Raw genomic sequence first — 80,922 nt, forward strand, 5'->3', positions numbered from 1 at the left:
CGTCAAACCGTTGCTGGTCCGTGCGCTACGGTCGATCTGGCCATACGTCTTGGTGGCCAGGCGACAACGGGCTCGGGTAGACGTCCGTCCGAAGAACGTATGAGGGAGTGGAATAAGGGGGCTCGTACAGTGGGGACACAGACAAAACTGCAGCTGAGAGCTCGGGGATCGGGCCGAGCATGGCTGTTGGGCCCGGCCCTAGTCGCGGGTGTGGCCTACCTTGACCCTGGAAATGTTGCCGTCAACATGTCTGCCGGGGCTCAGTTCGGGTACTTGTTGGTATGGGTGCTTGTTGCGGCGAACGCAGCGGCGTGGCTGGTCCAGTACCTTTCGGCCAAGCTCGGGTTGGTTACTGGGTCGAGCATGGCTGAGCTTCTCGGTCAGCGCATCGCCAACCGGGCATGGCGTGTCCTGTATGGGTTGCAGGCCCAATGCGTCGCGATCGCTACCGATGTCGCTGAAGTCATCGGGGGCGCCGTCGCGCTGTGGATCTTGTTCGATGTCCCCCTTGTTGCCGGTGCTGTTATCACGGGAGTCATCTCCACAGGGCTTCTCTTGCTGCAAGCTCAACGTGGAGCAAGAACGTTTGAGTTCGCGATTATCGGCCTTATGCTCGTGATCGTCATCGGGTTCTGTTACGGCCTGTTCATTGCTCCGCCCGAGCCTGGTGCAGTACTAGGTGGCATGATCCCCCGCTTCGACGGCGCCCAATCGGTGTTGCTGGCAGCAAGTATTCTCGGGGCAACGGTCATGCCGCACGCAATCTACGCGCACTCCTCACTCGCCCGTGACAGGTTCGGTACAGAGAGGACCTACCCGCTTTCCCGGTTAATCAGGGCAACCCGGGTAGATGTGACTATCGCGTTGACGATCGCCGGGTCAGTGAACCTAGTGATGCTGCTTGTGGCGGCATCGGTGCTCCCCGGAGTGGCGGGCACTGAGACTATTGAAGGGGCTCACGCTGCGATCGAGAACACCCTCGGCACGACAGCCAGTCTTATGTTCGCAATCGCGCTATTGGCTTCAGGGCTCGCATCAACTGCCGTTGGCGCCTACGCGGGCAGCGACATCATGGGGGGGCTGTTTCGTACCCGGATGAAACTCCTCACCCGCAGGCTCATCACCATTATCCCATCCATTATTGTGCTAGCAGCCGGGGTTGATCCCACGTACGCGCTGATTCTGAGCCAGGTAATTCTGTCGTTTGGCATCCCGTTTGCGCTGGTGCCATTGGTGTGGCTCACTTCCCGAAAATCCCTCATGGGCGCCTCGGTCAATGCGCGCGAAACAACATTACTGGGCTGGGCGATCGCTGCTGTAATCATTGCTTTGAATGTCGCGCTGGTGGCTCTCGAGACGGGAATTGCCTGAGTTACACCACCCTATGGTGCACCATAGTTGCTGCGGCATGTTGCACCGTCCGGAGGGGCTCCGCGTGGTGCGAACGCGTGGTATGAAACACGAGTCTCGACAACGGTCCGCAGGTGGCGACCTGCTCCACCCATTCCGTCATTTCCCTGCGGTCAAGGTGGCGCAAGCAACGAAGCGCAGGCCCGAGATCCACCCACGCGCAGGTCGCGCTGGGGTTGACCGATACGAATGTGGGGAACGGTTCGGTGGGGTACAGAGTTCGCACAATCTACAACTCGGCACCGTTAGCTTGTCATAAGATAAATTATCGGCGTTAAACTCTCGGGGGTTCCGGTAGGTGCGGTTACTGCCGTCTACCTGCGATGATTGGGTTTGTGCTGGTGGGTGCCGGGTTTGGCTGGTGCAGTGTCGACGCCGCGGATGTGATGCTTGTGCGTCGGTCCAGCGTCCCGTAGGTTTCTTGCATTAGATGCAGGTTTCCACGGGTCGGAGGTCGGCGTGGACGGTGTTCCTGGGTTCGTTCCGCGGCTGTTGCGCGACGGTGAGGTTGGCCTGTTCCGCGCCGAGGACCGCGTGTTTGAAGCAATGGTCGAGGGTTGGCGGGCGCAGATGCTGGCGCGTGGGCTGACGAGAGCGACGATCGACGGGCGCTGCGGGGTGCTGCGCCGGTTCCAGGAGTTTGCGGGGACGTTCCCGTGGTCGTGGCGACCGGTCGATCTGGATGACTACATGGCTGGGCGGCGCTCGGGTGAGAAGCCGGTGAGCTGGACGACGCTGCGTTCGGACAGCAATGCCATCGCGATGTTCTGTGCCTACGTCTCGAGCTCGAGCTACGGGTGGGGTGCGCTGTGCCAACGGGTCTTCGACGATGTTCCGGCCCAGATCGCGTTCGAGTGGAACACCCCGCGGCACACCTGCGAGGATGCTGTTCCGGCCGGGCGCCGGGCCTTTACGGCCACGGAGCTGCAGAGACTGTTTGATGACGTGGACGACCGGGTCGATCGTGAGTTCGCTGCTGGGAGTAAGCGCTGGCTGCCCCTGTTGCGGGACTCGATCGCGTTCAAGGTCTGCTACGCCTATGGGCTTCGGCGTCGCGAGGTGGCGATGTTGGACGTGCAGGATTTCGGCCCACAACCCGCATGTGCCTGCGTACGGCGACTTCGGCGCGGTGACCGTCCGGTGGGCCAAAGGCACCGCCGGGTCGGGGCCGCGACGACGAACCGTGTTGACGGTCCCGGAGTTCGACTGGGTGGTTGACCTGCTCCGATTCTGGATCACCGAGCGTGGTCGAGCGCATTTCGCTACTGCTGACCGCTCGGCGGCGCTATGGCCGAGCGAGCGCGCCGAGCGGATAAGAGTGGGTAGCTTGAGTGATGCCTTCGCCGCCGCCCGCGAGGGTGCCGGCTTGCCGAAAGAGCTCGGACTGCACTGCCTGCGACATTCCTACGTCACGCACTTGATCGAGGCCGGCTACGACCCGGCGTTCGTGCAGACTCAAGTCGGTCATGCCTATGCGTCGGTCACCGGGCTGTACACCTCGGTCGGCGACGATTTCAAACAGAAGACCATTCAGCGCATGATCGCTTCGCGGCTGGACGGCCGCGGCAGGAAGCAGGACGGAGACGCTGATGGCTGAGCAACGACGCATCGGGTATCGCTGGAATCTGCGGACGATGATGGCGCAGCGCAACCTGTGGAAGAGCACCGAACTGGTGCCGTTGTTGAGGTCTCGGGGCATCAACCTGTCCGAGAGTCAGGTCTACCGGCTGGTGACCGGCACACCAGAGCGGATCCCGGCACGCACGTTCGCCGCGCTCTGCGACATCCTCGACTGCGAACCGGGTGAGCTGTTCGAACCGTTCGTGGAGATGCGGGCAGCAGCCACCGCGCAGGCGCCGGCCCGGCCGGAAGACCTGGGGGTGGCACCCGGCCAGCCGATCGCCCGCCGGGTGAGACTCGTCCGGGGCGACAACGAGGATTGACCGGTACCGATGGCCAGGCCCCGCAAACCCGACGATCCGGACCTACGTCGCGTGTGTCCGTGTGATCGCTGCGGCTTGGGCTACCCCCTTGTGGTCACCTGGGGCCCGGAGGACCAGATCTGCGGCTACTGCTACCAGCAGGCCAAACGCACCCGCGGCACCTGCGACTGCGGCCACATCGGCGTCTTACCGGGCCGAGTCCATGGGCGCCCGGCCTGCCGGGCGTGCGCCCAGATCACCCTCAACATCGATTGCGTGCGCTGCGGCGCCGAGGACGAGATCTACCGCGCCGGCCTGTGCTGGCCATGCGCACTGAGCGAGACCGTCGACGGACTGCTGACCAACCCGGACACCGGCACCATCGCCGAGAGGCTAATCCCCCTGGCGGAGGCATTGAAATCGATGAAACGCGCCAACAGTGGAATGACCTGGATCCGCCAGCGGCACGTCACCGAATTCCTGAACCAGCTGGCCTCCCTCCCGGAGCTCACGCACGAGGCGATCGATGCGCTCCCACGCTCGCGCACCCGCGACTACGTGCGCGGGCTCCTTGTCGAGCACGGTGTCCTGCCCCGACGCGACGAGCTGCTTGTCCGCTACCAAGACTGGGCGGACACAGCACTGGAGAGGCTGACCGAGGACACCCACCGGGCCGTCATTGACCGCTATGTCCACTGGCACCATCTGCGGCGCATGAACCAGATGAACCCCGTCCCCCACGGCACCTTCCTGCGCAGCAAGCAGACCGTCACCGTCGCGATCAACTTCCTCAACTGGCTCGGCGAGCGCGACATCACGCTCGCCGACGTCGGCCAGGGCGAGGTCGACGCCTGGATCGCCGGCGGGCCAACCACGCGACTGCTCATCGACCGGTTCCTCGGCTGGGCCATGGACACCAAAAACGCCCCACCAGGGCTCACCGTGCCCCGCCATCGCCGCGGTAACAGCACCAAACTCAGCGCCACCGAGCAAGGCGCCGCCCTAGATCGAATAGTGGACGGCGACACCCTGACCACACGCGACAAAGCCGCGGCGATTCTAGTCCTAGTCTTCGGCCAACAGATCCAGGATATTGCCGCCCTGACCTGGGACGACATCACCGTGACCGAAGATCTGACGACCATTACGCTCGGCAGCGGCCCGATCGCGTTGCCCACCCCGCTCGACGGGCCGTGGCGTGAACTCCTGGCCAACCCCGGCCACGACCAGACCGCCGCTCACCCGAGAAGCAACTGGGTCTTCAGAGGGCATTCCCCCGGCCGGCACATCGACCCGATGCACCTACGCCTCCGGCTACGAGACCACCTCGTCAGCGCCCGCGCCGCCCGGCTCGGCACACTGCATGAACTCAGCAAAACCGCCCCGGCCGCCATCATCGCCGACGTCCTGGGCTATCACCCATCGACCATTGAGCGCCACGCCGTTGACGCGGCAGGTACGTACGCCGAATACATCGCCGCCGTACGTGAGCACTGCCAGAGGTGATTCTCCGAAAATCACCGAGCAATCGGTAACAGCGGAAACAGGTAACACGAAACAATTCCTGTTACCGGCGTGGAGAGTGCCACAGAGTAATTCGCCGCTCGAGAAACCGCGATCAGACCGCCTACTCCCGACTTACGAACACCCGTTCCTGCCAGCAACATGCCCCGCTGGTTGGAGGGTCTTTGATGTCGCATGGCGGCAAGGGTGATCATCGACGTACTTCGTGCGACTCGTTCGGTCTGAGCCTTAGTTGGCGGCGGAGTAGGCGTCCATGACGTCGGCGGGGATGCGTCCGCGGTCGGAGACGTCGTAGCCGTTGGCCCTGGCCCATTCGCGAATGGCCTTGGTGTCGGCGGAGGGGGTCTTGGTGGTGGCCTTGCGCGCGGTCTTGGCGTTCTTTCCTGTCACGCGGTGGCCGGCCTCGAGGTACGGCGTGATGGCGTCGCGAAATGCCTGGGCATTGTCGTCGCTGAGGTCGATTGAATACTCCTTGCCCTCGAAAGCGAACGAGATGGTGTTCGCGTGCTCTCCGAGATCGGTCCCGTCGATGTCGTCGAGGTACCTGACCTGAAACTTTTGAGCCATCGCTGATCCTTCGTGTTTCGGTGTTGTGTTCTGTGCAGGGTTGCAGGATGCGCCCGGGCGCGAAAGCGAAACGCGGGCACATGTCCTTTTCGCTGCCGACCAGCTCGCGGATGGAAAGGGCAGAGGAGTTCTAGCTTGTGGGGGCGCTTTATCCGTAGTGGTAGCGGCAGGTGGCGATACGGACTTCGGTGTCGGTGACTTTGTAGACGAGTCGGTGCTCGTCGGTGATGCGTCTGGACCAGTATCCGGCGAAGTCGTATTTGAGGGGTTCGGGTTTGCCGATTCCCTCGTTGCCATTGCGGGTGATGTCCTGCAGGAGCAGGTTGATGCGCTTGAGGATCTTGCGGTCCTGTTGTTGCCACCAGAGGTAGTCCTGCCAGGCGTTGTCGTCCCAGACGAGTAGCACGTCAGTCGGCGTCGAGCAGGTCGCGCGCCTGTCCGCGGCCGGACTCGAGCCGCTCCATCGCATCGAGCAGACGTCGGGCGTTAGCCGGTGATCGCATGAGGTGGGCGGTCTCGCGCAGGGACTCATAGTCGTCAAGGGAGACCATCACCACCGGCTCGTGGCCGGCGCGGGTGATGATGACCTCTTCGCGGTCGTTGGTGACCCCGTCGAGGACCTCGGCGTAGCGGGCCCGGGACTCGGTGTAGCTCATCGTCTTCATCTCAACCCCTCCTGTACGCAAAAGCGTACAGGATACGGAGTCGGTGCTCCATTGTGGCTACCCGCGTGCGGCGCCTGTGTGCAAAAGCCCGGCCGGATGCCCGGCGCGGGCCTGCCGGTGGCCACGCCGGCCCGTCGGCGCCCTGTGACCGCATCGCGGTCAGGTTCCGGCCCGCTGTCTCGCCCGCGGCTGGGGCCACAGCGGCGTGGCCAGAATCTGGCTCTCCCTCGCCGCGCCGGTGGCCCCCGTCGACGGCCAGCTCGCGCCCGCCCCCGGCCCTGAAAGCGCGGATGGCTGGGCCCTGTCCAGCCTCGGTGGTAACGTGGGTAACGAAACGGGTTACCGGTTACCCGTTACCTGACTTGGAGGGCTGTCATGTCGACGTCGGAGAAGATCGCTCGAGCCTATGGGGTACTCGTTGCACGAGGGGACAAGGTCACCGTGCGCAGCGTGCAGCGCGAAGCGGGGGTACGCATCGGTGAGGTGGCCGCATGGATGCGCGAGCACGCCACCGGCGTTGCCGGGGATGTGCCCGAGGCCCCAGATCTGTCGGAGGCAATGTCGGCGATGGTGGCCTCAGTGTGGGCCGCGGCATGGAAGCGCGCCGCCGAGCAGGCGGACGAGGCGACCGCTGTGGCGCTGGATACAGCCCGCGGCGGCGAGGCCGACGCCCTGGAGGCGGCCGAACAAGCGGAGTCGCAACGCGACGAGGCTGTCGCGGTCCGAGACCGCGCCCTCGCCGAGCTCGAGGCAGTGCGCGGCGAGCTCGAGCAGCTGCGCGGTCAGATCGAGACCGCACGCCAGGACGTCGCGATCGCGCGCGCCAAGGCCGAGGAGTCCGACCGGGCACGGGTCCGGGCGGAGGCCACCTCGGACACCCTGCGGGAGGTCCTGGACTCGCTGCGCGAGACCGCTCGCAAGCCAGGCCGGTCGGATCAGCCGGGCCAGTCATAGCCAGCCCGCCAAAGCGCGACGCGCACTGACTGTCGGAGGGGAAAGCCACACTGGCAGCGGATCAGGCCGTGAGGCCCGTGTGGGCGCCGCAGCGGAAGTCGCTAGCGACAGGAGTGTGGAATGTGGGATCTGGAGACCGCGCTGCTGGCTACCGCTGTCGTCGCTGGCGGCGCCTTGGCCTTGCCGCCGGTAGCGCGTGGGGTCGGCGGGTTCTGCGCGGTGGTTGGCATGCTCGGTGTTGTGCAGGGTCGTACGTGGGCGCCCACGGTAGCGGCGCTGGGGCTGTTGGCGTGGTTTGTCGGTCATTGGTCGTTCGCGGTGCGCCACGACGAGCACTACCGGTCGCGGATAGCGCTGTGGGTGATCGATAGGACCCCGCTGCGATGGACGATCCCGCGGTACTGGCAGCTGCGCCGACGAGCAGCGCCCCGCTGACACATCTTGGCCCGGGCCGCCAACGACAGATGGCCCCGCCGTCGGCGAGGCCATCTCTTGGGGCGACTGTACTGCAGCCTTCAGAACAGTGGGGGTGTGTCGAGCGGTGCGGCGTTGCCGGATGCCCGTGCGTAGGCGACCGGGTCCCAGCCGTCTGCCACGGCGTCGCGGACGGCCAGTGAGCGGGCCTGGCGATCGTGGCGCTCGGCCAGGCTGCGGATGATCCCGGTGCGGCCACAGGCCACCGCGTAGAGCAGGTTCGCCGACTGAGTGGAGGCGATGAGATGTCCTGGATCGACGCGCACGCACAGCGGTTCGTTGCAGCGGTGCTCGCCAATCGCACCGGCGTCGAGTTCGCCGGCGATGACAAGTGCGAAACGGTGGGCGTACTCGGTGCGGCTGACCCCACCTGATCGCCAACTGATCCTTCCGTAGCCATCGGAGATTGCTCCGGTCCAGATCCAACAGCCGCCGGCGGGCGCTTTGACAACGCGGGACCAGAACGCGGTGATTGCGGCGCTGGTGGGAGGCAGTGTCGGATCATACGGACGCGACCGTCTCACCGACGTGTGGGACCCCGTCCCGAGGTCCATTCCGGGCAAGGGAATGTCGACGCCCCCCGGGTCATGGTGGGGGTCAGTGATCGTGGGCACCGTTGTTGTCCGACTGGGAGTCCTCACCGCGAGCGTCTGCGTCGATGGAGGAGTCGGGCGTTGTCTCAGCGGCTTCGCCGTCGGCACGGTCCTTCGCGGCGCGGATCGCGGCGCCGACCTCGCGGGCGGACAGTCCAGTCATCTCGGCCAGATCGGACTGGGCGACGCCGAGGTCCTTCAGCTCGATCAGCGCCTCCCCCAGGGCGGCTTCGGCGTCGGCGCGGGCGTCGATCGCGGAGAACACCGCCACGAGCTTGGACTCGCGCTTGCGCGCCCGCTCGAGCTCGTCCGCCATCGCTTGGCGGGCACGGGCCCGCGCGGTCTGTGAACGCGAATCAGTCTTCGTAGCAGCCATAGCCCAAACCCTAAAGCACGCCTACGACACCCGCGAGCACCAACCACTCCCCCATCCGACCACCAAGTTGGCCGCACAGGCCCCGCCTGAGACGCCACCACTGTGACCAAGACCAACACTCGCTCCTGCTCGCTCAAACAGACACACACAGTATGCACTTCTAGTGAACGACGGGAACCCGCTGGTCGCAGGCCTGCGGACTGCGGCGCGTAGACGCGCCCATTTATGCCGCATAAGCTGGTGATCGTGATGACCCTCCGAGCCGTACACGCGGGCACTGGATACCAGTACCTGCTGCGCTCGGTGGCCACCCACGACGCCGACCCGAAGGGTCAGTCGTTGTCGGACTACTACGCCGCCAAGGGCACCCCGCCCGGTCGTTGGATCGGCTCAGGTCTAGACGGTCTGGACTCGGAGGCAGCCACCGCCGGGGCGGTGGTCACCGAAGCCCAGATGGCTGCCCTGTATGGCGAGGGGTTGCACCCGGACACCGACGCCAAGATGCTCGCCGGGACCGCATTGAAAGATTGCAAACTCGGCCGATCCTTCCCCCTCTATACCGGCGGCGTCGATGTCCTGGACGCAATCGCCGCGGCCGAGCGGGACTTCCTCAAGACCGAGAATCGCCACCCGACCACAGCCGAGCGAAGCGAGCTCGCCGAGCAGATAGGCCGGCCGTTCTATACCGAGAAGTTCGGCTACGACCACGCCTCCGGCAAGGACGTCATCGCCTGGATCAACCGAGAGCGTGACCAGGTCAAGCAAGCGATCGCGGGGTTCGACTTCACGTTCTCCCCGGTGAAAAGTGTCAGCGTCTGGTGGGCACTGGCAGACGAGCAGACATCGTCCAGGGTCGCCGCGTTGCACCACGAATCCGTCGCGGAGGCACTGGCGTGGGCCGAGGACAATGCGATCTACACACGGGTCGGCAAGCAGGGAATCGAGCAGGTCAAAACCCGCGGAATTGTCGCCTCTGAGTTCACTCACTTCGATACCCGCGGGGGCGACCCGGACCTGCACTCGCACGTGCTTCTGGCCAACAAAGTGCAAGGCCCGGACGGGCGCTGGCTGTCACTGGATGGACGTGCGATCTTCCAGATGCACCAAGCCATATCCGCCCGGTATGACGCGATCTTGCACGACAAGCTCACCCGCCGAATGGGCGTCGAGTTCCAGGCCCACTACCCCCACCCAGACAAGGCTCCGATCTGGGAGATCTCTGGGATCGACCGCCGGTTGATTGAGGCGTTTTCCTCCCGACGCACCCTGGCCCGCCCGGTCTACGACCGACTCGTCGCGCAGTACGTCGAGAAGAACAACCGGCAACCCTCGCAGCGGGCGTCCTACGCCCTGTGGCAGAAGGCCATCCTCGACACCCGCGACGCCAAGAAGCCCGCCCAATCACTGGCCGAACACCGCGCCACCTGGCGGCAGATGGCCGAAAACGTCGTCGGTGCGCACGCGGTGGACAGCGTGGTTGGGGAGGTCACCGGGCAGGGCCGAAGCCAGGTGTCGCGGGAGCTGTTCGACGCCCAGGTCCACGCCCGGCAGGTGGCCGAGCAGGCGGTGGCGGCAGTGACCGCACGCCGTGCGCAGTTCCGCCGTTCCCACATCAACACCGCCGTTTCCACCTTGCTCAAGGGCTACCGATTCGAGGGCGCCGAGGCCCTGGACCGGGCGCACGAACAGGTCATGGCCACCGCCATGGGAGAACTCGTGGTGCAGCTGACCCCGCCGGAGATTCTGGACCTTCCAGGTGCGTTGACCGGGCCGGAAGGTGCCGGCATTGACCGGCACGCAGGCGCCGAGAAGTACACCACTCAGGCGGTGCTGGACGCCGAGACCGCCACCCTGGTAGCGACTGGCACCCCGGTCGCGGTGATCGCTACCCGCGCCGATCTCGACCGTGCGCTGAAGGCACACGAGGACGCCGAGGGTTGGTCCCTCAATGCCGGACAGACCGCTCTGGCGCAGCACCTCATCGGTGCCGGAACGCTCCTGGCCGCCGGGGTGGGTCCGGCCGGGACCGGCAAGACCGCATCCATGAAGGTCGTGGCCCGCACCTGGCAACAAACCGGCCGGTCGGTTATCGGCCTTGCTCCCTCCGCGGCAGCGGCCAGCGTCCTCGCAGGCGACATCGGCACCGACTGTCACACTATCGACTCTCTGACCTTCACCTGGATGGGCAAGCACCCCACCCTGCCCGGAAAGACCCTCGACGCACTGCCGGTCACGATCAAACCTGGGGACATGCTTCTCGTGGACGAAGCCGGCATGGCCAGCACCGAGAACCTCGCAGCACTGACCGAAATCGCCGCCGAATCCGGGGCCATCCTCCGCCTGATCGGCGACCCCAAACAGCTCGCGGCAGTCGAGACCGGCGGTCTGTTCGCCGACCTGACCCGCACCCCAGGCACGCCTCAGTTGCGCGAGGTCATGCGCATGGGCTCAGACACCGAACAAGCCGACGCGACCCTGGGCCTGCGCGAAGGCGATCCCGGCGCACTGGCTCTCTACAACGAGCGCGGATGGATCACCGGCGGGCACCGCGAGCAGATGCTCACCGACGCCGCCGAGGCGTTCCTCGCCGACACAGCCGCTGGCCGCCAGGCACTGATCATCGCCTCGACCAACACCGATGTCGACACCCTCAACGAGGTCATCCGAGCCGACCGGATCGCCCACGGCCTCGTCGACGACGCACACACCACCAGGGTCGCTCGCGGCGACACCGTTGGTGTCGGCGACACCGTCATCGCCCGCACCAACTCCACGCTCTACACCGAGAACCGCACCTACCTCGGACGGGTCATCAACGGCCAACTATTCACCGTCACCGGCATCACCGATGATGGCTCACTGGCAGTACGCGACTCCTCCACCGGCCAAGACATGCTCATCCCCGCCAGCTACGCCGACAAGAGCATCCACCTCGGCTACGCCGCCACCATCCACCGCGCCCAGGGCGCCACCGTCGATACCGTCCACGCCGTCATCGACGCTGGCGTGGACCGTGCCGGCCTGTATGTCGCCATGACCCGCGGCAGACGAGAAAACCACGCCTACGCCGTATGCGAACCCACCCTCGACACGGGCGCCGAAGACGCACACATGCACTCCGCCGGCGACCACCACGCCCCCACACCCGAGCAGGTGCTCACCGGGGTGCTGGCCCGCGACACCCACCAGGCCTCGGCCACCGAAACCCTGCGCCAGGAATACGCGGCCGCCACCAGCGACGAACGGCTCGCCCAGCTCTACCGCCACGGCGTGGACCTCGCCGCCCGCGATTTTACCGCCGCCACCCTCCCGGCCTACATCGACGCACTCCCCCGTGCCTACGCCCACCAGCTCGAGACAGACCCCGACCAATACCAGGCCCTGGAAGGCGCGTGGACCGACGCAGCCATCCGAGGCCTCGACCCCCGCGAGGAATGGGACAACGCCACCGACACCCTCGACACTGCCAACAAGCCAGGCACCGTCATCGCCCACCGGATACGCCACGCGACCGGTGAGACCACCGACACCAACACCCTGCCCACTCCCCCACCCGCGGCCCCGGGATGCGACACCGAACTGGCCATCTGGCTTGCAGAGACCCATCGCGCCCTCACCGCCGACCCTGCCTCCCAGGCGGTAGCCCGTGCGGGGTCCTTCTCTGCCGAGGACTTTGTCGACTCGTACCTCGCATCCCGGTCCGCAGAACACGAACCCGGCCCGGACACTCACCCCACGACGAGCTCGCCATGGCCATCTGCCGACTCCTCCCCCGACCTGTGGTGACTCGCCCTTGCCCGTCAGGCGCCAGTGGTCAGGCTGCGGTGCGGGCCCACTGGTGCGGGGCGAGCAGCATGTCGGGAGCGGGTAGTGCGGCGCGGGCTGCGGCGACTAGTTCCCACCAGCTGTCGGGATCGGCCTCGCGATGGAGATCTTGGGCAGCCATCGCCGCGCCCCAGGTGGTGGCTGATACTGGCGGGCCGGTCGAGGTGGCGCCGTAGGCCAGGGCGATGTCGGTCGGGTGGATCTGCTCAGCCTCAGCAGGGTTGGGAAATTCGCCCCACTCGGCCAGCGCGTCGGAGCGCTGCGGCTGGTGTCGTGTGGTGAACCACCACACGAACACCGCCGAATGCAGCCGGTACAGGCGCACCCGATCGGCGTGCGCACCATCGACACCAGCAGCAACGGCCGCTCGCGCTAACCGCGACCGACCCCGGTACACGCGGCCATCAGCGGTGCACAGACCCAGAGAGCGCAGTGCGCGCAGTTTGCTGCGCACCGTCGCCGGGCAGATCCCGAGCCTGGTCGCCAGCTCACGCACCGATAGGCGGCCAGCGGACAGGTGGGTCCACACGCGCATGCCCAGCACCCCGAGAGCACGGGCATGCCAGATGTCCTCTCGGGCGCATTCGAGCTCAGCGTCAAGCTTGCTCTGCATCTCTGGGGTAAATACTGCGCCACTTCTTCGCTCCCCGCCCCCGGGTCTTACGATCTGCCACACTGCCGCCCAGGGGCCGGCTGCTCGCTGCACGCGGGCGACCCACCCCTGCTGGACAAGCGCTCTCAGCCGGTCGGCGACGGTGTCTCTGGTCAGACCTGCGGCCAGGGCCCAGTCGCGCTCGGACAGGTGCACCTCCGCTGTCGCGGCTGCGACGGTGCGGGCTGCCAGTGCCAGGAGCACGAGGCGGTCTTGGGCTCCGGTCTTGCCGGACCACCGGTGGGGTTGGGAGTCCATGCGGGTGAGCAGGTCGGCGACAGTGGTCTCGGCAGCGCGGCGGGCGGGCGAGGGTCCTGCAGTGCTGGACTGGGTGTAGCTGGCTGCGGTGACGGCTTTGGCCCACTGGCGGGCCAACTCGGCGGTCGCGTCTAACCGGGGGGTGCGCTCCCCTGCGTTGATGCGGTGGGTGCGGACGAACTCCAACCCGGGCCAACGGTCAGTTAAGGCAGCCTCGTGCAGGTCGCGATACTGCATCCGGGCGTGGGCGCAGGCTAGCAGGATCGACCACCCCACCGCGGAGGCATCCGTGCGGTCGGTGATCGGGGCGCGGGCAAGGGCACGAATCTGTGGGTTCAGGGGTCGTTTGGGCCCGGCCAGGTATGGATGGCCTTGCACATCGACGTGCACAGGAACCGGGGCGATCCCAGCATCGGTGGCGGAGGCGCCCTTGCTCTGAGGGGGTTGTGTCAGCTGCGTGAGAACTGTGCGCAAGGCCCGCAGGGACACCGGCCGGATATGGGGATCTGTCAGGGGCATCGATGTGCCGCCGGCGCGGTGGGGCGAGCCCGGGGCGCGGACACAACCCGTGCGCGAGTTAGCCAGCGGGCCCCGGTCCAGCGAGGGCCACGCGGCGCTGAAAGCGTCGATGAGCGGTGCCAGGCGGTGCGCGGAGACGGCGGTGCTCAGCCGGATCCATACGTGGTATCCCCCAGCAGGTCCTGACGAGCACACCAGGTGCTCGATGCCCGCGGCAGTTAAGGCAGATGTGCACGCTGCGAGGTCTTTGTCCGCGGTTGAGCCGGCATGGTGGGCGTCGAAATCGAGGGCGAGGAGCCGAAACTTGCCCGATTCATCGGTCAAGTGCAGCGCGAAAGGTGTCCCCTCCCCCGGCACTCCGTCGGTGAGACGTCGCGTGACGGCGAAGGTATGCGCCTTGTGCGAGTCGACACGCACATACGGGCGCGGACTCCACGCGCACACCACAGAGTCCCACCACCAGGTGGAATCTCGGGTTGTGAGGTTATCGAGGTCAGAGCGAGACACGCCGATCGGATCGACTGGACCATCCGATGGGTATGACTTACTCTGAGAGGTGCCTGGAAGCACAGCTCTCCTAATTGGTGAGCAACACCGAGTTTGAGCGCCAACTCGAACTCTCGACTTTCGATCCCGGTCCACCGGCCAGTGGGCCGGGATCAGTCATTTGGGGCTGCGTGATCTTCATTTGTCAGTCATGTTGGTGACTACTTCACGCTGGGATCGCCTCCTGGTCATCGAAACTCGACACCGCTTCGGGCATGCCGAGATGGGCCGCGGCGACTTCGGCTACGTACTGGTTCATAGAAATGCCTCGCGCTTTAGCTTCGCGTCGAAGCGCATCGTAAACGTCTGAAGGTACGCGGACTGTCATCCGTGTCCGCTCCCCTAGGGCTGGTCTGCCAGGCCCAGTACGTGAGGTCGCCATGACGACAAAGTTGGCATGCCTGACGTCAGAAATGGGTACGACACGCTCACGACGTCAAATATTGCATTGATAGCGGACGGGTTGGTCGGCGGACGTCGTCGCTGACCGCTGGTGACGTCCGCCATCCTCGCCTGGATCCTCGTGTGCTCGTCTCTCTACTTCCATCACGTCCTGTCGTGGCGGCGCAGGAGCACGAAGAGCGATCTCCTACTAGCCGGAACTGCCCAATCAGCAGTTCTTTGATTCCAAGTACTCAACGATCGCATTGTCGGTAATCGAAGCAATGCTAATGGTTCGATCACCGGTCTCGTACCGCAGTTTGTCGACGGCGCGTAGCAGCCGTGCTTTGGTTGACGGGCGCAGCCGGACGTTGTGCTGTTCGGTCAGCCGCTCCTGCTCCCGAGCGTTCGAAGGCTCTGGCGGCAGAGCTGCACCTTCCGGTCGGGAAGCCGGAGTGGGCCTCTCAGGCAAGTCGGCTGCGGGGTGTGCAACCCGTCGAATTGCGGGTTCGCGCTGAACGCTCATGCTGGGGATCTTTCGAGGTCGAGTTCCAGCTCCGAAAGTAGGTCTGTATATGCGACCTGGAGAGCCAATGACTTGCCACCCGCAAACTCGTGGATGGGCGTGTGCGTGCTATGGGCATCTTGACGGGCGGCAAGCTCCGGTATGGCGGTTCTCGCGACTAGATCTCCATAAGTGTCGCGCAGTTCGCGTTCGCGGAACTGGTGCTCCCCCGTCGCGCGTCGCCGGCTAAGGACAATCTTGTCCAGGACGAGTCGGGGGTTAGGCCGCCGTTGAACATTGCGGATCGTCTCTTGCAGGTTCTCGATACCTCGAACGCTGTCGATGGTTGGTTCAGTGACGGCGATGACTCCGTCGGCGGCGCACAGAACGGCAAAGAGCAACTTCCCCAGTGACGGGGGGCAATCGAAGAGAACTGCGGTGTACGCGGACAGGTCGAGCCCCTCAAACGCGATGTCGAGGCGGAAGATTAGATCGTTGGAGCCATCTGACTCGATGTTGGCTAATGCCTCGTCAGAGGGGATGAGGTCAACTCGGTCCCAGGGCGTGGCGATGACCGCATCGGCTGCAGTTCCAGGGGCCGTCCGGTTCATAAGGTCAAATGTGGTCTTCATCCCCTCCGTAACCTCGATACCGAGTCCTGTGGTGGAGTTTCCCTGCGGGTCAACGTCTACAACTAGAACATTCAGTCCCTTATTGCTCAGAGCGCTCGCTAGACCTAGCGTCGTGGCAGTTTTTCCGACTCCGCCCTTCTGATTGCAGAGGGCTAGCTTGCGGACCATTTGCGTTCCTCCCTAAGTGTCGACCAACTTGTGGCGGGCACTAGCTGGCTGGACAACTGTGATTCTTGAGTCGCATGCGGCAAGTCAGTTCAAGCAACGCTACTACTTGTAGCTCGCTTAGCGAGAGCGACTCGCGGAGCTATGAGTGCCGGCATGTCTATAAGAGCTACACCAGGCAGCAGTGCTAGCAAAGCGAGCAACGCTCGGATAGCTCGCGTAGGGTCCTGCGTGATCGCCTCCTTGACGTGCATGAACCGTGGCGCCAATGAGATAGCAAGCATAGCTATCAAAGCGGTGACAGCTATGGCGTCATTGCAACGCCGCCGGGTGGGGGCGGCCGCCGCTTTCTTGTGAGTGTTGATTCCCGCCAACGCGCTACGCGGTCGCTATGGAAGGTCGACCAGCGCCGCAATCTCACATCAGGGGACGAGGGGGTCGCTGTCGGGGAATGTCTGGATATGGACGCGACGTTTGGCGTCCCAGGCGAGCTGCCCCAGGTCGTGCAGGACATTCATAGAAGCGATGTAGGTTTCGACAGATTCACCAGTGAGGGCGACGACGTCGGCAGGGATGATTGAGCTGACCCGACCACTGTCGGCTTGCCACCTAACAGGTTCGGTGAGTAAGTAGTCCAGGGCGTCAGCGGTCGTCATCCCGGGTAGCCGTTCGGCGAGCAGTCGTGCAGCAGCGCGGTACTCCCAGATTGGAACAGTGAGTTGCACTCGAGGTGCCGCACTGGGGGAGTCTGCAGACTTCGTGACTCTTTTCGTTCGCCGCTGCTTCTTCGCTGCCGAGTTGTGCTGGCGGGAGCGTCGCTGCTTGCCCACTTGAGTCCTTTCCGTTCATTGAGATTCGCCCTCGATGATACTTATAGTCTGTAGCCTTATAGTCATCAATGGCCTGAAGTGGCAGGTATGCGTGATGACGAAGTCTTGGGCGAGTTTGGGCGCCGGATCCGGTGCACTCGCCAGGAGGCCGGGTTGTCACAGGAAGAGTTGGCGCACCGCGCAGGCCTGCACCGGACTTACATTGGGTCGGTCGAGCGCGGTGAACGCAATATTGGGCTACTGAATATTGCCGCCCTTGCCACGGTGCTGCAGGTAGACGCAGGCAGTTTCGTGAGCGGGTTGCGGCGTTCCAGTGCCGGCTCAAGTAATTGATCCGTTGCTCGAGGTCGACGAGCCTAGCCGTCCTCGAGCAGCGCTCTCGCCGCCGAAAAACAGGCGACGGCGCGATCTCTCACCGCCCCGGGCTGAGGTGCTCAGTGGAGAGACTGACTTGCGAACTTTGCGTAACGCGACTTATCGGCCCCGGCAGGCAGTGCGTCCCCTCATGCCCGGCGTCGACTCGGCGGGGGATGAGGTCACTTGTATACGTCGCCGCGGTGCCCGATGCGCAGCACGAGCACAACGAGGGCGTCGTCCTCGACGTCGTAGATGATGCGGTAGCTGCCGACGCGAATGCGGAGCTCGCCGTCGCCTCCGACGAGCTGAATGGCGCCGGGCGGTCGCGGTGTCACTGCCAACGCCTCGATGGCGCGGACGATGCGTTTTTGCTCGGTGGGATGAACTTTGCGCAGAGCCTTCGCGGCGGAGGGTTTATAGGTGATCGAATAGGGCATCGGCGAGTCGGGCGCGGGCGTTTACAGGCCCAGTTCCGCCATGAGGTCCTCGTGCGAGACGCTGCCGTCCTCGCGGCGGGCCTCGGCTGCGCCGCGCACGTCGGCCTGATCTTCCAGAGCTTGTAGCGCGCGGTCGAAGAACTCAGGCGAGACGACAACGGCGCGCCGACGGCTGCCCCGGCTGAGAATCTCGACCGGCGCCCGCTGCGCGGCGTCGAGTACTTCGCTCTGATGTGCGCGGAAGTTGCTGAGTGTCGTGGTCACCATGCCCTGATCGTACATCTTGTACAACTGGCGGTCTAGTGGGCGCCCCACGTAGGAGGTAGATCGCTCCACCCCCGTGACCTGGACGCTTGACGGAATCCGCATTATCGGCGCTTAACTCTCGGGGGTTCCGGTAGGTGCGGTTACTGCCGTCTACCTGCGATGATTGGGTTTGTGCTGGTGGGTGCCGGGTTTGGCTGGTGCAGTGTCGACGCCGCGGATGTGATGCTTGTGCGTCGGTCCAGCGTCCCGTAGGTTTCTTGCATTAGATGCAGGTTTCCACGGGTCGGAGGTCGGCGTGGACGGTGTTCCTGGGTTCGTTCCGCGGCTGTTGCGCGACGGTGAGGTTGGCCTGTTCCGCGCCGAGGACCGCGTGTTTGAAGCAATGGTCGAGGGTTGGCGGGCGCAGATGCTGGCGCGTGGGCTGACGAGAGCGACGATCGACGGGCGCTGCGGGGTGCTGCGCCGGTTCCAGGAGTTTGCGGGGACGTTCCCGTGGTCGTGGCGACCGGTCGATCTGGATGACTACATGGCTGGGCGGCGCTCGGGTGAGAAGCCGGTGAGCTGGACGACGCTGCGTTCGGACAGCAATGCCATCGCGATGTTCTGTGCCTACGTCTCGAGCTCGAGCTACGGGTGGGGTGCGCTGTGCCAACGGGTCTTCGACGATGTTCCGGCCCAGATCGCGTTCGAGTGGAACACCCCGCGGCACACCTGCGAGGATGCTGTTCCGGCCGGGCGCCGGGCCTTTACGGCCACGGAGCTGCAGAGACTGTTTGATGACGTGGACGACCGGGTCGATCGTGAGTTCGCTGCTGGGAGTAAGCGCTGGCTGCCCCTGTTGCGGGACTCGATCGCGTTCAAGGTCTGCTACGCCTATGGGCTTCGGCGTCGCGAGGTGGCGATGTTGGACGTGCAGGATTTCGGCCCCAACCCGCATGTGCCTGCGTACGGCGACTTCGGCGCGGTGACCGTCCGGTGGGCCAAAGGCACCGCCGGGTCGGGGCCGCGACGACGAACCGTGTTGACGGTCCCGGAGTTCGACTGGGTGGTTGACCTGCTCCGATTCTGGATCACCGAGCGTGGTCGAGCGCATTTCGCTACTGCTGACCGCTCGGCGGCGCTATGGCCGAGCGAGCGCGCCGAGCGGATAAGAGTGGGTAGCTTGAGTGATGCCTTCGCCGCCGCCCGCGAGGGTGCCGGCTTGCCGAAAGAGCTCGGACTGCACTGCCTGCGACATTCCTACGTCACGCACTTGATCGAGGCCGGCTACGACCCGGCGTTCGTGCAGACTCAAGTCGGTCATGCCTATGCGTCGGTCACCGGGCTGTACACCTCGGTCGGCGACGATTTCAAACAGAAGACCATTCAGCGCATGATCGCTTCGCGGCTGGACGGCCGCGGCAGGAAGCAGGACGGAGACGCTGATGGCTGAGCAACGACGCATCGGGTATCGCTGGAATCTGCGGACGATGATGGCGCAGCGCAACCTGTGGAAGAGCACCGAACTGGTGCCGTTGTTGAGGTCTCGGGGCATCAACCTGTCCGAGAGTCAGGTCTACCGGCTGGTGACCGGCACACCAGAGCGGATCCCGGCACGCACGTTCGCCGCGCTCTGCGACATCCTCGACTGCGAACCGGGTGAGCTGTTCGAACCGTTCGTGGAGATGCGGGCAGCAGCCACCGCGCAGGCGCCGGCCCGGCCGGAAGACCTGGGGGTGGCACCCGGCCAGCCGATCGCCCGCCGGGTGAGACTCGTCCGGGGCGACAACGAGGATTGACCGGTACCGATGGCCAGGCCCCGCAAACCCGACGATCCGGACCTACGTCGCGTGTGTCCGTGTGATCGCTGCGGCTTGGGCTACCCCCTTGTGGTCACCTGGGGCCCGGAGGACCAGATCTGCGGCTACTGCTACCAGCAGGCCAAACGCACCCGCGGCACCTGCGACTGCGGCCACATCGGCGTCTTACCGGGCCGAGTCCATGGGCGCCCGGCCTGCCGGGCGTGCGCCCAGATCACCCTCAACATCGATTGCGTGCGCTGCGGCGCCGAGGACGAGATCTACCGCGCCGGCCTGTGCTGGCCATGCGCACTGAGCGAGACCGTCGACGGACTGCTGACCAACCCGGACACCGGCACCATCGCCGAGAGGCTAATCCCCCTGGCGGAGGCATTGAAATCGATGAAACGCGCCAACAGTGGAATGACCTGGATCCGCCAGCGGCACGTCACCGAATTCCTGAACCAGCTGGCCTCCCTCCCGGAGCTCACGCACGAGGCGATCGATGCGCTCCCACGCTCGCGCACCCGCGACTACGTGCGCGGGCTCCTTGTCGAGCACGGTGTCCTGCCCCGACGCGACGAGCTGCTTGTCCGCTACCAAGACTGGGCGGACACAGCACTGGAGAGGCTGACCGAGGACACCCACCGGGCCGTCATTGACCGCTATGTCCACTGGCACCATCTGCGGCGCATGAACCAGATGAACCCCGTCCCCCACGGCACCTTCCTGCGCAGCAAGCAGACCGTCACCGTCGCGATCAACTTCCTCAACTGGCTCGGCGAGCGCGACATCACGCTCGCCGACGTCGGCCAGGGCGAGGTCGACGCCTGGATCGCCGGCGGGCCAACCACGCGACTGCTCATCGACCGGTTCCTCGGCTGGGCCATGGACACCAAAAACGCCCCACCAGGGCTCACCGTGCCCCGCCATCGCCGCGGTAACAGCACCAAACTCAGCGCCACCGAGCAAGGCGCCGCCCTAGATCGAATAGTGGACGGCGACACCCTGACCACACGCGACAAAGCCGCGGCGATTCTAGTCCTAGTCTTCGGCCAACAGATCCAGGATATTGCCGCCCTGACCTGGGACGACATCACCGTGACCGAAGATCTGACGACCATTACGCTCGGCAGCGGCCCGATCGCGTTGCCCACCCCGCTCGACGGGCCGTGGCGTGAACTCCTGGCCAACCCCGGCCACGACCAGACCGCCGCTCACCCGAGAAGCAACTGGGTCTTCAGAGGGCATTCCCCCGGCCGGCACATCGACCCGATGCACCTACGCCTCCGGCTACGAGACCACCTCGTCAGCGCCCGCGCCGCCCGGCTCGGCACACTGCATGAACTCAGCAAAACCGCCCCGGCCGCCATCATCGCCGACGTCCTGGGCTATCACCCATCGACCATTGAGCGCCACGCCGTTGACGCGGCAGGTACGTACGCCGAATACATCGCCGCCGTACGTGAGCACTGCCAGAGGTGATTCTCCGAAAATCACCGAGCAATCGGTAACAGCGGAAACAGGTAACACGAAACAATTCCTGTTACCGGCGTGGAGAGTGCCACAGAGTAATTCGCCGCTCGAGAAACCGCGATCAGACCGCCTACTCCCGACTTACGAACACCCGTTCCTGCCAGCAACATATTGCCAGCTAGAGAACGGTTCTGGCGCCTGTCGTCGTTGTTGTGTGGCTAGTTGGCGGCTGCGTACGCGTCCATCACGTCGGCGGGAATGCGCGCGCGGTCGGAGACGTCGTAGTCATCCTCGTGAGCCCATTCGCGGACCGCTTCGGTGTCTGCGGACCGGACATATGCATCGGACCTGTGACTATCGCCTTCTTGCCTTAAGTGGGGTGGAGTGCCAAAGAACCTCTACTTCGGCCGTGCCCTGGGGGTTGCGATCCATCCACGCTTTCACTGCTCCGCCGCTTATCTGGCGGCGCCGGTAGTTCGAGGACGGGAGACTGGCAATCTGAGCGATAGTCAGTTCGGTGCCGGGTCGGTACTTCGTCACCACCTCATGGATGTGCGTGCCTACTTTCCCGAGGCTGGTCCCTCCTGGCGTCGCCCCTGCCGTACCGGGCGTCGTCACGGTAGGCGCGGATGCTGAGCCGACGCTGGCCGACTCAGCGCTAGTGCTTTCCCCGGGGTAGTTCCTCGACTGGACAGTAACTCCGTCGAGAGCTGAAGGGTCGGCTGCATGACGAGACGCGGGGGTGTCACTCCTGCGCGCGGCGATAGAGGGCTGGGAAGGTGTCTCGGTCGTGGATGACGATGAAATAGTCGAACCCGACCGGGCCGGACCGGGCCACAGCTCGATTATGCGTGATGCGAGCTCATCGGCCCGGCTGATGACTTCCTTCGTTCCCCAAACTTCCTGCTCCGCGATCTCCACGTTCAACGACAGCTTGCTCTGGCGCAGGATCGCGCGCTTCTCCGCAAAAACGCGGTTGCCCATCTCGCTGTTAGTGCCCGTGAGGGTCAAATTCCCGATCGAGTGAATGAGCACCTCAATATCCTGCCCCTGTTGCGGAACCACCGGAGCCTCCCACTTAGCGGGCCTGACCTGTGGAATGATGTGCTCGATGCTCATTCCGTCGGAAGCAATCAGGTCCAACTCCTTGTGGCCGAGGGATTCCTCCAGCGACAGCAGTACATGCCGCAACGTCGCGTTGCGGGCGATGTTGTACATGGGGACGCTGTAGACATTCTTTCGAATCTCCTCGTCGGTGGCCCAACGCCTTGACGGCTTCGAGAGGAACGTTCGGACCTGCGCTGCCACCGGCGCCCCGTCCACTATTTCATTCACCAGTTGGGTGAACGCTCTGTTCACTCCGGAGGCGGTGAGGCCGGACAGGGTACGCCGAACGAGAAATGACTCAGCAAATTTCAGTGCGATGGCGACGTCTTCTTCCTCGGCTCTCCCGCCATCCAACCTCTCAATCAAGCGGAGGGAGAGTGGGTGGGTCGTCTCATTGTCCAGTCGCTTCAAATTCCGAAGTTGCGCGGATACTCGCGGCCACGGGCACTTGGATGGATCGATGATCATAGCGAGGAAGGAACTCCGGCGCAGTAGGTCATCGACAAACCGTTCGATGTCCGCCTCGTCCGCAGCTCTTCTTTCAAGCCTAGTCTTTTGGGCCTGATATGTGCTCTTCTTGGACAAGCTGATAGAACCGCGCAGAACCATATCGAGGTACGCGAGGTGCTCGATTCTCTCTGATCCGATATTGTTTTCGATCCCCCGCCACTTGTGCTCATAGACAAATTCGGCCCTCGTGGGAAGGAGCATGAAGATGTGATTCCGGAGAAGATCGCCCTGGGTGAGTGACATCCCTTTGTCGTTCAGCGATTCGAAAATCCGATAGGCGTTGTCATCGTGCTGTAGGGAAATCGCTATGAACTCGAGACGGGTGTTCACGACAGTCAAGAGTTGGTCGAGTTCGCTTTCGCTGTAGCCTGAAATGGCTCCAGCGAATTGCGTGTAAGCAGCAGTTATCTCGCTTCCAGCCGGAGCTGGCTCGGACTTGAAGATCAAGTTCTTGATCGCTGAGCGGTCTGCCTGAGTGGGAAGTAACTTGTATACGAGATCGCCCGTCTCGTATTCGTTAATGAGCTGCTGGTTAGTAATCTGCCGAGCGCGTCGGTCCGACCCAAGTTGTTCAAACTTGTCTCTTATCGCAATGACGAGTATGTACAGTGACGTCAATCGCTGCTGACCATCGACGACGAGAGAGCGCTGCATCCCAGTCTGCGCTACTTCCACCGGAGGCGCTAGAACGAGCGAGCCGAGGAAGTGGTTCTCGGCGGAATCAACGTGCTCCCAGACTTCGTCGATGTCGTTAAGCAGAACCTGGCGGTGACGTTTCGCCCAACTGTACGGTCGCTGATACAGAGGGACGACGAACTGCCGCTCGCCGTTAAAGAGTTTCCGGAAGGTTGTCTGGTCGGCGTACATATGAGCATGTTAGCCCCGGTGATTCACGGGCCGGTGTGGCCGCTTCTGTCGAGTGACGGCGGGCTTGTTGTCGCGTGTGGGGTGTGCGGGGGTGCCGGCCGGCGCTTCCGGTGGGCGGGTTTCCGGTCCTGGCCGCCACGCTGGCGGCCGCTCCCCTCGCCGGCGGCGTGCAGGCGCTGGGCGTGCACTACTTCTCTAAGCACGGCACGCACTGGTCCTGCTGGGCGGTGTGGCTGCGCGACGATGTTCCCGGGGCTTTGGACGCTGGCCCGGGCCAGCCGGTCGCTCCGCCGGCCGACAATGCCGCGTTGGCAGCCGTGCTGGACCTCTACAACCTCACCGCTCGATAGCCTCAGCCCGCCTTCGCCGCGCGCGCTCTGGCCGGCGCCCAGCGGCACCATCTGGCTCGTCGCCGAAGGCGTCCGCACCGACGGACACCCATTCCCCGCGGTCGCCGCGGGCATGCCTCGCCCGGACTACCCGCCGAACGCGGGATGCGGTAACCTCGGTAACAAGTAACGTTTCCGGTTACTCGTTACCGTGTACCCGAATCGGAGGGACTGTCATGTCGACGTCGGAGAAGATTGCTCGCGCCTATGGGGTGCTCCTCGCGCGGGGCGAGAAGGTCACCGTGCGGGCCGTGCAGCGCGAAGCGGGGGTGCGGATCGGCGAGGTGGCCGCGTGGATGCGCGAGCATGCCGGCGGGGCGGCCGGAGATGTGCCGGCGGCGCCGGATCTGTCGGAGGCAATGTCGGCGATGGTGGCCTCGGTGTGGGCTGCGGCGTGGAAGCGGGCCGCGGAGCAGGCGGACGAGCAGGTCGCGGTGGCGCTCGATGCTGCTCGCGCGGGTGAGGCCCACGCCCTGGAGGCGGCCGAGCAGGCTGCTGCAGAGCGTGACGAGGCAGTCGCATCCCGCGACCGAGCACTCCGCGAGCTCAAGGGAATGCGCGACGAGCTCGAGCAGCTGCGCGGCCAGCTCGAGGAAACGCGCCAGGACGCCGCCGTCGCACGCGCCAAGGCCGAGGAGTCCGACCGGGCACGGGTCCGGGCGGAGGCAACCTCAGACACACTGCGGGAGGTCCTGGACTCGCTGCGCGAGGCCGCCCGCACGCCGGACCGGCCGGGCGAGTCCTAGCGGAGCTAGCCAGAGCACGGGGGCACTGACTGTCGGGGGGAGAAGTCACACTGACAGTAGGTCGACCGAAAATAGGTCGGCACGAGCCGCGCCCACGAATGGGTGCTCTGCTGCGAGCAGTCGGGCGGCAAGGGGGAGTCCTGATGTGGGATCTGACCACGGCGCTGCAGGCTACCGCGGTGGTCGCTGGCGGCGCCTTGGCCGTGCCTCCGCCTCGCGCGTGGGGCCGGTGGGTTCTGCGCATTGATTGGGCTGCTCGGTGTGCTGCAAGGCCGGACGTGGGCGCCGACGGTCGCGGCGCTGGGGCTGTTGGCGTGGTTCGTGGGTCATTGGTCGTTCGCGGTGCGACACGATGTGCGCTATCGGTCGGCGATAGCGCTGTGGGTGATCGATAGGACCCCGCTGCGGTGGACGATCCCGCGGTACTGGCAGCTGCGCCGCCAACGTCGAAGAACAGTGGCCCGCTGACACATCCTGACCGGTCCGCCAACGACAATGGCCCCGCCGCCCGGCGAGGCCATCTCTGCGGACGACTGTACTCCCAAGCTCTAGAACAGTGAGGGCGTGTCTGGGGGCGCGGCGTTGCCACAGGCGCGGGAGTACGCGCGCGCGTCCCAGCCGGAAGCGAGGGCGTCGCGAACAGCCACGGACCGGGCGTGGCGGTTGGTGTGTTGATCGGGGTTGCGGATGGCTCCGGTGCGACCACACGCGACGGCGTAGCCCAGGTTTGCTGACTGGGTAGAGGCGACGACATGCCCCGGGTCGACACGCACGCACAGGGGTTCGTTGCAGCGGTGTTCGGCCACCACGCCCTCGGCCAGTTGGCCGGCGAGCAGGAGCGCGAATCGGTGCCCGGACTCGGTTCGACTGACCCCACCCGACCTCCACGTCAGGACTGGTAGCCGGTAGGTATTCCGAATGTGCACTATTCGATTGGCGTGGCGAGCCACTCGTCGAAGGTGGCGGGTCAGTCTCCAAGCGTTTGCTAGGGGGGGACTGCTGCACGAATAGGTGACATCTGATCTGTGGTGCCGAACGGTGCCGCTGGAAGGATGTATACCGTGCCAAAGCCGTACCCCAAGGAGTTCCGCGACGACGTCGTTCGCGTCGCAAGGAGCCGTGAGCCGGGCGTCCACCTGAAGCAGATCGCCGCCGACTTCGGCATCAGCGAGTCGTGCCTGACGAACTGGATGAAGACCGCCGACGTCGAGGACGGCAAGAAGCCCGGCACGACGTCAACCGAGAACGCCGAGCTACGGGAGGCGCGGAAGCGGATCCGGCTGCTCGAGCAGGAGAACGAGGTCCTTCGCCGCGCGGCCGCCTACCTCTCGCAGGCAAACCTGCCGGGAAAATGATGTACCCGCTCGTCCGAGAGCTGGCCGGTGACGGTGTCCCCGTCACGGTGACGTGTCGGGTGCTCAAGATCGCTCGCCAGCCCTACTACCGCTGGCTCGCGCAGCCGGTCACTGACACCGAGCTCAAGGAGGCCTACCGCGCCAACGCGCTGTTCGAGGCCCACCGCGACGATCCGGAGTTCGGCTACCGGTTCCTCCTCGACGAGGCCCGAGATGCCGGCCAGTCGATGGCAGAGCGGACCGCGTGGCGGATCTGCTCGTCCAACGGCTGGTGGTCGGCGTTCGGCAAGCCCAAGAAGGGCAAGGCGAAGAAGCCCGGCTCACCGGTCCACGACGACCTGTGCGCCGTGCTCGACAAGCACGGCGTGATCCGGCACGTCTTCGAAGCGGGCGCTCCGAACGAGCTGTGGATCGGCGACATCACCGAACACAAGACCGCAGAGGGCAAGCTATACCTCTGCGCGTTCAAGGACGTCTATTCCAACCGGATCGTGGGCTACTCGATCGACTCCCGGATGAAGTCCCGGCTCGCGGTCGCCGCGCTCAACAACGCCGTCGCCAGGCGTGGCGATGCGGCCGGCTGCGTAGTCCACACAGACAGAGGTAGCCAGTTCCGAAGCAGGAAGTTCGTCCACGCCCTCAACCGCCACAGCATGGTCGGATCCATGGGCAGGGTCGGCGCCGCCGGCGACAACGCAGCCATGGAGAGCTTCTTTGCGCTGCTGCAGAAGAACGTCCTCGACCGCCGTACCTGGGCCACCCGCGAAGAGCTGCGGATCGCGATCGTGACATGGATCGAGAGGACCTACCACCGCCGACGTCGACAAGCCGCTCTCGGCCGGTTGACCCCCATTGAGTTCGAGACCATCATGACCACGCCAGCCACTCAGGCTGCGTGACCCAACCTGTCACCTACTCGTGCAGCAGTCCCGATCACCGTGAACATCTCCTGCAAGGCAGCGAGGTCATGGTCTTCGGCTGCGGCCCGGGACGCAGCGTCGTTGAGTGCCCCAGTGATCTGGGTCCAGTCCAACCACCAGCCGGCGGCTACCGCCAGACGATCGAAGAAGAAGCGCTGGGTGCGCCCGTTGCCCTCCCGGAACGGATGCAGATAGTTGACCTGGTCATAGTGATAGGCCAACCGTTCGATGAACCGGTCCCGATTCAGGTGCTGCAGGTAGCGGTCCTGGCGGAGCTGATCGAAGACGAAACCGGCCGAGCGGGGGATCATCGACACCGGCAGGAACGGCTGCGCCCCCGGGACCCTCTTGCGCAGATCCACAGTGCGCAGCTGCCCCGCCCAGGGATAGACGTCCTGGAACAGGTGAGGGTGAATGGACAAAGATTTACTGGTCAAGGAGATGGGTGCCTGTGTCCGGGAGGGTGGCACCAAAGCGTGAGCCTGAGGATGTGTGAGGCGGGTTTTACCCGAACGTCACCTGAGAAGCCGACGGCTGAAACACGGTGATTTGTAGTGTGTGATCACAGACAACAACAGAAGGGAGGCGGCTAGCGCATGATTGAGAGCTCCCCCATCCAGGTCACGAGTGTGAGTCAAGAGGTGTATCACCGGCTGCGGCGGATGATCACCTCGGGCCAGCTGCATCCGGGTACTGCAGTGACGTTGCGTTCCCTGGGTGAGGCCTTGCACGTGAGCACCACTCCGGTCCGGGAGGCGCTACGCCGGCTGGAGTCAGAGGGTCTGGTGCAGTACGGGCGCCGCAGCGTGACCATTGCATCGTTGTCAGCCGAAGAGGTCTTCACGCTCTTCCAGATCCGGCTCCGCCTCGAGCAGCTCGCTGCCGAGTGGGCCTTGGAGAAGGTCACGGAGACGGACCTGGCAGAGATCGGCGAGATTTTGGAGCAGCTGGAAGCCAATGAAGAAAACCCGGACCAGTGGAGGGTCCTCAATCAGGAATTTCCACCGCAGGTTCTACGACTGTGCCGACAGTGCTCACCTGCTGGAGTACATCGGGCAGGTCTGGATGCAGATTGAGCCCTATATGGCCATCTACGCCTCCAGTAAGAGCGACCACCGGGACTCGAACATCGAGCACCGCCAGATCTTCGCGGCGATCACCACCCGTGACCTCAACGCTCTGCTGGTACTTACCAGCAGGCATCTAAACCGGACCGCCGACCAGATCATCCATGAACTGCGGCAGGTCGACAGCTCCACGTGAGTTCCTGACCCGCTCCGTTCGACCATTCTGAGTCGTTCCGGTACCGGGACGACGGGTCACCGACCACACCCATGTGCGCCCTGCGCCCGGCCAGGCACTGGCCGACCCCAAGGGCGAGACGCCCCAACTGTGAAGCCGCTCAGCGCTGCCCGCTGTGCTGATGCGGCACGCCCTGTTTAAAGGAGGATCCTGCTGTGCCTACTGTTGACGCCCACCCCTATCAGTGGCCCTACGACGGGCGGGTCGACCCGTCCCGCACCGCGGTGCTGTGCATCGACTTCCAGATCGACTTCTGCGGTCCCGGTGGTTATGTGGACGCGATGGGCTATGACCTGGCCCTGACCCGTCGTGGTCTGCAGCCCACTGCCCGGGTCCTGGAGCAAGCCCGCCGGCTGGGGATGCTGGTCATCCACACCCGAGAAGGTCACCGTCCTGATCTGAGCGATCTGCCCGAGAACAAGCGGTGGCGCTCGGCTCAGATCGGCGCTGAGATCGGCTCCGAGGGTCCCATGGGGCGGATTCTCGTCCGCGGCGAACCGGGGTGGCAGATCGTGCCCGAGGTCGCTCCCGTGAAGGGCGAGCCCGTGGTGGACAAGCCCGGCAAGAGCGCCTTCTACGCCACCGACCTGGAACTGTTGCTGCACCGCAACGGGATCACCCATCTGATCGTCACGGGTATCACTACCGACGTGTGCGTGCACACCACCATCCGTGAGGCCAACGACCGCGGGTTCGAGTGCCTGCTGCTCTCGGACTGTTCCGGAGCCACAGCCCAGGCCCACCACGAGGCGGCGTTGTCCATGATCGAGATGCAGGGCGGAGTCTTCGGTGCCCACACCACGTCCGAAGCATTGCTGGCTGTCCTGGGCGAGCTCACTCCCGCCCTTGCCCCCACCCAGCTCAGCACCGCGGTGCACTGACCCTGCAGGTATGTCCCGGTTAGTACGCCACCTGGCAGGTCCGCAGGTCATGCCCGGCGAAGATCTGCTGCCTGCAACAGATCCATTCGCCCCACCTTCCGCTCCACCCCGGCTGTGACAGCCACATTTGCCCGCCGGCATGCGTCATTGATCCCAGCATGCCTTTTGAGGAGGACCCATGAGCATCTCCCAGATGCGCCAGGACGATCCCGCGCTGCCTCAGAAGCAGTCCGAGAACACCGATCTAAACGAGTACGAGAACACCCCGGTCCCGTTGTCCGCCCGCAAGAGCCTGTTCTCGGTCTCCGCGGTGTGGCTGGGGTTTCCGATGATCATGACCTGCTCGATCTTCGGTGGCCTGATCGTGCACTCCTTGGGCTTCGCCCAGGGAATGCTGGCGATCGCCATCGGCAGCGCGATCCTGATGGCTTACGTCGGGGCTCTGAGCTACATCGCTGGACGCAGCGGCAAAAGTTTCGCTCTCACTGCCGCCGAAACATTTGGTGACCGCGGGTTCCGCGTGGTGGCCGGACTGCTGTCCACGCTGGTCATCGGATGGTTCGCGTTCCAGACGGGCATGGTCGGGGTGGTGCTGAACACCACCTTGGGGTGGAACGAGCAACTGCTGACCCTCATCGCCGGAATCCTGTTCGTCGCACTCACCCTGGTGGGCATCCGAGCCCTGACGGCCATCGGCCTGGTCGCCGCCCCGCTCTACATCGTCCTAGGCATCGTTGCCATCATGCTGGCCCTCACCCAAACCTCCACCTCGCTCTGGAAGTTCCAAGGCGATCCCACCGGCGCCCTTGGCATGGGCGCGGCCATCACCCTGGTCGTGGCCAGCTTCATCGACTCCGGGACCATGACCGCCGACTTCACCCGCTGGTCCAAGAACGGCAAGGAAGGTGTCCTCGCCACCTTGGCGGCCTTCCCCTTCGGCATCGGCATCGCCATGGTGATCGGCGGAGTGATCGTAGCCCTGGGCGCCAACGCCACCCCGGGCACCGACGGAGGCAACTTCCTCGGCGTCCTGGTGGAGGCCGGCGGTCTGCTGGTACCGCTGGCGGTGCTGTTCGTGTTCGTCAACCTCGGCTCGGTCTGCGCCCACTGCCTCTACAACGGAGCGGTGGGATGGGCCAACCTCACCGGACACAAGATGCGCACCCTGGCGCTGGTTCTCGGCGCCATCGGTGTGGTGGCCGCTGTAGCCGGCATCTGGACCCTCTTCGAGCAGTGGCTGAACCTGCTGGGAGTCATCGTGCCTCCCATCGGAGTGATCATCATCTTGGACCAGCTCGTCCTCAAGCGTCGTGACCTCACCACCTCCGGCTACCGGTCCTCCGCCTTCCTCGCCTGGGCGATCGCTGCAGCGGCGGCACTGGCTGTCCACTTCTTCCTGCCGGTCCTCAGCGATGCTGTGGTCGCCATGGTCGTGGCCGCTATCGCCTACTGGGCGCTCTCGACCAAGCGCACCACCGGTGCGGTCGAAACCTCCTCCATCGCACATTCCAGCTGATCCCCAGGGCCACCGGTGCGAACCCGCACCGGTGGCCCTGCATATCGAGGAACCGCACCAGCGATTCCCTATGGACTGCGCCGACCTATGAACGGAACATCCAGATGACTAACTTCCTGGGCGGACTGAACACCCCAGATGACGCGATGACGATCGGACTCGTCCAGTTCGCCGTGCCCCGCATCGCACGCAAAGAAGACGTCGAAACCACACTCGAGAAGATCTGCGCGATGGTTCGCAATGCACGGGCGACACTGCCCCAGATCGACCTCCTCGTGTTCCCCGAATACAGCCTGATCGGCTTGAACCCGCAAGCCTGGTTGGACAGCGATCTGCTGCTGGACCTCGAGGGCCCCGAAGTCAAAGCCCTCGCCGCAGCGTGCCGGGAAGCCGGCACCTGGGGGTGTTTCTCCATCATGGAGAAAAACCCCTCCGGGGCGCCCTACAACACCGGGATCATCTGCGACGACGAAGGCCGCACCGTGCAGGTCTACCGCAAAATGCACCCCTGGGTGCCAGCGGAACCGTGGGCGCCGGGCGACCTGGGGGTCAAGGTCTGCGACGGGCCCAAGGGCTCTAAGCTCTCGCTGATCATCTGCCACGACGGGATGCTGCCAGAAATGGCCCGTGAAGCTTCTTACCTCGGTGCCAACGTCATCTTGCGCACCGCCGGCTACACCTATCCGATCCAGGATTCGTGGCGGGCCACGAACATCGTCAATGCCTTCACCAATCTGGCGTTCACCGCCTCAGTTTGTTTGGCCGGCCCGGACGAACTGGGCATCTGGTCCCAAGGAGAGGCCATGGTCTGCTCCTATGACGGCACCGTCATCAGCCAAGGAGACGGCAGCCCCGACCGTATCGTGACCTGCGGTGTTCGGCCCCGGGAAGCAGATGAAGCACGCCGCACCTGGGGGGTGGAGAACAACATCTACCAGCTCGGCCATCGAGGCTATGTCGCCGTTGAGGGAGGGGCCACCGACTGCCCCTACACCTACATGAACGACCTGATGAAGGGTCAATACCGGTTGCCCTGGGAGGACGAGATCCGCCACGTCGACGGGACCCGCACCGGTTACCCGGCACCGGCCCAGGTGCGCGCCCGCCCCGGAGGCATCGGCTAAAAACGTGACCCCACAGGAGAGAACCCAGCCCATCGAGCAGTGGGCCCGCAGCCACTCGCCCCTCAGCGCCACCGGGCACACCACTACAGCACCGCCGAGCCCGGATCCTGCTCAGCACCAGGAGTACACCATGGAAAAAAGCCCAGGGAAGACACAGATTCAGGGGCGGATCCACACCGTCGCCGCGCACCCCTCCTCCTACTCCTTCGATGCTGCGCACGTGGCGTTGCTGTGCATCGACTTCCAGCGCGACTTCCTCGAACCCGGCGGTTTCGGCCACGCCCTGGGCAACGACGTCTCCCCGTTGCGGGCCGCGATCGAACCCACCGCCGCTGTTCTGGATTACGCCCGGGATCAGGGCTGGCTGGTCGTGCACACCAGGGAAGGCCACCGCCCGGATCTGTCCGACCTGTTCCCGGCCAAACGCGACCGTGGCACCGACCGTGGCACCCCGGCGGTGCGTATCGGGGAACGGGGGCCGATGGGGCGCCTGCTGGTGCGGGGGGCCCCAGGGCACGAGATCATTGAGGAGCTGGCCCCGCACCCCGGGGAAACCATCGTGGACAAACCCGGCAAGGGCGCCTTCTACGGCACCGACCTGGAGACCATTCTGCGTGCCCAAGGCATCACCCACTTGATCCTCACCGGGGTGACCACTGAGGTCTGCGTCCAGTCCACCGTGCGGGAAGCCAACGACCGCGGCTTCCAGTGCCTGGTGCTCACCGACTGCACCGGCTCCTATTTCCCGGCCTTCCACGAAGCGGCCCTGGCCATGTTCAGCGCCCAGGGCGGCATCGTGGGCTGGACCGCTGAGTCCACTGATCTCCTGCAGGCCACTACGGATCAGCGCCCCCACCAGCTTGCGGGCAGCGACCTGGACATCGACCTGGACGATGAGCTGTTGTTCGTCAACGGCACCTTGATGCACGGACTGGAGCTGCACCCCAACCTGGACGGGGCCCAGTTGCTGGAAGAGACCACCACCGCCTCCTGCTACCGGGTGCACACCATCAACGACGTCCACCCAGGGATGTATCGGGCCCGGCACCACGAGATGGGTGTAGCCATCGCCGGGGAGCTGTACCGGGTTCCCCTGCCTGTGCTGCTCGACGTCCTGGCTGGGGAGCCTGCCGGTCTTTACCGGGGGGCGGTTGAGCTGGCCGACGGGCGCGTAGTCCCGGGCATCCTCTATGACCGGCTGCTCGCTCAAACCCACCCCGACATCACCGCCTACGGGGGATGGCGCCGGTACCGGACCGCCTCCGTCGCCCTGAGCGGCTGAGGCTCCGGTGAGACCGGTTCTTTCGAGGGGGCATCCCGTGCCCATCCCACCTGCACATCCGCCCACCGCTTCGATTGCGAGGTCTCGACCATGCGTCTCGTCCTGATCCACGGCGCTGCCACCGACAGCCGGGCCTGGCATCAAACCATCGATGCTCTCCACGCCCACTGGGACGGGGACGAGCCCCTGGAGATCCTGGCTGTGGACCGGCCCCAGACCGGGGACTGGGACACCGAATGCGCTGCTCTGGCACCAGTGTGCGCTGATGCATACGTCGTGGGCGTCAGCGGCGGAGCCACCCTGGGCCTGGAACTGGCCGCCCGTGGAGTCCCGATGCGCGCAGCACTGCTGCACGAACCCGCCGCCGGCTCCTTGGCCCCGGGGCTGCTGGCCCACGTCGCCGAGGGACTCCAGCGTGAGGGCGTGGCCGGCTTCGGGCGTGCGCTCTACGGCCCGCTGTGGAACCCCTCTGCCACCGAGGCCACCCACGAGACGGTAAGAGCCGAATTCGCCATGTTCGGCGCCTTCGAACCCCGACCCCTCACCATTGCCACCCACCGGGTGCACCTGAGTGTGGGCGAACTTTCCCCGCCGTCCCGGCACGACTCGGTGCACCGGCTGGCGGGCTTTCTGGGGGTCGATACCTGCGTCATCCCCGGGGCCAGGCACGCCGTGCACCTGCAGAACTGCTACTGGCCCCACATCCTCGACCTGCTCCAGACCCGCGCTGCGGCAGCCACTAACGCCTGAGCGCCCGGGCATCTCGCCGGGTCCCGTCCGCATCCACCGCGCGTGCTTGTAGCGCCTTTGGCGCCTCTACTTCGCCTACTCAATCCGCCGGCCGCTTGGAGCCGATCACCACCTGGAGGAACCGATGTCCGTCAACACCAACGCCTCTCCTGCTCTAAACCCAAGGATGGAACCCGCCGAACCGAACCGGTGGCGCACCCTGTTGTTCGGTCTCCAGCACGTGCTGGTGATGTACACCGGAGCGGTCACCGTGCCCCTGGTCTTCGGTGCGGCCGTGGGTCTGGACCCCTCTCAGATCGCCGCGCTGGTCAACGCGGACCTGCTGGTCTGCGGCCTCATCACCATCCTCCAGGCTGTAGGCGTGCGCAAGGTTCTAGGAGCACGCATGCCTGTGGTGGCCGGGGCGTCCTTCACCGCCGTGACGCCCATGATCCTGATCGGCGAAGAATACGGTCTTTCAGCGGTGTGGGGGTCGATGATCGCCGCCGGACTGTTCGGGCTGCTGATCGCCGGGCCCTTCGCCAAGATGCTGCGCTTTTTCCCGGCCGCCGTGCGCGGAGCAGCAGTGACCATGATCGGTCTGTCACTGATCGGCAAGGCCGTCTCTATGATCACCGGCGAGGGCCCCACGGCCCCGGCCCACTTGGCCCTGGCCGCTGGCATCATCGTGCTGATCGTGGTGCTGATGCACTACGGCAAGGGTTTCTGGTCCCAGGCCTCAGTGCTCATCGCCCTGGTGGCCGGCACCGTGGTGGCCGCCGCCATGTCGATGACCGATTTCTCCGCCGCCGTGGACGCACCCTGGCTCGGCCTGCCCCAGCCCTTCATGTTCGGTGCCCCCACTTTCCCGCTGCCGGCGGTGATCTCCATGTGCGTGGTCATGCTGGTGATCTTCACCGAGTCCACCGCCTACCTGCTCTCCGTGGGCGAGACCACAGGCAAGCCCACCACCCAACCCGTTCTGGCCCGCGGTCTGGCCGCCGACGGTGCCTCGGCCGTGCTTGGCGGGTTCCTGACCTCCTTTCCCGACACGGTCTTCGCCCAGAACGTGAGCCTGCTGCGCCTGAGTGGAGTCACCAGCCGCCGGGTCGTCACCTGCGCCGGGATCATCCTGGTCGCCCTGGGCTCTTTGCCGAAGATGGGTGAGTTCGTCGCCGCCCTGCCCGGCCCCGTCATCGGCGCGGTCAGCCTCGTCATGTTCGCCACCGTCGCCGGCGTGGGCATCACCTCCCTGGCGCAGGTCGACTACGTCCGCAACTCCAACCTGCTCATCGTCTCCCTGGCCCTAGGAGTGGGCATGATCCCTATCGTCGCCGGCGACCTCGTCGCCCAGCTGCCGGCTGCTGCGCGCATCGTCTTTGGCAATGCGATCGCCAGTGCCGCAATCACGGCCTTCGCCCTGAACCTTCTCTTCCATCACCTCACCCCCGCCCTGCGCCGCACCCCGAACGCCCCCACCACCGACCGCTGAGCCTTCCCACGCATCGACCAGAAGGAGCAACACGATGACCTCCGTCAACCTGCTCGTAGTTCCCAGTGCCGGCCCCGGAGACTTGAGCGCCCTCGACAAGCTCAACGACCACGGCGCCCGTCTCGACGACGTGCTGGCCATCGTCGGCAAGACCGAAGGCAACGGTTGCGTCAACGACTTCAGCCGCGAACTGGCCTCCAGCTTGTGGGACGACCGCCTGTCCGAGGACGCCATCACGGTGTTCTCTGGTGGCACCGAAGGGGTGCTCGCCCCGCACCTGAACGTCTTCGTCCGCGACCCCGAATCGGTCCCCGGTCACGACCGAGGACTGGTCATCGGTGTGGGCCAGACCCGGCCACTTGCCGTTCCGGAGATCGGCCGGCCTACCCAAATCCAGCTGGTAGCACAGGTCGTCTCCGAGATTCTCACCGACCTCGAGGTCACCGCCGACGATGTACACCTCGTCCTGGTGAAATGCCCTCTGCTCAGCTCCGCCCAAATCGCCCAGGCTTTGAGTGCCGGCGACACCCCGGTGTGCACCGACACCTACCAATCCATGGCCCACTCCCGTGCCGCCAGCGCTCTGGGCATCGCCGTCGCACTGGACGAAACCACCCAAGACGTCGCCGAAGCCGCTCTCACCGGCGAGGATCAGGTTTGGTCCGCCCGCGCTTCGACCAGCGCTGGAGCAGAACTGCGCAGCTGCCACATCATGGTCCTGGCTGTCAGCCGGACGGCCGCCAATCCGCTACGGGCCATGCACGGGGTCATGCACGACGCCATCGACCTGACCAGCCTTCATCCCATGTTCTCCGCCATCGAGGAACAAGGCGGAACCGTCCGGCAGGTCTTCGTCAAAGCCGAAGCCGATCCCTCCGGAGCAGTGCGCGGCCTGCGCCACACCATGCTCACCGACTCCGACATCAATGCCACCCGTCACGCTCGTGCCGCCGTCGGCGGCCTCATCGCAGCACTGAAGGGCGACGGCGCCGTCTACGTTTCCGGAGGCGCTGAACACCAAGGACCTCCAGGTGGAGGAAGCATCACAATCGTCTACGAAATCCCCAGCTCTGTCACCGACGCCTAACCAAGACCCTCTTAGCGCCAAGGGCCCTACCTCCATGAAGGCAGGGCCCTTGGCGTGTCCGGTCGGGCCGGGAAAATCCCCAGCATCGGCACTAACCAAACCGTATGTTTGTACGGGTCTATTGGGTTTATGGACTGCGTTCTAGAATATGTGTTCTATCCTGGCGGCATGAGACACCCAGTACCGCTCACTATTGACCACCCCGTGCTGGTCTCTGCGGTCCTGGTCCGAGTCCCGGCTGGCTTCCCCTCCCCTGCCCAGGACAGCTTCGACGACGGCCGGATCGACCTCAACGAGGTGTTGATCAGAGACGTGACGTCCACCTACCTTTTCCGCGTCACCGGAGACTCCATGGAAGGCATCGGGATCTACCACGGCGACGAAGTCCTCGTGGACCGCTCCCTCACCCCCAGGCACGGCGATGGCTGGCAGACCGTAGGTATTCGGGATGTGCGCAATTGGCGCGGTAGCTGCTTAGTTAACCGTGTCGCCGTAGCAGGTCAGATCCAGGTCGAGGGGCGCACGGAGGGCCTCGAGCTCCGGGTGGGCGATCAGATCGTGGATGAGGGTCTGGTCGCCGGCGATGATGGTTGAGTCGAAGTCCACCTCCGTGGCGAGATACCACGACCGGTCGGCGGGCCACATAGCGTTCGGAGTCGGCCACGGGACCGGCCTCACGCATGACACTGCGGATAGATCACCTCGTACGACGATTTGCTCGCGCCCGCCGAGCCGAAATCGCGGCGGATCAACCTTCGGAAAGAATGTGCCGTCGTTGACGTTGATGCGTCCGTTGCCTTCCCAGAAGCCGAAGAAGACATCGTCGGCGGTGTCGGTGTGCTGGGTGAGAATGTCGGCGACGATGTGGAATTGCGTGGTATCTAACTGCCCGGTCGACGGTGCGTACCCGTTCCACTCCGCATACAGGTCCCCGGAACGGGTTCCTGCATCGCTATCGGTGGTGGCGCTGCCGATGAGTCGATGCCACTGCACTCCCGCGTGGATGATCGCACCGGTGTGAGCGGCAATATCGGCCCAGCGAAGCGGTGGGCGGTCTGGGCCGCCTTGTGGGTCGGGGCGGTGCAGGATGCGGCAATGCGCCGGGTAGCCCTCGGGAACATGCATCGTCAGCTGGCGGTGAGTGCCGGTGAACCGCGGCAGAAGCCACTCCAGTTCGGTGGGATCGTCGACCGGTACGGCCCCTTCTACCCACATTCGCAGTCCCTCGAATCAGCGATAGACGGTTCTCCCGGCTGCCACGTGTCACCACAGCACCCAGGGGCGACCAGCAGTGTACGCAGCGAAGATGCGGGTCTCGATCACTTTCGTCGGTTCGTTTGCAGCTAGACCAGAACGGATGGCGTCGGCGATGGCGCGGGAGAGGCCTGCGGTACCGCGGGTGTCGGCCAGGGGGCTGTTCGTGCCGTGTCGGCGGGCGAGGTATTCGGTGCGGTTGTCGCCGGCTGTGCCCAGGCGTAGGTGGTGGGGGTTGGCGCAGCCGGCGTAGTCGCAGCGGTGGCACAGGATGGGGTCGGTCAGGGCGCTCCAGCCGAGGCGGTCGATGATGCCGTGTTCGAGTTGGTAGGCGTACAGGTGCGCCGGGACGGTGCCGCGGCGGGAGAGTCCGGGCAGGCTGGCGGCGCGGAACGAGCCGTGGCCGGTGGATGAGATCGCGCCGATCCAGGGCCAGCATTGGTCAGGGCCACGACGGTAACGCTTGTTCTCGAACCTCTGCCGGGTTGCGGGATCGGCGAGCCAGACCCGCCACAGCTTTGCTGGGGTGCGCACTGGCCGGGGGTCGCCGAGCAGGGAGAGTTGCTGGGTGTCGGTTCCTGCGGGCCGAGGGAACAGGGCGGCGGTCATGGTGGCCTCGAGGGGTGTCGGGGGCTGTTACCGGGTGGGGTGAGGATAGGTGTCGCCTCCGACATCGGCGTTGTCATCGTCGAGTCGGGCGGCGAGGTAGATGCCCTGATCGCGGGCGGCCAGGGCTTGCCAGCGCAGAGCGGTGTCGATAGACAAGCCGAGCAGATCGGCCAGGACGGAGGCGGGCAGGTCGGCGGCCAGGGCCAGCAGCGCGCTTCCGCGAGCGGCGCGGGCATCGAGACCCAGGTCGCGGTTGAGAAGCCGGGCGAGGCGCCCGGGATAGATGTGGGCTGCGTTGCGGCCGGGGAACAACCAAGTCGGGGTGTCTGTAGGGCGGGGCTCGTCGGCGGGTGGGGGTTGACCTGCGAGGTCGCGAACCAGGGTGGCCAATGCTGGTGGTAGCAGGACTGGGTGGTCGCGAAGTGTCAGGTAGGTGTCGCTGCCGTCGGCGGTGATGTTCTCGGCGCTCAGGGCGGCGATGCGGGTGGGGTTCTGGCCGAATAGCAGGACCAGGGCGCCGGCCACGCGCACGCGGAGGTCGAGTGCGGGGTCGGTGAGGCACCGGTGCAGGAGCTGCCATCGGGTGTGCTCGTCGAGGACGTGTCCGGGAAGGCCCTGGGTTCCCAGCCAGGGCACGTGGAGGTCTGTGGTGAGTCCTCGTTTGTTTGTCCAGGTCAGGAAGTCGCGAATGCGTCGGCGTGTGGTGGTGCCGTGGTCGAGCCAGCAGTCGACGTCGTGCTGGGTTGCCTGGGTGAGGTCGGTGCTACGGGTGTGGAGCCAGGTCAGGAAGTCGGCGGCGCATCGGATGCGGGTGCGCGCGTACTTCGCTGCGGACGGGCTGTTACCGCGGGCGCGGCGTAGTCGGTGGGTGACGTGCCAGGTGGCGTAGGGCTGCAGTACGACGGTGATGTGTGGTGGCTGTTCGGCGAGCAGATCGTCGATCCACAAGTCGAGGTCCTCGACGGCGTCATCGCGTGGGGGCAGGATTTCGATAGAGGTCAGAAGTCGCCGCAGATGTCGGATGCGCATGCCTTGGGGCCTGCGGTCCAGGCTCGCGTGGGTCAGGGGCTCATCGGCACGGACGAGGTCGGTGAGCAGGGCGAACCAACTGTGCCGGCTCTCGAGCAGGAACGCGGTCCGCCGCGGTGGGTAGGCCTTGAGCAGCAGGGCCCGAATGGAGTCGGTTTGAGCGCGTAGGTGCGGATGGGTGCACTGCAGGGTGTGGTCGATTCTGGCGGCGTTGAGGCAGCCAAGGCAGTTGGTGGTGCTGACCAGCAGATCGATGGTTCCGCAGGAGCGGCAGTACCAGTTTCTGTGCTCACCCGAGCACGGGCCGCAGAGCGGGTGACCGCGTGCGTCGAGTCCGGCCTGGGGTCGCTGGCGTCCGCAGGCGGCGCAGTGGATGGGGTTCTCGCTCAGCTGGTGGCAGCAGGGATCGCACACTGGCCCCAGCGGCAGGGTGATGCGCACTGATCGGGTGAGACCGCATACCGTGCAGCGCTTCTTGGTTGCGGGCCTGGCCCGCCGGTGGGGGCGCTGCTTGGATCGGCACGACGAGCACACTGGTCGCCCGGTGGCCACTCCCCTGGCGCAGGGTTTGACCTCGCCACAGACAGTGCACTCGACGCTCGGTGGGATGTAGCAGCGGTAACAGATCCATTGGCCCGGCCGGGCAGGGTCGCGGCGGGCATAGGGTGTGGAACGTCCGCATTGGTGACAGGTGCGGGGGCGACTGAGGTGGTAGCAGCGCGGGCACAGTGGGCCGGCGTCGGTGATCGAGCTCGCGAGTTGGTCGCGGCGGCCACAAGAGCTGCAGGTGTACCGCTTCTTGGGCCCGCAGTTCTGGCATAGGGGTTGCCCATCGATCCGGTAGGCGACTATCTGGGGTCGGTGGCAGCGCGAACATGGTGGTCGGCGGTCGGGGTCTGCGCGTCGGCATGGAGCGCAGAGCACGCCGTCGTCTTCGCGGGCGGCGGGTACCGCGAGGGTTCCGCATCGTCGGCACGGGGTTCGCCGGGAGGCGTTGTAGCAGGACAGGCACCAGCGTCCCCCGCTCGGTGCGCGGTAGCGCAGGCGACGCTGCTTGCCACAACCCGCGCACTGTGGCGGGGTGATCGCTTCAGCCGGTAGCGCCGCGATCTGGTCGAGGAGCCGCTGCAACCCGGGCGGCGCGTCGTCGGGGCGGGTCCGCACGGCGGCGGGATGCCGGCGCACATAGTCGAGCACGCCCTGGAGATCGTCCGGTAACAGTTCCGCGCCGGTGATCGCGGCGTGAAGTGCTGTCTTGGTGTGGCCGGGGTGGAGGAAGCCGAGCACGGCCGCCATGGCGGCCGTGGGGTCGGTCATGACCCGGTGGGCCGGCGGATGGTGGTGCGTCGCACGGGCGGCGCGTGACCTGCTTCGGTGGCGATAGCGGGTTTGGCCACCGAGACGTCGGCGGCGGTGATTTCGATGAGGTCGGAGGGGTCGGCATCGAGGATGTCGCACAGTGCGGCGAGCACGTCCAGGCTTAGGCGTTGCGGGGTGGTGGTGACCATTCGGTAGACCTGTTCGCGGGACAGGTGGATGCCGCGTTCGGCCAGGAGCGGTACGAGGTCGGTGGTGGCGAAGTGTCCGCGTTCGGCCATCAGGGTGCGCAGGTGCCAGGTGTAGCTCATCTTTTTGTTCACGGGCTCTCCCACAGTTCAGGGTGTCGGTGTAGGGATCGGCGCAGCAGGCGGTTGCGGTACTCGTCGGATACGCCGGTGTAGATGGCGGTGGTCGCGGCGTAGGAGTGGCCGACCTGAGTGGAGACGAACCGTTCGGGGTAGTCGAACTCCACCAGGTGCGTGACGTAGGAGTGGCGCAGGCAGTGCAGGTCCAGCACCGGGTCCAGGCCGGCTGCGTCGCGGGCGATGGTGAAGGCGTCGTTGATGCGGCGCATCGAGATGCGGTCTGAGCGTTCGGTGACCCATAACGCCGGATGGCCCCGGCACCCCAGCAGTGGCCGGATTTCGGTGCGCCAATGTTCGAGCACCGGCACGATCCAGTCCATCTCCGGGACGGTGAGCACGGTGCGGCGTTTGGCCACCCCTCCCCTGCTGGCTTTGCCGAACCGGACGAACACAGCGCCGTAGTTGCGGTAGCCCGGGGTGCTCGGGTTGTGCCGCAGGTCGGTCACGTCCAGGCCCCACGCTTCCTGGCGGCGCAGCCCGAACGCGTAGATCGTCTTCAGGAGTGCGGCATCGCGTTGCGCGGTCAGGGCGCCCTTGCGGCCGGTTCCTGGGATCGCTTCGGCCCGGCCGTCCGCTGCATCGAATAGGGCTTGGATCTCGTCATAGGTCAGCGGTCGCCGGCCGGGGGCGCCTTCGTAGTCGGTGGTGTGGACGATGGTGTTCCACTCGTGCAGGATCTGCTGCGGCACCGCGTCGAAGAGTTGCTGGCACGTCGCGGACCAGCCGTAGCGGGGATCAGTGATGTAGGTCAGAAACATCCGGATGGTGATCTCGTACATCCGCGCCGTGGACATCGCTATCGGATGTTGGGTTTGCCGGCGGTCCGAGATGAACGCCTCAGCGTCCGCGCATGCCCAAGCCCACGGGTACTCGTTGGTGAACGCGGCGAACCGTCGGATCAAGGCCAGGCGTACCTCGATGGTCTTGGCTTTGAGAAAGCGAGCGCGCTGTTGCATCGCCCAGCCGTCGAGCATCGCCTCGAACACCGCAGGTTTGGCGTCGAGGAACGTCACGCCATCCGGTAGGACATGGCGTGCGGAACCGGGGAGCTCACCCCTCACAACCATGTTGCATACGATGCAACATCGAGTCGTTCAATGCAATGGTTAAAGTGGATGTCAACCGATGCCAGTGTGAGTAGGAAGCGCATTTCAGTGATCGTTCAGCGGGTTCATTCCGCGGTCGAATAGCCGACCAGATGCAACTCCGCCCGGTTGCGCGTATACCCATCGACGCCACTGATCGCTGAAATGAGAAACCAGCACCCGTCCCCGGGTGCTTTGACCACGCGGGACCAGAACGCGTCGATCGCCGCCTGAGTGGGCGGCAGGGTCGCGCTATAGGGACGCGACCGCCGCGCCGCGCCAACCGGGACGGGAGCCGGCGCGATCAATTCCAGGCCCGGCAGAGGAATGTCCAAGTCTGCGGGACTGGTGCGCGGGTCAGTGTGACTCGGCACCGTTGTGGTCCGAGGTCGTGTCCGACGCCTGCTCATCAGTGGTCTCCGGCGTGGAATCCCCGGTGGCGCCCCGGTCCTTCGCGGCGCGGATTGCCGCGCCGACCTCACGGGCGGACAGACCGGTCATCTCGGCCAAATCCGACTGGGCGACCCCAAGGTTCTTGAGCTCGATCAGTGCCTCCCCCAGGGCGGCCTCGGCATCGGTGCGGGCGTCGATCGCGGAGAACACCGCCACAAGCTTGGACTCGCGCTTGCGCGCCCGCTCCAGCTCGTCCGCCATCGCCTGGCGGGCACGAGCCCGCGCGGTCTGGGAACGCGAATCAGTCTTCGTAGCAGCCATGGCCCAAACCCTAGAGCACTCCTACGACACCCGCGAGCACCAACCACTCCCCCATCCGACCACCGTTACGTTCCTTCTGGCCGCAGTAAAGCAGCCAACTCCCCCGGTAAGACCCAACACTCGCTACCGCTCGACTAAACAGCCACACACCATAGGCATTACCAATGTCCGTGGGGAAGTGCTGGTCAGCGGCCCGCGCCGGGTGCGGCGCAGTCGGGGCCGTAGACGCCCCCGTTTCGGCCCTCTAGGCTGGCCCTCGTGATGAGTCTGCGGGCGGTGCACGCGGGGACTGGATACCAGTACCTGTTGCGCTCGGTGGCGACTCACGACGCCGACCCCGAGGGGCAGTCCCTGTCGGACTACTACACCGCCAAGGGCACCCCGCCGGGGCGGTGGATCGGCTCGGGGATCGCCGGACTCGACTCGGAGAACGTGACCGTCGGGGCGGTCGTCACCGAGGAGCAGATGGCCGCTCTCTACGGCGAGGGTCTGCACCCGGACGCCAACGACAAGTTGGAGGCCGGCGAGCCGCTTTCGGCGTGCAAGCTCGGGCGTGCTTTCCCGTTCTACACGGCGGGTGTCCCGGTTCTGGAGGCGCTATCGGCCGCCGAGAAGGCGTTCCGCCAGAGCGAGGGACGACGCCCCGACGAGGTCGAACGAGGCGAGATCGCCGAGAAGGTCGGCCGCCCGTTCTACATGGCCGAAGGGGGCTACTCCCACGCCTCCGGTGCGGACGTCATCGCGTTCGTGAACCGCGAACGAGACAAGGTCCGCCAGGCCGTCGCCGGGTTCGACTTCACCTTCTCTCCGGTGAAGAGCGTGTCGGTTCTGTGGGCGCTCGCGGACGAGAAGACCGCCTCGCAGATCGCCGCGATTCACCACGAAGCCGTCGCCGAAGCCCTCGCCTGGGCCGAGGACAACGCGGTCTACACCAGGGTCGCAACCAACGGCATCGAGCAGGTCAAGACCAAGGGGATTGTCGCCTCTGAGTTCACCCACTTCGACACCCGAGGCGGGGACCCGGACCTGCACTCCCACGTCCTGTTGGCGAACAAGGTGCAGACCGAGGACGGGCAGTGGAAGACACTCGACTCCCGCACCATCCACCAGATGCACCAGGTGATCGGTGCTCGCTACAACAACGCCCTCCAGGACCGACTCGCCCGCCGGATAGGCCTGGAGTTCACCGCCCGATACCCCGACCCGACCAAGTCCCCGGTGTGGGAAGTCGCAGGCGTTCCGGCCCGCCTCTGCGATGCGTTCTCCTCCCGCCGACGGCTCGCTCGCCCGGTGTACGAGCAGCTCGTCGCCGAGTACGTCGCCAAGCACGGCCACCAGCCGGCGCAGCGTGCCGGATACGCCCTGTGGCAGAAGGCGATCCTGGACACCCGCGACGCGAAGAAGCCCGCGGAATCACTGTCCGAGCATCGCCGGAACTGGCGCGAGTCGGCCGCCCGGGTCGTCGGAGAGGTCGCCGTCGACCGTCTCCTGGACGACGTCCGCGCCGCCGGTCCCGAGTCCCACGCCCGGCCGGTGTTCGACCCGGCCGAGCACGCCGACACCGTCGCCGCCGAGGCGATCCGAGCGGTCACCGGCAAGCGGGCCCAGTTCCGCACCTCGCACGTCGACACCGCCGTGTCCGTGGCGTTGAAGGGGTACCGATTCACCTCTGACGACCACCGCCGGCACGCCCACGACGTCGCCCTCCGGGCTGCCATGACGGGCCATGCCGTGCGCCTCACTCCTGGGGAGCTGCTGGACCTTCCGAGCGCCCTCACTGCCGCCAATGGGGCGGCCATCGACCGCCGCGCAGGCGCCGAGGTCTACACCACCCGTGGCGTCCTGGAGGCCGAGAAGTCCGTCCTCGACGCCGCCCGCGAACCCGTCACCGTGTGCGCCACCGACACGGGCGTCGACGCCGCCCTGGCCCGCCACCAGGAGGCCAACGGCTGGTCTCTCAACGACGGACAGACCGCCCTCGCCCGTCACCTCGCGAACTCCGGGACGCTCGTCGCCGCAGGGGTCGGCCCCGCCGGAACCGGCAAGACCGCGAGCATGAAAGTCGTCGTGGACACCTGGCAATCCACGGGGCGAAACGTCCATGGACTGGCCCCCTCGGCTGCCGCCGCGTCCGTCCTCGCCGAGGAGACCGGAGCCGACTCGCACACCATCGACTCGCTCGTGTTCACCTGGCGCGGCCACCACCCGACCGCACCCGGACGCAGCCTCGACGCGCTCCCGGTCACCATCCGAGAAGGCGACATGCTGCTCGTGGACGAGGCCGGAATGGCGTCCACCGACCAGCTGGCCGCGCTGACCGAGATCGCCCGTGAAGCAGGGGCGGTCGTCCGTCTCATCGGCGACCCGCACCAGCTGTCCGCCGTGGCCGGCGGCGGGCTGTTCGCCGCCGTGACGCAGACCCCCGGAACGCCCGAACTGCGCGACGTCATGCGGATGGGAGCCGACCGGGAACAGGCCGACGCCACACTCGGATTGCGTCACGGTGACGCTTCATCCCTGGACGTTTACACCGAGCGCGGATGGGGCACCGGGGGTGCCCGCGAGCAGATGCTCACCGACGCCGTCGCCGCCTACCTCGCCGACACCGAAGCCGGTCGCGACAGTCTCATTATCGCCGCCCGCAACACGGACGTGGACACCATGAACGAGGTGATCCGCGCCCACCGCATCGACGCCGGCCAGGTCGACACGAGCCGAGAGACGACCGTCGCCCGCGGGGACATCGTCGGGGTCGGCGACACGGTCATCACCCGGTCGAACTCAACCCTCCGAGACGCCGACGGGAGCGCCTGCGGGCGGGTGCTCAACGGGCAACTGTTCACCGTCACCGGACTCACGGACGACGGCTCTCTGGCCGTCCGGGACCGCCGTACCGGTGACCGGCTCACCATCCCCGCGCACTACGCCACCGACAACGTCCATCTCGGCTACGCCAGCACCATTCACCGCGCCCAGGGCGCGACCGTGGACACCACCCACGCCGTGGTGGACACCTCCGTCGATCGGGCCGGGCTGTACGTCGCCATGACGCGAGGCAAGCACGAGAACCGCGCCTACGCCGTGTGCGAGGCGCACGTCGATCCGTTCGCCGAGGACGGGCACCTGCACTCCGCCGGCGAACGGCAGGCCCCCACCCCCCGCCAGGTTTTGGAGACCGTCCTGGCCCGCGATACACGCGAGCGGTCGGCCACCGAAACCCTCCGCGACGAGCTGGCCCACGCCACCTCCACCGAACGGCTCGACGCGTTGTACCGGCACGGTGCGGACCTCGCGGCGGCGGCGTTCACCGCCGAAACCCTGCCCGCCTACCTCGACGCCCTCCCCCGCGCCCTGGCCGCCCCCATCGAGAACAACCCAGACCAGCGGGCCGCCGTGAAACGCGCCTGGACCGACGCCGCTCTCGCCGGCCACGACCCCCGCCAGGCGTGGACCCACGCCACCGACGGACTTGATGCCGCCGACCGACCCGGCGCCCTCCTGGCACACCGCATCCGCGAGGCCACCGGACCCCGCGACGGGCTACCCACTGCCCCACCCGCCACACCGGGCGGCGACGCCGAACTCGCCGCTTGGCTGGCCGCCACCCGCGACGAGCTCACCTCCCAGACCGACAGCGGACCCGACGCGGACCGCCTGGACGCCGCCCGCGAACGGATGACCACCTCGCCCCACGCAAGGCTCGACGACCACGAGCTGGCCACCCGACTCCGGCAGGCCCGCACCACGGTGGAGCAGACCCGCGCCTACACCGAGCGTGCCGAGGAACGCCTGGCCGGTGCCCGCCGCCTTGACGAGCACGAACGCGACACTCGCTACCAGGAGCTGCTGCGCCGCCACGCCGAGCTCGACGCCCACGCCGAGGCGATCGGCCAGGCCATCCCGATCGGCCAGCAACTACGTGAGGTCCGCGCCGAACTACGCCGAGCCGACACCCAGCGGCGGAACGCCACCATCGAGCTTGCCAAGCTCGGGCGAATGGCCCTACGCCGCCGAGCCGACGCCCAGCAACGCCTAGAGGTCGCCAGCACCGATGTCGAGCACTGGCAGCACCTCGAGCGGCACCTGGCCGAGCAGTGGCACGGCCTCACCCGTGATCTCGGACCGGAACACACCTGGGACCGCGTCCTGGCCGAGGCCGCCGACACCGACCGGCGCCAGCGAGACCTCGACAATGCCCGCCGGGACAACCGCGTCCACCAGGCGACGTTCGAACCCTCCACGCGACAAGCACGACAGCGGCAACGAGACGCCGAAACCACCCTGGCCGACCTCACCGGGGAGATCGACCGCCGCGCCGCCCTCACCGACGCCGCCCGCGCCGCCGAGGACACCGCCCGCGCCGAACACCGAGACCGCCCCCTGGAGGTCGCCCTCGACATCCCCGACCCGTCCGACACGCCCGACCCGTTCGACGTCTCCCCCTTCTCCGCGTCCCACAGGAGCCCCGAACGGGGCAGAGGCTACGGTTCCTCCCCCACTACCAGCCCCTCCCCCGGACTGGCGCCGGCATCCGACCCGGACTTCGGGCCGGGCCTGTAAATCCCGCGACGATCAGACACCACCCGGCAGCACGCCCGTAGGGCACATTCTGCGTTTGTCACCGCTTGTCACCGCGAGCCGACAGTGCTGTAGCGCTACAGCGCTGCCATGCTCTAGCGCTGAATTCTGATTCGTCTTTGCCGCCTTGTCGCCGTGGCCGGGGTACTCACTCGGTGGGATCGCCGAGGATGTGGGGTTGGCCGGCCAGGTCGGTGTAGATCCCGTCGGTGTAATGGCCGGTGGCGGAGTAGGCGTCCATGCACACCGCGTACACCTGCGCCGCCAACCCCGCAGCGTCGACGCCACCGTCGGCTCGCCGCTGGGGAGTCACGATCGCCGAGCGGGGGCCGATCGAGATGCGGCGCGCCCGGAAGTCGCCGCGGCGGGCCAGGTGGATAGCAGCCTCGACCACGTCGGGGTAGCTGCCGCGCAGCGGTTGTGCGATGGCGTTGTCCTCGGCGGAGGGATTCATGCTGCCAGCGTGGCTTTCTCGGGATCGCCGTTCTGGCTTCTGCTCGTACCGGTGGTCGGATCTGTGGATGGCCCGCAGGCGTGTGGATGACTCTGGCCACAGCTAGACCTGCGGTAGATCTCATTCGGGCAGGGACAGATCTAGGAGTCCTCCCCGTTGTCGGAGTCGGTCGAGCCCGTTCGAAGGAGGCTGGCCAGGGACTGGGGGCCGTGGGTGAGGGGTCTGTCTCCTGCGATGAGTCCACGTTCGGAGAGGGCTCGTTGCAGGTGAGTGAGTGCCTGCCCGTGGGAAAGCAGGTCCTCGCTGGTGAAGCGGTCCAGGTGCACGGTCCCGGAGTCATCGACCCATGCCTTGGACGTGCGGAGCTTGTGTGCCTGGGTGGAGGTGATGGCCGTGCCCTCGAAGAAATATCCCGGCGAGGTCCCCTCCTGCGTGTGCGTCAGCAGACCGAGTTCCGCGCACCAGTGGTTGATGTAGTACCGCACGGTGATGCCGTCCCTGGACCAGGGCTGACAGTGATGATGTGTGTAGTGGTTCTTCGGGCGGGTCTGACTCACGGGCTGACAGTGATGATGTGTGTAGTGGTTCTTCGGGCGGGTCTGACTCACGGGCTGACCGTCGCGGTGGCTGACTAGAAGCGGATTTGTCGGCCCGCTCGGGGGATCGCTACGCACGCGACCGGACGGGCGTTTGTGACCTCATAGGAGCTTGGTTCAGAAGCCCCGCCACTGTCTTGTCCGCCCGCCTGGCCGGCGCGTGCTGCCCCACCGGGATCAACGAGAAAGGCAGCAGTGACCATGATGTCCGATCAGCACGTGCATGTCATCGCCGGAGTGGATACGCATGGCCAGACCCATCACGCGGCGGTGATCGACTCCCTCGGGCGGCATCTGGCCGACCGAGAGTTCCCGGCCACGGGTTCCGGGTACCGGCAGCTACTTTCATGGCTCGGCGGCCACGGCACCGTGCAGGCCGTTGGGGTCGAGGGCACCGGAGCCTACGGCGCCGAGCTGTCTCGGGTGCTGGCCCGGGCCGGACTACCGGTGGTCGAAGTCGACCGACCCGACCGCAAGACCCGGCGGATGAAGGGCAAGTCCGACCCGATAGACGCCTATGCCGCTGCTACCGCGGTCGCCTCCGGGCGTGCCACTGGCGTGCCGAAGACCCGCGACGGGATCGTGGAGGCCGTCCGAGCCTTGCGTGTGCCTCGGCGCTCCGCGGTCAAGGCCCGCACCCAAGCGATCAACCAGGCCAGGCAGCTGGTGATCACCGCTCCGGAGGAATTGCGAGCCCAGTTGCGTGGCCTGCCCGCCCGCGAGCTGGCCGCAGTCTGCGCCCGGTTCCGTCCCGGCGACCTCGCTAGTCCCCTCGGCGCGACCAAGGCGGCACTACGCATTCTGAGCCGCCGGATCCTGGCACTGAGTGAGGAGATCGCCGACCTCGACGTCGAGCTGAAAGCCCTGACCGCGCAGACGGCTCCGACCCTGATGAACCGCATGGGCGTGGGACCTGACGTCGCCGGGCAGCTTCTGGCCACCGCGGGCGACAACCCAGACAGGCTGCGCTCTGAAGCGGCGTTCGCGCACCTGTGCGGCGTGGCCCCGATCCCTGCCTCTTCAGGACGACGAGACCGACACCGACTCAACCGCGGTGGCGACCGGGCCGCGAACCACGCCCTGCATACCATCGCACTGAGCCGCATGCGCTGGGACGAACGCACCCGCTCCTACGTTGACCGACGAACCGCGCAAGGCCTGTCCAAGAAAGACATCATGCGCTGCCTCAAACGCCACATCGCGCGCGAGATCTACCATGCCCTGATCAACGACCTACAGGCTCGCGACCCCGCCACCCAAGCACCGACCACCGCCGACCTCGCCAAAGCCGCTTGACATCCATAGGAGCATCCGACCAGCGGCTTGACGCCGGGTTTGTCGGGGAACGGGCGCCGCACGTAGGGATCGTCAAACTCGGGAAGGTGAGGCTCCAGCAGCGCAGAGAACCGTTCCTGGGCTCCGCCGGCAGCGCGACAAGGGTAGAAGTGTTCCGCCACTGTCGCGGGACGAAGCGGAACGGTCAGGGTGTGCCCGTACATGGTGGATATGCGCAGGTACACGAAGGGGATCTCGGACAGGAGTTGCCCGTCGGCGTCGACAGGGATGAACGGGGTACACACCACTGTGTGGCAGGTGTCGGCCACCGCGTGGAGAAGTCGACACGCCGCCCGCGCCAGAGTGAGCGCGTCGTCCGTCGGGGACCGGAGCTCGAAGAGCGCGGAGGTGATAGCTTCCCGCTGAGACGGCGTCGGCGCTAGACACTCGGCGTAAATCTTGATCCGCTTCACGCTCACAGCCGGTACCGCCGGTCAGCGCATGCGTCACGGACCTCTCGAAAGACCGGCGACGAAGGTGCTCGCGTCGGTGCCCAATGCCGTGGCCAGGGAGACGATGTTGAGTAGCGCGATGTTGCGTTCCCCGCGCTCGACCGAGCTGACATAGGTGCGGTGCATCCCGCAGCGGTGCGCGAGCTCTTCCTGGGAGAGGCCGATGGCGGTGCGCTGATGGCGCAGGCGGCGACCGAACTCCTCGAGAAGGTCCGCGTCATCCTGCACCCACCTAACATCCAGCGACGACGACTAAGAGTCTACAGACTATAAGTTTCATTTCTTCGGGCGCATGTTCTGCACAAAGTCGGGTGTGGCCTCGACGACGGGGACAACGCCCGAGGCGGGCAGGCGGGATCGTCGATGACTCGGCCGTTGCCGGGGTTGGGTTGGTGGAGGGCCTGCTACCTGGTCTCGGGTTCGTTCTCGCCCGAGGTGGTGTCGGCGAGGGTGGTGTCGACGAGTGCTTCGATCTCGTCGGTGGTAGGCAGGTGCAGTCCTGCCGCTTCGGCGGGGCGGGTGGTGTAGTCGGCCAGGGCGTAGCGGACGACGGCGTCCGATCGGGTCGCGCACAGCAGGAGCCCGATCGTGGGGGCGTGCAGGGCGGGGTTGCGCAGGGTGTCGTCGACCAGGGCGACGCAGAAGCCGAGCTGGCCGGCGTAGTCGGGTTTGAACCGGTCGATCTTGAGCTCGACGACGACGTAGCGGAGTTGGTCGGTGTGGAAGAACACCAGGTCGGGGAAGTAGTCCTCGCCGTCGACGTCGAAGCGCAGTTGTCGGCCGACGAAGGTGAATCCGCGTCCGAGTTCCATCAGGGTCTCGGTGAGGCGGTCCATGAGGGCCTGCTCGAGGTCCCGTTCGGTGGCCCTCTCCCCCAGGGCCAGGAAGTCGAACACGTAGGGATCCTTGATCACCTGGGCGGCGCGGCTGGCCTCGCGGGGTTCGAGGTGCTGGTCGAAATTGGTGGGGGCGGCGCCGAGCCGGTCGTGCAGGCCGGTGGACAGGTGGTGGTGCAGGACCGCGCGGGTCCAGGAGTGCTCGACGGCCTGGGCGGCGTACCACCTACGTAGCTGGGGGTCGTCGGTGCGGGCCAGGAGCTCGATGATGTGCCCCCAGGGAAGTTGTCCAACAGGCTGTTGGACAACTTCGTCCCACGTCCACGCAGCGGCGAACCGACGCATGGAGTGAATGTTCGCCCGGCCCAGTCCCTTGAGGTCGGGAAACTGCTTGCGCAGGTCGTCGGAGAGTCGATCGACGACCTTGGTGCCCCATCCTTCCTCGGCTTGGCGTTCCAGGATGGTGTTGCCGATCGTCCAGTACAGCTGGACCATCCCCGTAGAGACCACGCGCAGGGCACGGGTCTGGGCGGCGCGCACCTCGGCGGTCAGACGGGCCAGAACCTGGTCATACCCTGCCGGTGGGTGCGCTGGCGTCGTCATGGCGCCACCCTATCCACGCCGGTCGCAGACACATCTGCGCCGCGCGAGCACGCATCTCCGGTGGGCACGTGGATGCGGTCAGGCGGCGGTGGTGCCGACCCGGTAGGCGCTGACGAGCATCTCGGGTGCCGGCAGGGCGGCTCTGCTCTCGGCGACCAGGCTGCGCCAGGATTCAGGGTCGAGGTGGCGGTGGGCGTCTTGGGCGACCATCGCCGCGGCCCACACCGTGGCCTCCGGCGGGGGGCCAAGGGACGCGGCGCCGTAGGTCAAGGCGATGTCGACCGGGTGCACCTCCGCGGCGGCGGACGGGGTGGGAAACGGCCCCCACTCCCCTATCGCGTCGGAGGCGCCTGGGGCGTAGCGGGCGGTGAACCACCACACGAACACCGCTGATTGCAGCTGGTAGAGCCGCATCCTGTCGGCGTGCGCCCCGGTCACCCCGGCGGTGCGGGCCGCCGCGGCCAGGCGCCCGGCACCGGTGTAGGCGTGCCCGCGCGCATTGACCAAGCCCACGGTGCGCAGGGCCCGCCATTTGGTGCGCACCGTGGCGACGGTCACCCCGAGGGCCCGCGCAGCAGCACGGGCCCCTCCCCTGCCCCGACACGCACAGAGGTGCTGCCACAGCCGCAGGCCCAAGACTCCCAACCCGCCGGCGTGCCAGATGTCCTCGCGGGCCACCGAGAGCTCGCCGAGCACCTCCTTCCACCGAGGCTCGAAAAAAACTGCACCACTTCTTTTCTTCCCGCCCCCCGGTACGTGGAGGGTCCATGTGGCGGCCCATGGCCCGGCGGATCGCTGCGGGCGTGCCAGCCACCCCTCTTGCAGAAGTGCAGGGAGGCGGTCGTTGACGACGTCGCGGGTGCAGCCGGCGGTCAGGGCCCAGTCCCGTTCGGAGAGGTGCACGACCTCGCGGGCGGCGGCGTGCATGCGCGTGGCTAGGGCGAGCAGCAGGAGGCGGTCCTGGGCGCCGGTCTTGCCGCGCCACCTGTCGGGGTGGGCATCCACGGCGGAGAGGTGTTCGGCGATGAGCGCCTGGACGTGCTTGCGCTCGGGACTGGCCGTGGCGGGCCTGGTGGGGGTTGTCGCTGCGGCGGCCACTGCGCGGGCCCACTGTCGGCGCGCCACCTCCAGGCCGGCGCCCGGTGTACGCGGGGTGCGCGAGCTGGTGTCGGTGCGGGTGGTGCGCAGGTACTCCAGTCCGGGCCACCGTTCATCGAACGCGGCCTTGTGCAGGTCGGTGAACGTCCATCGGGCGTGTGCGCAGGCCAGCAGTAGTGACCAGGCGCGCGAGGAGGCGTCCTCTGCGGCATCCAGAGGGCGGCGTGCGAGCGCGACGTGACACGGGGCCAGGGGGCGCTTGGGTCCGGGCAGGAGGGGGTCTCCGGCTGGGTCCATCGCGACGGTGATCGATGAGGTGCTCTGGTTATTGGTGGTGGGGGCCGGGTGAGTATGTGTGAAGTGCTCGGTCAGGGTCTCGAAGAGCTCGGCCGGGCGTACGGCGGTGATTGCGGTGTCCCCGAGTGGGCGGGAGATGCCGCCGAGGCGGTGGGGTGAGCCCGGAGCACGAACACAACCGGTGACCGGATTGCGCAGGGCACCGGTATCCAAACTCGAGAACGCAGTCGAGAGCAGGTCGGCCAGATCGGCGACTCGGCGAGCAGGAACCGCGGCGTTCAGACGGACCCAGACGTGCACTCCCCCACCGGGCCCCGACAAGCACACCAGATGCGCCAGATCCGCCTCCGCGAGCACCTGGGACAGCTGCGCGGCCTCACGTCGAGCGGTCTCGGCGGTGCCGGAAGTGTGGGCGTCGAAGTCGAACGCGAGTAGCCGGAAGCGGCCATCGACATCCGTGAGCGGCACAGCGTAGGGCACCCCGCTCGGCGGGGCGCCGGCGTCGAGCCGGTGCTGGCGCACGTAGGAATGCGACAGCTCGGGATCCACCCGCACGTATGGGCGTGGGCTCCAGGCGGTGGCCAACTCGTCCCACGATGGGGCGGGCCACACGGTGGTGGTGTCGTCAGGGCAAGACACGCCGTGACGCTCCTCTGGACCGCCAGACGGGTATGGCCTACCCTGAGAGGTGCCGTCAAGCACTGCTCTCCTTCTAGGTGAGCAACCCCGAGACTCGAGCGGCAACTCGAATCTCTTCGACTTTGAGAGTCCGGCCCTCCGGCAAGAGGGCCGGACTCAGTCGTTCTAGGGGCTGCGAATGTTCAGGTGTCGACCAGGATCTCTGGCCGAGTTACGCAGACAGCGCCTCCTTGTGTTCGAGAGATCGACTGGCGATTTCCACGACAACCTGGTTCATCGAGATTCCACGAGACTCTGCCTCGGCACGGACAGCCTCGTATAGATCGACGGGGAGGCGCACCTTCAGTGCGGTCCTCTCCCCCAGGGATGGCCGGCCGGGGCCGGGTCGTTTCGTCGCCATGATGGCCACCGTGTCATTTGTGACCCCGCAAATCTCGACGACACGCTCAATTGAGTTACATACGTGTGATTCGGTGGCGGATCGCCGTCTTGCGTCGATGAGTGCGCCGTGGTGGCCAGACAAGCCCGACAGTGCTTTCACTCTCCCCGTAGTCGGCGTCACAGCACTATGACGCTATGCCGCTATAGCGTGCTGGCGCTGTAGCGCAGTGAGTGGATCACGACTTGCGTCGGGAGATGCGCGATCCCGTTGGGTGCGCACGGCTCGAGGCACACTTCCGGAGCGGGTTCAATGCTGTGGCGCCGTAGCATTGCAGCAATACGACGTTTTGGCACTGTAGTGCTACGAGGCTTCAACAACGAAGCGCTGTAGCGCTACAGCGCTATGCAGTTTCAGCGCTAGTACGCTAGAGCGCTGTAGTGCCGTGGAGGTATGACGCTAAAGCGTCGACGACGATGGTATTGGCGCGGATGCCTTCGTTGGCGGCGCGGACGCGCAGTTCGCGGGCGAGGGACTCGGGTAGGTACATCGAGGTGCGTACGCGCGGCTCAGCTCCTTCGTCTTGGCGGAATGTCGACTGAACCGGCGTGTTCTGTGTCGAGGCGTTCGCGGTGCGCTGAGCATTCAGCTGATCCTTGAGTGAGGGCTTAGCCACGGTGGTCTCCCAGGAGTTCGGTGGACAGGAGTTCAGTGAGGAGGTCGTCGTAGCCATGGAGGCGACTAGGGGGGTAGCCGAAGGACGCAGCGATCGCTTCGCGTTGGAGGATCGTCGTCTGCGCGGTTGCGATCTCGTCCGCGGCGAGGAGATCCCGAGCTTGCTCGAGTAGCCGAGTCCCGAGACGGATAGAGGTGAGCACGACGACTGTCGGCTTGTGCCGTGTGGTCGACACGGTGGGGTAGACCCGCGCGAGGTCTGCGGGGGTGGCCCGGGAAGGGATGACGACGAGGTCCGCGGCGTCGATGGCCTCCTGGATGGCCTTCGCCTCGCCGGGCGGGGTGTCCACGATTGTCAGGATGGCGGGGTCGTCGACGGGGATGGATGTACCGACCTCGAAAGGTAGGGGAGCGCCAGCCGCGGCCGCCGCTTCGGCCCACGCCATGGTCGTGCCCTGGCGGTCGAGGTCGACTACGCGCACGGACATGTCGCGAGCATGGGCCGCCGCCGCGAGATAGACGGTGGTAGTGCTCTTTCCGACTCCGCCCTTGGTGTGGGCGATCGTGAGGATGGGCATGCCGTGATGCTATGAGTCCACGACGCCGAGTGGCTGTAGCGCCACGCCACTATGGCAATAAAGCGCCACGGCGCTACGGCGCCGTGACGGGACAGTGAGTCGATGTCCTTGACGCGAGCTACCGTGCTGCGCCGTGACCAGACCTGACTTCGTCAAGCAGATCCGAGCTGCCGCTGCCCGTGTCGACGAGGCGGAATTCGTGCGGCTGCTGCGTTGGTATCGCGGTCTGGCTGGCCGCGGCGAGCTGGACTGGGGGACTGGAGGCAGTTACTGGCGGGGAGTTGCCGAGCTCCCAGAGCTCCATGCGCGTTCTTTGCAGTCAGACTTGAGGTGCGCCCACCGTGAGGCGGGGCGGCATGGGTGTCACGGTGCCGACGGCAAGCCCGCCTTTTCGGGTGGTCGCACGCTCGCGGACCTGGCTGCAGAACGTCGCCGAGGAGCTTCGTCGTAGTCGTCGAGTCCGAGCCGGCGGAGTACTGCGGCGGTCAGTGCGTCCGCGAGCCTGCGCTCTCGATCGGATGCTTGTGGCGTCGCCCGGTCCCCTTGAAGGTCGTCCTCCTCGTTCATCCTCGCCTCCTGCCCTCGTCGGGGTGGGCGAGTGTGTCATGGCACTGAGACGTCGACCGTGACGGTGGGGGAGGGGTCAGGTCAGCGGTGCAATGAGGCCTTGGTCGGTGCGGTCGAGGGTGCGGTTGTTGTTGACCGCCCGCGACACCCGGCGGGTCCGCAGGGTGCCGGCCGCCGACTTGGATTCGGCGTCCAAGACGTCGAGCTGGGCGTCCTTGTCGTCGACCTTGCCCGGGGCGAGCCAGGTGTCCCACGCGGCGGGAGAGAGGAACACCGGCATCCGGTGGTGGACCTCGCCGGCGGCGTCTTCGCCGGTACGGGTGATGATCGTGAACGTCGTCGACCACGTCCCGTCGTCGTCCTGCCGGGCGGCAATGAGACCGGCGGCGGCGAGGAGCTCGTCGCCGGGGGTGTGGATGTAGGAGGGGTTCTTGACCTTCTTGCCGCCCTCGACGACTTCCTGCCACTCGTAGTAGCCCGTCATCGGGACCAGGGCGCGCGCGGAGGAGAACGCCGAGCGGAACATGCCGTTGGTGGCAACGGTCTCCAGGCGGGCGTTGATCGGCCGGGGACCGGAGTCCTTGGCCCACGACGGGTGCAGGCCCCAGGTGGACAACTCGGCCTCACGCACGCGGACGTCGTCGACCAGGCGATCACGCACGATCGGGGCATGCGTGCGGGGCGACACCGAGTACACCGGCGACCAGTCGAATCCGTCGGCCGCGCCGTCGGCCTCGAGCGCGGAGAGGATCGCCTGTCCGGGAGCGGCGATCGAGTAGCGTCCACACATGGGCGCAACGCTAGCAGGAGAGGCCAGAAATGGCCCCTGACCTGCGCTACTTGACGTAACGCGACTTATCGGCGAAGTGGCGAGCGTGATTTGTTGATCAGACTAGTGCGTCGCGGTCAGCTGTAGTGGCGGAGCTGTAGCCGCCGCCGTCCGGGAGCGGTTTGTCGGTTCCCCAGGCTGCAACAGGGTCAGTTGTCACCCTCGATGGTGTCGAAGGCTGCGATGATGTGCGCGGTCGGGTTTGTCCCCTTTGCGAACTGCTGCACTTGTACGCCCTTTGGCCCGCCGCGGAGCTGTGATCCTTGTCGCCCCATCTTGACGCGACCGTCAGCCATGCGGACGACTTTGAGCCCGTCGGGCCATTCAGTCGTCTCGTTTCCAGCCTGGTTCTTGTAGGTTCGCGGCGTTCCAAACTTGAATTCGCTCATGGGTCGATGATGCCACTGGTGTGGTCTCGTCAGAGCCTTAGAGCTGTACTGCTCGTGGTCGCCCAGTCATACCCAGAGTGACCGGACTTCCTCACAGTGGGAGGTTAGCCCGGGTGATTCACGGGGATCTGCGGATTGCTGGGTGAAAATGCACCGAAGTGCTTTCTGAACAGGGGAAACTGGTTCTTGTCTAAGGATCCATGTTCTCCAGCAGAAAGCACTCGGTAGGTGAAGCGTACTTCGTGGTCGGCCGGTCTGTCCGTTACTGCTGATGGTGTCGGGGTGATCTCTCACGCCGGAGCCATCGCGCCACGCCTTCTGGCTGATCAGGTCGGCCTGACAGGCGAGCTATCGGGGGCCATGGCCCGCCGGCGGTTCATCCCGATCCATGACCGCGGCCGGGTGCTGATCGACACCGCGGTCATGCTCGCCGATGGCGGCGAATCGATCTCAGATATCGGCGCCCTGCGCCACCAATCTGACGCTCTGGGCCCGGTGGCCTCGGCCCCGACGGTGTGGCGCACCCTCGATGAGGTCACCGCCGGAAAGCGCAAGAAGATCCAGGTCGCGCGGGCCCGGGCTCGGCGGCACGTGTGGTCCCACCTGCCCGGCGGGGTGCCCGCATCCAAGTGTGCAGGTCGGGACCTGGGATCGACGATCGTGCTCGATGTCGATGCCACCATCGTGGTCACCCACAGCGAGAAAGAGAATGCCGCGCCGACGTACAAGCGCACGTTCGGTTACCACCGGAATCGGCGTGTGGTGCGACAACACAGAAGAGTTCCTCGCCGCGAGCTTGCGGCCGGGCAACGCCGGGTCAAACACTGCCGCCGACCACATCGACGTCCTGGGCCAGGCGATCGCGCAGATCCCCGCTGCTCACCGGCGTGACCTGCTGATTCGCTCCGATGGGGCCGGCGCCTCGCATGACTTGCTGGATTGGATCACCGAGCAGAACGGCGTCCGTGGTCGACGTGTGGAGTACTCGGTCGGCTTCTCGATCACCGCCCCGTTGCGCCGCGCCATCGCGATCTGCCCAGAGGCTGCGTGGGGGCCGGCTTTGAACCCCTCCGGCGACATCCGGGACGGGGCCGAGGTTGCCGAGCTGACCGGCTTCCTCAGTCCCAGGATGCTCGCCAAGTGGCCGGGCGGGATGCGCGTGGTCGTCCGCCGCGAACGGCCCCACCCGGGCGCCCAGTTGTCGATGTTCGAAGAAGTCGACGGGTGGCGCTACCAGGCGTTTGTCACCAACACTGCCACCGGCCAACTGCAGTTCCTCGAAGCACGGCATCGGGCTCACGCGCGGGTCGAGGACCGGATCCGCCACGCCAAGAACACCGGCTTGGGCCGTCTGCCTTCGCGGGAGTTTGCTCTCAACCAGGCCTGGCTCGTGGCGGTGATGCTCGCCGCGGACCTGGTGACCTGGACACGGATGCTGGCCTGCACCGGCGAGGCAGCAGTCCTGGCCTTGTGCGAACCCAAAGCGTTGCGCTACCGCTTCCTCCACGTCGCCGCGCGACTGGTCCGCAGCGGCCGAAGACGACGCGTGAAGATCCCCGAAACGTGGCCGTGGGCCACCGCCATAGTCGCCGTGTTCAACACGATCGCCGCGATCCCCAAACCCGCCTGACCTCACCTGCCCGCCCACGACATCACCACCCGGAGACCCGCCCACCGGCAGCGCCAGCCGGCGCTCCCGCACACCCACCAGCGAAATCGGCCCTTCCGCCACGCGAGAGCAGCGGCCCTCCCGCTCCGTGAATCACCCGGGTTAGCGAGCAATGCGTGAGTGCCGCCGTTAGGTGCAGCGGATCGAAATTGGTCTACGAGGCGGTCGCGTCGAGGGCGTCGTCGACGGGGATGCCGCGGGCCATCTTGATTAGCGCACGGATCGCAGTCTCGTTACTGGCCAAGTCGCTGCTGTCTAAGCTGACGCGATAGCGCCGCCACCGCTTGTCATAGGTGAGGGCGGATAGTCCCCAGTTCTCGATAGCAGAGTCGAGGGTGTCGGTACGGTCGATCCGCGCTTCGAGGGTGACGTTCTTCTTGCGGGGCCGGAAGGTGATGAAGTTATTTGCCAGCCCGGCCTGTTGGAGGCCGATGTAGTGCTTGTTGTACTTGAGCGTGACATTGGATCCTTCCTCGTTGATCAATTCCAGTAGTTGATCGGTCAACTTCAGAATCGCGGGGTGGGCGCGATTCTCCCAGTAGCTACGGTCGGTCTCGTGTCCAGAGTCGTCGTCTTCCTCGGGTGCGGGCAGGGCGAGGTCGAGCACCTTGGTGGCGTGCAAGGTAAGGGCACCGCCGACATCGAGTGCGGACATTTGGATCGCGATCAGCGGAATTGCCTGGTTAAACAGGCTGATGACGTTAAGGAAGCGGCCCGTAATCTCCTCGGCGACGATGGACGGCGACGTGGTCGTACTGGGGAAATCGCCGCCGTTCATTGTCCCAGTACTCGAGGGTTCGGATGATGTGGGACTCGTCTGTGGGGCCGAGTTGGATTTCGACCTCGTAGCGTGTGGTGGTTTCAGGGTCGAACAGTAGAAGATCTAGGCGACCGGCGCTCGGTTGGCGTCGCTCGACATCTTTGACATCGAGGTCAGAGATTCCTAGCCCCAAGATCGAGACATCGTTGATGATCTGCTCTTGAAGCCACCTCTCCGTGAAGAAAGGATGCGTCTTCAACGGCACCGGAACTGATCGCACAAATTCCATGAAGCGAGCTTAGGTTGCTGGAGCTCGACTAGCCACGAGGGGAGCTAAAGGTGGCGTGGACAGCGCCGAAGCCCGTCAAATCGCGACTTATCGGCGTGGCCCCGTGGCCTGAAATTACGGGCCGCCCCTCGCCTTAGATTAGGGCGTTCCCACTGTTTCCACGGTGTCCCGGAGGTCGGTGTAGGTGCACTCGGTGACACCAGGTAGGGCGGCCAGGCGGTGGAGGACGATCGACTTCTGGCCCGGGACTTCTGTGTTGAGAACGCGTGTAGGTACGACGAGGAAGCGCCAATGATCCAGGTTCAGCGGATCCAGGTCAGCCACGTCAGTGACGTCGAGGACGCAGACGACGTACACATCGGCTTGACGCCGAGACGCAGGCTCGTACCGGCCGGTGTGTGCATCCCACGCGAGGGTCTCGGGAATGCTCACGGTGGGGGTGGAGACACGAGTCTGCGCCCAGTTCTGCAGGAACGAGACGGATTTGACCTCGACCCGCAGTCCGCTCTCGGTGACGATGTCGACGGCGTCCCATTCGACGCGTACGCCGGCGTGAGTGACTCCGAGCGCGCGAGCGACGAGATACTCGGCGAACAGTCCGCGGACGGTGTTGTCGAGCAGGCTCGACATTGACCATTGCCAAAAGTCGATCACCGGCCCGCCTGGGAGATTGTTGCCGTCAGCGGTGAGGGGCTCGTCACCGGTCATTCGCGCCGGCACGATCACGCCGTGTGGCTCGATTGTGCGTCGAACAGCGAGGTCCGACCGGCCGTCGGGGCCTGTCTCAGGGGGTGTCACATTTGATCCTCGATCAGCTGATGGCGCGCCCGAGCGTCGACGAGCGCCGAGGGCGATCCGTTCACGTCGCAGGGGCCAGAAACGTCGATCTCCTGCACAGTTGTACCCCGCTGATCTGCGTACTTGACGGAATGCAACATTAGCGGCGCATGCGCCTACTTCGCAGACGGCGGATTACGCGCTGGCGAGTCGCTGGGCGGCCCATTGGTTCAGGGAGACGTGGTTTTCTGCTGCCTCCATCACCAGACGTCGATGGACCTCTGCGGAGGTGCGGACGTAGATGGTGCCACTGTAGGAGCGTTCGGCGAACGGCTGCGGCACCATCTCGCCCGCGGCGGTGAGGTCGTCGACGACGCCGGCCACGACCTCAACGAGGCCTTGGAGGGCGTCTGTTTGGTCCTGCTCGAGGTAGGACAGTGACGGAAACTCCAGCACGGTAGCTACGTACTCGTTGTCTTCGGGGGACCACTGAACTCGGTACGAATAGCGACGGACATCGATATCGCTCATGACTGCTCCTCCATCTTCTTGATCGCTGCGAGTACCTGTTTGACCTGGTACGGCTTAGCCTCCCCGTTCTTGCCTCGCTGAATGTTCACTCGGGGGTCGCCCGGCCAGGGCATCTTGAACACCGCATGGCTGGTGCCCTGCTGGCGAGGCTCACCGAAGACTCGCAGGCACAGTGCGTGCAGATCGTTGTAGGACACCGACTTCGGGTTGCGCTCGATTGCGGCTCTGAGCTTGTCGGCCTTCGTCACCACCACATGCTAGCGCATGCGCTAGCATGTGGCCACCATCACCAAGGCCAGGGAAGACAGGGCGCCAGCTGGTGCCGAGGACCGGCGCTCTTAGGTGCTACCTGACTGGTGAGGGCACGTGGACTGTGCGTCAGCGGCGGGGATTGGGCAGACGATCGGTACGGTCAGTCCTGGCGTGAAAGCCAATGTCGCTCTTCTGACCTGCGAATTTAACGGAATCACGCTTATCGGCGGAACGTCCAGGAGATGGGGGAGGGCAGATTGCTATGCGCTCGCGATAGCGACGTGCGTCAGTTTCAAACAGCTGTCTATCGTTAGCTCCCGTAGAGTTCCGCGGGAACTGCTCTTGGCGGTCCAAGTTGACCCGTGGGCGCCATAGGAGGGAGTGCAGTGACGTTTGCTGACATAGTTTCGGACTATGGCAAGACTGCGAAGGCGCGGCTCACCGGACCCGGCGAGCGCGAGGCTCTTCTGGTCACGCCGATAGCGCAGTTTATTGAGCAAGCAGGTGAACTGTTCGGCCTCAAAGTGATCCCTCACGACGAGGTCACTGAACTCGAAGGCTCGGTTCGTCCCGATTTCGGTGTTCGCGTCAACGGTGGTGTCATCGGACACATTGAGTTGAAGGCTCCCGGTACCAGCCTCAACCCATCCACGTATGGGCCGAGCACCCACAATTACAAGCAGTGGCAGCGACTTAAGGAATTGCCAAATCTGCTTCACACCAACGGCACTGAGTTTCGGCTGTGGCGATTCGGCGAGCTGGTCGACGAACCAGTCAGTGTCCACGCTGCGGACCTGGAGCACCACAAGGGCATTCTGAAGGCCCCCGGACGCCTCGAACTCATCGTGGGGTCCTTCCTCCGGTGGAGCCCCGTTCCGATCACCTCGGTGCCGAAACTAGTAGACACGCTTGCACCCCTTTCTCGCCTCCTCCGCGAGGAAGTGCACGACGCACTCCGGGCGGAGCGCAAGGTTATCAAGGGCGGCGCTGACCCGACGACGATGCCGTTCACCGGGATTGCCAAGGACTGGAGACGCCTACTCTTCCCGCAAGCCCGAGACGCCGAGTTTGCAGACGGGTTCGCGCAAACGGTCGTATTTGCTCTGCTGTTGGCGCTCAGCGAAGGCATCGATCTTGGCAACTCCCCGATCCGCGACGTGGCTAAGCAACTGGAAAGCCACCACACCCTCATGGGCAAGGCGCTGAACCTGCTTACGGAACACGTCGAGGGCACCCCGACTTGGACCGCTATCGAGATCATCGTCCGCGTCCTCGACGCTGCGGACTGGATACGACTGCAGGCGTCCGGTGACCTCCTTTACCTCCACCTTTACGAGGACTTCCTTGCCAGCTACGACCCCGAGAAGCGTCGCAAGTCCGGCTCGTACTACACACCTGTTCCTGTCGTCGATGCGATGGTTCGGCTTACCGATACCGTCCTCAAGGAGTACCTCGGGAAACCTGAGGGCCTCCGCAACCCCAACGTGTCGATTGTCGACCCCGCCATGGGTACCGGCACCTACCCACTCTCGGTGCTACGCCATGTCTCCGGTGCCGCCAAAGCACAGTACGGAAAAGGGGCAGGCCCAGAGGCCGTCAGCAGTGCCGTAGCTCGATTGTTCGGTATCGAACTCCAATCGGGACCATTCTCGGTCGGCGAACTCCGGATTACTGCGGCCATCCATGAACTCGAGGCCACTATGCCCAGCACAGGCCTCAACCTGTACGTGGCGGATACCCTCGAAGACCCGCTAAGCGCCAGCGATGAGCAGCTCTCCTACACCGCTCAACTGGTTGCCAGACAGCGCCAACTTGCTAACAAGATGAAGCGTGAACGCAACATCCAAGTCTGTATCGGCAACCCACCGTACAAGGACCATGCCGGAGGAATGGGCGGCTGGATTGAGAACGGCATCGACCAAGCAACCGGCCAAACTCCCCTCAGCGCATTCAAGCTAGACGGCAACGGCAAACACGAACGCCACCTCAGCAATCTCTACGTCTACTTCTGGCGCTGGGCCACCTGGAAGGTCTTTGAATCCACCAATGATCCCGACGTGAGTGACGGGGGAAACGGCGTGGTCTGCTTCATTACTGCCACCGGCTATCTCGCCGGGCCGGGCTTCAATGGGCATGCGTGAATACCTGCGCCGAACGGCAACTCACGGGTGGATCATCAACGTGACTCCCGAAGGCAAGCAGCCGCCCGCCGCCAACGCCGTCTTCAACATCGAAACCCCGGTCGCTATTGCCCTGTTCCTTCGTGGAGAAGCCTCTGACGAGTACAGCCCGGCCGAGATTCGCTATATCGATATCGACGGCACCCGGAAAGAGAAATTTGAAGCCCTTTCCCACTTGACCTTCGACGACCCGTCGTGGCGCAGCGTGCGAACCGAATGGACAGCACCCTTCACACCAGCAGCCGCCACCACATGGGACGACTATCCGGCCGTCGATGACCTACTGCCCTGGCGCAACAACGGCATTATGGCCGGCCGAGGCTGGGTCTACGCACCTAGTGTCGACATCCTCGAAGCTCGTCTACGTGACGTGATCAACGAGGATAACGCGCAAGCCAAAGCAGAGAAATTTCTGAACGCGGATAACACGTCCTTGACCAAGACCAAGAAACCTCTGCCGGGAGTAGACACCGAACAGGGCACCAGGCGTGCGTTCCAAGACATCCCCATGCTCACCCAGTTTCAGGTGGTTCGCTGTGGCTACCGAGTGCTTGACCGCCAATACGTCATCGCGGATAGCAGGCTCCTGAACCGGCCTTCCCCCAAGCTATGGCACGGACGAGTACCCGATCAGATCTTCGCCTACGAACTCCATTCCGAATATCCCCGCACTGGCCCTGGTCTCGTCTACACCGACCTCATCCCTGACGTTCATCACTTCCGGGGTAGCGGTGGCGGACGCGCGCTTCCGAAGATCCACCCAGATGGAACCCCCAACCTAGCCCCGGGTCTGACCGCCGCACTCAGGAAGCATTTCGGCCAGATTGTCAGTGATGAAGAAGTCTTCGATTACATTGCTGGAATCGCCGGGCACTCCGGCTTCGTCGCCCAGTTCGACGATGAACTCCACACCCCCGGGATCCGAATTCCGATTACCACGGACGCTCGCCTTTGGAAGCGAGCCGTCGGACACGGACGCCATCTTCAATGGCTCCAAACCTATGGCGCGGCTGGCGCCCATCCCAAGGGATACACCGACGTCCGAGACTGCGGCATCGGAACTTTGCTCCCCAGTTACGAGGTAGCGGTCGGTCCTGGCATACCGACCAGCTGGAGCTACAACCCAGCGACGCAAACCCTCCACGTCGGGCCAGGACGTTGGGAGAATGTCACTCGGGAAGCCACTGAATACGTCGTCGGGGGCGCTAATGTCCTCACATCCTGGCTCAATTACCGCATGGCAGCGCCGAAGAAGCGCTACACCTCCCCACTCGACGACATCAACGCCACACATTGGAGCTCTTCCTGGTCAACCGAACTCACCGAGCTCCTTTCCATACTTACCCAACTAGTGAACCTCGAAGATCAGATGGCAGACCTCCTCATCGATGTCATCGCAGCGCCGCAGTTGACCAAAGATGACCTCGCGGGGGACGGCGTGAAGTGGCCAATCTCTGATGCGGATCGACAACCGCGCCTAGTCACAGATGGCACCCTCGACCTAAGATAGGCGGACTGAGAGGGGCGCTCGATGACCCAGTTGTTTGGACAGACGGTTGAGCGGGTCCTTAGTCTGACCGAATTCTCAGGAGTGCTTGATTGCGGAGTGCCGAGGTCATCCCCATTCGCCCACCGCATACATTGGCCGCGCTAACCCGTCCCTATACATTTGCTCGATACTCTCGCCGCATATCGGTACGCAATTCAGTTCTTCCCCGATTAAGGAGGCGCTAATGGGCCGCCGTGTTCTGACCGTGTCCGAGCTGACGTTCCATCAGAAACGTAAGCGCAACCCAGAAAGCTACGCCCCAGCTGATCTAGAAGGTGAAGACCTACTCGAAGTCTTCGAAGCATGGGTGAACGGGATCGATGCCTCCCAAACGCACAACGAGAAGAGGCAGACCTGGGTTAGTGTCAAGAATGTGGTCCGCTACGCACCGCGCGTAGTGCTGCTGCTTGACCTACTGGTAGGCGCCTACGGCGAGCCAGGTGAAGTGGTCGACACGAGCACGGGCAAGCCCGTAGGTCAGATCGAGGATCATGAAGCCCCGACCGGCCAGAACCGGGCTCTGCTCTTCGTGCCCGAGCACGGCGAGCGTGCCTACTTTCTGTCTGAGGAATCCTCGCGAGGCTCGGCAGGCGGGCGAATCCTGCGTTTGTTCAAGTCACACTTTAGTCAGTTCACCAATCGGATCACTATGGAGACAAGCACGGTTAGCGAGAGCGAGGCATGGCGAGATGCCGCTGAGTTGACCGAGGTCGAGGTGCGGGTGACGGGAAAGAGTTCGGACGTCGCGGACGGGCTGACCGTGAGAGTTGGCAGGATCTCTTACATCGCCCGGCCGGAGAAAAAACAGCGGTTTCCAGGCAATCTTCTGGACGCATTGCGTCGGACCGACGTCGCAGCTGAGGTTGTGTCCGTCAATGAGCTTCCAGAGGACCACGACGTGTTTGTGACCATGACTCGCGACGGCCGGTCCAAAAAGTTCCAGCTAGGCACGGAAGTTGCGCCGGCGATTCGAGAACTGCTCAATGATTCGGACAAGGGTCCGCTTACCACCGCCACCCTGGTCGAGACTTGTACCGAAAAGGTGCGCGAGCTTTCTGAGCGGACCGGAGGCGAATGGGACACGGCGTGGAGCGTGCCGACGGGGCAGGGAGCCTGACCAGATGGGCAAGGCGGCGCTATGGCGAGTTCCCGCGGACCACCTCCAGACCCTTTACGACAATAGAACGCACCGGCCTGACTGGGTAGCCATTGTCATGCAGGTTGTGGTGCCCCTCGGGGTGGGTATCGGGATGTGGAGGTTGGGGGCGAAGCTGGCCGACGTTAGCGCGGCTGTCACCGGCATCTCGATCGTTGCAGGTCTACTGTTTTCGATGGCGGTATTCCTGTTTCAGCTTCGTCTTTCACTGGGTACGGACAAGCGCCTCGGGGAGGACGACTACGTACTCGTTGACGAGTGTATGAGTAATACTTTGTGGGCGATTCTATGGGGTCTTGGATTGACGCTATTCCTCATTGTGTGTGATGCGGGAGAGTGGATCGGCGCTGACTCCTCTGGGCCGGCCTTGACAGGTATCGCTGTAGCGGCGACCACGCACTTCTTAATTGTCATTGGCATGTGCATCAAGCGGCTGCGGCGCGCGTACGAGCGCATCGCTACGAGGCGGAGCTGAGCCACCGCCCCGGTTTCTGACCAGGGCCTCGTGTGACGGCGGTCAAATGGAGTCGTCCGAATCTTGGCTCCGTAGTTCGTCAGAGGATCTGTGGGGCGATTAGGTGGGAGTATTTCCAACCTGGCTACTTCAAGCTGCGGAGCGGTGGCGACGCCCCATTGGGGTACACCCGTACGGGACGGTATGCCGCCGGCCATCGCTGCTGTGGACTTGATCGCTTTGTGGCGGTCTTCTGTGGCTACTTCTTGGCGGCGACGTACCAATCGGGCGTTCTGGCCGGAAGAATTAGAGCGAGTCGGCGGCTCACGGGTGCGTGGTGGGGTTTGCGTCGGTTCTGTCAGAGTCCGAATGCTCCGCCGCTGATCAGGATGAAGGCGCCCAGGCCGATCAGGACAGTCGGGAACAGGATATGTTCCCAGCGCTCTAGGACTTCGGCGATCGGTCGGCGGGTGGTGACGAACTTGGCCAGGCCCACCAGTCCCGCCACCAGCACCAGGAACACGATGCAGTAGGCAACTACGGCTCCCGTGCCCACGTTGAGAAAGACGGGGACGTAGACGCCGATGTTGTCGCCGCCGTTGGCGAAGGTTACGCCGGCCACGGTCCACACGGCGACGTTCTTGCCCTCGATCTTTGCGTCGTCGTCGTCATCATCGTCCCCGCGCCAGGCCTGCCACGCGGCCCGCAGTCCCAAGCCGAGTGGGATCAGCCCGAAGTAAGGGATGGCCTGCGGGGGCAGGAAGGCTCCCGCGCCCAGGGAGACGAGCACTGCGGCGCCGAGGATGCCGACGAAGCCAAGATACTGGCCGGTCAGAATGCGTGCGGTGGTTCCGCTTTGGCCTGCTCCGCGGGCGAAAAACAGCGACAGGACGATGATGTCGTCGATATTGGTGGCAATGAACAGGCCGATCGCCTGCAGGGCCGAGGACAGGATCACGCCTGCACCTCCGTGGCGTGACAACCCGGCACTGAGCAGTCGGGCTCCAAGCAGGGGGCGTTTTCGTTGACCGCGAGGGTGACCTCGACCAGGGAGGCTAGTGACTGCGCCAGATGCGGATCTGCGATCTCATAGCGGGTCTGGCGGCCTTCGGGCACGGCGACCGCGATCCCGCAGTCGCGAAGGCACGCCAGATGGTTCGACACGTTCGAACGCGTCAGTCCCAAGTCCCGGGCCAGCTCCGCCGGGTAGGCCGGCCGCTGCAGCAAGGTCAGCAGTATCCGGGACCGCGTCGGGTCGGCCATAGCCCGCCCTAACCGGTTCATCACATCCACACGCGAAACAATAGTCAGCACTTGCTGAACTATACAGCGTCTGCTGAACTGTTGTAACAACGCCTTAAAAACCTAAAGGTTTTCAAGACACTCGACCCCGCCCGGGCAGGCGGCCAGTTTTGAATCGGTTTCCTGGCTCTACGGCCACCCGCCGGTGTCTCATTAAGTCATCTTGGCGACATTCGTCTCAGGGTCGGCTTCGGTAGGGGTTTATGGGGCAGAATCGGGCCATGAGGCATCTGGGGTACACCCGCGTGAGTACCGCGAGTCAGGACGCGCAGTTGCAGTTGGATGCACTCGTAGATTCCGGGGTTCAGAAGCGCGACGTCTTCTCTGACGTCACTTCGGGGAGCCGGGCCGCGATCGAGCGCCCGGGGATGAAGCGGCTGTTGGACTACGTCGAGTCCGGCGATACCGTCGTGGTGTGGCGCATTGACCGTCTCGGCCGCTCCCTGATCGATGTCCTCAATACCGTGAACCTGCTTCGCGACAAGGGCGTGAAGATCCGGTCGCTCTCGGACGGCATCGACCCGGAGACCACCTCCGGCCGGTTGATGCTGGGCATGCTCGCCACCCTGGCCGAGTACGAGCGCGAGCTCATCACTGAACGCGTCAACGCCGGCATCGCCGCAGCGAAGCAGAACGGCACCAGGTTCGGCCGGCCCCCGGTCGACCCTGCGGTGATTGCCGAAAAACTCGACATCGCCCAGGGCGCCCGAAGAAAGGGTCGCACCGCCGCCGAAGCCGCCAGCTTGGTCGGATGGTCACGCGCCACCCTCTACCGCCACCAGCAAGCCGCCCGAGCCCTCGAGCCACTCGACCACTAATGCTGGCGGCGCCGCTAGGCATCACCGCTAGAACGCCGCCACTGGGCAGCGCGATCTGCCAGTACACCCGTGCGGGACAGAGAAGCCGCCGGCGTTCTAGCTGTGTCACAGGGTTCTGTCCGTCACTTATGAAACGGCGTCCCGCCGGGTCTAGGATGCATTGGTACACAGACCGGGCGAAAGGGTCCTCTGATGGCTGATCGGATCGGGACGTTGCGGGGCCGCTCGGGCAACAGTGGCGAGGAGGTGCTCATCGTCAGCCGCGGAAGCGTGCGGACTCGGTTCCGTCGCCGGGACGAGTTGGGTTGGAACTTCCGGGTGGAGTCGACGGACTCGGAGAACATTATCGAGCGAAAGTTACAGCCAAAGACGGATCCGAAGCCGGCTCGCCGGGCCTCGCGTCCACGTGGGCAGCGGGTGGCGTACGTGCGGGTGTCGGCTGCCGATCAGAATGAGGCGCGTCAGCTCGAGGCGGTGGGGGAGTGCGACCGCGTCTATGTCGAAAAACAGTCGGCTCGCTCGCGTGCTGATCGGGTAAAGCTCGAGGAGTGTATTAGGTATCTGCGAGATGGCGACGAGTTGGTTGTCGCCTCGATGGACCGTCTCGCCCGATCACTGGTCGATCTCAAGCAGATCGTCGGAGAGGTCACCTCCAAGGGCGCGAGCGTGGAGTTCATCCACGAGCGGGCCACCTATGTCGCTGGCGCCCAAGACCCTCGCGCCGATCTGATGCTGTCGCTGCTGGGGGCGTTCGCCGAGTTCGAACGAGCCATCATCCGTGAACGCCAGGCTGAGGGCATTGCCATCGCCAAAGTGCAGGGCAAGTACAAGGGACGAAAGCGAGTCTTAACAGTCGAGCAGATCGACAAGGCCCGCGCCCGCATCGAAGCAGGGGAGGGGCCGTCAGCAATCGCCCGAGATCTCGGAGTCGGCCGCTCCACGCTCTACCGTGCACTCCAGCGACAAAGATGAGGAGGGTGCTGGCAGCCAGTCGAGAGGCGTCGCAGTGGTCCCGATCTGCGCGGCACACTGGTAGGACGCGTCTGCGCGACATCGTGGCTGATAGCGCGAATACCCGCCCGGTGCCCGTTAAGCAGACGGTGCAGCGCAGGGCCTCCGGGCTCGTCCCGATCTACCTAAGAGGGCGGTACTGCAGCTCCGGCCCGGAGAGGCGGTTCAGGCAGCCTCGGGCCGAGCCTCCTCGGGAGCGCTTATGTCGATGATGTCGTCAATGTGGAATTTGACCACGTCGTCGTAGTTGAGAAATGCACAGACCGGGTAGTTGTCGAGGCGGCCAATCAATCGATCTCCGCGACGGTGGGTGACCCGTACCCACATCCGTTCCCCCGAGAGATCCATGCGCGGCACGTGCCACATCAGCTTAACGATGTCACCGGGCCCCACCTGGGCTTTCTCTTGGCCGTCGGGCACCCAGAACGTTTCGGGACTCTGGCGGTTGCGCTCGATTCCGGACTCGATCTTGGCTCGGTGCCAAACATGCTTACCCCACCACCATCCGATGCGAGGGGAGGCGCCGAGACGCAGCGCGACTTCTAACTGCTGGGCGACCCAGTACGGGCGCTCCCATCGCGGGACCTCGTAGAGCTCCGCTTGGAGTTCACGTCGACGATCTTCGTCGGGGATTAGCTTGACGATTAGAGCGAGTATCAGTCCGGGGGCGAGGCCGAAGATGAGTATTGAGAGTCCGAAGGCGGCCAGGGCGCCCGGGGCGCTGAACGGCGTATCAATCATGCCGGTGCCCAATTCGCTTTGACGAGCTGAAGGCCCGCGAACCGCTGCTCGCTGCTGGCTCTGTGTGCGATGGCTCCTAAGCTGCGCCAACCGTCCTGGGTGACGGTGTAGTACCGGCGGGGAGGCCGCTTTCGGGCCGGGGATTGCTCCTCCCAGTGGTCCTCCAGCCAACCCTCGTTCAACATTCGGTCAAGTTGGGGATACAGGACGCCAGAGCGCACACCTGACTTTTTCGACAGGGCGTAGCCCCAAATGCGGCCGTCGTCTTCGCGGCCCATCTCCAGGATGGCGATCACCACGAGGACAAGCGAGTGGGTAATCTTCATAGATCTAACTCTACATAGGCGGTGCCAGGGCGCAAGGGCGTGGCGCTGAAGGGCCGTCAAGCGCGACACTGATTTTGCGCCGGGCGGATGAAGGGGGCCGGACGTGGCGGAGGACGGCGCAGGACGATTCGTCGCGATAGAGGAAGATTGGTTGCGGCGCAAGGGACGGAGCCGGCTCAGTGCGTCTGCGGTCGATCCGTTGGTAGCGGGGAGCGGCAGCGCGGCGAGGTGGGTTGACAGCCGGCACTGTTCCGGACAACAAGAAACCCCGCCACAAGGTGACGGGGTTTCCGAAAAGGAAGCGCAACAGCCTCCGCTGTTGCTCGCTGTACACAGACTAGCATTACTGGGCAATGAACACCATTGCAGACGTTGAGCACCTACTCGGACGCGCCCGGCTCGCCCCGTATCTGGCTGCTACTGGCGGTGACGTCGCCGCCGCGGAGGATCTGTACCACTGGAACACGATGCTTGCTGGCGCAATTCACGCTCAGCTCTGCCATGTGGAGGTGCTGGTCCGCAATGCTATGGATCGGGCGCTGTCGGACTGGTGCCACGCCGAGGGGCATCCACGAGCGTGGACGCAGGCACAATCAACTCCGGAACTGCTGTACAAGGCGTCTGGCAAAGCAATCTTGCTGGCGCGGGGGCGAGCTGCTGGTAGTGCACACGCTCGAGACAAGAACCATCATCGGCATGGGGAGGCCCCGACTCATGATGACGTGATCGCACAGCTGACCTTCGGTAACTGGTCGTTCTTGCTCGGGGCCACTGCACGGGGACTGGAGAAGCGGCGCGCTCAGGAGCTTTGGACCCGAGCACTGAGCCCGGCGTTCCCCAACGCTTACCAAGATGACCGAGGTCGAATGTTCGTCGGGCAACGAATGGAGCGATTGAGGAACCTGCGTAATCGAGTCTCGCATCACGAGAATCTGATCAGCGTAAACGTGGATCACCGTCTACGGGACATGAACACGCTCCTGTCCAGTGTCCGCTCGGACTACCCGGCTTGGGCTATGTCCCGAAGCCGCGTGCGAGTTGTGGCAAAGCTGGATCCACGCCTGAGCTCCTAGGCGAACCCGCTTCCGGAATGGGCTACCCACCGCCGGCTCATCCAGCATGAGAGAACTGATGGCGCGGGAAGCGGATGAACCCCGATCTATCTTCCTGACCGGCCTCCGCCCGCCCCGAGGTCTCACCGACCTGCACCGGAGGTGGCACGCACCCCTGTCTGGCGATCACCTACTGCACTACAAGCACCTGCAACGTCAAAGTGCCCGCGGCGAGGTGGTCGGCGCGCCGCGCGGCCGGTGTCGCGTTGGGCGATCGTCTAACGAGTCGTTGTGGGTCAGAGTCCCTGCCTGGCTGGTGAAGCTCGGATCCGGCGCTCTCCCCAAAGATCTCGGGGTAGCTGGCTAAGCTCCCACCTGAGGAAGGGGCAAAGCTGATGATTATTAATCAATTCATGTGGGGTTTCCAGCCACACTTTCAAGTGGCTCTCGAGGCGAGTGCTAAAAGCGCATTGGACTCTATAGGAGTTGTTCTCGCCCCAGTAGCCCTACTTATCGGATTCGAAGAGGAGCCTGGCGGTCACGAGATCTGCGTTGAGCCTGAAGGGGCCGGAATCGACCCGGCGACGCTTGATAATTGCTTAGCTGAGGGAGACGCCAAGTACGACAGTCACCGCGACCGTCGTATGCGCATGTCCGATCCGGGCCTTCACGCCAGTTATCACGCCAACCTGCGTGACAGGTGCCGCGCTGAAACAATCGCCGACGCTTTAGCTTCCGTTGGCAATGCCGAGCCGCGACATTGGATAGTAGGACTATCGGCGAGGGTGGATCGCTATCGCGTTTATCCAGTTATCGGCGTACTGCGCGGAAAATGGGACGCACTACCCACACTGGCGCACCGAGAGAGTGATCACCGAGTCGAGATGTTTCTATCTCTTCAGGAGTCAGTGATCCGCGAGGTATTAAGGAGGGCGTCTTCCGCGCTCTCCACGTCCGGCCAGCCTCTAGATATTCCATATAGTGACAGTGACGAGGTCGTACGCCGAGCCACTAAGAATTTTATCGACTGCCTAGTTTACTTCAAAGGGGGATTCATGGGCGGCGGCCTTGACTCCGCCATGAATCTGATCGCAGCGCAGCCATACGAGGGGCGCGCAGGCGCAGGTACGATGCTGATGGCTAAGAGGGACGAATGCTCCATCAGTCTGGAATTCACTAATCCCATCTCGCTGAAGTCAACCCGCGCGGTTAGAAAAGCGCTTGAGATGACTAGCGGCGAACTTCATCTTGTCACGGATGGGACTGTCGCGATTGGGCTCGGCGCCTTAGTGGACAACTATGAATCAGAGGATGAAACAGCATTCTTGTTGCGTGTTCTCGGCCGAGCCTATTGGGAACTTCAGCACGCGGGTGTACCTCTATTGGCGGTCAGCGACGGCCATGCTACCGTTCCCCGAGAGCGGTTATCCCGCGAAACGTTCAGGGATGCAGTACTCAGACTTTTCGGGAGTTCTGGAGACGGTGACCGCCTTTGGGCCCTCGCACTCGCTGCGGCTGACCAAGCGCACGGGACAATGCTCGTCGTGCACGCTGATGCGGAAAGCGAAGCTAGCCGTCTGGCGCCGCCCGCAATGCGAGTCGAACCTAGCGTTTTGGAAGATTCGACTCTATCCGCTGTCTCGGCCATCGATGGGGCGGTAGTTGTCGACCCGAGCGGGAGGTGTCATGGTGTAGGTGTAATCCTCGATGGCCGCGCTAGGTCGACTATGGGGGACGCTAGCCGCGGTGCGCGATATAATTCAGCCCATCGCTACCTCGCAGAGGCAACGAGGCCGTGTCTTATCATTATCGTCAGCGAGGACGGGATGATCGATCTGATTCCAGAATTGCCGCGACGGATAAAGAAGTCTCAGGTGAACGCAGTGCTATCAGAAGTTGAGTCGTTGTCAAAGCGTGATCCTGTCGACTTTAGGCAGTTTTTTAAGCGTGAGCAGCATCTGCGCTCGTTGTCGTTTTACCTAACTGCAGAGCAGTGCGACCGTGCAAACGCGGCCCGCCGACGAGTCGAGGATTATCGCGAATTGGCGGCAAAACGGTCTGGTGAAGGCGCGCTTCGCGTTTCTTATGACGCATATAAACCAAACCCCCAGCTCGATAATTCTGTCTTCCTGCCGGAATAAACTGAAGCGGGTGCGCAGTCGGGGCTGATGCACGGATGGGTGATGATGGTTAGTGATGCTCACTGAGGGGCCTGGTGGGTCCTACTTGTCGCGTATTCGATAGGGTCAGTCTGCCTAGCTGGTCCTGGCGGCGTCGACGGTGGTAGGTGCGTTCGACTTAGGGGACGATCGTGGCACGCTATTCGTCTCGGGTGGTCCCAGAGCGACGGTCGAGGACGTCGTTCTGATTCTGGGGATGGGACCCCAAGGAGACCGTTGCGCACCTCCGAACCGGAGGGAAAAGCTCAGCTTGTCATAACGTCTGGTTATCGGTCCTGGACCTTGCGGTGACGAGCCCGTTGCCGACTGGTTGACCGGTGGTCCTACGTCCTCAGGTAAGTCCTGACCAGCCTGTCTGTTAACGTCAGCCGCGGAACCGACCGCATCTAGCCGTCCCTCACGGGGATGGGCGGGTGCCAGGGAACCCGGTGAGATTCCGGGACTGGCGCGCAGCGGTGTGGGGTACCGAACCGGCAGGATGCCACTGGACTTTGTCCGGGAAGGCGCCGGGGAGGGTTGATCCCGAGTCCGAATACCTGTCGGTTCCGCGACATCCGAGCGAACCTCGCGCACAGGTTCCGAAGAGACAAGGTCAGACGTGGACTTCACGTATGAGCCCGTCGGCGTGGGGATCAGCACCCAGGCCGAGCGGGCCATCACGACATCACCGGTACCCCACAGATCGCGACCCGATCCCGACGATCCGAACTGGCGCGGTGTCACCGAGCTGTGTGATCCCGCTACTTGGCGGGAGATCGGCCACCAGTACTCGCGCAGTCTGGGGACTGCTCATGCGGCACCCGGGTTGCTGTGTTCGCTTCAGCACTACGCTGGCCGGGCTCTGGGCCTCATGGTCGCGGCGTGGTGCGCGGACGGCACGCTGCTGCATCCGGGTCACGAGCGTTGGTGGGCTCTGATCGATCAGAGTGGTGCCACGCTCGAGGTGTCGCTGCCCGGCACTCCGGTGCTCGGGCGCGAGCAGGATCCCAGCGCATTGGTCGACACTATTCGGTGTCATATGGATGCCCTGGTGGACGCGTGTGGATGCCCTGGTGGACGCGTGCGTCGAGGCCGGCACCGTTACCCGGCGGGCCGTTCTGGGAGGGGTTGCGGCCTCGTGCGCTGGCGCGTTTGGGGCGGCACACCGGACCGCGGGCAGCATGCGGCGCCTCGCGGTTGAGATGGATGCCGATCTGGTGACCCGAGCGTTGTCCGATCGACCTTTGGTGACGATGATCCGACTGGGTGACCCGCCAACGCTGGTCCACGACCGTCACACGTGCTGTTTGATCCGACTGGGAACTCAGCGGTCCGAGTGCAACTCGTGCCCCCAGATCCCAGAGGAGCAGCGGCGCGGTCGGCAACAGCGCCGGCCTGAACGCGGCCGGATTGCCACGAGGATTGTCCGATGACCGGCACTGCTCTGCGGAGCCGGTCACGGGCGATCGCCGATGACACTTCACCGGCGTTTCGCTCCGCCCGCAGGCTCCCGCCGATCCCACTGGCAATCGTTCTCACTGTGTTGACGGTGGTCAGCGTCGTGAGTTCGGTCGCATTCGGTGCTGAGCACATTCCGGTGGGGGATGTGTGGCGGACGGTGTGGGCGGCCGTGGTCGGGGGTGAAGCTGAGCGTGCACACTCCATCATCATTCTTGACCTGCGGTTGCCTCGTTCGGTGCTTGCCGCGTTGGTGGGGGCGGGTTTGGCTCTGGCCGGGGCGGCGATGCAGACCCTGGTGCGCAATCCGCTCGCTGAGCCGTATCTGCTTGGGGTGTCGGCGGGCGCCGCGGTGGGCGCCACCGCGGTGATCACCCTGGGGTTTCTCGGCGGTCTTGGGGTGTGGGCACTGTCGGGTGGGGCGCTGCTCGGGGCGTTGGGTGCCACAGTGCTTGTTTACGCGGTGGCCAGTGCCACCGGTGGTCTTACTGCGTTGCGGCTGATCCTGGCCGGGGTGGTGCTCTCGTCGGCGTTCACTGCCGTGTCGTCCTTTCTGGTCTTCATGGCCACCGATTCGCGCTCGGCCGAGACGGTGATGCACTGGATGCTCGGCAGCGTCGCCGGGGCGACCTGGTCGAAGGTGCCTCTAGCAGCTGGTGTTGTGGCGGTGGCCCTCGTGACCGGACTGTTGCTGCATTCGTGGCTTGATGCCTACGCCACAGGCTCGGACACAGCGGCCTCGCTGGGGGTGCCCATCCGTGCTCTGCGGATCGGGCTGTTTCTGTTCCAGGGCTTGCTGGTCGGGGTGCTGGTCGCCGTGGCCGGGGGAGTCGGGTTCGTCGGCCTGATCATCCCGCACGCTGCCCGACTGGTTGTCGGTTCCACTCACCGCGCCATGCTCCCGGTGGCCGCTGCGGCGGGCGCACTGTTCCTGGTGTGGGTGGACGTGGTCTCCCGGGTGGTGGCCGCCCCTCAGGAGATGCCGTTGGGCATCGTCACCGGGATCATCGGCGCCCCGATCTTCCTGCTGCTCATGGGGCGTCGTGCCTACACCTTCGGAAACGCATCATGACCCCGACGAGCGGGGTGCACCTGGTCGCCGACGATTTGACCTGCGCCAGGGGGAAAAGGGTCATCGTCTCCGGTGTCGACCTGGATGTCCCGGCCGGGTCCCGGCTCGCTCTGGTCGGCCCCAACGGTGCGGGAAAATCGACCCTGCTCAGGGTGCTGGCCGGACTGGATGCCCCGGTGTCGGGTTCGGTGACCGTCGACGGGGCCGACGTACACAGGATGCGGTCTCGGCAGCGGGCACGCCTGATCGCTGTTCAAGGCCAGGAGGAAGCTCCCTCGGCTGAGCTCACCCTGGCAGAAGCCGTGGCGCTCGGCCGGACGCCCCACCGCACACCCTGGGCGCTGGGGGAGGAGGGCGAAAAGGACATCGTCCAGCAGGCACTGCAGGCCGTCGGCCTGGCTGGCCGCGGCGAACAGTCCTGCACGCGACTGTCCGGTGGTGAACGCCACCGCGTGGTACTAGCTCGAACACTGGCCCAGCGCACCCCGCTGCTGATGCTTGACGAGCCCACCAATCACCTGGATGCCGCCTGGCGCCTGCGCCTGATGGACGCGCTCGAGGGTCTGCGCTCCACAGTCGTGGCCGCCATCCACGACCTTGACCTGGTCTTGCGCTACTTCGACTCTGTCGCCGTCGTGGACGACGGCCGGATCGTCGCCTACGGACCGCCTCTCCACATCTTCACCGCTGAGCTCCTCGATGAGGTGTTCGGCGTCCACGGCGACATCGTCGCCCACCCACGAACCGGCCGACCGCACCTGCTCATCGGGGACGCGGTCGCCCCTACAGAAAGCAGCACTCACCCATGAACCGTTCGATCATCACGGCAGGACCCGCGCTGGCCGTAACCCTGGCACTTGTTTCCGCATGCGGCTCCGACACCACGGAAACCGCTGTCGGTAACTCCGGAGGGGAGATCACCGTGGTCAACTGCGGTCAGGAGGTTACTTACCCCGAGACTGTGGACGAGTTGTTCGCCTACGACTCGGGAATCATCTCCATCGCCCTGGCGGCCGGCGCCCGCGAGCAGATCACCGCGGTGGCCGCGGCGTCCAAAGACGAGGACCTGCTGCGCCTGGCCTACGGCGAGCAGATAGACAGCCTCAACGAGGTCACCGACAAGGGCCCGACCCTGGAGAACGTCGTCGCGGCGCAACCCGACGTCATCTTCGCCGGATGGAACTACGGGTTCTCCGAATCCCGCGGACTGACCCCGGACATCCTCGCCGGACACGACATCGGGGTCTACCAGCTCTCCGAGGCATGCCGACAGGCCGAGGGCGAGGTCCAGCGCGGGACCATGGACCCGTGGCAGGCACTCGACACCGACCTGCGCAACATCGGGACCATTACCGGCAACGCCGCCTCGGGCGCGGCAGCCGCAGACGAGGTGGCCGAGCGGCTGGAGGCGCTGCGTGCCCTGCCCGCCCCGCAGGACAAGCCCACCATCTTCCTCGTCGACAGCACGAGCGACACCATCTTGTCCTCCGGGTCGTTCGGCGGACCCCAGGGGATCATCGACGCCGCAGGTGCGCGCAGCGCCACCGAAGATGTCGCAGATACCTGGACCAGCGTCAGCTGGGAACGCCTCGCCGCCGCAGACCCGGACATGATCGCGTTCGTCGACTACGGCGAACAGACGGTGGAGGACAAGATCGCCGCGCTCAAGGCTCACCCCGCCAGCCGGGACCTCAAAGCTGTGCGCGAGAACCGCTTCGTCAATCTGCCCTACGGCATGTGGGTCTCGAGCCCGCTGAACATCGACGCGGCCGAGACGCTCCGCGCCGTCCTGGAAAAGCACGATCTCGCACCCCAGACAGGCCTCACCCCTGGCCTTGACGTGAGCGCTCTTCGTCTCGGTGGCAACGACTGGCTCTAGTTCTTCAAGGCCGTCGATGGTCGCCGAGAAGGGGGCTCACCTGATCTCAAGAGCACGGTTCGCTCTCGAAAGACCGGGACCCGGGGGGCCATGCCCCTGCCTGCCCTCGCTATGCGATCGGCAGGCAGGGGCGTGTCTTACTTGCTGGTGGCGGGCGTGTTTGCCCTGTTAGTCGCGATGTTTCTTCGTGTGGTCAGTGCCAGGTCGACCGTGATCAGCGCGGACTCGGCCCGCTTGCGGCGCTCGAGCAGCCACTCCGGGAAATAGCTGCCCGAACGCAGCTTCGGAACGGCGACGTCGACGGTCCCGACGCGGGTGTCCAGGGGCCGGTGGCGGTAGCCGTTGCGCCGGTTGGTGCGCTCGGCGGTGCGGGCGTTCCATTCGGCGCCGCACACGCTGTCGGCGTCGGCGGACAGCAGGGCGTTGATCATGGTCTGCAGCAGCTCACGCATCAGATCCGGTGATGCGTCGGAGAGGGCTTGGCCAAGCAGGCCTGCAGGGTCGACAATATGGGGTGCGGTCATCGCGATGACTCCTCGAGAATTCTTTAGACGGTTGACTCGAAGGATCACGCGGTGGCCGCTCGACATCCGTCAACGACACGGATGTCGGAGACGATCTCGGCCACCGAGTTACACCACTCTATGGGGCACTACTACATGAGCCGATCTTAAGCCACGCCCCCCAGCCAGCCTGCCACCGCGTTCGCCGCACCTCGCCCAGTAACCAACCCGGGCCGTGCTACCGGAGGGGCTCGTTTAGTGGACGCCCTGCAAATTGGCTCCGTGCGTATTCGCGCCCGCCGGAGTCTGGCGAAGAGTCCCGCGGAAGTTGTTGGTCGGGCCAGCCGTTCTGAATCCGCGGGAAGCGCCAGCGGCCACACCGTGAAGCGACCCCCGCAGGGCGAAAGGCGCGATAAGTGCCGTGTATGAGAGAGGAGCTTAAGAGGCCCTTCCGGATCCGGAGTGCGTAACAGGGGTTCGCCGGTGATGTGGTGAGGCACAAGATGTAGGGGTCCTGGGGCGTGTGAAGATGCAGGTTCTCACGCCACGCATCGAACACCCCAGGACCCGCTTTGAACGCTACCGCCAGCCTGCTTGCCGACACCATCTGCCGCACCGTTGAGCTCGGGGTGACGATCACCGACGCCGCCGTGTCCGACGAGTTCACGCACCTGTTCTGCGCCCCGGTCACACTGGACCCGGTCTGTGCCGAGTGCGGGATGGCTGGCCGTCTGCGAGACCACGTCCAGCGGAAGGTCACGGATTTACCGATCGTCGGTCATCCCACCAGACTGCACGTACGGGTACCGCGCTTCACCTGCGACAACAACGGCTGCAGCACCAGGATTTTCCAACAACGCATGCCCGCGCTGGCCGAGCCGCGGGCCAAGACCACCCGCCGCTGTACCCGCTGGATCCTGCAGCGTCTGGCTATCGACCGCACCAGTGTGTCCGCCGTGGCCAAGGCGCTGGGGCCTGGGGTGGGATCTGGTCAACGATCTCGCGGTCACCGAGACCCGCGCGATGGTCTACGACCAGCCCGGCCACTTCGACGGCGTCCGCATTCTCGGGGTCGATGAGCACAAATGGAAACACGTCCGCGGCGACGGCACGTCCTCATTCGTCACCGTTCTGGTCGACCTCACCCCGGTCGTGGAGGGCACCGGTCCGTCTCGTCTGCTGGACATGGTCCCGGGCCGATCGGCCAAGGTGCTCACCGAGTGGCTCGACGCCCGTGACCAGGCTTTTCGAGACCGGATCAAAGTCGTGACCATGGACGGGTTCGCCGGCTACCACACTGCCGCCGCCAACGCGGTCCCCGAAGCACGCACCGTGATGGATCCGTTCCACGTGGTGCACCTGGCCGCCGACAAGCTCACCGTGTGCCGCCAACGCATCCAGCAGGCCACCACCGGCCACCGGGGCCGCACCGGCGACCCGCTGTACGGCATCCGTAGAACGCTGAACACCCGGTCCGAGCTGCTCACCGACAAGCAGAAGGTCCGCCTGTTCAAAGCGTTCACCGCCCACGATGCGCACGCGGCGGTGGAGGTCACCTACGGCGTCTACCAGCGACTCATCGCCGCCTACGAGGCCTCGGGCAAGCGGGAGGGCAAGATCACCATGTACAAGCTCCTCAAATCGATCCGGGCAGGCGTCCCCAAAGAACTACCGGAGCTCGCGCAACTGGGCCGTTCGCTGTGGAAGCGGCACCGCGAGATACTCGCCTACTTCGACACCGGCGCCTCCAACGGCCCGGTCGAGGCCATCAACGGCCGCCTCGAACACCTCCGCGGAATCGCCCTCGGCTTCCGGAACCTCAAGCACTACATCTTGCGGTCACTGATCCACTCCGGACAGCTCCAGAACCGGATCAATGCACT

General features: G+C 65.1%; 74 protein-coding genes, 5 pseudogenes and 1 riboswitch. Of the genes and pseudogenes, 40 read left to right on the plus strand and 39 right to left on the minus strand.

All coding sequences use genetic code 11. The annotated features are described in order from the left end of the window. The first annotated feature begins 99 nt into the window (after positions 1–99). The 4 genes and pseudogenes from OVA21_RS18825 to OVA21_RS18840 all read left to right on the plus strand — a co-directional run bounded on the left by OVA21_RS18825 (position 100) and on the right by OVA21_RS18840 (position 4,838). Positions 100–1,371 carry an Nramp family divalent metal transporter gene (locus tag OVA21_RS18825; RefSeq protein WP_070720780.1) on the plus strand — a complete coding sequence of 424 codons (1,272 nt, stop codon included), beginning with the start codon at positions 100–102 and terminating at the stop codon, positions 1,369–1,371. Positions 1,372–1,899: 528 nt separating this feature from the next. Further along, positions 1,900–3,007, plus strand: a pseudogene (locus OVA21_RS18830) (tyrosine-type recombinase/integrase). Further along, positions 3,000–3,353, plus strand: coding sequence for a helix-turn-helix domain-containing protein (locus OVA21_RS18835; protein WP_168547789.1), 354 nt, complete (start codon positions 3,000–3,002; stop codon positions 3,351–3,353). The pseudogene OVA21_RS18830 and the gene OVA21_RS18835 overlap by 8 nt, the downstream one beginning before the upstream one ends. Before the next feature lie 75 nt (positions 3,354–3,428). Beyond that, positions 3,429–4,838 carry a Fis family transcriptional regulator gene (locus OVA21_RS18840; protein WP_326493455.1) on the plus strand — a complete coding sequence of 470 codons (1,410 nt, stop codon included), beginning with the start codon at positions 3,429–3,431 and terminating at the stop codon, positions 4,836–4,838. 246 nt (positions 4,839–5,084) lie between these two features. On the opposite strand, the gene OVA21_RS18845 is transcribed toward OVA21_RS18840, so the two are convergent. The 3 genes from OVA21_RS18845 to OVA21_RS18855 form a co-directional block, all read right to left on the minus strand. Continuing rightward, entirely contained in the window at positions 5,085–5,423 is a 339-nt protein-coding gene (locus OVA21_RS18845) for a histone-like nucleoid-structuring protein Lsr2 (RefSeq protein WP_096907576.1), read from the minus strand. 148 nt (positions 5,424–5,571) lie between these two features. Then, positions 5,572–5,829 (minus strand): Txe/YoeB family addiction module toxin, encoded by a 258-nt coding sequence (locus OVA21_RS18850; protein ID WP_061228632.1) that lies wholly within the window; start codon positions 5,827–5,829, stop codon positions 5,572–5,574. 1 nt (position 5,830) lies between these two features. Further along, positions 5,831–6,088 (minus strand): type II toxin-antitoxin system Phd/YefM family antitoxin, encoded by a 258-nt coding sequence (locus OVA21_RS18855; RefSeq protein ID WP_017836490.1) that lies wholly within the window; start codon positions 6,086–6,088, stop codon positions 5,831–5,833. 375 nt (positions 6,089–6,463) lie between these two features. On the opposite strand from OVA21_RS18855, the gene OVA21_RS18860 reads away from it, so the two are divergent. Continuing rightward, on the plus strand, positions 6,464–7,042 hold the full coding sequence (locus OVA21_RS18860) for a hypothetical protein (protein WP_268093192.1): 579 nt from the start codon (positions 6,464–6,466) through the stop codon (positions 7,040–7,042). A 228-nt stretch (positions 7,043–7,270) separates the two neighbouring features. After that, positions 7,271–7,477, plus strand: coding sequence for a hypothetical protein (locus OVA21_RS18865; RefSeq protein WP_268093194.1), 207 nt, complete (start codon positions 7,271–7,273; stop codon positions 7,475–7,477). An 80-nt stretch (positions 7,478–7,557) separates the two neighbouring features. Here the strand turns inward: OVA21_RS18865 and OVA21_RS18870 are convergent, their stop codons facing one another. Both OVA21_RS18870 and OVA21_RS18875 read right to left on the minus strand, forming a co-directional pair. After that, complete coding sequence (locus tag OVA21_RS18870) at positions 7,558–7,782, minus strand: hypothetical protein (protein WP_259897061.1); 225 nt, start codon at positions 7,780–7,782, stop codon at positions 7,558–7,560. A gap of 331 nt (positions 7,783–8,113) precedes the next feature. Continuing rightward, positions 8,114–8,485, minus strand: a complete 372-nt coding sequence (locus OVA21_RS18875; RefSeq protein WP_268093196.1) for a hypothetical protein — start codon at positions 8,483–8,485, stop codon at positions 8,114–8,116. Positions 8,486–8,734: 249 nt separating this feature from the next. Between OVA21_RS18875 and mobF (OVA21_RS18880) the strand changes: the two genes are divergently transcribed. Then, positions 8,735–12,271 (plus strand): MobF family relaxase, encoded by a 3,537-nt coding sequence (mobF, locus tag OVA21_RS18880; protein ID WP_268093244.1) that lies wholly within the window; start codon positions 8,735–8,737, stop codon positions 12,269–12,271. Between the two features lie 28 nt (positions 12,272–12,299). Here the strand turns inward: mobF (OVA21_RS18880) and OVA21_RS18885 are convergent, their stop codons facing one another. The 4 genes from OVA21_RS18885 to OVA21_RS18900 all read right to left on the minus strand — a co-directional run bounded on the left by OVA21_RS18885 (position 12,300) and on the right by OVA21_RS18900 (position 16,624). Beyond that, entirely contained in the window at positions 12,300–13,457 is a 1,158-nt protein-coding gene (locus OVA21_RS18885; RefSeq protein WP_268093197.1) for a hypothetical protein, read from the minus strand. A 994-nt stretch (positions 13,458–14,451) separates the two neighbouring features. Continuing rightward, complete coding sequence (locus tag OVA21_RS18890; protein WP_326493483.1) at positions 14,452–14,667, minus strand: toxin-antitoxin system HicB family antitoxin; 216 nt, start codon at positions 14,665–14,667, stop codon at positions 14,452–14,454. 521 nt (positions 14,668–15,188) lie between these two features. Then, positions 15,189–15,971, minus strand: a complete 783-nt coding sequence (locus OVA21_RS18895) for a ParA family protein (RefSeq protein ID WP_163377213.1) — start codon at positions 15,969–15,971, stop codon at positions 15,189–15,191. Between the two features lie 419 nt (positions 15,972–16,390). Next, on the minus strand, positions 16,391–16,624 hold the full coding sequence (locus tag OVA21_RS18900) for a hypothetical protein (RefSeq protein ID WP_163377214.1): 234 nt from the start codon (positions 16,622–16,624) through the stop codon (positions 16,391–16,393). A 261-nt stretch (positions 16,625–16,885) separates the two neighbouring features. Here OVA21_RS18900 and OVA21_RS18905 point away from each other — a divergent pair, with 261 nt between their 5' ends. Further along, positions 16,886–17,131, plus strand: coding sequence for a helix-turn-helix domain-containing protein (locus OVA21_RS18905; protein ID WP_163377215.1), 246 nt, complete (start codon positions 16,886–16,888; stop codon positions 17,129–17,131). A gap of 203 nt (positions 17,132–17,334) precedes the next feature. Here the strand turns inward: OVA21_RS18905 and OVA21_RS18910 are convergent, their stop codons facing one another. Both OVA21_RS18910 and OVA21_RS18915 read right to left on the minus strand, forming a co-directional pair. Continuing rightward, positions 17,335–17,592, minus strand: coding sequence for a type II toxin-antitoxin system RelE family toxin (locus OVA21_RS18910; protein ID WP_268093199.1), 258 nt, complete (start codon positions 17,590–17,592; stop codon positions 17,335–17,337). Between the two features lie 21 nt (positions 17,593–17,613). Further along, positions 17,614–17,859 (minus strand): type II toxin-antitoxin system prevent-host-death family antitoxin, encoded by a 246-nt coding sequence (locus tag OVA21_RS18915; protein WP_268093200.1) that lies wholly within the window; start codon positions 17,857–17,859, stop codon positions 17,614–17,616. 295 nt (positions 17,860–18,154) lie between these two features. Here OVA21_RS18915 and OVA21_RS18920 point away from each other — a divergent pair, with 295 nt between their 5' ends. The 3 genes from OVA21_RS18920 (at position 18,155) to OVA21_RS18930 (ending at position 21,122) form a co-directional block, all read left to right on the plus strand. Beyond that, a complete protein-coding gene (locus OVA21_RS18920; protein ID WP_268091518.1) occupies positions 18,155–19,291 on the plus strand; it encodes a tyrosine-type recombinase/integrase in 1,137 nt (378 codons plus the stop codon). Further along, on the plus strand, positions 19,284–19,637 hold the full coding sequence (locus OVA21_RS18925; RefSeq protein ID WP_168547789.1) for a helix-turn-helix domain-containing protein: 354 nt from the start codon (positions 19,284–19,286) through the stop codon (positions 19,635–19,637). Before OVA21_RS18920 ends, OVA21_RS18925 begins: the two co-directional genes overlap by 8 nt. A gap of 75 nt (positions 19,638–19,712) precedes the next feature. Next, complete coding sequence (locus OVA21_RS18930) at positions 19,713–21,122, plus strand: Fis family transcriptional regulator (protein WP_326493455.1); 1,410 nt, start codon at positions 19,713–19,715, stop codon at positions 21,120–21,122. Positions 21,123–21,331: 209 nt separating this feature from the next. Here the strand turns inward: OVA21_RS18930 and OVA21_RS18935 are convergent. After that, positions 21,332–21,430 (minus strand): annotated as a pseudogene (locus tag OVA21_RS18935) (Lsr2 family DNA-binding protein); the annotation flags it as partial. Between the two features lie 37 nt (positions 21,431–21,467). After that, positions 21,468–23,597, minus strand: a complete 2,130-nt coding sequence (locus OVA21_RS18940) for a DUF262 domain-containing protein (protein WP_268093201.1) — start codon at positions 23,595–23,597, stop codon at positions 21,468–21,470. Between the two features lie 110 nt (positions 23,598–23,707). Between OVA21_RS18940 and OVA21_RS18945 the strand changes: the two genes are divergently transcribed. The 4 genes from OVA21_RS18945 (at position 23,708) to OVA21_RS18960 (ending at position 26,986) form a co-directional block, all read left to right on the plus strand. Then, positions 23,708–23,947 carry a hypothetical protein gene (locus tag OVA21_RS18945; RefSeq protein ID WP_268093202.1) on the plus strand — a complete coding sequence of 80 codons (240 nt, stop codon included), beginning with the start codon at positions 23,708–23,710 and terminating at the stop codon, positions 23,945–23,947. Between the two features lie 215 nt (positions 23,948–24,162). Beyond that, positions 24,163–24,732 carry a DNA-binding protein gene (locus OVA21_RS18950; RefSeq protein WP_268093203.1) on the plus strand — a complete coding sequence of 190 codons (570 nt, stop codon included), beginning with the start codon at positions 24,163–24,165 and terminating at the stop codon, positions 24,730–24,732. 752 nt (positions 24,733–25,484) lie between these two features. Then, positions 25,485–25,634 carry a hypothetical protein gene (locus tag OVA21_RS18955; RefSeq protein ID WP_268093204.1) on the plus strand — a complete coding sequence of 50 codons (150 nt, stop codon included), beginning with the start codon at positions 25,485–25,487 and terminating at the stop codon, positions 25,632–25,634. A 159-nt stretch (positions 25,635–25,793) separates the two neighbouring features. After that, positions 25,794–26,986, plus strand: a protein-coding gene (locus OVA21_RS18960) for an IS3 family transposase (RefSeq protein WP_268093205.1) whose coding sequence is annotated in 2 segments (ribosomal slippage) — positions 25,794–26,078 and positions 26,081–26,986 — 1,191 coding nt in all. Because the reading frame shifts where the segments join, the coding sequence is not laid out codon by codon here. On the opposite strand, the gene OVA21_RS18965 is transcribed toward OVA21_RS18960, so the two are convergent. Next, complete coding sequence (locus OVA21_RS18965) at positions 26,974–27,429, minus strand: Fic/DOC family protein (RefSeq protein WP_268093206.1); 456 nt, start codon at positions 27,427–27,429, stop codon at positions 26,974–26,976. The genes OVA21_RS18960 and OVA21_RS18965 overlap by 13 nt on opposite strands. Before the next feature lie 174 nt (positions 27,430–27,603). On the opposite strand from OVA21_RS18965, the gene OVA21_RS18970 reads away from it, so the two are divergent. The 10 genes from OVA21_RS18970 (at position 27,604) to OVA21_RS19280 (ending at position 37,014) form a co-directional block, all read left to right on the plus strand. Further along, complete coding sequence (locus tag OVA21_RS18970) at positions 27,604–28,083, plus strand: GntR family transcriptional regulator (RefSeq protein WP_268093207.1); 480 nt, start codon at positions 27,604–27,606, stop codon at positions 28,081–28,083. Continuing rightward, positions 27,965–28,270: an FCD domain-containing protein gene (locus tag OVA21_RS18975; protein WP_268093208.1), complete on the plus strand. Its 306-nt coding sequence runs from the start codon at positions 27,965–27,967 to the stop codon at positions 28,268–28,270. Before OVA21_RS18970 ends, OVA21_RS18975 begins: the two co-directional genes overlap by 119 nt. A gap of 194 nt (positions 28,271–28,464) precedes the next feature. Continuing rightward, a complete protein-coding gene (gene biuH / locus OVA21_RS18980; protein ID WP_268093210.1) occupies positions 28,465–29,190 on the plus strand; it encodes a biuret amidohydrolase in 726 nt (241 codons plus the stop codon). A 193-nt stretch (positions 29,191–29,383) separates the two neighbouring features. Continuing rightward, on the plus strand, positions 29,384–30,706 hold the full coding sequence (locus tag OVA21_RS18985) for a cytosine permease (RefSeq protein WP_326493486.1): 1,323 nt from the start codon (positions 29,384–29,386) through the stop codon (positions 30,704–30,706). Positions 30,707–30,810: 104 nt separating this feature from the next. Next, a complete protein-coding gene (locus OVA21_RS18990; protein ID WP_253002882.1) occupies positions 30,811–31,830 on the plus strand; it encodes a formamidase in 1,020 nt (339 codons plus the stop codon). Between the two features lie 4 nt (positions 31,831–31,834). Then, positions 31,835–33,112 carry an isochorismatase family protein gene (locus OVA21_RS19275; RefSeq protein ID WP_326493484.1) on the plus strand — a complete coding sequence of 426 codons (1,278 nt, stop codon included), beginning with the start codon at positions 31,835–31,837 and terminating at the stop codon, positions 33,110–33,112. 90 nt (positions 33,113–33,202) lie between these two features. Next, positions 33,203–33,862 carry an alpha/beta fold hydrolase gene (locus OVA21_RS19000; protein WP_268093211.1) on the plus strand — a complete coding sequence of 220 codons (660 nt, stop codon included), beginning with the start codon at positions 33,203–33,205 and terminating at the stop codon, positions 33,860–33,862. 166 nt (positions 33,863–34,028) lie between these two features. Continuing rightward, positions 34,029–35,333, plus strand: a complete 1,305-nt coding sequence (locus OVA21_RS19005) for a nucleobase:cation symporter-2 family protein (RefSeq protein WP_268093212.1) — start codon at positions 34,029–34,031, stop codon at positions 35,331–35,333. A gap of 34 nt (positions 35,334–35,367) precedes the next feature. After that, positions 35,368–36,420 carry a ring-opening amidohydrolase gene (locus OVA21_RS19010; protein WP_253002885.1) on the plus strand — a complete coding sequence of 351 codons (1,053 nt, stop codon included), beginning with the start codon at positions 35,368–35,370 and terminating at the stop codon, positions 36,418–36,420. A 168-nt stretch (positions 36,421–36,588) separates the two neighbouring features. Next, positions 36,589–37,014 (plus strand): LexA family protein, encoded by a 426-nt coding sequence (locus OVA21_RS19280; RefSeq protein WP_326493485.1) that lies wholly within the window; start codon positions 36,589–36,591, stop codon positions 37,012–37,014. On the opposite strand, the gene OVA21_RS19015 is transcribed toward OVA21_RS19280, so the two are convergent. The 7 genes from OVA21_RS19015 to OVA21_RS19045 all read right to left on the minus strand — a co-directional run bounded on the left by OVA21_RS19015 (position 36,895) and on the right by OVA21_RS19045 (position 42,796). Beyond that, a complete protein-coding gene (locus tag OVA21_RS19015; protein WP_268093213.1) occupies positions 36,895–37,635 on the minus strand; it encodes a hypothetical protein in 741 nt (246 codons plus the stop codon). The genes OVA21_RS19280 and OVA21_RS19015 overlap by 120 nt on opposite strands. A gap of 48 nt (positions 37,636–37,683) precedes the next feature. After that, positions 37,684–38,283 carry a hypothetical protein gene (locus OVA21_RS19020; protein ID WP_268093214.1) on the minus strand — a complete coding sequence of 200 codons (600 nt, stop codon included), beginning with the start codon at positions 38,281–38,283 and terminating at the stop codon, positions 37,684–37,686. Between the two features lie 27 nt (positions 38,284–38,310). Continuing rightward, positions 38,311–39,753: a hypothetical protein gene (locus OVA21_RS19025; protein WP_268093215.1), complete on the minus strand. Its 1,443-nt coding sequence runs from the start codon at positions 39,751–39,753 to the stop codon at positions 38,311–38,313. 872 nt (positions 39,754–40,625) lie between these two features. Continuing rightward, complete coding sequence (locus OVA21_RS19030) at positions 40,626–40,952, minus strand: helix-turn-helix domain-containing protein (RefSeq protein WP_268093216.1); 327 nt, start codon at positions 40,950–40,952, stop codon at positions 40,626–40,628. Then, positions 40,949–42,064, minus strand: a complete 1,116-nt coding sequence (locus tag OVA21_RS19035; protein ID WP_268093217.1) for a tyrosine-type recombinase/integrase — start codon at positions 42,062–42,064, stop codon at positions 40,949–40,951. The genes OVA21_RS19030 and OVA21_RS19035 overlap by 4 nt, the downstream gene beginning before the upstream one ends. A 104-nt stretch (positions 42,065–42,168) precedes the next feature. Then, a complete protein-coding gene (locus tag OVA21_RS19040; RefSeq protein ID WP_268093218.1) occupies positions 42,169–42,417 on the minus strand; it encodes a hypothetical protein in 249 nt (82 codons plus the stop codon). A 22-nt stretch (positions 42,418–42,439) separates the two neighbouring features. Further along, positions 42,440–42,796, minus strand: a complete 357-nt coding sequence (locus OVA21_RS19045) for a hypothetical protein (RefSeq protein ID WP_268093219.1) — start codon at positions 42,794–42,796, stop codon at positions 42,440–42,442. 261 nt (positions 42,797–43,057) lie between these two features. Here OVA21_RS19045 and mobF (OVA21_RS19050) point away from each other — a divergent pair, with 261 nt between their 5' ends. After that, on the plus strand, positions 43,058–47,356 hold the full coding sequence (mobF, locus tag OVA21_RS19050) for a MobF family relaxase (protein WP_268093245.1): 4,299 nt from the start codon (positions 43,058–43,060) through the stop codon (positions 47,354–47,356). 166 nt (positions 47,357–47,522) lie between these two features. Here mobF (OVA21_RS19050) and OVA21_RS19055 read toward each other — a convergent pair whose 3' ends face one another. Both OVA21_RS19055 and OVA21_RS19060 read right to left on the minus strand, forming a co-directional pair. Next, positions 47,523–47,828, minus strand: a complete 306-nt coding sequence (locus OVA21_RS19055) for a hypothetical protein (protein ID WP_268093220.1) — start codon at positions 47,826–47,828, stop codon at positions 47,523–47,525. Positions 47,829–47,968: 140 nt separating this feature from the next. Continuing rightward, the gene (locus tag OVA21_RS19060; protein WP_268093221.1) at positions 47,969–48,385 is read right to left on the minus strand and encodes a hypothetical protein; all 417 of its coding nucleotides are present in this window, start codon (positions 48,383–48,385) and stop codon (positions 47,969–47,971) included. Between the two features lie 243 nt (positions 48,386–48,628). Here OVA21_RS19060 and OVA21_RS19065 point away from each other — a divergent pair, with 243 nt between their 5' ends. Beyond that, the gene (locus OVA21_RS19065) at positions 48,629–49,720 is read left to right on the plus strand and encodes an IS110 family transposase (RefSeq protein ID WP_202959131.1); all 1,092 of its coding nucleotides are present in this window, start codon (positions 48,629–48,631) and stop codon (positions 49,718–49,720) included. Positions 49,721–50,205: 485 nt separating this feature from the next. Here the strand turns inward: OVA21_RS19065 and OVA21_RS19070 are convergent, their stop codons facing one another. From OVA21_RS19070 to OVA21_RS19100, 7 genes are all read right to left on the minus strand, one after another. Continuing rightward, on the minus strand, positions 50,206–50,439 hold the full coding sequence (locus tag OVA21_RS19070; protein ID WP_268093222.1) for a helix-turn-helix domain-containing protein: 234 nt from the start codon (positions 50,437–50,439) through the stop codon (positions 50,206–50,208). A gap of 176 nt (positions 50,440–50,615) precedes the next feature. Beyond that, entirely contained in the window at positions 50,616–51,650 is a 1,035-nt protein-coding gene (locus OVA21_RS19075) for a PDDEXK nuclease domain-containing protein (protein WP_268093223.1), read from the minus strand. A 78-nt stretch (positions 51,651–51,728) separates the two neighbouring features. Then, positions 51,729–53,684, minus strand: coding sequence for a hypothetical protein (locus OVA21_RS19080; protein ID WP_268093224.1), 1,956 nt, complete (start codon positions 53,682–53,684; stop codon positions 51,729–51,731). A gap of 806 nt (positions 53,685–54,490) precedes the next feature. After that, positions 54,491–54,739 carry a hypothetical protein gene (locus tag OVA21_RS19085; RefSeq protein WP_259842317.1) on the minus strand — a complete coding sequence of 83 codons (249 nt, stop codon included), beginning with the start codon at positions 54,737–54,739 and terminating at the stop codon, positions 54,491–54,493. Next, positions 54,732–55,316 carry a ParA family protein gene (locus OVA21_RS19090; RefSeq protein ID WP_268093225.1) on the minus strand — a complete coding sequence of 195 codons (585 nt, stop codon included), beginning with the start codon at positions 55,314–55,316 and terminating at the stop codon, positions 54,732–54,734. The genes OVA21_RS19085 and OVA21_RS19090 overlap by 8 nt, the downstream gene beginning before the upstream one ends. Positions 55,317–55,959: 643 nt before the next feature. Further along, positions 55,960–56,673 (minus strand): SOS response-associated peptidase, encoded by a 714-nt coding sequence (locus tag OVA21_RS19095; RefSeq protein WP_268093226.1) that lies wholly within the window; start codon positions 56,671–56,673, stop codon positions 55,960–55,962. Between the two features lie 188 nt (positions 56,674–56,861). Further along, positions 56,862–57,101: a hypothetical protein gene (locus tag OVA21_RS19100; protein WP_268093227.1), complete on the minus strand. Its 240-nt coding sequence runs from the start codon at positions 57,099–57,101 to the stop codon at positions 56,862–56,864. Positions 57,102–57,329: 228 nt separating this feature from the next. Between OVA21_RS19100 and OVA21_RS19105 the strand changes: the two are divergent. Continuing rightward, positions 57,330–58,731: pseudogene (locus OVA21_RS19105) on the plus strand (IS1380 family transposase). Between the two features lie 193 nt (positions 58,732–58,924). On the opposite strand, the gene OVA21_RS19110 reads toward OVA21_RS19105, so the two are convergent. From OVA21_RS19110 to OVA21_RS19125, 4 genes are all read right to left on the minus strand, one after another. Continuing rightward, the gene (locus OVA21_RS19110; RefSeq protein ID WP_268093228.1) at positions 58,925–59,548 is read right to left on the minus strand and encodes a hypothetical protein; all 624 of its coding nucleotides are present in this window, start codon (positions 59,546–59,548) and stop codon (positions 58,925–58,927) included. 409 nt (positions 59,549–59,957) lie between these two features. Next, on the minus strand, positions 59,958–60,527 hold the full coding sequence (locus tag OVA21_RS19115) for a hypothetical protein (RefSeq protein WP_268093229.1): 570 nt from the start codon (positions 60,525–60,527) through the stop codon (positions 59,958–59,960). Between the two features lie 264 nt (positions 60,528–60,791). Then, positions 60,792–61,127: a type II toxin-antitoxin system HicB family antitoxin gene (locus OVA21_RS19120; protein ID WP_268093230.1), complete on the minus strand. Its 336-nt coding sequence runs from the start codon at positions 61,125–61,127 to the stop codon at positions 60,792–60,794. Then, positions 61,124–61,375, minus strand: a complete 252-nt coding sequence (locus OVA21_RS19125; protein WP_268093231.1) for a toxin HicA — start codon at positions 61,373–61,375, stop codon at positions 61,124–61,126. The genes OVA21_RS19120 and OVA21_RS19125 overlap by 4 nt, the downstream gene beginning before the upstream one ends. A gap of 390 nt (positions 61,376–61,765) precedes the next feature. Between OVA21_RS19125 and OVA21_RS19130 the strand changes: the two genes are divergently transcribed. The 4 genes from OVA21_RS19130 to OVA21_RS19145 all read left to right on the plus strand — a co-directional run bounded on the left by OVA21_RS19130 (position 61,766) and on the right by OVA21_RS19145 (position 66,739). Continuing rightward, positions 61,766–63,520, plus strand: a complete 1,755-nt coding sequence (locus OVA21_RS19130; RefSeq protein ID WP_268093232.1) for a type I restriction enzyme HsdR N-terminal domain-containing protein — start codon at positions 61,766–61,768, stop codon at positions 63,518–63,520. Then, on the plus strand, positions 63,513–65,069 hold the full coding sequence (locus tag OVA21_RS19135) for a type ISP restriction/modification enzyme (RefSeq protein WP_268093233.1): 1,557 nt from the start codon (positions 63,513–63,515) through the stop codon (positions 65,067–65,069). The genes OVA21_RS19130 and OVA21_RS19135 overlap by 8 nt, the downstream gene beginning before the upstream one ends. 223 nt (positions 65,070–65,292) lie before the next feature. After that, a complete protein-coding gene (locus tag OVA21_RS19140) occupies positions 65,293–66,225 on the plus strand; it encodes a hypothetical protein (protein WP_268093234.1) in 933 nt (310 codons plus the stop codon). A 4-nt stretch (positions 66,226–66,229) separates the two neighbouring features. Further along, positions 66,230–66,739: a hypothetical protein gene (locus tag OVA21_RS19145; protein ID WP_268093235.1), complete on the plus strand. Its 510-nt coding sequence runs from the start codon at positions 66,230–66,232 to the stop codon at positions 66,737–66,739. A 337-nt stretch (positions 66,740–67,076) separates the two neighbouring features. Here OVA21_RS19145 and OVA21_RS19150 read toward each other — a convergent pair whose 3' ends face one another. Continuing rightward, complete coding sequence (locus OVA21_RS19150) at positions 67,077–67,676, minus strand: cadmium resistance transporter (RefSeq protein ID WP_442778967.1); 600 nt, start codon at positions 67,674–67,676, stop codon at positions 67,077–67,079. Beyond that, on the minus strand, positions 67,673–68,032 hold the full coding sequence (gene cmtR, locus OVA21_RS19155; RefSeq protein WP_268093236.1) for a Cd(II)/Pb(II)-sensing metalloregulatory transcriptional regulator CmtR: 360 nt from the start codon (positions 68,030–68,032) through the stop codon (positions 67,673–67,675). The genes OVA21_RS19150 and cmtR overlap by 4 nt, the downstream gene beginning before the upstream one ends. Before the next feature lie 209 nt (positions 68,033–68,241). On the opposite strand from cmtR, the gene OVA21_RS19160 reads away from it, so the two are divergent. Then, entirely contained in the window at positions 68,242–68,838 is a 597-nt protein-coding gene (locus tag OVA21_RS19160) for a recombinase family protein (protein WP_268093237.1), read from the plus strand. Between the two features lie 192 nt (positions 68,839–69,030). Further along, positions 69,031–69,810: a recombinase family protein gene (locus tag OVA21_RS19165; protein ID WP_268093238.1), complete on the plus strand. Its 780-nt coding sequence runs from the start codon at positions 69,031–69,033 to the stop codon at positions 69,808–69,810. A 204-nt stretch (positions 69,811–70,014) separates the two neighbouring features. Here OVA21_RS19165 and OVA21_RS19170 read toward each other — a convergent pair whose 3' ends face one another. Beyond that, on the minus strand, positions 70,015–70,590 hold the full coding sequence (locus tag OVA21_RS19170) for a hypothetical protein (RefSeq protein ID WP_268093239.1): 576 nt from the start codon (positions 70,588–70,590) through the stop codon (positions 70,015–70,017). Continuing rightward, positions 70,587–70,916: a PadR family transcriptional regulator gene (locus tag OVA21_RS19175; protein WP_268093240.1), complete on the minus strand. Its 330-nt coding sequence runs from the start codon at positions 70,914–70,916 to the stop codon at positions 70,587–70,589. The genes OVA21_RS19170 and OVA21_RS19175 overlap by 4 nt, the downstream gene beginning before the upstream one ends. A 353-nt stretch (positions 70,917–71,269) precedes the next feature. Here OVA21_RS19175 and OVA21_RS19445 point away from each other — a divergent pair, with 353 nt between their 5' ends. The 5 genes from OVA21_RS19445 to OVA21_RS19195 all read left to right on the plus strand — a co-directional run bounded on the left by OVA21_RS19445 (position 71,270) and on the right by OVA21_RS19195 (position 78,536). After that, positions 71,270–71,989 carry an Abi family protein gene (locus tag OVA21_RS19445; RefSeq protein ID WP_442778968.1) on the plus strand — a complete coding sequence of 240 codons (720 nt, stop codon included), beginning with the start codon at positions 71,270–71,272 and terminating at the stop codon, positions 71,987–71,989. Positions 71,990–72,363: 374 nt separating this feature from the next. Beyond that, the gene (locus OVA21_RS19180) at positions 72,364–74,109 is read left to right on the plus strand and encodes a diadenylate cyclase (protein WP_268093241.1); all 1,746 of its coding nucleotides are present in this window, start codon (positions 72,364–72,366) and stop codon (positions 74,107–74,109) included. 413 nt (positions 74,110–74,522) lie between these two features. Beyond that, positions 74,523–74,706, plus strand: a riboswitch (cobalamin riboswitch). Positions 74,707–75,556: 850 nt separating this feature from the next. After that, positions 75,557–76,657, plus strand: coding sequence for a FecCD family ABC transporter permease (locus tag OVA21_RS19185; protein ID WP_239550203.1), 1,101 nt, complete (start codon positions 75,557–75,559; stop codon positions 76,655–76,657). Next, complete coding sequence (locus OVA21_RS19190; RefSeq protein ID WP_268093242.1) at positions 76,654–77,466, plus strand: ABC transporter ATP-binding protein; 813 nt, start codon at positions 76,654–76,656, stop codon at positions 77,464–77,466. Before OVA21_RS19185 ends, OVA21_RS19190 begins: the two co-directional genes overlap by 4 nt. Continuing rightward, positions 77,463–78,536, plus strand: a complete 1,074-nt coding sequence (locus tag OVA21_RS19195; protein WP_268093243.1) for an ABC transporter substrate-binding protein — start codon at positions 77,463–77,465, stop codon at positions 78,534–78,536. Before OVA21_RS19190 ends, OVA21_RS19195 begins: the two co-directional genes overlap by 4 nt. 206 nt (positions 78,537–78,742) lie before the next feature. Here OVA21_RS19195 and OVA21_RS19200 read toward each other — a convergent pair. Further along, positions 78,743–79,060 (minus strand): annotated as a pseudogene (locus OVA21_RS19200) (transposase); the annotation flags it as partial. A gap of 551 nt (positions 79,061–79,611) precedes the next feature. Here OVA21_RS19200 and OVA21_RS19205 point away from each other — a divergent pair. Continuing rightward, positions 79,612–80,922, plus strand: a pseudogene (locus tag OVA21_RS19205) (ISL3 family transposase); the annotation flags it as partial.

This window comes from Dietzia sp. SL131 (assembly GCF_026672565.1).
Lineage (GTDB): Bacteria > Actinomycetota > Actinomycetes > Mycobacteriales > Mycobacteriaceae > Dietzia > Dietzia kunjamensis.

Excerpts from the sequence above, each read along its gene's own strand:
- OVA21_RS18825 (WP_070720780.1), top strand. The coding sequence starts at position 100 with ATGAGGGAGTGGAATAAGGGGGCTCGTACAGTGGGGACACAGACAAAA.
- OVA21_RS18835 (WP_168547789.1), top strand. The coding sequence starts at position 3,000 with ATGGCTGAGCAACGACGCATCGGGTATCGCTGGAATCTGCGGACGATG.
- OVA21_RS18845 (WP_096907576.1), bottom strand. The coding sequence starts at position 5,423 with ATGGCTCAAAAGTTTCAGGTCAGGTACCTCGACGACATCGACGGGACC.
- OVA21_RS18855 (WP_017836490.1), bottom strand. The coding sequence starts at position 6,088 with ATGAAGACGATGAGCTACACCGAGTCCCGGGCCCGCTACGCCGAGGTC.
- OVA21_RS18860 (WP_268093192.1), top strand. The coding sequence starts at position 6,464 with ATGTCGACGTCGGAGAAGATCGCTCGAGCCTATGGGGTACTCGTTGCA.
- OVA21_RS18865 (WP_268093194.1), top strand. The coding sequence starts at position 7,271 with ATGCTCGGTGTTGTGCAGGGTCGTACGTGGGCGCCCACGGTAGCGGCG.
- OVA21_RS18875 (WP_268093196.1), bottom strand. The coding sequence starts at position 8,485 with ATGGCTGCTACGAAGACTGATTCGCGTTCACAGACCGCGCGGGCCCGT.
- mobF (WP_268093244.1), top strand. The coding sequence starts at position 8,735 with ATGACCCTCCGAGCCGTACACGCGGGCACTGGATACCAGTACCTGCTG.
- OVA21_RS18885 (WP_268093197.1), bottom strand. The coding sequence starts at position 13,457 with ATGCAGTATCGCGACCTGCACGAGGCTGCCTTAACTGACCGTTGGCCC.
- OVA21_RS18890 (WP_326493483.1), bottom strand. The coding sequence starts at position 14,667 with ATGGCGACCTCACGTACTGGGCCTGGCAGACCAGCCCTAGGGGAGCGG.
- OVA21_RS18895 (WP_163377213.1), bottom strand. The coding sequence starts at position 15,971 with ATGGTCCGCAAGCTAGCCCTCTGCAATCAGAAGGGCGGAGTCGGAAAA.
- OVA21_RS18900 (WP_163377214.1), bottom strand. The coding sequence starts at position 16,624 with ATGACGACCGCTGACGCCCTGGACTACTTACTCACCGAACCTGTTAGG.
- OVA21_RS18905 (WP_163377215.1), top strand. The coding sequence starts at position 16,886 with ATGCGTGATGACGAAGTCTTGGGCGAGTTTGGGCGCCGGATCCGGTGC.
- OVA21_RS18910 (WP_268093199.1), bottom strand. The coding sequence starts at position 17,592 with ATGCCCTATTCGATCACCTATAAACCCTCCGCCGCGAAGGCTCTGCGC.
- OVA21_RS18915 (WP_268093200.1), bottom strand. The coding sequence starts at position 17,859 with ATGGTGACCACGACACTCAGCAACTTCCGCGCACATCAGAGCGAAGTA.
- OVA21_RS18925 (WP_168547789.1), top strand. The coding sequence starts at position 19,284 with ATGGCTGAGCAACGACGCATCGGGTATCGCTGGAATCTGCGGACGATG.
- OVA21_RS18940 (WP_268093201.1), bottom strand. The coding sequence starts at position 23,597 with ATGTACGCCGACCAGACAACCTTCCGGAAACTCTTTAACGGCGAGCGG.
- OVA21_RS18950 (WP_268093203.1), top strand. The coding sequence starts at position 24,163 with ATGTCGACGTCGGAGAAGATTGCTCGCGCCTATGGGGTGCTCCTCGCG.
- OVA21_RS18955 (WP_268093204.1), top strand. The coding sequence starts at position 25,485 with ATGCCCCGGGTCGACACGCACGCACAGGGGTTCGTTGCAGCGGTGTTC.
- OVA21_RS18970 (WP_268093207.1), top strand. The coding sequence starts at position 27,604 with ATGATTGAGAGCTCCCCCATCCAGGTCACGAGTGTGAGTCAAGAGGTG.
- OVA21_RS18975 (WP_268093208.1), top strand. The coding sequence starts at position 27,965 with ATGAAGAAAACCCGGACCAGTGGAGGGTCCTCAATCAGGAATTTCCAC.
- OVA21_RS18985 (WP_326493486.1), top strand. The coding sequence starts at position 29,384 with ATGCGCCAGGACGATCCCGCGCTGCCTCAGAAGCAGTCCGAGAACACC.
- OVA21_RS18990 (WP_253002882.1), top strand. The coding sequence starts at position 30,811 with ATGACTAACTTCCTGGGCGGACTGAACACCCCAGATGACGCGATGACG.
- OVA21_RS19000 (WP_268093211.1), top strand. The coding sequence starts at position 33,203 with ATGCGTCTCGTCCTGATCCACGGCGCTGCCACCGACAGCCGGGCCTGG.
- OVA21_RS19005 (WP_268093212.1), top strand. The coding sequence starts at position 34,029 with ATGGAACCCGCCGAACCGAACCGGTGGCGCACCCTGTTGTTCGGTCTC.
- OVA21_RS19010 (WP_253002885.1), top strand. The coding sequence starts at position 35,368 with ATGACCTCCGTCAACCTGCTCGTAGTTCCCAGTGCCGGCCCCGGAGAC.
- OVA21_RS19280 (WP_326493485.1), top strand. The coding sequence starts at position 36,589 with ATGAGACACCCAGTACCGCTCACTATTGACCACCCCGTGCTGGTCTCT.
- OVA21_RS19015 (WP_268093213.1), bottom strand. The coding sequence starts at position 37,635 with ATGTGGGTAGAAGGGGCCGTACCGGTCGACGATCCCACCGAACTGGAG.
- OVA21_RS19020 (WP_268093214.1), bottom strand. The coding sequence starts at position 38,283 with ATGACCGCCGCCCTGTTCCCTCGGCCCGCAGGAACCGACACCCAGCAA.
- OVA21_RS19035 (WP_268093217.1), bottom strand. The coding sequence starts at position 42,064 with ATGGTTGTGAGGGGTGAGCTCCCCGGTTCCGCACGCCATGTCCTACCG.
- OVA21_RS19045 (WP_268093219.1), bottom strand. The coding sequence starts at position 42,796 with ATGGCTGCTACGAAGACTGATTCGCGTTCCCAGACCGCGCGGGCTCGT.
- mobF (WP_268093245.1), top strand. The coding sequence starts at position 43,058 with ATGAGTCTGCGGGCGGTGCACGCGGGGACTGGATACCAGTACCTGTTG.
- OVA21_RS19055 (WP_268093220.1), bottom strand. The coding sequence starts at position 47,828 with ATGAATCCCTCCGCCGAGGACAACGCCATCGCACAACCGCTGCGCGGC.
- OVA21_RS19065 (WP_202959131.1), top strand. The coding sequence starts at position 48,629 with ATGTCCGATCAGCACGTGCATGTCATCGCCGGAGTGGATACGCATGGC.
- OVA21_RS19075 (WP_268093223.1), bottom strand. The coding sequence starts at position 51,650 with ATGACGACGCCAGCGCACCCACCGGCAGGGTATGACCAGGTTCTGGCC.
- OVA21_RS19090 (WP_268093225.1), bottom strand. The coding sequence starts at position 55,316 with ATGCCCATCCTCACGATCGCCCACACCAAGGGCGGAGTCGGAAAGAGC.
- OVA21_RS19095 (WP_268093226.1), bottom strand. The coding sequence starts at position 56,673 with ATGTGTGGACGCTACTCGATCGCCGCTCCCGGACAGGCGATCCTCTCC.
- OVA21_RS19100 (WP_268093227.1), bottom strand. The coding sequence starts at position 57,101 with ATGAGCGAATTCAAGTTTGGAACGCCGCGAACCTACAAGAACCAGGCT.
- OVA21_RS19110 (WP_268093228.1), bottom strand. The coding sequence starts at position 59,548 with ATGAACGGCGGCGATTTCCCCAGTACGACCACGTCGCCGTCCATCGTC.
- OVA21_RS19115 (WP_268093229.1), bottom strand. The coding sequence starts at position 60,527 with ATGACCGGTGACGAGCCCCTCACCGCTGACGGCAACAATCTCCCAGGC.
- OVA21_RS19120 (WP_268093230.1), bottom strand. The coding sequence starts at position 61,127 with ATGAGCGATATCGATGTCCGTCGCTATTCGTACCGAGTTCAGTGGTCC.
- OVA21_RS19135 (WP_268093233.1), top strand. The coding sequence starts at position 63,513 with ATGCGTGAATACCTGCGCCGAACGGCAACTCACGGGTGGATCATCAAC.
- OVA21_RS19140 (WP_268093234.1), top strand. The coding sequence starts at position 65,293 with ATGGGCCGCCGTGTTCTGACCGTGTCCGAGCTGACGTTCCATCAGAAA.
- OVA21_RS19145 (WP_268093235.1), top strand. The coding sequence starts at position 66,230 with ATGGGCAAGGCGGCGCTATGGCGAGTTCCCGCGGACCACCTCCAGACC.
- OVA21_RS19160 (WP_268093237.1), top strand. The coding sequence starts at position 68,242 with ATGAGGCATCTGGGGTACACCCGCGTGAGTACCGCGAGTCAGGACGCG.
- OVA21_RS19165 (WP_268093238.1), top strand. The coding sequence starts at position 69,031 with ATGGCTGATCGGATCGGGACGTTGCGGGGCCGCTCGGGCAACAGTGGC.
- OVA21_RS19170 (WP_268093239.1), bottom strand. The coding sequence starts at position 70,590 with ATGATTGATACGCCGTTCAGCGCCCCGGGCGCCCTGGCCGCCTTCGGA.
- OVA21_RS19175 (WP_268093240.1), bottom strand. The coding sequence starts at position 70,916 with ATGAAGATTACCCACTCGCTTGTCCTCGTGGTGATCGCCATCCTGGAG.
- OVA21_RS19445 (WP_442778968.1), top strand. The coding sequence starts at position 71,270 with ATGAACACCATTGCAGACGTTGAGCACCTACTCGGACGCGCCCGGCTC.
- OVA21_RS19180 (WP_268093241.1), top strand. The coding sequence starts at position 72,364 with ATGATTATTAATCAATTCATGTGGGGTTTCCAGCCACACTTTCAAGTG.
- OVA21_RS19185 (WP_239550203.1), top strand. The coding sequence starts at position 75,557 with ATGACCGGCACTGCTCTGCGGAGCCGGTCACGGGCGATCGCCGATGAC.
- OVA21_RS19190 (WP_268093242.1), top strand. The coding sequence starts at position 76,654 with ATGACCCCGACGAGCGGGGTGCACCTGGTCGCCGACGATTTGACCTGC.
- OVA21_RS19195 (WP_268093243.1), top strand. The coding sequence starts at position 77,463 with ATGAACCGTTCGATCATCACGGCAGGACCCGCGCTGGCCGTAACCCTG.